The organism is Marinobacter sp. NSM, assembly GCF_052380025.1.
Lineage (GTDB): Bacteria > Pseudomonadota > Gammaproteobacteria > Pseudomonadales > Oleiphilaceae > Marinobacter.
In genome coordinates, this window is sequence record NZ_JBQTCK010000009.1 from 1 (window position 1) to 81,914 (window position 81,914).

72 protein-coding genes, 1 tRNA gene and 2 pseudogenes are annotated in these 81,914 nt (G+C 57.7%); 31 read left to right on the forward strand and 44 right to left on the reverse strand.

What is annotated here, in order from left to right; translation table 11 throughout:
• Nucleotides 1-112: 112 nt before the first annotated feature.
• From ACTZWX_RS16070 to alaS, 4 genes are all read right to left on the reverse strand, one after another.
• Nucleotides 113-202, reverse strand: a tRNA-Ser gene (locus tag ACTZWX_RS16070).
• 125 nt (nt 203-327) lie between these two features.
• Nucleotides 328-525, reverse strand: coding sequence for a carbon storage regulator CsrA (gene csrA, locus ACTZWX_RS16075; protein ID WP_022989559.1), 198 nt, complete (start codon nt 523-525; stop codon nt 328-330).
• Nucleotides 526-696: 171 nt separating this feature from the next.
• Nucleotides 697-1,935 carry an aspartate kinase gene (locus tag ACTZWX_RS16080; protein ID WP_152438384.1) on the reverse strand — a complete coding sequence of 413 codons (1,239 nt, stop codon included), beginning with the start codon at nt 1,933-1,935 and terminating at the stop codon, nt 697-699.
• A 107-nt stretch (nt 1,936-2,042) separates the two neighbouring features.
• Complete coding sequence (alaS, locus tag ACTZWX_RS16085) at nt 2,043-4,673, reverse strand: alanine--tRNA ligase (RefSeq protein ID WP_444714770.1); 2,631 nt, start codon at nt 4,671-4,673, stop codon at nt 2,043-2,045.
• 159 nt (nt 4,674-4,832) lie between these two features.
• On the opposite strand from alaS, the gene ACTZWX_RS16090 reads away from it, so the two are divergent.
• A complete protein-coding gene (locus ACTZWX_RS16090; RefSeq protein WP_058090304.1) occupies nt 4,833-5,390 on the forward strand; it encodes an RDD family protein in 558 nt (185 codons plus the stop codon).
• A 19-nt stretch (nt 5,391-5,409) separates the two neighbouring features.
• Here the strand turns inward: ACTZWX_RS16090 and lptG are convergent, their stop codons facing one another.
• Nucleotides 5,410-6,471 (reverse strand): LPS export ABC transporter permease LptG, encoded by a 1,062-nt coding sequence (lptG, locus tag ACTZWX_RS16095; protein ID WP_444714771.1) that lies wholly within the window; start codon nt 6,469-6,471, stop codon nt 5,410-5,412.
• Nucleotides 6,464-7,567 carry an LPS export ABC transporter permease LptF gene (gene lptF, locus ACTZWX_RS16100; protein ID WP_061332696.1) on the reverse strand — a complete coding sequence of 368 codons (1,104 nt, stop codon included), beginning with the start codon at nt 7,565-7,567 and terminating at the stop codon, nt 6,464-6,466. Before lptF ends, lptG begins: the two co-directional genes overlap by 8 nt.
• 226 nt (nt 7,568-7,793) lie before the next feature.
• On the opposite strand from lptF, the gene ACTZWX_RS16105 reads away from it, so the two are divergent.
• From ACTZWX_RS16105 to ACTZWX_RS16125, 5 genes are all read left to right on the forward strand, one after another.
• On the forward strand, nt 7,794-9,284 hold the full coding sequence (locus tag ACTZWX_RS16105; protein WP_444714772.1) for a leucyl aminopeptidase: 1,491 nt from the start codon (nt 7,794-7,796) through the stop codon (nt 9,282-9,284).
• The gene (locus tag ACTZWX_RS16110) at nt 9,274-9,783 is read left to right on the forward strand and encodes a DNA polymerase III subunit chi (protein WP_444714773.1); all 510 of its coding nucleotides are present in this window, start codon (nt 9,274-9,276) and stop codon (nt 9,781-9,783) included. Before ACTZWX_RS16105 ends, ACTZWX_RS16110 begins: the two co-directional genes overlap by 11 nt.
• Nucleotides 9,784-10,240: 457 nt before the next feature.
• Entirely contained in the window at nt 10,241-13,093 is a 2,853-nt protein-coding gene (locus tag ACTZWX_RS16115) for a valine--tRNA ligase (RefSeq protein WP_444714774.1), read from the forward strand.
• A gap of 4 nt (nt 13,094-13,097) precedes the next feature.
• The gene (locus ACTZWX_RS16120; protein ID WP_444714775.1) at nt 13,098-13,982 is read left to right on the forward strand and encodes a ketopantoate reductase family protein; all 885 of its coding nucleotides are present in this window, start codon (nt 13,098-13,100) and stop codon (nt 13,980-13,982) included.
• Between the two features lie 23 nt (nt 13,983-14,005).
• Nucleotides 14,006-14,563, forward strand: a complete 558-nt coding sequence (locus ACTZWX_RS16125; protein WP_061332692.1) for a cob(I)yrinic acid a,c-diamide adenosyltransferase — start codon at nt 14,006-14,008, stop codon at nt 14,561-14,563.
• 32 nt (nt 14,564-14,595) lie between these two features.
• Here ACTZWX_RS16125 and ACTZWX_RS16130 read toward each other — a convergent pair whose 3' ends face one another.
• From ACTZWX_RS16130 to ACTZWX_RS16145, 4 genes are all read right to left on the reverse strand, one after another.
• Complete coding sequence (locus ACTZWX_RS16130) at nt 14,596-16,626, reverse strand: methyl-accepting chemotaxis protein (RefSeq protein WP_444714776.1); 2,031 nt, start codon at nt 16,624-16,626, stop codon at nt 14,596-14,598.
• Between the two features lie 115 nt (nt 16,627-16,741).
• Nucleotides 16,742-17,629 (reverse strand): regulatory signaling modulator protein AmpE, encoded by an 888-nt coding sequence (gene ampE, locus ACTZWX_RS16135; protein WP_444714777.1) that lies wholly within the window; start codon nt 17,627-17,629, stop codon nt 16,742-16,744.
• A complete protein-coding gene (gene ampD, locus ACTZWX_RS16140) occupies nt 17,630-18,178 on the reverse strand; it encodes a 1,6-anhydro-N-acetylmuramyl-L-alanine amidase AmpD (RefSeq protein ID WP_444714829.1) in 549 nt (182 codons plus the stop codon).
• A 168-nt stretch (nt 18,179-18,346) separates the two neighbouring features.
• Nucleotides 18,347-20,647 carry a DUF1631 domain-containing protein gene (locus ACTZWX_RS16145; protein WP_444714778.1) on the reverse strand — a complete coding sequence of 767 codons (2,301 nt, stop codon included), beginning with the start codon at nt 20,645-20,647 and terminating at the stop codon, nt 18,347-18,349.
• Nucleotides 20,648-20,871: 224 nt separating this feature from the next.
• Between ACTZWX_RS16145 and nadC the strand changes: the two genes are divergently transcribed.
• On the forward strand, nt 20,872-21,711 hold the full coding sequence (gene nadC / locus ACTZWX_RS16150; RefSeq protein ID WP_444714779.1) for a carboxylating nicotinate-nucleotide diphosphorylase: 840 nt from the start codon (nt 20,872-20,874) through the stop codon (nt 21,709-21,711).
• A gap of 21 nt (nt 21,712-21,732) precedes the next feature.
• On the opposite strand, the gene ACTZWX_RS16155 is transcribed toward nadC, so the two are convergent.
• Genes ACTZWX_RS16155 through ACTZWX_RS16175 form a run of 5 tightly spaced genes read right to left on the reverse strand, consistent with a single transcriptional unit; the run spans nt 21,733 to nt 25,484 of the window.
• Nucleotides 21,733-22,059: a YqcC family protein gene (locus tag ACTZWX_RS16155; protein WP_444714780.1), complete on the reverse strand. Its 327-nt coding sequence runs from the start codon at nt 22,057-22,059 to the stop codon at nt 21,733-21,735.
• Nucleotides 22,060-22,069: 10 nt separating this feature from the next.
• Nucleotides 22,070-22,867: a ParA family protein gene (locus ACTZWX_RS16160; protein WP_444714781.1), complete on the reverse strand. Its 798-nt coding sequence runs from the start codon at nt 22,865-22,867 to the stop codon at nt 22,070-22,072.
• 39 nt (nt 22,868-22,906) lie between these two features.
• The gene (gene hda, locus ACTZWX_RS16165; RefSeq protein WP_061332686.1) at nt 22,907-23,605 is read right to left on the reverse strand and encodes a DnaA regulatory inactivator Hda; all 699 of its coding nucleotides are present in this window, start codon (nt 23,603-23,605) and stop codon (nt 22,907-22,909) included.
• On the reverse strand, nt 23,602-24,162 hold the full coding sequence (locus tag ACTZWX_RS16170) for a CDP-alcohol phosphatidyltransferase family protein (protein ID WP_444714782.1): 561 nt from the start codon (nt 24,160-24,162) through the stop codon (nt 23,602-23,604). The genes hda and ACTZWX_RS16170 overlap by 4 nt, the downstream gene beginning before the upstream one ends.
• A 20-nt stretch (nt 24,163-24,182) precedes the next feature.
• Nucleotides 24,183-25,484: a DUF2066 domain-containing protein gene (locus tag ACTZWX_RS16175; RefSeq protein WP_444714783.1), complete on the reverse strand. Its 1,302-nt coding sequence runs from the start codon at nt 25,482-25,484 to the stop codon at nt 24,183-24,185.
• 191 nt (nt 25,485-25,675) lie between these two features.
• Between ACTZWX_RS16175 and purM the strand changes: the two genes are divergently transcribed.
• From purM to ACTZWX_RS16190, 3 genes are all read left to right on the forward strand, one after another.
• Nucleotides 25,676-26,740 (forward strand): phosphoribosylformylglycinamidine cyclo-ligase, encoded by a 1,065-nt coding sequence (purM, locus tag ACTZWX_RS16180; RefSeq protein WP_444714784.1) that lies wholly within the window; start codon nt 25,676-25,678, stop codon nt 26,738-26,740.
• On the forward strand, nt 26,737-27,399 hold the full coding sequence (gene purN / locus ACTZWX_RS16185) for a phosphoribosylglycinamide formyltransferase (RefSeq protein ID WP_444714785.1): 663 nt from the start codon (nt 26,737-26,739) through the stop codon (nt 27,397-27,399). Before purM ends, purN begins: the two co-directional genes overlap by 4 nt.
• Before the next feature lie 72 nt (nt 27,400-27,471).
• Nucleotides 27,472-28,221 (forward strand): DUF3108 domain-containing protein, encoded by a 750-nt coding sequence (locus tag ACTZWX_RS16190; RefSeq protein ID WP_444714786.1) that lies wholly within the window; start codon nt 27,472-27,474, stop codon nt 28,219-28,221.
• Nucleotides 28,222-28,244: 23 nt separating this feature from the next.
• On the opposite strand, the pseudogene ACTZWX_RS16195 reads toward ACTZWX_RS16190, so the two are convergent.
• The 4 genes and pseudogenes from ACTZWX_RS16195 to apbC form a co-directional block, all read right to left on the reverse strand.
• Nucleotides 28,245-29,516 (reverse strand): annotated as a pseudogene (locus ACTZWX_RS16195) (valine--pyruvate transaminase).
• A 65-nt stretch (nt 29,517-29,581) separates the two neighbouring features.
• On the reverse strand, nt 29,582-30,181 hold the full coding sequence (locus ACTZWX_RS16200) for a YjaG family protein (RefSeq protein WP_106693700.1): 600 nt from the start codon (nt 30,179-30,181) through the stop codon (nt 29,582-29,584).
• Nucleotides 30,178-30,744: a dCTP deaminase gene (dcd, locus tag ACTZWX_RS16205; protein WP_444714787.1), complete on the reverse strand. Its 567-nt coding sequence runs from the start codon at nt 30,742-30,744 to the stop codon at nt 30,178-30,180. The genes ACTZWX_RS16200 and dcd overlap by 4 nt, the downstream gene beginning before the upstream one ends.
• Before the next feature lie 305 nt (nt 30,745-31,049).
• Nucleotides 31,050-32,150, reverse strand: coding sequence for an iron-sulfur cluster carrier protein ApbC (gene apbC / locus ACTZWX_RS16210; RefSeq protein WP_444714788.1), 1,101 nt, complete (start codon nt 32,148-32,150; stop codon nt 31,050-31,052).
• 180 nt (nt 32,151-32,330) lie between these two features.
• Between apbC and metG the strand changes: the two genes are divergently transcribed.
• Genes metG through nth form a run of 8 tightly spaced genes read left to right on the forward strand, consistent with a single transcriptional unit; the run spans nt 32,331 to nt 40,541 of the window.
• Nucleotides 32,331-34,367, forward strand: coding sequence for a methionine--tRNA ligase (gene metG, locus ACTZWX_RS16215; RefSeq protein ID WP_444714789.1), 2,037 nt, complete (start codon nt 32,331-32,333; stop codon nt 34,365-34,367).
• Between the two features lie 24 nt (nt 34,368-34,391).
• Nucleotides 34,392-34,973 (forward strand): electron transport complex subunit RsxA, encoded by a 582-nt coding sequence (gene rsxA, locus ACTZWX_RS16220; protein ID WP_058090326.1) that lies wholly within the window; start codon nt 34,392-34,394, stop codon nt 34,971-34,973.
• 15 nt (nt 34,974-34,988) lie between these two features.
• Nucleotides 34,989-35,567, forward strand: coding sequence for an electron transport complex subunit RsxB (gene rsxB / locus ACTZWX_RS16225; protein WP_444714790.1), 579 nt, complete (start codon nt 34,989-34,991; stop codon nt 35,565-35,567).
• The gene (rsxC, locus tag ACTZWX_RS16230) at nt 35,567-37,384 is read left to right on the forward strand and encodes an electron transport complex subunit RsxC (protein WP_444714791.1); all 1,818 of its coding nucleotides are present in this window, start codon (nt 35,567-35,569) and stop codon (nt 37,382-37,384) included. Before rsxB ends, rsxC begins: the two co-directional genes overlap by 1 nt.
• Nucleotides 37,385-37,405: 21 nt before the next feature.
• On the forward strand, nt 37,406-38,458 hold the full coding sequence (rsxD, locus tag ACTZWX_RS16235; RefSeq protein WP_444714792.1) for an electron transport complex subunit RsxD: 1,053 nt from the start codon (nt 37,406-37,408) through the stop codon (nt 38,456-38,458).
• A gap of 3 nt (nt 38,459-38,461) precedes the next feature.
• Nucleotides 38,462-39,163: an electron transport complex subunit RsxG gene (gene rsxG / locus ACTZWX_RS16240; RefSeq protein WP_444714793.1), complete on the forward strand. Its 702-nt coding sequence runs from the start codon at nt 38,462-38,464 to the stop codon at nt 39,161-39,163.
• 2 nt (nt 39,164-39,165) lie between these two features.
• A complete protein-coding gene (locus ACTZWX_RS16245; RefSeq protein ID WP_444714794.1) occupies nt 39,166-39,882 on the forward strand; it encodes an electron transport complex subunit E in 717 nt (238 codons plus the stop codon).
• A gap of 20 nt (nt 39,883-39,902) precedes the next feature.
• Nucleotides 39,903-40,541: an endonuclease III gene (nth, locus tag ACTZWX_RS16250; RefSeq protein WP_444714795.1), complete on the forward strand. Its 639-nt coding sequence runs from the start codon at nt 39,903-39,905 to the stop codon at nt 40,539-40,541.
• Between the two features lie 54 nt (nt 40,542-40,595).
• Here the strand turns inward: nth and ACTZWX_RS16255 are convergent, their stop codons facing one another.
• The 17 genes from ACTZWX_RS16255 to ACTZWX_RS16335 form a co-directional block, all read right to left on the reverse strand.
• Nucleotides 40,596-41,171 carry a chalcone isomerase family protein gene (locus ACTZWX_RS16255; RefSeq protein WP_444714796.1) on the reverse strand — a complete coding sequence of 192 codons (576 nt, stop codon included), beginning with the start codon at nt 41,169-41,171 and terminating at the stop codon, nt 40,596-40,598.
• 195 nt (nt 41,172-41,366) lie between these two features.
• Nucleotides 41,367-42,365, reverse strand: coding sequence for an RNA polymerase sigma factor RpoS (gene rpoS, locus ACTZWX_RS16260; protein WP_444714797.1), 999 nt, complete (start codon nt 42,363-42,365; stop codon nt 41,367-41,369).
• A gap of 194 nt (nt 42,366-42,559) precedes the next feature.
• On the reverse strand, nt 42,560-43,342 hold the full coding sequence (locus tag ACTZWX_RS16265) for a peptidoglycan DD-metalloendopeptidase family protein (protein WP_444714798.1): 783 nt from the start codon (nt 43,340-43,342) through the stop codon (nt 42,560-42,562).
• A gap of 285 nt (nt 43,343-43,627) precedes the next feature.
• Nucleotides 43,628-44,605, reverse strand: a complete 978-nt coding sequence (locus tag ACTZWX_RS16270; protein WP_444714799.1) for a DUF368 domain-containing protein — start codon at nt 44,603-44,605, stop codon at nt 43,628-43,630.
• Nucleotides 44,605-45,261, reverse strand: coding sequence for a protein-L-isoaspartate(D-aspartate) O-methyltransferase (locus ACTZWX_RS16275; RefSeq protein WP_444714800.1), 657 nt, complete (start codon nt 45,259-45,261; stop codon nt 44,605-44,607). Before ACTZWX_RS16275 ends, ACTZWX_RS16270 begins: the two co-directional genes overlap by 1 nt.
• Nucleotides 45,258-46,028 carry a 5'/3'-nucleotidase SurE gene (gene surE / locus ACTZWX_RS16280; protein ID WP_444714801.1) on the reverse strand — a complete coding sequence of 257 codons (771 nt, stop codon included), beginning with the start codon at nt 46,026-46,028 and terminating at the stop codon, nt 45,258-45,260. Before surE ends, ACTZWX_RS16275 begins: the two co-directional genes overlap by 4 nt.
• Before the next feature lie 11 nt (nt 46,029-46,039).
• Nucleotides 46,040-47,104: a tRNA pseudouridine(13) synthase TruD gene (gene truD, locus ACTZWX_RS16285; RefSeq protein ID WP_444714802.1), complete on the reverse strand. Its 1,065-nt coding sequence runs from the start codon at nt 47,102-47,104 to the stop codon at nt 46,040-46,042.
• The gene (gene ispF / locus ACTZWX_RS16290; RefSeq protein WP_061332665.1) at nt 47,101-47,580 is read right to left on the reverse strand and encodes a 2-C-methyl-D-erythritol 2,4-cyclodiphosphate synthase; all 480 of its coding nucleotides are present in this window, start codon (nt 47,578-47,580) and stop codon (nt 47,101-47,103) included. Before ispF ends, truD begins: the two co-directional genes overlap by 4 nt.
• A gap of 45 nt (nt 47,581-47,625) precedes the next feature.
• Nucleotides 47,626-48,324, reverse strand: a complete 699-nt coding sequence (gene ispD / locus ACTZWX_RS16295) for a 2-C-methyl-D-erythritol 4-phosphate cytidylyltransferase (protein ID WP_444714803.1) — start codon at nt 48,322-48,324, stop codon at nt 47,626-47,628.
• A gap of 227 nt (nt 48,325-48,551) precedes the next feature.
• A complete protein-coding gene (locus tag ACTZWX_RS16300) occupies nt 48,552-48,824 on the reverse strand; it encodes a septum formation initiator family protein (protein ID WP_444714804.1) in 273 nt (90 codons plus the stop codon).
• Nucleotides 48,825-49,023: 199 nt separating this feature from the next.
• Nucleotides 49,024-50,319, reverse strand: a complete 1,296-nt coding sequence (gene eno / locus ACTZWX_RS16305) for a phosphopyruvate hydratase (protein WP_444714805.1) — start codon at nt 50,317-50,319, stop codon at nt 49,024-49,026.
• 205 nt (nt 50,320-50,524) lie between these two features.
• The gene (gene kdsA / locus ACTZWX_RS16310; protein ID WP_444714806.1) at nt 50,525-51,370 is read right to left on the reverse strand and encodes a 3-deoxy-8-phosphooctulonate synthase; all 846 of its coding nucleotides are present in this window, start codon (nt 51,368-51,370) and stop codon (nt 50,525-50,527) included.
• A 2-nt stretch (nt 51,371-51,372) separates the two neighbouring features.
• Nucleotides 51,373-53,001: a CTP synthase gene (locus ACTZWX_RS16315; RefSeq protein WP_444714807.1), complete on the reverse strand. Its 1,629-nt coding sequence runs from the start codon at nt 52,999-53,001 to the stop codon at nt 51,373-51,375.
• Nucleotides 53,002-53,089: 88 nt separating this feature from the next.
• Nucleotides 53,090-54,427 (reverse strand): tRNA lysidine(34) synthetase TilS, encoded by a 1,338-nt coding sequence (tilS, locus tag ACTZWX_RS16320; RefSeq protein WP_444714808.1) that lies wholly within the window; start codon nt 54,425-54,427, stop codon nt 53,090-53,092.
• Nucleotides 54,411-55,364 (reverse strand): acetyl-CoA carboxylase carboxyl transferase subunit alpha, encoded by a 954-nt coding sequence (gene accA, locus ACTZWX_RS16325; protein WP_444714809.1) that lies wholly within the window; start codon nt 55,362-55,364, stop codon nt 54,411-54,413. The genes tilS and accA overlap by 17 nt, the downstream gene beginning before the upstream one ends.
• Before the next feature lie 102 nt (nt 55,365-55,466).
• On the reverse strand, nt 55,467-58,949 hold the full coding sequence (dnaE, locus tag ACTZWX_RS16330) for a DNA polymerase III subunit alpha (protein WP_444714810.1): 3,483 nt from the start codon (nt 58,947-58,949) through the stop codon (nt 55,467-55,469).
• A gap of 2 nt (nt 58,950-58,951) precedes the next feature.
• Entirely contained in the window at nt 58,952-59,443 is a 492-nt protein-coding gene (locus ACTZWX_RS16335; protein WP_444714811.1) for a TlpA family protein disulfide reductase, read from the reverse strand.
• A 69-nt stretch (nt 59,444-59,512) separates the two neighbouring features.
• On the opposite strand from ACTZWX_RS16335, the gene arsC reads away from it, so the two are divergent.
• From arsC to ACTZWX_RS16355, 4 genes and pseudogenes are all read left to right on the forward strand, one after another.
• A complete protein-coding gene (gene arsC, locus ACTZWX_RS16340) occupies nt 59,513-59,866 on the forward strand; it encodes an arsenate reductase (glutaredoxin) (protein ID WP_072677017.1) in 354 nt (117 codons plus the stop codon).
• 20 nt (nt 59,867-59,886) lie between these two features.
• Nucleotides 59,887-60,492, forward strand: coding sequence for an NAD(P)H:quinone oxidoreductase (gene wrbA, locus ACTZWX_RS16345; protein WP_342630641.1), 606 nt, complete (start codon nt 59,887-59,889; stop codon nt 60,490-60,492).
• A 41-nt stretch (nt 60,493-60,533) separates the two neighbouring features.
• Complete coding sequence (locus ACTZWX_RS16350) at nt 60,534-60,893, forward strand: DUF2069 domain-containing protein (RefSeq protein ID WP_152438420.1); 360 nt, start codon at nt 60,534-60,536, stop codon at nt 60,891-60,893.
• Nucleotides 60,894-60,941: 48 nt separating this feature from the next.
• Nucleotides 60,942-62,726 (forward strand): annotated as a pseudogene (locus ACTZWX_RS16355) (GspE/PulE family protein).
• A gap of 7 nt (nt 62,727-62,733) precedes the next feature.
• On the opposite strand, the gene ACTZWX_RS16360 reads toward ACTZWX_RS16355, so the two are convergent.
• From ACTZWX_RS16360 to smrA, 8 genes are all read right to left on the reverse strand, one after another.
• On the reverse strand, nt 62,734-63,795 hold the full coding sequence (locus ACTZWX_RS16360) for a DUF3080 domain-containing protein (RefSeq protein WP_444714812.1): 1,062 nt from the start codon (nt 63,793-63,795) through the stop codon (nt 62,734-62,736).
• 11 nt (nt 63,796-63,806) lie between these two features.
• Nucleotides 63,807-64,499, reverse strand: a complete 693-nt coding sequence (gene mtnC / locus ACTZWX_RS16365) for an acireductone synthase (RefSeq protein WP_444714813.1) — start codon at nt 64,497-64,499, stop codon at nt 63,807-63,809.
• Nucleotides 64,496-65,056 (reverse strand): 1,2-dihydroxy-3-keto-5-methylthiopentene dioxygenase, encoded by a 561-nt coding sequence (locus ACTZWX_RS16370; RefSeq protein ID WP_444714814.1) that lies wholly within the window; start codon nt 65,054-65,056, stop codon nt 64,496-64,498. Before ACTZWX_RS16370 ends, mtnC begins: the two co-directional genes overlap by 4 nt.
• Complete coding sequence (locus tag ACTZWX_RS16375; protein ID WP_444714815.1) at nt 65,053-65,679, reverse strand: methylthioribulose 1-phosphate dehydratase; 627 nt, start codon at nt 65,677-65,679, stop codon at nt 65,053-65,055. The genes ACTZWX_RS16370 and ACTZWX_RS16375 overlap by 4 nt, the downstream gene beginning before the upstream one ends.
• A gap of 88 nt (nt 65,680-65,767) precedes the next feature.
• Complete coding sequence (locus tag ACTZWX_RS16380) at nt 65,768-67,966, reverse strand: molybdopterin cofactor-binding domain-containing protein (RefSeq protein ID WP_444714816.1); 2,199 nt, start codon at nt 67,964-67,966, stop codon at nt 65,768-65,770.
• Nucleotide 67,967: 1 nt separating this feature from the next.
• Nucleotides 67,968-68,456, reverse strand: a complete 489-nt coding sequence (locus ACTZWX_RS16385; protein ID WP_444714817.1) for a (2Fe-2S)-binding protein — start codon at nt 68,454-68,456, stop codon at nt 67,968-67,970.
• Nucleotides 68,457-68,495: 39 nt separating this feature from the next.
• Nucleotides 68,496-68,696, reverse strand: coding sequence for a hypothetical protein (locus ACTZWX_RS16390; protein WP_444714818.1), 201 nt, complete (start codon nt 68,694-68,696; stop codon nt 68,496-68,498).
• Nucleotides 68,697-68,745: 49 nt separating this feature from the next.
• Nucleotides 68,746-69,327: a DNA endonuclease SmrA gene (smrA, locus tag ACTZWX_RS16395; protein WP_444714819.1), complete on the reverse strand. Its 582-nt coding sequence runs from the start codon at nt 69,325-69,327 to the stop codon at nt 68,746-68,748.
• 197 nt (nt 69,328-69,524) lie between these two features.
• Here smrA and ACTZWX_RS16400 point away from each other — a divergent pair, with 197 nt between their 5' ends.
• The 9 genes from ACTZWX_RS16400 to ACTZWX_RS16440 all read left to right on the forward strand — a co-directional run bounded on the left by ACTZWX_RS16400 (nt 69,525) and on the right by ACTZWX_RS16440 (nt 81,805).
• Nucleotides 69,525-71,441, forward strand: coding sequence for a putative nucleotidyltransferase substrate binding domain-containing protein (locus tag ACTZWX_RS16400; RefSeq protein WP_444714820.1), 1,917 nt, complete (start codon nt 69,525-69,527; stop codon nt 71,439-71,441).
• Between the two features lie 14 nt (nt 71,442-71,455).
• Nucleotides 71,456-72,163 (forward strand): 3'-5' exonuclease, encoded by a 708-nt coding sequence (locus tag ACTZWX_RS16405; protein WP_444714821.1) that lies wholly within the window; start codon nt 71,456-71,458, stop codon nt 72,161-72,163.
• A 210-nt stretch (nt 72,164-72,373) separates the two neighbouring features.
• A complete protein-coding gene (locus ACTZWX_RS16410) occupies nt 72,374-72,637 on the forward strand; it encodes a DUF4212 domain-containing protein (protein WP_444714822.1) in 264 nt (87 codons plus the stop codon).
• Between the two features lie 6 nt (nt 72,638-72,643).
• Entirely contained in the window at nt 72,644-74,413 is a 1,770-nt protein-coding gene (locus tag ACTZWX_RS16415; protein WP_444714823.1) for a sodium:solute symporter family protein, read from the forward strand.
• 105 nt (nt 74,414-74,518) lie between these two features.
• Nucleotides 74,519-75,034: a hypothetical protein gene (locus tag ACTZWX_RS16420; protein ID WP_444714824.1), complete on the forward strand. Its 516-nt coding sequence runs from the start codon at nt 74,519-74,521 to the stop codon at nt 75,032-75,034.
• Nucleotides 75,035-75,051: 17 nt separating this feature from the next.
• Nucleotides 75,052-78,570 (forward strand): hybrid sensor histidine kinase/response regulator, encoded by a 3,519-nt coding sequence (locus ACTZWX_RS16425; protein WP_444714825.1) that lies wholly within the window; start codon nt 75,052-75,054, stop codon nt 78,568-78,570.
• Complete coding sequence (locus ACTZWX_RS16430) at nt 78,567-80,210, forward strand: response regulator (RefSeq protein ID WP_444714826.1); 1,644 nt, start codon at nt 78,567-78,569, stop codon at nt 80,208-80,210. The genes ACTZWX_RS16425 and ACTZWX_RS16430 overlap by 4 nt, the downstream gene beginning before the upstream one ends.
• Nucleotides 80,207-80,887 (forward strand): sensor histidine kinase, encoded by a 681-nt coding sequence (locus ACTZWX_RS16435; protein ID WP_444714827.1) that lies wholly within the window; start codon nt 80,207-80,209, stop codon nt 80,885-80,887. The genes ACTZWX_RS16430 and ACTZWX_RS16435 overlap by 4 nt, the downstream gene beginning before the upstream one ends.
• A gap of 165 nt (nt 80,888-81,052) precedes the next feature.
• Nucleotides 81,053-81,805, forward strand: coding sequence for a response regulator (locus ACTZWX_RS16440; protein WP_444714828.1), 753 nt, complete (start codon nt 81,053-81,055; stop codon nt 81,803-81,805).
• The last annotated feature ends 109 nt before the right edge of the window (nt 81,806-81,914 follow it).

Below are 81,914 nucleotides of genomic sequence, written 5' to 3' on the forward strand. Positions count from 1 at the left end.
ACCTCCGACCGCCTGGTTCGTAGCCAGGTACTCTATCCAGCTGAGCTACAGCCGCGCATCTTTCGCATTGGTTGAATGCTAATTCAACCCGTTCTCGTTTCCCAAAAGGAAATGGCGGAGAGGGAGGGATTCGAACCCTCGGTACGATTGCTCGTACGGTTCCTTAGCAGGGAACTGGTTTCAGCCACTCACCCACCTCTCCTTGAGAACGGGGCGTATACTACCATAATTTTTCTGTTTTCATAGGGTTGACACGAGTTTTTTCTACTCGATTTTCCCCACCATCAAAAAAGCCGCTCAGGTTTCCCGCGAGCGGCTTTTTATCGATCAACGATTGCCCGGTTCCGGCTCGTCTGAGCCTTTTTCGGACTGAATCCGCTGATAGATTTCTTCACGGTGAACCGCGACGTCTTTGGGCGCGTTAACACCGATACGTACCTGGTTCCCCTTCACTCCCAGAACGGTAACGGTAATCTCGTCACCGATCATCAGAGTTTCGCCAACACGGCGGGTCAAAATCAACATATCCCTTTCTCCCTATTCCAAACCAACCTGTTCCGACAACAGAATGTTGTACTTATAGCTTTTATAAAGAGATCACCGATCATACTAAAGACGCAATAATACTTATACCCCTTCGCATCTCGATAGCTATTATCAATGACTCAAAAAGGCGCGCTTGTGAGCATCCTGCTGTTAAGCGCCCTCGTCCACCCCGGCCTGATCCAGCTCGAATGCACTGTGCAGTGCACGAACCGCCAGCTCGAGATACTTCTCATCGATCACCACCGAAATCTTGATTTCCGAGGTGGAGATCATCTGAATATTAATACCTTCTTTGGACAGCGCCTCAAACATTTTGGTTGCCACGCCAGCATGCGAACGCATGCCTACGCCCACAATGCTCACTTTCGCAATCTTGCTGTCGCCACCCACTTCGCCAGCGCCAATTTCGCTGGAGATACCACGCAGAACTTCCTGGGCCCGTTTGAAGTCGTTACGGTGAACAGTGAAGGTGAACGCGGTTTTATTATCTTCGCCCACGTTCTGCACAATCATGTCCACTTCAATATTGGCATCGCTGACCGGCTTCAGAATCCGCAGGGCGCTGCCCGGGGTATCGGGTACACCGGAAATGGTCAGTTTGGCTTCATCACGATTGAAAGCAATGCCGGAAACAACCGGTTGTTCCATGGCGTTCTCATCCTCAAAAGTAATCAGGGTGCCCTCACCTTCCTGGAAGCTAGAAAGCACTCTTAATGGAACATTGTATTTACCTGCAAATTCGACGGCGCGAATCTGGAGCACTTTCGAGCCCAGGCTGGCCATCTCGAGCATTTCTTCAAATGTAATACGATCGAGCCGGCGAGCGCTGTCCACCACCCGCGGGTCGGTTGTATAAACACCATCCACATCCGTGTAGATCTGACACTCGTCAGCCTTCAGGGCAGCCGCCAGTGCCACCGCGGTAGTGTCTGAACCACCGCGACCGAGCGTAGTGATGTTGCCGTGCTCATCAATACCCTGGAAGCCCGCAACAACCACTACCCGGCCGGCTTCCAGATCTTCACGCATGCGCTGCTCATCAATCTGCTTGATCCGCGCCTTGGTGTGACTGCTATCCGTCAGGATCCGCACCTGTGAGCCGGTGTAAGACCGGGCATCACAGCCACGCTTCTGCAGCGCCATAGACAACAACGCGATGGTCACCTGCTCACCGGTAGACACCAGTACGTCCATTTCCCGGGGTACCGGATCTTCCATAATGTCGTTGGCCAGGGCGATCAGCCTGTTGGTTTCTCCGCTCATGGCCGAAACCACAACCACCACATCGTGCCCGTCTTTACGGAACTGACACACCTTGTCAGCCACCGCCTCAATCCGCTCGGTTGTACCAACGGACGTACCACCAAATTTCTGAACCAACAGAGCCATGTTTTGCCAAACTCCGAACCGGGGACTCAAAGCGGAACACCGATTGCCCGCCCATCAAATAAAGCGGGCGGAATTATAAACCTCCGCCCGCGTCCAAAAACAGTTGCTTAACCGATATTTTGTTCAACCCAGGCCGGAACACCTGCCAGGGCATCCGCCAGCTTGGACGGGTCGTTACCGCCACCCTGTGCCATATCCGGGCGGCCACCACCTTTACCGTCCACTTGCGCCGCCAGATGCTTCATCAGATCACCCGCTTTAATACGACCAGTGGCAGACTTGGTAACCCCGGCAACCAGGGTAACCTTGCCGTCGTCAACAGTGGCCAGAACCACCACACCTTCGCCCAGCTTATTCTTCAACTGGTCGGCGGTTTCCATCAGCGCCTTGCGATCAGCACCTTCCAGCTCTGCCGCGACGACTTTTAGTCCCGCCACCTCTACAGCATTTCCAGCAAGATCACTGCCTGCGGAACTGGCGAGCTTGGCTTTCAGAGTATCAACTTCTTTTTCAAGCTGGCGGTTGCGGTCGAGGACCTGCTGAACCTTGTCCACGACGGTCTCACGGGTGCCTTTAACCAGGCGGGCCGTTTCGCGCAGGGTTCGTTCAGTGGCGTCCAGCCATTCCAACGCGCCAAACCCGGTCACCGCCTCAATGCGGCGAACACCGGAGGAGATACCGCTCTCCGAGGTAATCCTGAACAGACCAATATCACCGGTGCGAGACACGTGAGTGCCACCACAAAGCTCAACGGAGTAGCTGTCGATCCCCATGCTCAACACGCGCACCACATCGCCATACTTCTCACCGAACAGAGCCATGGCACCTTTCTCTTTGGCGGACTCCATGTCGGTCACGTCAACCTGAACCGGCGTATTCTCCAGAACCTGTTCGTTTACCTGACGCTCAATCTCTTTCAACTGTTCCGGTGTAACGGCTTCAAAATGGGAAAAATCGAAACGCAATTTGTCCGGGTCAACCAGTGAGCCCTTCTGGGTGACATGCTCCCCCAGAACCTTGCGCAGCGCTGCGTGCAGGAGGTGCGTGGCGGAATGGTTGCGTTTGGTGCGCTCACGGCGGGCGTGATCAATGCGGGCGTCTACCTCCAGGCCCGGGAACAACTCGCCCTCTACCAGTGTGCCCACGTGCAGGTGGTTGTCGCCTTCCTTGCGGGTATCGGTTACCTGGAAGCGACCACCGCTCCAGGTCAGCAGGCCGGTGTCACCCACCTGGCCGCCGGATTCCGCATAGAACGGCGTGCGCTCCAGCACCACCACACACTCGTCTCCAGCCTCGGCGGTTTTCTCTTCACCGTTGACCAGAACCGTACGGATTCGCTCATGGCCGTCAATATGGTCGTAGCCGGTGAACTCGGTCTTGCCGTCAATGGTGATCCCGGCGGCGTTATAATCGATGCCGAACTTGCTAGCCGCACGGGCACGGTCACGCTGTGCATCCATGGCCTTTTCGTAGCCTTCGTAGTCCAGGGTCAAGCCACGCTCACGGGCGATGTCGTTGGTCAGGTCTACCGGGAAACCGTAGGTGTCGTACAACGTAAACACGGTTTCACCAGGAATTTCCGTACCCTTCAGTTCGGCAATGTCCTGCTCAAGCAATCGCAGGCCTTTATCCAGAGTATTGGCAAACTGCTCCTCCTCCTGCAGCAGCACCTTCTCGATCTGCTTGCGGCTGCTGACCAGTTGCGGGTAGGCCTCGCCCATCAATTCCACCAGGGCGCCAGTTAGTTTGTAGAAGAACGGCTGGGTTGCGCCCAGCTTGTTACCGTGGCGGGCTGCACGGCGAATGATCCGGCGCAGCACAAAACCACGACCTTCGTTTGACGGCATCACACCATCGGCAATCAGGAAGGCACAGGAGCGAATATGGTCCGCCACCACTCGCAGAGACGCTTCGGTGGTCGCCGCACCGCCCAGAATCTCGGAAGCCGCCTTGAGCAAATCCTGGAACAGGTCAATCTCATAGTTGCTGTGAACGCCCTGCAGCACAGCCGCAATCCGCTCCAGCCCCATGCCTGTGTCTACCGAAGGCTTGGGCAGGTTCAACATCTCGCCATCGGCGGTGCGGTTGTATTGCATGAACACCACGTTCCAGATCTCGATGTAGCGGTCGCCGTCTTCTTCGGGGCTTCCGGGAGGTCCGCCCGCCACATCCGGGCCGTGGTCGTAGAAAATTTCGGTGCAAGGACCACAAGGGCCAGTATCGCCCATCTGCCAGAAGTTGTCGGAAGCGTAGCGGCCGCCTTTGTTGTCACCAATGCGAATAATCCGCTCAGCCGGAACACCTACTTCTTTGTTCCAGATATCAAAGGCTTCGTCGTCTTCGGCGTACACAGTTACCCAGAGCTTTTCCTGGGGCAGGTTCAGGTGCTGCTCACCGGTCAGGAAGGTCCAGGCAAAATTGATGGCTTCACGCTTGAAGTAATCGCCAAAGCTGAAGTTACCCAGCATTTCGAAGAACGTGTGGTGGCGGGCGGTGTAGCCAACGTTTTCCAGGTCGTTGTGTTTACCACCGGCGCGCACACACTTCTGGGATGAGGTCGCCCGGGTGTAGTCGCGTTCTTCCCGGCCAAGGAAGGCATCCTTGAACTGGTTCATGCCAGCGTTGGTAAACAGCAGTGTAGGATCGTCTGCCGGCACCAGTGAACTGCTCGGCACAATGGTGTGACCCTGCTGCTTGAAATATTCCAGAAACGCCTGTCGCAACTCTGCGGTTTTCATAGACCTTTGATACCTTTCGACCTTTAACACCTTGCCTGAAACCCGCCGGAATAGCCGGCAAGTCCGCGATTGAAATACGAATACTTACATGCGTGTGCAAATACGCTACTCTAGCACACGCCGAGAACAGGAAAAACGTGAAACCTCACAGGAGACTCCATGCCCCGACGCTTTCATAACGCCGAGGAACTTTTACCGCCAGCCACCGCACTGAAGCGAGCCCTGGCCATTATCTACGATGGATTGATCAGTATCGCCGTGCTGCTGGTAGCCACCTGGGCTTACACCATGATTGCAGGCTGGATAACCGGCTGGGAACAGTACGAACAGATGGCCGAGGCAGGCGAACTCGAGGGCGGCCCGGGCCTCACCTTCACCCTGTTCCTGGTGCTCTACCTGTTCTTCGCCTATTTCTGGACCCGTATCGGCCAAACCCTGGGCATGCAGGTGTGGCGCATTCGAATCGAGAACCTGGATGGCACGTCCGTCAGTTGGACCCAGGCCTTGCTCCGTTACGGCAGCGCTGCGGCAGTCATCGTATTGACCATGATCGCCGCCTACTACGTAGGCTCCCTTACGCTCCTGCTCACCGTGCCCGCTGTGATCGCCCTGTTCTACCCGATCAACGGTTTGTCGCTGACCGATCGCGCATCCAACAGCGTGGTTGTGGCCGTGCCCGCACCAGACAAATCAAAAACCGCCAAAAATAAAAAGTAATGCGCCCGGGCCGGCCATCTCAGCCGGCCCGCCGCATCAACACGGCCCCCACCAAAGCGTTCACCAGAATCGGCACCAGCACCGCCAAGAGCGGATTAAACCCGTATACCATGCTCATGGGCCCCAACAAATCCTGCATGTACTTGAACAACAGGCCCACCAGCAGGCCGGTGAACACGCGGAACCCCATGGTCACAGAGCGCAACGGGCCGAAGATGAAGGAAATGGCCACCAACACCATCACCGCCGTACCCAGCGGCATCAACGCCTTTTTCCAGAACGCAAGCCAATAGCGGGCAGCTGTCAACCCCTGCTCTCCCACATAGGTGGCATAAGTGTACAGGCCGGCCATGGAAAGGTTTTCTGGTTTGACGATCAACACACTCAGCACTTCCGGAGACAGCCCGGTCTCCCAGCGCAAAACGGCATGCTCATTGCGAAGGGTGCGTTCTTCCTCAATGCGCGTGGACACCACCTTCTCCAGCAACCAGTGATCGCCCTGGAAAATCGCCCTTTCAGCAAAGCTGGACACCTCCAGCTGCCGGTCGTCTCCAAAACGGAACAAAGATACGCCGTGCAATACGCCGTTTGGTTGAACGGCATTCAGGTGCATGAACGTGTTCCCCTCCCGGTGCCAGACACCATGGGCCGACGCGACATTCGTGCTCGCCCCCAGAGCCACCGCTTTGTCGCTCTGCGCCATGCGCTCCGTGGTCGGCGCAACGTATTCACCGATGGCCAGCCCCAGCACCACAACAACCAGGGCCGGCTTCATCGCCGACCAGACAATCCGGCGAATGGAAACACCGGCAGCCCGGATAACCGTCAGCTCCGAAGAACTGGCCATGGCACCCAACCCAACCAGGCACCCCATGAAAGCACCCAGCGGCAGGTAATCGTAAATTCGCCTTGGCAAGGTCAGAAATACATACCAGAGCGCCTGCAGGGTCTGGTAATCGTTGCGGGTGTCGTCCAATTCCGCAATAAAGGCGAAGATCACGTCCAGTGACAACACCACCATCATTACCAGGAACATCGCACCGCCCACGGTGCGCATGACGTAGCCATCAATTCTACGCATGGGCACGGGCCTCCTTTTCCAGGCGCCGCTTATAAAGCCAGGCTGGGCCAAACTGCAACCAAAGCCCGAGCGCCAGGAAAATCACATGCACCCATAACATGCCTATCCACTCCGGCACCTTGCCATCCGCCAGGGCGTCCCGCGCAACGATCAACAACCCGAGGTAGGTGATATAAACCAGCATCGCCGGTAGTAGATGGAAGAAACGGCCCTGGCGGGGGTTAACCCGACTCAACCGAACCGCCAGCAGGGTCACGATGGGTACAATCAATGGCAGTGAAAAACGCCAATGCAACAGCGCTCGGTCTTCCGGATCGTCCGATTGCCAAAGCGCCTTCGTGCTGATGCCTTCCTCCAGTTCCCGGCTACCTGCCTCACCGCCCATCACCTTCAGGCCATAAGCCTCAAACCGGGTAACGTTGTAATCCAGGTTGCCTGGCCGCCCCTGAAAACGCCCGCCATTCTCCAGAATCAGAAACCGACTGCCGGTTTCCTGATCAATCAGCTGAGAGCCAGACTCGGCAGTAATCAAGGTCACCCCTTGGCCATTTCGGTCGTACTCAGCAATAAACACTCCCTGGAGCTGTCGCTTGTCATCGCTCAAAGCCTCGGTATAGGTAACCCGGCTACCGGATGTAAAATCCTGGAAACGCCCCGGCGCCAGCATCTCGAACTCTGTTGCGGTGCGCGCTTCGTTGAAGATAGCCTCCACCTGCTTCATACCCCACGGCGACACATACAGGCTCATGCTGGCCACAACCAGCATCACCGGTACACAGCCAATCAGGGTCTTCGCCAGCAACTGCCTGTCGCTGACACCGCAGGCAAACAACACCGTCATTTCACTTTCAAGGTACATCCGCCCGTAAGCCAGCAGAATGCCGATAAACAACCCCAGAGGCAGAATCAGCTCCAGGAATCCCGGAAAGCGGTAGGCCATGATGGAAAACAGAACGCCGGCGGGAATCTCGCCTTCTGCGGCATTGCCCAGGTACTTGATAAAGCGCCCACTCATAAACACCAGCAACAGGATGCCGGAAACGGCAACCATGCTGACCATGATCTGGCGAATGAGGTAACGGAAAACGATGTTCAAATCAGTCTCTCTGGCAGCGCCGAAGCGTGAGATGGTCGATAACGCAAACTGCGGGTATTCTATGTAACCTTGGCGATGAATGACAGTATAAGCCTGATACGATAAAGCCATCGTAACGATACAAGCCTGCCGCTTGATTAATAGAGCTTTTGCCCCAATCCTATTGGCATCGGATGAACAACGCCTACCACATTCAACAAAGCACAACCTGACAACGGGAGTTGCCATGAATTTCAGCCTGAGCAGCAAAGCCATCACCGCCACCAAAACCGATTGCCTGGTTATCGCGGTGCCTGAGAAGGGCGAGTGGCCGGAAACCACAAAAGCAGCAGACGAAGCACTGGGAGGGCTGATCAAGCAACTTGAAAAAGCAGGCGACCTGACTGGCAAGAACGCGTCTGTAAACACCCTGCCCCTGGTCGACCAACCATGGCAGCGTGTGGTTGTAGTCGGCACCGGCAAAGACAGCGACCGCACGCCAGCCAACTTTCGCAAGGCACTGATCGCCATGGTGGGCGCCCTGAAAGACGGCCCATCCAAGAGCGCACTGATCTCCCTGGCCGACACCAGCCTGCAGGGCGAGGACACCGTCAGCTCCGAAGAAGCCCGCCTGAACCTGATCGGGCGTATTCTGGAAGACCAGCTCTACACCTTCACCGAGTTCAAGAGCGAAAAACCGGCTGCCCGCAAACTCAAGAAAGTGGTGGTGCAGGCTTCCGGTTCCGCCAAAGCCTTGAAAGACGCCTTCCAGCAGGGTCTGTCCACCGGGCGCGGCATGAATTACACCAAAGATCTGGGCAATACCCCACCCAACATCTGCCACCCGGTCTGGCTGGCCGAACAGGCCAAAGCCATGGCTAGGGAATACGACTGCATCAAGACTGAAGTGCTTGATGAAAAGCAGATGGAAAAGCTGGGCATGAACACCATCCTGGCCGTGGGCAAAGGCTCCAAACAGCCCCCGCGCCTGATCGTGATGGAATACCGTGGCGGCAAAGCCAAAGACAAACCCTACGTATTGGTGGGTAAAGGCATCACCTTCGACACCGGTGGCATCAGCCTCAAGCCCGGCGAAGGCATGGATGAAATGAAATACGACATGGGCGGTTCCGCCAGCGTATTCGGCACCATGAAAGTGCTGGCCGAAACCAAGCCCAAGATCAACGTGGTTGCTGTAATCGCCGCTGCCGAAAACATGCCGGACGGTGGCGCCTCCCGCCCCGGCGACATTGTCACCACCCTGAGCGGCATGACCGTTGAAATCCTCAACACCGACGCCGAAGGCCGCCTGGTGCTGTGCGACGCCCTCACCTATGTGAAGAAGTTTGACCCGGCTGCTGTTGTCGACATGGCCACCCTCACCGGTGCCTGCATCATTGCCCTCGGTAACCAGGCCACCGGGCTGCTGTCCAACAACGACGAACTCGCCAACGAACTGCTCGCCGCCGGCGAACGCACCGGCGACCGAGCCTGGCGCCTGCCGCTGTGGGACGAATACCAGAGCCAGCTCGACAGCAACTTCGCCGACATGGCCAACATCGGCGGTCGCCCGGCCGGCACCATCACTGCTGCCTGCTTCCTGAGCCGCTTCGCCAAAGACTACCGCTGGGCCCACCTGGACATCGCCGGCACCGCCTGGAACTCCGGCAAAGCCAAAGGCGCCACCGGCCGCCCGGTCCCCCTGCTGGTCGACTACCTGATGTCCCATGCAGGATAACCAGCCAACCCCACCGGAACCCGGCAGCGAAGCTGCCGGCCCCTCCGGCCGGGACGACCAGAACCAGCGCTACTGGTTCCACATCCTCGCCCAGAACACCCCCGCCGCCCGCAACCTCCACGCCGCCAAACTCGTGGACAAAGCCTGGCAGCAGGGCGACCGCGTATGCATCCTCTGCGACACCGAACACCAGGCCAAAGAACTCGACGACCTGCTGTGGAACATTGCCCCCGATGCCTTCATTCCCCACGGCATCGCCAAAGACCCTACGACACCCTGCACCGATCCGGTCGGCATCCTGCTTTACCCGCCGGCCTCCACGGACTGGGATACCGTTATCGTGCTGTCCTCGACACTGCCGGAAGATGCTGACCAGTACAGGCGGCTGGCCTTGGTTGCCCACAATGATCCGGCGGTGCTAAACCAGACTCGGGGGCATTACAAGCAGCTGCGGACGATGGGGATTGAGGCGCTGGTGCATGATATGCGGCGGCGGTGATTGTTTTTTGCCACTAAATCCGCGAAAGGACACGAAAGGAAAAAGATTTTTGCCACGGACGCTCACGGACCGACACGGACAAAAAACGAAAAGTTAAACTCACCAGCGAACAGCACAAAGTCAAATCTGTGGGGTTGGGGGTAGGCTTTCCAAAAATCTCGTAGGCCATGGATGGCCGGAGCGAAGCGCACATGGGTGAGGCAAGCGTTTATGAAGCGAAGCTTCATGCGCAGCCGAACGACAGCAATCTGTGATTGCTGGCCGGACCCGCTTGCGGGTGCTCGTAGCGTTTTTTGGAAAGCCTACCCCCAACCCCACAAAGCACCAACCTAGCAGGCTACCGAAACCGAAGCCTCGACGAGCCTCGAAGGTTCGCCGCAACCAAAGCGACCATGTATAATCGGCCCACTCAGAATTTCCCTATGTGAATCAACCAAAACGGTCACTGCATAATCCCATGGAAAAAACCTACCAGCCAGAAAACATCGAGCGCCAGTGGTACGAAAACTGGGAATCCAAAGGCTATTTCCGCCCCAGCGGCGAAGGCGACTCCTACAGCATCGCCATCCCGCCACCCAACGTGACCGGCAGCCTGCACATGGGCCATGCGTTCCAGCACACCATCATGGACACCCTCACCCGCTTCAAACGCATGCAGGGCCGTAACGCACTGTGGTCCGTCGGAACCGACCACGCCGGCATCGCCACCCAGATGGTTGTCGAGCGCAAACTGGCCGCAGAAGAAGATAAAACCCGCCACGACCTCGGCCGGGAAGAATTCATCAAGCGCATCTGGGACTGGAAAGAACACTCCGGCGGCACCATCACCCGGCAGATCCGCCGCCTCGGCAACTCCGTCGACTGGGACAACGAACGCTTCACCATGGACGACGGCTTCTACAAAGCCGTGCAGGAAGTGTTTATCCGCTTGTACGACGAAGGCCTGGTGTACCGCGGCAAACGACTGGTGAACTGGGACCCGAAACTGCACACCGCCATCTCCGACCTTGAAGTAGAGAACAAGGAAGAAAAAGGCTACTTCTGGCACCTGCGCTACCCACTGGCTGACGGCCAGAAAACCCAGGACGGCAAAGACTACGTGATCGTGGCCACCACCCGCCCGGAAACCATGCTGGGCGACACCGCCGTGGCCGTCCACCCGGACGACGAGCGCTACCAGCACCTGATTGGCCAGCACGTGCTGCTGCCGCTGGTTAACCGCCGCATTCCCATCGTGGCCGACCACCACGCCGATCCGGAAAAAGGCTCCGGCTGCGTGAAGATCACCCCGGCCCACGACTTCAATGACTACGCCGTAGGCAAGCGCAACAACCTGCCCATGATCAACGTTCTGACGCAGGACGCCAATATTCGCGAGGTGGCCGAAGTCTTCAATGCCGACGGCACCGAGAATTCCGAAATCAACAGCGCCCTGCCGGCCGCCTACGCCGGCCTGAGCCGGGAAGCGGCCCGTAAGCAGATTGTCGCCGACATGGAACTGGCGGGCCTGGTCGAGAAGATCGAAGACCACGTACTGAGCGTGCCCCGCGGCGATCGCTCCGGCCTGATCATTGAACCGATGCTGACCGACCAGTGGTTTGCCGATGCCAAGACCCTGGCCAAACCGGCTATTGAAGCGGTGGAAGATGGCCGCATCCAGTTCGTGCCCAAACAGTACGAAAACATGTACTTCGCCTGGATGCGCGACATCCAGGACTGGTGTATCTCCCGTCAGCTCTGGTGGGGCCACCGGATTCCGGCCTGGTATGACGCCGACGGCAATATTTACGTAGGCCGGAGCGAGGCTGAGGTGCGCAGCAAGCACCAGCTTTCGGACACACTGGAACTCAAGCAGGACGTCGATGTACTGGACACCTGGTTTAGCTCCGCCCTGTGGACTTTCGGAACCCTGGGCTGGCCGGAAATCACCGAACGCCTGAAAACCTTCCACCCCACCGACGTGCTGGTGACCGGTTTCGACATCATCTTCTTCTGGGTTGCCCGGATGATCATGATGACCATGCACTTCATGAAGAACGAAGACGGCACCCCACAGGTACCCTTTAAAACCGTTTACGTGACCGGCCTGATCCGGGACGAGCACGGCGACAAGATGTCCAAGTCCAAGGGCAACGTGATCGACCCGCTGGACATGATCGACGGCATCAGCCTGCCGGATCTGCTTGAAAAACGTACCGGCAACCTGATGCAGCCCAAGCTGGCCGAGAAAATCGGCAAGCGCACCGAGAAGGAATTTCCGGAAGGTATCGCGGCCCACGGCACCGACGCCCTGCGCTTTACCCTGGCGGCCATGGCCACCACCGGCCGTGACATCAACTGGGACATGAAGCGCCTCGAAGGCTATCGCAACTTCTGCAACAAACTGTGGAACGCCGCCCGCTACGTGCTGATGAACACGGAAGGCGAAGACTGCGGCGTGAACGATGAGCCGGTGGAACTGTCCCTGGCAGACCGCTGGATCATCAGCGAACTGCAACACTGCGAGCAGGAGGTGATCCGCCACCTGGATCAATACCGCTTTGACCTGGCCGCCTACGCCCTGTATGAGTTCATCTGGAACGAATACTGCGACTGGTACCTGGAACTGTCCAAGCCAGCCTTGAGCGACGACAATGCCAGCGCCGAAGCTAAACGCGGCACCCGTCGTACCCTGGTACGCGTACTGGAAGCCGTACTCCGCCTGGCGCATCCGATCATGCCGTTCATCACCGAAGAAATCTGGCAGCGCATTGCGCCGCTGGCCGGCAAACAGGGCGACAGCATCATGCTGCAGCCCTACCCGCAGCCGGATGCCAGCAAGCAGGATGCCGCCGTAGCCGAAGATATCGAATGGCTGAAAGGCGTGATCGTAGCCGTGCGTAACATCCGGGGCGAGATGAACATCTCCCCGGGCAAACAGGTACCGGTACTGCTCAAAGGCGGCAATGCCGACGACCAGCGCCGCCTGAACGACAACCGCCAGTTCCTGATGTCCCTGGCCAAGCTGGAGAAACTGGAGTGGTTCGAGGGCGACAAGGCCCCCATGAGCGCCACCCAGCTGGTGGGCGAAATGGAAGTGCTGGTGCCCATGGCCGGACTGATCGACAAAAATGCCGAGCTTAAGCGCCTGGACAAGGAACTGGACCGCCTGAACAAGGAAATTGGCCGCCTGGAAGGCAAGCTCAACAACGAGAAGTTCACTGCCAAGGCCCCGGCCGAGGTGGTCGAGAAAGAGCAGGAGAAGCTGAAGGATGCCCAGGGCAGCCTGCAGCGGCTCAGTGCACAGCGGGCTGAAATCGAGGCCATGTAAGGCCATGATTGCCATTCTCGGCGCCGGCTCCCTGGGCCGGCTCTGGGCCGCAACGCTACCTGCCGGGCAGGTAGCGTTTGTGCCCCGCCCTGGCCAGGCGCCCGATCCCGTCTATTACCGCTTTCAGCCCATCGAAGGCGAATCCTTCCGCGTTACCATTCCCTGGTTACAGCCCAGCCAGTCACCGGAGCTGTTACTGGTGACCACCAAAGCCGGCGATACCCTCGAAGCCCTCAAAGCTGCCCTGCCCTCAATTCCCGAGTCGACGCCTATCGTGTTGTTCCAGAACGGCCTGGGCAGCCAACAGCAGGTTGCAGAAACCTGGCCGCAGCGCCCGGTGCTGGCGGCCTCCACCACCGAAGGCGCCAACCGTCCGGAGCCAGCCCTGACCGTGCACGCGGGCCGTGGCGCCACCTGGGTGGGCGCTCTAAACCCTATCGGACATCCCCTGGTGGACCGGGTTGCGCAGCAACTTGCCGAAAGCGGCCTTGAGGTTCACCCTGAATGGGATATCCTTGACCGACTCTGGCAGAAACTGGTAATCAACGCCGGTATCAACGCCTTTACTGCCATTCTGGATTGCCCCAACGGCGAGATACTGAAGCAGCCGTTCTACCAGCAATGGATTGATCCCTTGTGCGAAGAAATCAGCCGCCTGCTGGGCGCCGCAGGGCAACCGAAGCAAGCCCCGGAAGCCCTGCGCGACGGCGTTGAGGCGGTCGCCCGCAGAACCGCCACCAACACCTCCTCCATGCGCGCGGATGTGCTGGCAGGGCGCCCCACGGAAATCGACTTCATCAACGGTTACCTGGCCAGGCTTGGCCAGCAGCACGGCATTGCAACACCGGTGAACCAAATGCTCACCGAACGGGTACAACAACTGAACTGATCACTTATTCAGGGAGCAAACACATGGGCAACCGCCTGTCGAAAATCTACACTCGCACCGGTGACGACGGCTCTACCGGGCTGGCCGATGGCAACCGCATCGCCAAGAATGCCCAGCGCGTGGAAGCCATGGGCATGGCGGATGAACTCAACTGCCACATCGGAGTGTTGATTGAAACGCTACCAGCCGGTGACGGCCTGATCGAGACGTTCCGGCGGATTCAGCACCACCTGTTTGATCTTGGCGGCGAGTTCGCAATTCCTGGCAGCAAAGTCATCAGCGACGACCACATTGATTGGCTGGAACAGACCCTGGATGAGCATAATGCCGACTTGCCGCCATTGAAGAACTTCATTCTGCCCGGAGGTTGCCCTGCCGCCGCACAATGCCATCTGGCCCGGGCCGTTTGCCGTCGCGCAGAGCGCGTGGTGGTAGCACTGGGCCACGAAGATTCCATCAATACTGCGTCCCGCCACTATCTGAACCGGCTGTCTGACCTGCTGTTTGTCATTGCCCGCGTGCTGGCCCGCCGGGATGGCAGCCAGGAAATTCTCTGGGAACAAAAAAAATCCGGCCTCTGAGGGCCGGATTTTTTCGATCGCAGGCAAACGCCCTATACCTTGAACGCCTCTACCAGACGCTGAAGCGACGCCGTCAACTCCGACATCTGACGGGAAGACGCCAGCGTCTCTTCGGCGTTGGAGGCAGTGCTATGCCCCAACTCCCCGATACGCTCCACGTTGGCGTTAACGTTCTTCGCCACCGCAGACTGCTCTTCCGCTGCCTGGGCAATCTGGTGACTCATGTCCACGATTTCAGAGATGCCAGCGGCAATGCGATCCAGCGCTTCGGTCACCTCACCGGATTTCTGAACCGTTTGCTCCGTGGCATCGTGGCTAGAGGTCATGGCAGAGACCGCTTCTTTAACACCACCCTGCAGGCGGGAGATCATGCCTTCAATCTCTTCGGTCGATTTGTGGGTGCGCTGAGACAGTGAGCGCACCTCATCAGCCACCACCGCAAAACCGCGCCCCTGTTCACCGGCCCGGGCCGCTTCAATGGCAGCGTTCAGCGCTAACAGGTTGGTCTGCTCGGCGATGGCCTTGATCTCCACCAACACCTGGCTGATGTTGTCGCTGTCTGAACTGACCCGATTGATTACCTCTACCGCACCGGCGATTTCTGCCGCAAGACGGTTAATGGTTTGCACGGTAGCCGCCACAACCTGTCGGCCCGTCTCGGTATCACGCTCTGCACTACCGGCGCTGTCCGCTACCCGGTGGGCACTTTCAGTCACTTCGTTGACCGCCTCCACCATCTGCCCCATGGCTTCGTTGATCTGGCCGGTCTCTTCCATCTGGCGGGCCACCGCTTCACTGTTGGCTGCTGCAGTCTCGTTAACCCTCACCGCCTGACTATCAACATCATTCGTGGTCCCGCTGACAGAGCGGATCAGTTCGGCAATCCGGTCTGTCATGTTATTGAATTCGGTGGTCAGCTCGCCCAGCTCATCACGATTGTTCAGCTGGATGTGCGCCGTCATGTCACCAGCGGCGACGCTGCGAGCCGCCTCACTGAACCGGTTAATGGCAGTTCTCACTGACATAAAGAAGCCAACGTATAGGTACACCACCAGAAGCATCACGCCGATCAGGGCACCTACAATCATCCGCCGCTGACCGGTCTCCCGCTGCAGGCGCTGTTCAAGGTTGCCGGAAACCACATTGAAAATGCTGTCATTGAGTGAATCGTAGTAGTCCAGCTGGTTGGAGACGGTGGCATCAAATTCCTGCCAGGGCTGTTCCAGGCGCATCGGGGTGATGATGTTCAGGTCCAGCTGCTCGCGCAGCGCCATCAGGCTTTCATCGACCCGCGTCACAGCGCCACCGGCTCTGCCTGACAGCTTGGGCGAGGTTTCAACCGCAACCAACAAGGCAGGCGACAGCAGGGAACTGCGGTTGGTCAGCTGGTCATAGATTTCATTCAGAATTTCACTCAGGTTATAACCCACCTGGCCATCCACCAGGGCAAAGATACCGTAAGATCGGGCCCTTCCAACAACCGTCCTCGCCTCAGGCAGCGCATTGCGCACCAGCCCAAGCAACAACAGATTTTCCCGGGAGGCATCCTGTCCCAGCCCCGAAATTTCAATAGTCGCCGGCAACAGCGCCAGCACCTTCTGGACAAACTCGTGGTAGTACTTGAACTGAGGGTCGATGTTGCCCTGGTAATTGTCATCCTGCTTCAGTTGTTCCCACTCCGCCTGCAGGGCCAGAACATGATCCTTCCAGGAGCCAGAGGAATCGAACGAGCGGTTGTCCCCCACAAGGTCGGAAAACAGGCCATCAATCTGCTCCGCCGCCGCACCCGCCTTGCCCAGGAGTTCGTCTTCATCCTTCAGGACACCCGGTGCCTGATAGTCACGATAAGCCATAGACGCAGACAATAGCTGGTCTACCTTGCGAAGATCGGCAAGACCCTCGATACCGCGGGTCATGGTTTGAACGGATTGATTGAGGCTGGAAATAACCAACCACGACAGGACAATGATCGGGGCCAGGAACAAGATGCTGATTAGGCTGAACTTGTAGACCATGGGCAGCCGATTCATCAGGCTAACAGCTGGATTGATCAAATATTTCACGGTGCCCTCTCGCTGATTCTACTAACTGACTCTTTATTCTTTGCTTGATTATCGCCCAAGGTCGGAAAAACTTAATCACCTTTAAGTGTTATTCTGTAATGTTTTATGACACTCCTCAGACCACCCCGGCAATCACCAGCAACGCGGCAACGCAGATCCACACCAGCATGCTTCGGTTCAACAAGCCCCGTATGGCCGCCAGGCTACGCCCGCCAAAACTTGTCCACTCGTCCGGGTGCAACCGCGCGAACTGGGCGGGATCAAGCGCATAACCGGTTAACGACCCGTTTGCGGAAATCATGAGGACTTCCGAGGTTTTTCTTCCAAAACCGGGCAGGACTTTCTTCGCTTCCCTCGACCAGCCCGCGAGATCACCGGCCAGCCCCAGCGTGCAGGACAGCAGGCGTGCAGGAATCCAGCTGGCCAGATTGGCCAGGGTGCGGAATCGGGCGCGGGCCGCTTGCTGCGGCCATTGCTCAGACAACGCCACCAGGCCACGGGCAACCATGGCTGCACCTATTCCACCCACCACATACCAGAAAGCCACCAGGAAGAACCGCTCGAAAACCCCGATCACCAGAGCCTTGGATAACGACAGATGCATGGCCTCTGGTGACAGCGCAGCGCCCCGCTCTTCCGGTGGCAACCGGTTCTGGATATGTCGCCAGGCAGCCTGCATGTCGCCCCGGCTCCAGGCTTCCGAATAGTCACGTAACTGGTGCCGCCAACCCGGCGCTCCCATCAGCAACACCAGCACGATCAGCTCCAGCGGATAGGCCGCCAGCCTGAACCCATACCATTCTAGCAGACACACAACGCCCACCAACGCCAGGCCGGGCAGCAGGACCCAGATCAGCCCGGAGGTAATGGCATCCTCCTTTCCGGCCTGGATTTTCGCGCCCCGGTGAAACCAGGCACGCCAAAGCACGTCGCCATCAAGCCGGTTCCGGCTATCCAGTTGACGCCGAATAAGGTAGGCCAAAAGAAACACGACAAACACCATTCAGGCGATCTCCTCATGGGCCAACAGCTGGGAAAAATACCGCCAGTCGAACGCTGGACCAGGATCGGTCTTCCGGCCAGGCGCAATATCGCTGTGGCCGGTAATGCGCTCTGCGCTGATTTTGGGCCAGGCCATCATGGTCAACCGCGCCATGTCTGCGAGTATCCGGTACTGTTCGGGCGTATAGGGAATATCGTCTGCCCCCTCCAGTTCGATACCGATAGAGAAATCGTTGCACTCTTCCTGGCCGTCAAAACAGGAGCGGCCGGCATGCCACGCCCGGTCCAAACAACTGACAAACTGCACAACGGAACCATCACGACGTACCAGGGCATGAGCGGAGACCTGCATGGCGGCGATGGTTTCAAAATAGGGGTGGGCGGCTGGATCAAGCCGGTTACAGAAAAAGTCTTCAATCTCCGTTCCCCCGAATTGCCCGGGAGGCAGGCTGATGTTGTGAACCACCAGCAGGGAAATGGCAGAGCCCTCTGGCCTTGCACCAAAATTCGGCGAGGGCACCCATCGGCTGCCAGGGTAACGGCCGGTCAGCCTTAACTGTTCAGCCTGGCTGGAGAGGGGGTCGTTGTTATGTTTGCAGTCTTGATTGAAAGGGTCAGAGATTGGCAAGGCGTATCCACTGTCGCTTTATGATGTTCAATCGATTGAATCACAAAGCGACGGTGGATGCTATGGATGGAACGGTGCGGATTCGCGCCTTCAATCCTTTCGACTATGGCGCAGATTATCGATGATGGATTCCAGCGCCCGATCAAAAATCAGGCCGTCGTTGAGAAGCGTAATAACGCCTTCCTGCAGCGCCACCGCCAGATCATCCCGATGGTACTCTGCCACCTTGGCGCCGCTGCGATTGACAAAAATGTACTTGCCGGTTGCCTTGATGAAGGCCGCCAGTTTGCAGCGCACACGGGTATCATCGCGCACCATCTCGATCCACGAGCCAACCCGGAGCTGATCCGCCCGGGCCAGCCATTCAGACGCAACAACCGGAGCAGACGGCGTTTCCGTTGCCGGCTGCGCGTCACTCTGAACGCTCTCCGCCACGACCGGTTCGATTTCAGGCTGCGCGACTTGCTCTGGGGCACCGGCATCCACCTGAGGTTCCGGAGACGCCAGCATTTGCTCCGGCTGATCCAGTTCCTCTTCGGCCATGGCATGGTCTTCTGGCGCCTTCTCGGCGTCGCTGACCGGTGCCGTTACCAGTTTCTGGAAAACATCAACGTGAGCCAGTTCCAGGTCACGAATGGCAGCATCGGTTGAGAACGGGTCCCAGGAAATTTCCTGCAAAGCACTGCGAAGGTCCTCGACCACCTCCGGTATTGCCCGAAGCAGCTCAGAGCGTGTTTCATCCGATACCGGCCTTGGGTCCACACTCCAGATCAGGCGCTCGGTGACCGCGCAGGCGGATTGCCACTGCTCACTCTCTTCGCCCTGACGCAGTACCACCCATTGCAGGTAACGAGTCCAGGGCTCGCTGAGAATCTGCATCACCGTAGCTGGAATATCACGGCCGGCAGTTTCTTCCTGAATGAGCTTGGTGGCCGCCTGGCTTGCACGTTCCTGGCGAGCCCGACCTTCCTCAGCGTCCCGAAGACGCTGCTCAACCAGCTCACGACGGCGCCGGTCCAGATCCATAAAGTGGCCGAAATCCTTAAGCAACTCCTCGAACAATTCGACATTGTCGGTGAACTCATTCAGGACACGATCAACCACTTCTTCAATTTTTTCCCGGAGCGGATCCCGCATGCCCTGGCGCTTTTCGGACCAGCCTATCGCCGACAGTGCGAGTTCATTCAACAGTTTGCGAACCGGATGACCGCCACGATTGAAGAAATTACGATCGCTCAGGGCAACCTTCAGGACCGGAATCTGCAAACGCCCGATCAGCGCCTTCATCACCGGATGCAATTGCCGATCTTCCAGTATGAAATCGAACAGCATCGATACGAGATTGACCACATCGCCGTCAACCTGGCCCAACGTGGCTTTCTTGCCGCCGGGCTCCTGCAGGACCGAGACAATCTGCTGGCGCAATGGCACCACTTCTACCCCGGATACCTGGGTGAGAGAACCTTGCAGGTCACTGAGCCGGGCCATCAACCCGCCAGTATCGAGGGTCACGCCACCCGCGGGCAGACTGCCTGCGGCGGAAGAGTTCTCTCCCTGATGCAGCAACGCACTCAATTCCGAAAACGTGGGGAAGCTGGCAGCACCACTGCCCCCCTGCTCGGCACCTGCCTGTCCTGGCGACAACGCCGGGGCTCCTGCCTGTGGCACCGGCCGTTTTGGCTGGGACTTCGAACCGCCAACAGGCGCCCGGCGCATATCGGGCAACACGCCTTCGGCTAACAGAGTTTTATTTGCCTGGTCATACAGGGCTGCGAGTTTGTCCACCAGCAGGCGCTCAAAGAGCTTGAGCACAACCAGCTTGGCACGAATATCGATATCCAGGTCAGAACAGGCCTCGGCGATTCCGCCACAGATAACCTCGGGGCTCAGGGGCATCTGATCATCAGACATCTGAATCTCGGGCATCAGGTGGCGCACCCGAGCGGCCAGCATCCGGACCGGCTCCTGGTAGCGATTGCGCAGCTTGGTCACCAGATTATCAATGGCGACCTGTTGCTCCAGTTCTGAGTGATCCAGAAGGCTCAGGGAATCCTGATCGACTTCCTCAAGGGCAGAGCCGGAGTGCGAGGGTTTGAAGCGCCCAAATTCATTGAAGGCCTGGCTGACATACTGAAGCATCGAGACCGCCATGGATTTGCGGCGCAGTCTGAGCTCCCGCATGGCATCGAAGTACGCTGTCTGGTCCTGATTAGAACCAGCCCGATCCGCAAGGGCGAACAGACTGTCGTCTGCCTGCTCGAAGAAAGACCCCAGCACAGATTTCAGAGACTGACCGGATGCGTCACGTAACCGTATAAGAGCAGGCGGAAGCGAAAACCGGCCCACCGGTTTCTGGCCGGATAAATGGACAACCTTGTTATCGTGCGCCATGGAGATGCTCCGGTGTTGATCGGCGATATCGCTAGGAATTTCTATTTATGACATGATACGGCCGATCATCGTCACCTTGTGTCAGAATTTGTCACCTTTTGTGTAACAACGACCTGCGTCACATTTTATCAGTTATTGGCCAGGGCATTTTGCGAAACGGCAGGCTGGCAGTAGAATTGCCGGGCTCGCAGATTTCAACTCATCCAGACCGCCGGAAACCCGACATGATTGCCCCTGAACTGCTCCGCCAGGCCCTTATTGAATCCGTTGCCCAAAGCCTTCGCGAGGACATTGGTGATGGCGACATTACCGCCATGCTGATTCCGGCGGATAAAACCGCAACCGGCCGGGTGATTACTCGCGAACCGGCACGCCTGTCCGGACGAGCCTGGGTTGAAGAAGTATTCCGGCAGGTGGACCCGGCAGTTGAACTGACCTGGTTTTTCAAAGACGGCGATGATCTGGCGGCCGATGACGTTATCTTCCGGATGGCGGGCCGGGCCCGATCACTCCTGACCGCAGAGCGAGCCGCCCTTAACTGGCTACAAACACTGTCTGGCGTCGCCACCACCTGCGCAGCCTACGCGACGAAGGTCGCCCATACCGGAGTGCGATTACTGGATACCCGGAAAACCCTGCCGGGCATGCGACTGGCGCAAAAGTACGCAGTCACATGCGGGGACTGCCACAATCACCGCCTAGGCCTGTGGGATGCCTTTCTGATCAAGGAAAACCACATTGCCGCCTGCGGCTCAATTGCCAACGCCATCAGTGAAGCCCGGCGCATTGCACCGGGCCGCCCGGTGGAGGTAGAAACGGAATCGATGGACGAGCTGAATCAGGCCCTGAGCGCGGGCGCCGACATCATTATGCTGGATGAATTCTCGCTTGAGGACATGGTTGAAGCCGTGCGAATTACCGCCAGCAAGGCAAAACTGGAGGCTTCCGGCGGCATCAATGCCCAGAAACTGGTACCAGTGGCGGAAACCGGGGTGGATTACATCTCCATCGGCACCCTGACCAAAGACGTCAGGGCGATCGACCTCTCTATGCGGCTGGACTGATTCCACCGCCTGAAGTCGAACTCAACGACCAGACAACAACCGGTCCATCTCTTCCAGCGCCTCAACAAGGCGCTGGCCTGACTGCGCCCGCCCCCGGAAATGCTCTTCCGCCATGGGCGCAATGCCAGACACCGTGGGTAACGGTTGCCCCGCCTCCACCAGCGCCTTCATTTTATGCAAGAAGACAAACTGCAGCCACTGGGTGAACTCCATAGTGTCTAGGCAAAACGGTTGGGTACTTTGGAATGCATGCTCCGGTGGTGGGCTCGCTTCCCAGACGTCCATCCGCCGGAGCTCAATCTCGATTCTCAACAGGCTATCGGTTACCTGATCCACTCGATTACTCATGGTCACCTGATCAGTCGGCCAAGGGCTCAAGTTCAACCGACTCACCATGCAATACCCGGTACAGATCTTCAAACTGGCGGGTCAAGGCGTGCTTGGGTGCCAAGTGAATGAGCGGCTGCCGGCTTTGATGGGATTCTTTCATTTTTACCGAGCTGGATAGCCGCACCGGCAACACTGGCAACCCCTCATCCGTGAGTTCTTTCACCAGCTGCTTGGGCAGGCTGGCACGCGGCTGGAACTGGTTGGCAATGATACCCTCCACCACCAACTCCTGATTGTGATCTTCCTGCAGCTCTTTGATTTCATGCAGAATGTTGTACAACGCCTGACGTGAGAAATCATCACAGTCGAAAGGAATCAAACACCGCTGAGCCGCAATCAAAGCCGAGCGGGTGTAGAAATTCAGGGCGGGCGCGGTATCGATGTAGATCTCATCGAAAGATTCGCTGAGCTTTTTCAGAAATTCACGGAGCTTGTAGATCTTGTGCTTGGCTTCGAGTTTGCGCTCCAGGAAGTCCAACTCCGGGCTGGACGGCAGAACAAACAGATTATTGAAAGATGAAGCATGCACAAATTCATCCGGGCGGCGGGTGAACATACTGAAGGCAACGGTCTGCTCCAGAAGGTCCGCTGCGGTATCTTTCAGTTCAGACGCCGGCTTGCCCAGCAGATAGTGTGTTGAGTTACCTTGCGGATCCAGATCCACCACCAGGGTGCGCTTGCCCCGGGCCGCGCTGATCGCCGCCAGGTTACAGGTAATGCTGGACTTACCCACACCGCCTTTCTGATTGAATACAACCCGTCTCATGTCGTCTCTCCAATGGCCTTTATCGTTATAAATCCGTCACTACCATCCCATTACCGACTTCACAAACGGAATGGTCAATCTCCGCTGGGCCTGCAGGGAGTTCTCATCCAGTGTGTCCAGAATCCCAAGCAGTTGACCAAGGCGGCGCGGAGCCCGGCGCATGATAAATCCGGCCACATCATCGCTCATCACCAGACCACGCTGCTCGGCCCTGGCCATCAAAATTCTTGACCGGTCTTCATCCCGGTAAACACCAAGCTGAACCAGTAAGCCGTGTGCCAGCCGGGAACCAAGGTCAGCGAGACCAAACGGCAACGCCGCCGGCACCTCCGACAGGGTCACCATCAACAGCCCCTGGCGGTCCAGAATCCGGTTGTACAGATGGAAAACGGCCTCCTCCCAGTGAGCATCGCCCGCGATCAGGTCAAGATCATCCAGGCAGACCACATCATGCCCTTCCAATCCCGCAAGCGCCTCCGGCCCAAACGGCATCAACTCACCGATACTGATGCACACGGCGCTCTGGCCCCGCTGCTCAGCAAAATGACAGACCGCTTGCAACAAATGGCTTTTGCCAGTGTCGGAGTCACCGCAGATCACCACAACAGGTGCTCCGGCCGGCTGCGTGCAAACCGCCTCCAACCGGAGCGCCGCATCTCGATTGCGATCGCCATGGAAGTTATCAAACCGGGCGTCGTCACGGAGCTTCACCCCGAGAACCATCTGTGACGTGGTCATGAGCGCTTGGCTCTCCATGCGCGCGCTCCCCAAATCAGAATGTAATGGCAGCCGCTGAATATGGCCGACAAGGCAACCAGCCATATACCAGCGCCCATTACCCAAGGCTGCATTGGCAGGCCCGCCATCAGAATGATAATCGCCAACGCCACGAGAATCTGAATAAAGGTATTGATCTTGCCCGGGATACTCGGCTCCATCTCAAAACGGCCAACACCATAGTGATACATCAATGCACCGCCGACAATGACCAGATCGCGGCCAAGTACCAGTGCGAAGAGCCAAAGCGGAATAATTCCGGTGATGGTCAGCATCAGGTAAGCGGTGATCAGCAATGCCTTATCAGCCAGCGGATCGGCAATGGCGCCGAGCCGGGAACGCCAATTAAACTGCCGCGCCAGAAAGCCGTCCAAACCATCAGTTGCGGCAGCAAGAAAGAAAATCAACAGCGACTGGCGATAATTCCCCTCCAGCAATGCCCACGCGAACGGAATAATGAGCAGTATCCGCAGGAATGTCAGGGCATTGGGAATCCATCGCCAACGCTGCAAAGTCACGCGCAGACCTCCGCCGTCGCCTAGCTGCCGCCACCACGGACAACCGGAGCCGGCTGCCAGCGATAGTAAAGCACCTGGTACAGGGATTCGAACGCCTGCTCTGCATCCTGTTCGTCGCCGTCATCAAGCGGCTGGTAAACGAACATGGCACCCTCCGGGTACTGGTCACCGGCCTCGCCCGGTTCCTCAGCACCGTTTGATTCGGCAACTAGCGCTACTGCGGCCGCACTACGCGGTGCAGGTGCAGTTTCCTCTGGCTGCCCCTCCATGACCACAAAGCGGGGATCAAGCGCAATGTACTCTTTCAGCTGGTCCAGTTCGCCTGTAAAGGTCACCTGAACGGTCATACGCTCGTTACGCACTCGCGAGGCACCGACAGACAGCACTGGCGTAAAGCTGTTCAGCGCTTTTCCGACATTGCCGTAGTCGGCAAGGGAAATGACCCCCTCCAGAACGATATCCACGCGCGGCGCCTCACCTACCTCGCCGGCAGCAACCGCGTAGCGGCTGGCATATGCATCGGCCCAGCGACCAACAACACGCCGTGCGAGTTCTTCCGGGTCTGCCGCGGTCACCGACTGTTCAGAGGCATCCATGCTCATACCGTCGAAGACCCAGCCAGCGCGCCATTGACCACCAGAGCGACTAACACGCATTAATGCCAGGGCATCATGAGACCGATCCGACGATGCTTCCTTAATGCGACCCACAAACTGGCCCCAGAGATCCGACAGCAACGCCCGGTCTCCCTGGACACTCTGCGGAGGGAAGGCCAGGGGCAAGCCGCGCTCTTCCGCTGCCGCCTGGAATGCCCTGCGCCAATCAGCAACGGCGCTGTAACCCTGTGCGCCGTCATCCGCTGCTGCCGTCAGCAGCTTGCGTTCACCGCGGTCTTCAATCGCAGCCCAAACCAGTGTGAGCGGGCGATTGGCGCCCCAGACCGGGGCATTAATCGAAGCCAGGGCGCGATTGACGCCAACCGCCCCGAAGCTCATTTGTAACCTGGACTCGCCACGCTCACGACGTACCTGGTAGGACAGCAGCAGGGATTCTGCGTCTTTGAGCACATCGTCTACGCCCTCAAGTTGCAGTACGTCCCGCGTGCCCGAAACCCTGACCATAACCCGCCGCAAACCCTCGGCATAACCTGCCTGAAGATCATTTGGGCCAGTACCGTCGACCGCTACCTCAATATTATACAATCCCGACACCGTGACTGCCGACGCAGTCCCGGCCAACAGCATTGACAATGCCCCGGCCATTACCAGCCACAGAGCCATTGCCCGGAAAGTCCGAACGTCGTTTTTTTCCGTTCCAGTCATGTAACACCCTGCCGTTCCCATGATTGGCGCACAGGATACACCATCACCACATGCGAGAGTAGCAAGGCCCCGTTGCAGGTTGGCAATGATGTACCCTGAATATTTGCACGCATTGCCGAATTCCGGTTGGAGCGCCCGTGCGCACCTGTTAAAATCCGGCGCCTGACCCACAGGCCAACGGTTACATTTCCATGAGCGAACAGAAGCCTTCCCTCACCTATCGCGATGCCGGCGTTGATATCGACGCAGGTAACGATCTGGTCAACCGCATCAAGAACACGGCAGCCCGTACCCGCCGCCCCGAAGTCCTCGGCGGGCTTGGCGGCTTCGGCGCCATGGTTTCCATCCCGGCCGGTTACCGGGAGCCGGTACTGGTATCGGGCACCGACGGCGTTGGCACCAAACTGCGCCTGGCCATGCAACTCGAAAAGCACGACAGCATCGGCATTGATCTGGTCGCCATGTGCGTGAATGATTTGATCGTAGGTGGCGCAGCGCCCCTGTTTTTCCTGGATTACTACGCTACCGGCAAGCTGAACGTGGATATTGCCGCCCAGGTCGTGGATGGCATCGGCAAGGGCTGCGAGCTGTCTGGCTGTGCACTGGTGGGTGGCGAAACCGCCGAAATGCCCGGCATGTACGAAGGCGAAGACTATGACCTGGCCGGTTTCTGTGTGGGAATTGTGGAGCGCAGCGAAGTCATCGATGGTAGCCGCACCCAGCCGGGTGATGTGATGCTGGCCCTGGGCTCCTCCGGCCCTCATTCCAACGGCTACTCACTGATTCGCAAGATCATTGAAGTCAGCGGTGCCGACCTGAGCCAGCCCATGGGCGACAGCACCCTGGCTGACGCGCTGATGGCGCCCACCCGCATTTACGTGAAGAACATACTGCAACTGATTCGTGAAGTGGACGTGCGGGCCCTGTCTCACATCACCGGCGGTGGCCTGCCTGAAAATATCCCCAGAGTGCTGCCGGCGGGCACAGTTGCCGCCATCGACACCCAGAGCTGGGAACTGCCACCGGTATTCCAGTGGCTGCAAAACTCCGGCGGTGTCGCCAGCGAGGAAATGTACCGCACCTTTAACTGCGGTATTGGCATGATTGTCTGCGTTCCCGCCGACCAGAGAGAGCTTGCCATGGATGCCCTTAACGCCATGGGCGAGAAAGTATGGCAGGTAGGCGTCATTGAGGCGGCCGGCTCAGCCGATGATGAGCCTAAAGTGCGCTACGCCCCGGGATTACTCACGGCATGAAGGCTGATCCCGCGCCACTCCCGACCATCCTGGTACTGGCCTCCGGCAGCGGCACCAACCTGCAAGCGTTGATTGACGCCTCGCGGGACAGGGACTTCCCGGGCGACATTGTGGCCGTAGGCTGCAACAAACCCGGTGCCTTTGCCCTGGAACGGGCAGCCCAGGCGAACATCAAAACCTTTGTGATCAATCACAAGGACTACGGCAGCCGTGAGGAATTCGACGGTGCCCTGATGGCCGAGATCCGCCGCCACAACCCGGATCTGATTGTGCTGGCAGGCTTCATGCGGATTCTGACCGAAGACTTTGTTCGAGCCTTCCGCGGCAAGATGCTGAACATTCACCCATCCCTGCTGCCAGCTTATACCGGCCTGAACACGCACCAGAGGGTACTAGAGGCTGGCGACAGGGTGCATGGCGTGTCCATCCACTTCGTAACCGAAGAACTGGACGGCGGGCCGGTGATTGCCCAGGCGGAGGTAGCCGTGCAGGAAAACGATACGCCTGACTCACTGGCGGAGCGGGTTCAGCAACAGGAGCACGTGCTATACCCGATCGTGGTTCGCTGGTTCTGTGAAGGCCGAATTCAACTCGCGAGTGACGGCGTGCTCTTTGATGGCGCCCCCCTGTCACAACCCATGCGCTTACCCGCCAGCTGAACAGATTGTCATCCCCCTCGGGCTTTTGAAAAGCTACACTGTCGCAAACACCTACAGTGAAAGAGGCTCCGGATGAAGACACTCAGAGCATCCTCGCGCATCGTTATCTGGCTGGCCGGGCTCTGGTTCGGCTTGGCCTCGTTAACGGTTGCCGCAGCCGATACTCAAGACACGAACTTAGCCCTCTTCCCCCACGAGGCCACCTACTCTGCGTCCATGTCAAAAGGCATCAGCCTCAGCGGTGCTGGTACGCGCACCCTGACCGATCAGGGCAATAATGTCTGGCTGTATCGCACACAGGTAAGGTCGTTTATTGCAGATATAGACGAATCGGTGGTCCTTCTATGGGAAGATGACCGCGTGGTTCCGCTTCGCTACCGCTACAGCCTCAAAGGCCTGATGATTCGGAATCGGGAGCAGTCCATTGATTTCGACTGGCAGACAGGTATTGCAACAGGGAAGTACCGGGGCAAATCCTTTGAACTGGAGCTCAAGGACGGGGCCCTGGACCCACTGGGCTTCCAGCTGCAGATGCACCAGGATCTGAAAGCCGGTGGACGGGACCTGACTTACAACATCATTGATAAAGGCCGTTATAACGAGGATCGTTTTGCGGTTGTTGACGACGACAGCACCATCAACACCAATGGCCAGACAACACAAACCCTGAAGGTAGAAAAGGTGCGAGGCGAGGACTCCAAGCGCCAGACGCTGATGTGGATAGACCCGAACCAGGGCCACCTGCTGCTCAGATTACTGCAGGTGGAGCCGGATGGCAGCGAATACGAGCTGAAGCTGAAAGACGCGACCATTCGGGACTGATTACCCCTCGGGCGGCTCCGGCCCTAGCGGCCGGTTTCCGCCCAGACCGCTTTTACCTCATCTGCGATAATCCTCAGCCCTTCTGCCACCTGTGCGTCTTCCTGAGAGTAGGTTACGCGCAGGCATTCGTGACGGTGGCGCCAGTCATCTTCCGGCAAGCCCGGGAAGAAATAGTGGCCAGACACCACCAGCACCCCTCTCTGCTTCAGCCGCTGATACAGCTCCAAGCTGGAAATCGGCAGATCAGGAAACCACAGCCACAGGAACATCGCGCCTTCTGGCTTATGGATGTACCAGCGGCAACTGTCCTCACCCATGGCGTCACGAAAAACCTCCACAGCCCGCTCCATCTTGGCTTTATAGAACGGACAAACCACATCACGACTCAGTGACAGGATCTCACCGGACCGCACCAATGGCTCCGCCAGCATGGCACCAAAACTTCCGGTCGCCAGGTTCATGATGGCGTTGATGCCAGACAGCGCCTTAATGATCGGCTTCGCCGCGATCACGATACCCGTGCGAGCCGCGGGCAAACCCAGCTTGGACAAACTCAGGCAAAGAATGATCTGCTCGTTCCAGGTGGGCTGGGCGTCCACAAAAAGCAGGCTGGGGAACGGTGTGCCGTAGGCGCCGTCGACAATCAACGGAATATCGTGCTGCCGGGCCAGGCCTTCGAGCCTTGCCAACTCTTCATCAGTAACCACGTTGCCGGTCGGGTTGGTGGGCCGGGATACGCAGATAGCCCCGGTTTCACCGGTGACTTCCACGGCATCGAAATCGACCCTGTATTTGAACTCATGGGCGTCGGTGAAGGAAATGTCGGGCCTGACCGCCTGAAACAGGCCAGGCTCGATACCAGCATCGGCATAGCCAATATATTCCGGCGCCAGGGGCAGCAGGATGTGTTTACGGTGGCCATCGCCATAGTCGCCGCCAAACATATTGAACAGCATGAAGAACGCCGCCTGACTGCCATTGGTCAGCGCTATGTTCTCGGGCTTCAGCCCCCAGTTGTATTATTTGTTCAGCAACTCCGCCAGCGAGGCGATAAACTGCTTCTCACCCTGGGGGGGATCATAAATCCCTACCAGCCGGCGCATCTGCCCCTCATCTGCCGCGATGCCCGCCAGAATTTCCTGCACCCGTTCCTGAATCTCGGGAATATGCCCGGGATTACCGCCTCCCATCATGATCATCCCCTCACCGGAGGCCATGGCGTTACCCAGGTCATCCATCAGGGAGGTGATACCGGCGTCGGCGGTGAACTTACGACCAAAAGCAGAGAGTTTCATGGCGCTTATCCGTTCAACAGGCAATTCAATAGGTAGCTGATAAGTGTAGCGTGAGCCGGAACGGCTCAGCTATCGAGGGAAATACCGAGATTGCTGACGCCGTCGTTGGCGGCATCCGCCTTGAGTTCGGCGATAAAGTCTTCCAGTGGCGTGCGCTGGCGCTTGAGCGCGAGTACGGTGTCACGCTGGAAGATTTTGTCTTCCTTGAGCAGCGGGTGCTGTTCAAAAAGGCGTACCAGCTGGTCTTCATCCAGCTCTTCACCCTCGGACATTTCGACGAAGTCCATAATGGTCCTGGTGGCCAGCTGGGATGCGTCAGTTGCCCGGTGTTTGTTGGGGTTCAGGCGGTTGAGCAGTGCCTGTTCCAGCAACTGGCAAAAGTCGAAGGCCGGGTACACACCGTAGGCGTCGTAGTCGTCGACGTTGGGGCTCAGGCTTTCGAGCTTGGTGAGCAGCTGGGGGATGGCCGCTTCGGTGGCCTCCTGCTGGAGCGTGTCCCAGGCAAGGTCAAGCAGCTGGCGCATTTTGCCACCGCTTTTCATGCCGACGGCATCAGCGAACAGGGCGTAGTTGGGAAAGGCCCGTTCGGCCAGGGCCAGCAGGAAGGCGCATTCGCGCCAGCCCTGCAGTTGTGAGACGGCTTTAAGAAACTGGTTGGCGTTCATGTCCTGGGCAGGGTCACGCCGGTCTGGCCAAGGTACTTGCCGCCGCGGTCTTTGTAGCTGGTTTCACAGATTTCGTCGGATTCGAAGAACAGCATCTGGGCTACACCTTCATTGGCGTAGATTTTCGCCGGCAGGTTGGTGGTATTGGAGAATTCCAGGGTGACCTGGCCTTCCCACTCCGGTTCCAGCGGGGTGACGTTGACGATGATGCCGCAGCGGGCGTAGGTACTTTTGCCGAGGCAGATGGTGAGTACGCTTCTGGGAATGCGGAAGTATTCCACGGTGCGCGCCAGAGCGAAGCTGTTCGGCGGGATGATGCAGACGTCGCCGGTGTAGTTGACGAAGCTGTTTTCGTCGAAGTTCTTCGGGTCTACGGTGGCGCTGTGGACGTTGGTGAAAATTTTGAATTCGTTGCTGCAGCGTACGTCGTAGCCGTAGCTTGAGGTGCCGTAGGAGATGACTCGGCCTTTTCCGTTCTCACGAACTTGCCCGGCTTCGAAGGGTTCGATCATGCCGTGCTGTTCGGACATCCGGCGGATCCACTTATCGGACTTGATGCTCATGGTGAATTCTCGTTTCCAGCTGGGAAAAATTGGGGCGTAGTTTACCTTGTAGTGTGGTGACTGTCGAAGCCTCAGAGTTCTCGCTCTCGTAGCCAGCAAACTTGGAGCCAGAGGAAATGGGATTTGCTTTCCAAAAAAACGCTACGAGCACATCCATGTGCGCTTCGCTCCGGCCATCCGTGGCCTCCGAGATTTTTGGAAAGCAAATCCCACTTCCTCTCTCAGACAGCTCAGGTATCGCCTTTAGAACAGCCTACGCTCTCAACTTGCCTGAGCTGGAGCTACAAAAAACCTTAACAGCCGGCTCAGTGCTCGGTGACGGAAACACTGGAGATAGTCCCACCAAGGTTCCGCTCCCGGGTAGACAGCTCCGCCCCCACTCTTCTGGCGATATCCAGGTACCGTCTGGCCACTTCCGAATCCGGCTCGGCCGCGACGGTCGGGGCGCCGCTGTCGGTTTGTTCGCGGATTGTCATGTGCAGGGGGAGCTGGCCCAGGAGGGTGGTTTCGTATTCTTCTGCGATGCGTTCGCCGCCGCCGTGGCCGAAGAGGGGTTCTTCGTGGCCACAGTTGGAGCAGATGTGGACGCTCATGTTTTCGACCACGCCCAACACCGGGATGTCGACTTTGCGGAACATTTCGATGCCTTTTTTGCCGTCCAGCAGGGCGATGTCCTGGGGGGTGGTGACGATGACGGCGCCGGTGACAGGGACTTTCTGGGCCAGGGTGAGCTGGATGTCGCCGGTGCCGGGGGGCATGTCGATGATGAGGTAGTCGAGTTCGTCCCACAGGGTTTGCTGGAGCAGTTGCATGACGGCGCCGCTGACCATGGGGCCGCGCCAGACCATGGGGGTTTTGTCTGTGGTGACGAAGGCCATGGAGTTGGCTTGCAGGCCGTGGGCCTGCATGGGGACGAAGTATTTGTTTTCGCGTACGTCCGGGCGTTTGCCTTCGGGTACGCCGAGCATCATGCCGATGCTGGGGCCGTAAATGTCGGCGTCGAGGATGCCGACCCGGGCGCCTTCGACCTGCAAGGCCAGGGCGAGGTTGACGGCGGTAGTGGATTTGCCTACGCCGCCTTTGCCGGAGGCGACGGCGATGATGTTTTTCACACCGGGGACGGCCGGCAGGTCTTTGTTGGTTTTGTAGCTGTGGATTTTCTGGGCTACGTGTACCTCGACACTTTCAACGCCATCGACAAATTCCAGCGCGTTGGCGACGATCTGTTTCAGGCCGCCAGCGATGCCTTTGGAGGGGTATGGCAGCTCGACCAACAGGGTGACCTTGCCGCTGTCGTCTGCGCTCAGGTTTTTCACGGCACCCAGTTCGTACAGGTCTTTGTTGAGATAGGGGTCTCGGTATTCTTTGACGGCAGTTTCTAGCGCCTGTTGGGAAATCTGGGTCATCGGGGTCTCCGGAATAAGCTCATAAGCTTGAATGCAGGTGAAAAATGATGGCTCGGAAGGTATCATCTGTGCCCGTTTCTGACCATATGGGGTCTTTACCTGGAACAATCAATTGCGATTGGCGCCGGAACCCCGTTTTTGTCTTTCCAACCCGACTCAACATAAGGTTCGGACATCACCATGACGCAAGCGAGCAAGCAACAGCGCGATATTCTGGTTACCAGCGCCCTGCCCTACGCCAACGGGCCCATTCATCTGGGGCACCTGCTGGAATACATTCAGACCGATATCTGGGTGCGCTTCCAGAACATGCGTGGCCACAACTGCTACTACGTTTGCGCAGACGATGCTCACGGCACCGCCATTATGCTGCGGGCCGAGCGCGAGGGGATTACCCCGGAGCAGCTGATCGACCGGATTCGTCAGGAGCATCAGGAAGACTTCGCGGGCTTTCATATCCGCTTCGACAACTATTACTCCACGCACTCGGAGGAGAATCAGTACTTCTCGGAGTACATCTACCGCCAGCTCAAGGACAATGATCACATTGCCACGCGCAAGATCACGCAGTTCTTTGATCCGGAAAAAGAGATGTTTCTGGCGGATCGTTTCATCAAAGGCACTTGCCCCAAGTGCAAAACCGAAGACCAGTACGGTGATAACTGCGAAGCCTGCGGTGCCACCTACACGCCCGCCGAGCTGATCAATCCCCGCTCTGCGGTGTCTGGCGCTACCCCGGTGGAAAAGGAATCCGAGCATTACTTCTTCAAACTGCCGGAGTTCCACGATTTCCTGAGCAAGTGGACCCGCAGCGGTGCCCTGCAGCCCCAGGTGGCCAACAAGCTGGCCGAGTGGCTGGATGCCGGCCTGCAGGAGTGGGACATCAGCCGGGATGCGCCCTATTTCGGGTTTGAGATTCCGGATGCACCCGGTAAATATTTCTACGTGTGGCTGGATGCGCCTATCGGCTACCTCGCCAGCTTCAAGAACCTGTGCAACCGCGAAGGCATCGATTTCGAGCATTTCTGGAAGAAGGATTCCAGCGCCGAGGTGTACCATTTTATCGGCAAGGACATCATCAATTTCCATGCCCTGTTCTGGCCGTCGATGCTGCACGATGCAGGCTTCCGCACGCCAACCGCGGTCTGGGCCCATGGCTTTGTCACGGTCAACGGCAAGAAGATGTCCAAGTCCCGCGGCACCTTCATTATGGCTCGCACCTATCTGGACCATCTGGACCCGGAATACCTGCGCTATTACTTCGCCGCCAAGCTGACTGGCGGTGTGGATGATATGGACCTGAACCTGGAAGACTTTGCTGCCCGGGTGAACTCGGATCTGGTGGGCAAGGTGGTGAACATCGCCAGCCGCAGCGCCGGGTTCATCACCAAGCGCTTCGACGGCAAGCTGGGCAAGGTCACCGAACAGGACAAGCTGAAAGAGTTTATCGATGCGGGCGAACAGATCGCCGAGTTCTACGAAACCCGCGAGTTCGGCCGAGCGATGCGCCGGATCATGGAGTTGGCCGACATTGCCAACCAGTACGTGAACGACGAGCAGCCATGGGTGATCGCCAAGCAGGAAGGCCAGGATGACAAGCTACAGGCCATCTGCACCAACGCCATCAACATGTTCCGCCTGCTGATCACCTATCTGGCACCGGTACTGCCCAAGATGACCCAGGCCTCCGAGTCGTTCCTGAATGACCGGCTGAACTGGAATCGCCGCCATGAACTTCTGGAAGATCATAGTATCGACAAGTTCAAGCCATTGATGAACCGGGTCGACATGGTTCAGATCGAGAAAATGCTGGATGCCTCGAAAGAAGAGCTGCCAGCGGCGCTGGGCGACACCAATAAACAACCGACCCCGGATCTGGAGCCGGTTGCCGATGAAATTGAGTTCCCGGATTTCGCCAAAGTGGATCTTCGCGTGGCAAAGATTGTCAAAGCCGAACATGTGGAAGGCGCAGACAAGCTTCTTCGCCTGACTCTTGATGTGGGGCATGGCGAGCGCAATGTGTTTGCTGGTATCAAGTCAGCTTACAAACCGGAAGATCTGGAAGGCCGTATGACCGTGATGGTGGCCAACCTGAAACCCCGGAAGATGAAGTTCGGCATGTCCGAAGGCATGGTCCTGGCGGCAGGCCCCGGGGGTAAAGAGATTTTCATTCTGTCGCCCGATTCCGGTGCCACGCCCGGCATGCGGGTCATGTAATCAGCAACAGGCAGAGACACTCCGATGACAGAGTATTTGCTGATACTGGTAAGTACCATTCTGGTGAACAACTTCGTTCTGGTGCAGTTCCTGGGGCTGTGTCCGTTCATGGGGGTTTCCGGCAAGCTGGAAACCGCCATGGGTATGTCCCTGGCCACCACGTTTGTGCTGACTCTTGCATCAGTGTGCAGTTACCTGGCTTACACCTATTTGCTGGAACCCCTTGATCTTGCGTTCCTGAGAACCATCACGTTTATCCTGGTGATTGCCGTGGTGGTTCAGTTCACCGAAATGGTGGTCCGCAAGACCAGTCCCCTGCTCTACCGCGTACTGGGCATTTTCCTGCCGCTGATCACTACCAACTGTGCGGTGCTTGGCGTGGCCCTGCTGAACATCAACAAGAACAACAACTTCGTTGAATCGGTTTTGTACGGCTTCGGCGCTGCTGCAGGCTTCTCGCTGGTGCTGGTGCTGTTTGCCGCCATGCGGGAGCGGATTGCCGTGTCGGATGTACCAGTGGCCTTCAGGGGGGCGTCTATCGGCTTGATCACCGCAGGCTTGATGGCGTTGGCATTCCTGGGTTTCACTGGCCTGGTTGCGGTCTGACGGAGCGGTTGATTTATGTGGACAAGTTTCCTGATTGCCGTTGTGGTACTGCTCGCCCTGGCCCTGGTGTTCGGCGGATTGCTGGGCTTTGCTTCGGAGCGTTTCAAGGTTGAAGGCAACCCCCTGGTCGAGCAGATAGATGCTCTGCTGCCTCAAACCCAATGCGGCCAATGCGGTTTCCCCGGCTGCCGCCCCTACGCCGAAGCCATTGCCAACGGTGATGCCATCAACAAATGCCCGCCAGGCGGTGAAACCACCATCAAGGCGCTGGCCGACCTGCTGGATGTGGAACCTCAGCCGCTGGACGCCGAACATGGTGTGGCGCAGGCCAAGCGGGTTGCGGTTATTCGCGAAGACGAATGCATTGGCTGCACCAAATGCATACAGGCTTGCCCGGTGGACGCCATTCTCGGCTCCGCAAAACATATGCACACCGTTATTGAGAGAGAGTGCACAGGCTGTGACCTGTGTGTGGAGCCCTGCCCCGTGGACTGTATTGACATGGTCACCATTGAGCCAGACATCCGAAGCTGGACCTGGTCTCCTCCGGAACCAACCATTATTGCTACTGATCGCCAGGGAGCCCGTGCCTGATGACGCAACTATGGGATTTTTCCGGCGGCGTTCATCCGTCTGAAAACAAACACCAGTCCACCAGCCGCCCCATTCGTATGGCCGGCATACCCGAGCGGCTGGTACTTCCGTTACAACAGCACATCGGTGAGCCGGCTGAAGTCATTGTTGAGGTTGGCGAGCGTGTACTCAAAGGCCAGAAGATTGCCGATGTCACCACTGGCATGGGCGTGCCGGTGCATGCGTCTACATCTGGCGTTATTGAAGCCATCGAACTGCGACCGGTTCCGCACCCTTCTGGCATGTCTGACTTGTGCGTGGTGCTGAAACCCGATGGTGAAGACCAGTGGTGCCAGCTTGAGCCCATCGGCGATTACCACAAACTGGACCGGGAGACGGTGCTGGACTTGATCCGGAAAGCAGGCATTGCCGGTATGGGCGGCGCCGGCTTCCCTACTGACATCAAACTGCGCCCGCCCCGAGACCGAAAAGTCGAAACCCTGATCCTCAATGGCGCTGAATGCGAGCCCTACATTACCGCCGACGATATGACCATGCGCGAACGCGCCACAGAGGTTGTCAATGGCTTGAAAGTGATGGCCTGGATTCTTCGGCCGTCCCGCTGTGTGGTCGGTATCGAAGACAACAAGCCGGAGGCCATTGCCGCCATGCGGGAAGCGGTTCAGGGCACCCAGATTGAAATTGCAGTGATTCCCACCAAGTATCCGTCCGGTGGGGAAAAGCAGCTGGTCCAGATTCTGACCGGCCTGGAAGTGCCCAGCGGCGGCATTCCCGCCGATATCGGGGTAATGTGCCAGAACGTCGGTACCGCAATGGCGGTGTCCCGGGCTGTTTTCGAAGGTAAGCCACTGATCTCTCGTATTGTCACCGTCACTGGCAAGGCCATTCGGGAGCCGGGCAACTTCGAGATACTGGTGGGCACTCCGGTCAGTTACCTGTTGGACAGTGGCGGCCTGCAGGAGGGCCAGCTGAACCGACTGGTGCTTGGCGGGCCCATGATGGGGTACACCCTCACCACGGACACCATACCGCTGGTTAAAACATCCAACTGCATCATTGCCGCCACCGTTGACGAGTTGCCCGCACCACCACCTGAACAGCCGTGTATCCGCTGCAGCCAGTGTGCCGAGGCGTGCCCGATGGAACTGCTGCCCCAGCAGCTGTTCTGGTACTCGAAGGCCTCCGAATTCGAGAAAGCGGAACACCTGAACCTGTTTGATTGCATCGAGTGTGGCGCCTGCTCCTACGTTTGCCCAAGCTCCATTCCACTGGTTCAGTACTACCGCTACGCCAAGGATGAGATCCGCAAGCAGCGTGCAGAGCAGCTGAAATCCGACCACGCCCGCGAGCGCTTTGAAGCCCGCCAGGCCCGGTTGGAGCGGGAACAGCAGGAGAAAGTACTGCGGCGCAAGGAACGGGCAAAGGCGGCCGCCGAAGCCCAGGCTCAGAAACAGGCCGAAGCGGAACAATCGGTTGCCGAGGGTGAAGCCACCGATGAGCGGGCGGCAAAGGCAGCACTGGTGCAACAGGCCCTGGAACGCAAGAAAGCCAAGGCTGCCCAGGCAGCAGAACCGGCGCCCGCTGCTGTTGAGCAGCCGGACATCGAAACACTGGAAAAACAGCTGATGCAGGCCGAAACCAAACTCAGCACCATGCAAGGGATGCTGGATGAAGCCCGTGCCCAGCAGGCCGACAACGTGGAGAAGCTGGAACGGGCTGTGGCCAAGAATCACGACCGGGTGGAACGGGCCCGCGAGGCCCTGGCCGAGGCCCGGGGCCAGATGGCCGTCAACACCTCGGATGCGTCCTCCGAGTAACCCACTGCAGGCTTATCGTTTATGGCATTAGTTCAACAGTCATCACCCCATGCCCGAAATGCCCGGCCGACATCCCGGGTTATGCTCTGGGTTATTCTGGCAGCCATACCCGGCCTGATTGCCCAGACCCTGTTTTTCGGCTGGGGTAACCTGATCAATGTGGTCTGGTGTATCGCCCTGGCCCTGGCGTCGGAAGCGGCGATCATGAAGCTGCGCGGCAAGCCCATATCGTTTTTCCTTAAAGACAATACCGCCGCGGTAACCGGACTGCTGCTCGGCTTGTCGCTGCCACAGTTTGCGCCCTGGTGGGTTTCCGCCATCGCGGTAATTTCCGCCATCGTCGTGGCTAAACAGCTCTACGGCGGGCTCGGTTCGAACCCATTCAATCCGGCCATGGTGGGCTATGCCATGGCACTCATTTCCTTCCCGGTGGCAATGACCACCAATTGGGCCCAGGCGGCAACCTTATGGGGCGGCGCACCGGGTTTTGGTGAAACCCTGGCCACTATCTTCTCCGCCAGCCAGACCACCATCGATGCCTGGACCATGGCGACGCCACTGGACGAATACAAACACAAGATCACCACCCACACCGCCGCCGAGGTACTGCAGCACCCCACCTTTGGCGATCTGGTTGCCCGTGGCTGGGAATGGGTCAACCTGGCCTTTCTGGCCGGCGGCCTGTTGCTGATCTGGCTCAGGATCATCACCTGGCATATACCCGTCGCTTTCCTGGCCGCCATCGTTGTGATGAGTCTTGCATTCGGCAGCAATGCCGATCTGTATGCACCGTTGCAGCTTCACTTACTGGCCGGCGGCACCATGTTGGGCGCGTTCTTTATCGCCACTGACCCGGTATCCGCCGCCACCAGTCATCAGGGCAAACTCATCTATGGCGCTGGCATTGGCGTGCTGGTTTATCTGATTCGAACCTGGGGCAATTACCCCGATGCAATAGCGTTCAGTGTGTTGCTGATGAATTTCGCGGTGCCGTTTATCGACCACTACACCCCGCCCAGAACCTATGGTCATCACAAGGCCAAGCGTGGCGTGCCCAGCAAGAGTGGAGGTTAAGCGATGAACGCCATTACGACCTCTATCCGTCGCAGTGCCATCGGCCTCGGGCTGTTTGCCGTGATTACGGGTGGCACCATTGCCCTGACCCAGGGCATCACCAAAGACCGCATCCAGGAACAGGCCGAGCGGGCCGAAGCACGTGCCCTGTTTGAGATTATCCCCGAACACCAGCACGACAACGATATGCTGCGCGATGTCATCACCCTGCCCGCCAACGCTCGCCAACCGGGCAGTGAACCGGTCAAGGCCTGGGTGGCCCGGCGCAATGGCCAGCCAATTGGCATGATCCTGCCAGCCGTTGCTCCGGATGGTTATTCCGGTGAGATCCGATTGCTGGTAGGCATTGATCTGGACGGCCGCGTACTGGGCGTGCGGGTCACCAACCACCGGGAAACCCCGGGGCTCGGAGACCGTATTGAAACCCGGAAATCCGACTGGGTATACGGTTTTGATGGTCGCTCGCTGGGCAATCCGCCCGCCGAGCAGTGGAACGTAAAAAAGAATGGTGGAGTGTTTGACCAGTTTACCGGTGCCACCATCACCCCCAGGGCGGTGGTCAAAGCCGTACAGCATTCGCTGGTCTACTTCCGCCAGAACCGGGATATTATCCGGGAGCGGCTGAACGAACCACCCGCGCCCAGAAACCGAACCCTGACTCCGGAAGCCATTGCCGGTGAATCCACTCCTGCGGAGCATTCCTGATCATGGCCACTAAATCATCCGCTGAAATCATCAGAGACGGCCTGTGGACCAATAACCCTGCCCTGGTTCAGGTGCTCGGCTTGTGCCCCCTGCTGGCCGTAACCAGCACCGTGGTGAATGCCATTGGCCTCGGAATCGCCACGCTGATGGTACTGATTGGCTCCAACCTGTCGGTCTCCATCATCCGTAACTTCGTCAACGAATCCGTCCGCCTTCCGGCGTTTGTGATGATCATCGCGTCGTTTGTAACCTGTGCCGAATTGCTGATGCAGGCCTTCACCTACGAGCTTTACCAGATTCTTGGCATTTTCATTCCCCTGATCGTGACCAACTGCGCCATCCTCGGCCGTGCCGATGCCTTTGCATCCAAGAACCCGCCACTACCGGCCCTGCTGGACGGCGCGATGATGGGTCTGGGCTTTCTGGCGGTGCTGGTGGTACTGGGTGGAATGCGGGAACTCGTAGGCCAAGGCACGCTGTTTGCTGACATGCACTTGTTGTTGGGGCCCATGGCAAGCGATTGGGTGGTCCGCCCCTTTGAACACTACCCGGACATGCTGTTTATGGTACTGCCGCCGGGGGCTTTCGTTGGCCTCGGCTTGCTGATTGCACTCAAGAACGGCATTGATCACCAGATCAAAGAGCGCCGGAAGGCGGCCGAGCCCGCAAGCAACAGCGCAGGCAGCAAACGGGTACGGGTAACCGGCACCATTTCCTGAACAACGAATTTTGAGCCACCATGAACAAACAGAAGCGCATTGAGATTTTCACCCGGCTACGGGACGAAAACCCCAATCCCACGACAGAGCTGAACTACAGCACACCGTTTGAGCTGCTGATTGCCGTGATTCTGTCTGCTCAGGCAACGGACGTAGGGGTGAACAAGGCCACCGATAAACTGTATCCCGTCGCCAACACACCTGAGGCCATCTACGCCTTGGGCGTGGACGGCCTGAAAGACTACATAAAAACCATCGGCCTGTTTAACAGTAAGGCCGAGAACGTTATAAAAACCTGCAAGATTCTGATTGAGCAGCACAACAGTCAGGTACCGGACAACCGTGAGGCCCTGGAAGCCCTGCCCGGCGTTGGCCGTAAAACCGCCAATGTAGTGCTCAATACGGCGTTCCGACAGCCTGCGATGGCGGTTGATACCCATATTTTCCGGGTTTCCAACCGCATCGGTATTGCGCCGGGCAAAAACGTGGTCGAAGTTGAGAAACGACTGATGCGGCTGGTACCTAAAGAATTTCTGATGGATGCCCACCATTGGCTGATTCTGCATGGCCGATACACCTGTACCGCCCGCAAGCCCAAGTGCGGGGCCTGCCTGATTGAAGATCTTTGCGAATTCAAGCAGAAACGGGACTACCAGTAATCCAACATTAAAAAGCCGGTAAAGGCCGGCTTTTTCGTAGGCAAACAGATTGCTTCAGCGTTTGCCCAGCATCTTCTCTTTCAGGTCTTTCTGAGCCGGCTTGTCAGACAGCCAGATACCAAACAAGGCTTTCTTGAACTCCAGGTCGCCCACGGTGTCGCGCTGTTCACCGTTTTTAAGCACCTGAACGCCCTGCTCCGGCACATAGACCAGATCAAAGACATCGCCTTCTTTGATCTCTTCATGGAACACCGCCATGAACTGGTCCACTTCAGCCTGAATACCAGACAGGTCACCACCGGTGGAAGCCTGGAATCCCTCCATAGTGGCTTCTGTCATCCGCTCGCTGGTGATCATGCCAGAGGTGATATGTAGGGTAATGGCCTGGGGTTCATCGGCATCAATAACCGCTTCAGCATCGACCACTTTCTCCGGGACATAAAGGCCACCAACGTACAGATTCATAAACCACTTGGAGCGCGTGCCTGCGCCGTTAAGCTGCAACTCCTGGCCCATGGCAGAATAGGTGTCCGGCACATCGACACCGCCAACATTCAGGGCATAGGCCGGTGCAGCCAAAGCGCCTGTCAGCAGCAGAGATGCGCAACCTGTGATAAGCGTCTTCTTCATAGTCCTTTCCTTTCAATCATTATTATTGAATGTTTCATTCGTCCCCGGATTCGACACCCTATTCCCGCCGGGAGACGACATTCTAACAATGAAAATTAGAGGTCTATCGCCACCTGGTTCTCAATTGCTGCCACATTTAACAAAAAAGCCAGCCATGTTGCCATGGCTGGCTTTTTCCTCCTCCCTGGCCCCGGGCTATTTAAACAGCAAGCTACCAGACAAACCTTCTTTTTCCAGAATTTCCCTGAGACGCCGTAACGCCTCAACCTGGATCTGGCGCACTCTCTCACGGGTCAACCCGATTTCCTGGCCCACCTCTTCCAGGGTACTGATGGGGTAACCACGCAACCCAAAGCGGCGGGAAAGCACTTCCTGCTGTTTGTCACTCAGCTGGTCAATCCACTTTTCCAGGCAGGAACACATGTTGTTGTCCTGCAGCAGATCCGCCGGGTCCAGAGCGCCTTCGTCGGCCACCGTATCCAACAGCGATTTGTCGCTGCCCGCGCCAATCGGCGTGTCCATGGAGGCCACGCGTTCGTTCAGGCCGAGCATGCGTTTCACATCCGCCACTGGCTTATCCACCATCCGCGCGATTTCCTCGGCGGTGGGCTCGTGGTCCAGCTTCTGGGTCAACTCCCGGGCTGCCCGAAGATACAGGTTCAGTTCCTTGACCACGTGAATGGGCAGGCGGATGGTGCGGGTCTGATTCATGATCGCCCGCTCGATGGTCTGGCGAATCCACCAAGTGGCGTAGGTTGAAAACCGGAAGCCCCTTTCCGGATCGAACTTTTCAACAGCCCGGATCAGCCCGAGGTTACCCTCTTCAATCAGGTCCAGCAGGGTGAGACCGCGATTCACGTAGCGCCGGGCGATCTTCACGACCAGTCTCAGGTTGCTTTCAATCATGCGCTTACGGCCAGACTCCTCGCCTTTGCGGGCCAGCCGCGCGAAGTAGACTTCTTCCTCGGGAGTGAGCAGTGGTGAGAAACCGATTTCATTGAGGTACAGCTGCGTGGCATCGAGCTGCTTTTGACTAGTGAAATATTTTCCCTGGGTGGGAAAGTCGTCTTCCGCTTCTGCCATCGCGTCGTCTGATGATGGCTTTTCAGGTTTGTCTTCCGCTAACAGATGATCGTCTGCGTCATCCATATCTGCAACACGATCGATAATGATGTCTTCTTGCTCTGCTGACATGGTGTACCCCGCCTCTCAATAATCCTGTTTTGCCCGATACTTCTTGTTATTGCGGGCTAGTTCCGGTTGTGGTTTTCTTCAGGACGTTAGCTTGTTGGCTGGCAATCACAGTTGCCGTTCTTGTTTTTTTACTTTGCGGTTTTCAGTCAGGCCTTACTGGTAATCTTCTCAGAAATATCCAGTTTTCTGATCAATCAACGTCTTGGCAGGTATCTGGCAGGGTCAACCGGGTTGCCGTTCTTGCGAATCTCGAAATGCAACATCGGTTTGTCTGTACCAGAACTGCCCAGTTCCGCGATTACCTGTCCGGCTTTTACCTCCTCCCCTTCTTGCACCAAAATCTTGCGGTTGTGTGCGTATGCACTCAGGTAGTGCTCGTTGTGATTAACGATAATCAAGTTCCCGTAACCCAGCAACCCGTTACCGGCATACACCACACTTCCATTCGCCGCTGCCTTCACAGCATCACCGGGATTCCCGGCAATATCAATACCTTTGTTGACTTTTCCTGACTCTGAGAAGGTTGCAATAACGGTGCCAGAGTGCGGCCAGTTCCAGCGGATATCAGAAGCCACCTGGCTACCCGTGCGTGTCTGAGGCGCTGGAGCCGGTGCTCTGGCAACAGGTTTAGACCCCGTAGGCGCCGGTGCCCTGGTGCTGGTGGTAGGTCTGGGAGCAGGCGCAGATTGTCTGGGCGGAGGAGATGCCTGGGCGGTCTGGCGAATGGTGCCCTTCTTGTCGAGCCGGAGCACCTGCCCGGCTCTGATGTTCCAGGGTGGCGCCAGACCGTTGGCATCACCCAATTCCCGATAGTCCCGGCCATAACGCCAGGCAATGCCGTATAGCGTTTCCCCGGGTTTCACAACATGACTACCCCAATACACAGGGGGGTTGTAGAGGTCGTCGCTATAGATCGCGTTGGTGTTGCAGCCAGATAAACCAAGGGTTGCGAACAGCAACAGCAGAACAGATAGCACAGCAGGCAAGCCAGGGCGCCGTCGGCAGAACGTCCCCGCGACAGGCAGCAGGGGCCCGGTCGGAAGAACAGCTTGGGTGTGCCGGCTAAAGAGAATCACGTAATAAAAAGCGCCTGATTATAATAAACCTATCTAAGAAACTGATCACTTTCGATGCAATTTCTCATGTTTCAGGACTAACTTACTAATATATTGCACATTTTATAATCAATTCCAAGTTACTCTGCGCACAGGTTTGTTACCGTCCGGAACGACATTTTGTGCGTCAGGTAACACTTTTATCGGTCAGGGCGCGACATTCTGTTGCCGTCGGGCCGATATCCTCCCAAACCATTCCAACGCAAGCACAACGACCAAACCCGCAAGAGCCATGGTGATAGCCATCAATATCTGCGGGTCCTGGCCATACAGGCTGGCCCAGGTTTCCGGGCCTACCGGAGACTGGCTCACAGCGACTTGTTCACCAGCACTATTGGTGCGCCAACTCAGGGTTTTCTGCCATGGCCATACCTTGCTCAGTGCCCCCACCATAAAGCCCGTCAATAGCGCTAATACGGTGTCGTGAAAATGCCGGAACGCCAGGGTGATTATCCGGGCAACAGACAGAAGCCCAATCAGGCATCCTGCAGCAAACAATCCCAGATGGGCCAGCTCAACGGATTTTATCGCGGCCAGAACCGGCGCATACATCCCGATAATCAACAACAGAAAACTGCCAGAAACGCCGGGCAGGATCATCGCACAGATAGCCAGCGCCCCCGCGCCCAGGAACGCAATGCCCGTTGGCGCCAGCTCACTGGTGGGTAACGTGGTTACCCACCAGGCAAACACGATGCCGCACGCAAGCGGAATCAGCAATACCGGCGCTACCCGGCGAACCTGCTGCCCCACGTGCCAGACAGAGGCAACAATCAAGCCGAAAAAGAAGCTCCAGATTAACACCGGTTGGGTATCCAGAAGCCAGGTGATCAGCGAGGCCAGGCTAACAATACTGGTCAACACACCGGCCAGCAGGCACACCAGGAAGGTACCATCCACCGAGCGCCAGAAGCCGGCCACATCCCCTTTCAGCAGGTTGCGGACAAAAGCCACCGGTGTGGCGCTAATGGCTTCGAGCAGGCGAAAATAGATGCCGGTTATGAATGCAATGGTCCCGCCAGACACCCCCGGCACGATATCCGCTGCCCCCATAGCCATGCCCCGCAGGAAAACCGCTGCAGGATGGTGTTCACGGCTCGTTTCGCTATCGGTGGTGGGCTGCATCAGCGAACAACCCCACCCAGCAAGGGTACAAAATGAACCGGTTCCAGCTCGCGCCGCTCGAAACGGTCACCACGACGGATGATCTCCACCAGAACCTGCTGGTGTTCGCCAACCGGGGCGATCAGTACACCACCATCGGCTAACTGATCGAGCAATTCCTGTGGTACGTCTACCGGCGCAGCGGTCACGATAATGCCGTCAAAAGGCCCCCGCTCGGGCCAACCCATACCACCATCTGCATGCTTGAGCATGACATTACGAATATTGAGCTGCCGCAGCCGGTCCCGGGCCCGCTCCTGCAACGGGCGTATGCGTTCAACACTGTAGATGTCATCGAACAACTGCGACAACACCGTGGTCTGATACCCGGAGCCGGTGCCCAACTCCAGCACTCGAGCAGGCTGATGCGCCAGCATAAGTTCAGTCATGCGGGCAACCGTGTACGGCTGAGACAGGGTCTGGCCATAGCCAATGGGTAGCGAAGTGTCCTCGTAAGCGCGATGGGAAAGAGCTTCATCCAGAAAGATATGCCGGGGAACCTGGCCAATCACCTCCAGAACCCGGTCTGATTCAATGCCTGCTTCCCGTAACCGCTGTACCAGTCGCAAGCGGGTGCGCCTGGAGGTCATACCGATACCTTCAAGTTGGGCGATCACGGTGTCGCCCTCCTGGCACCTTCCAGCCCGTCTACCCAATCCCGCAGCCCTGGCAGTGCTTCGTAACGGGTCATATCAACGTGGACAGGGGTAATGGAAACGTAACCCTCACGTATCGCGTGGAAGTCTGTGCCTGGCCCGGCATCGCCACCCTGGCCCGCGGCACCAATCCAGTAGCGCTGCTTGCCTCGAGGGCAAGTCATCGGAACAGCGCCTTCCGCTCGCTCGCGGTGGCCCAGGCGAGTAACCTGGATACCGGAGATTTCGTGCCAGGGCAGATCCGGAACGTTCACATTGAGGATTGAGCGAGGCCCCAAAGCCAGGGCTCGCTTGTCTTCCAAAAGCAGGCGGACAACCCGCGCAGCGGTGTCGTAATGGAAGTGGCCGTCGTTAACCAGCGACACAGCGATCGCGGGCAGGCCAAGGTGACGCCCTTCGGTGGCTGCCGCCACGGTGCCGGAGTAGATAATATCATCGCCCAGGTTGGCATGGGTGTTGATACCGGAGACCACTCGATCAAAAGGCTGATCGAACAGGCCGTTCACCGCCAGATGCACGCAATCAGTGGGCGTACCATCAACCGAGTGAAACCCATTGGGATGCTCTTCCACCGTCAGCGGGCGGTTCAGCGTCAAGGCATTACTGGCTCCGCTATGATCACGGTCCGGTGCCACCACCTCCAACACACCAAGGCCCCCAAGGCCTTCAAACAGGGCCACAAGACCCGGCGAGTGCACGCCATCATCATTGGACAACAAAATACGCACAGTGTTCTCCGCTAGCTTTCTTGCTTATTATCACGGCTGAGGCTCATGTCCTGCAGCTCAAAAATATCTCCCAGCACCGTGGTGGCATACTGCCCCGGTGGGAGAAAAAACTGTAACCGCAGGGCATTGTCATCCAGCCACTGCCAGCTCAAATGCTCAGGCCGGGTTACCAGCGCCCGACGTTCCGGTTTCATGCGGGTACTGATAAACAGCCGCTCGAACTCCGGGTGTTCCGCAACCACGGTCCGCTCAAGCTCGGCCAGCTCTCCGGTTGCCAGAGTGCCACCATCGCCCCACAACGGTCCGGTGGGACGGTCATCCTCAGAAGGCTCACCGGGCATGCCATTAAACCAGGTGCCTGCTTCAACCCGAGCAGCCAGGACTTCGTTGAACAGCCAGGAACGTGCCGCCGAAAAGTACAATACGTTTTTCGAACCACTTCCGCCACCGCCACGGCGGCCGCCTTTCTTACGGTTCAAGCGGGAAGGGTCAAGATTCACCGCCCGCTCCAGATTGCCGCCGCCAATACCAAACCGCTGCGGCCCGAAATAGTTCGGGGCTCCCCGCTCGCCCAGCAACGTCAGCGCCTGCTCAATGTCCACTCTATTACCGTTGACTTGCCTTAACACCAGGTCAAATTCATTGCCCAGATGCTCGCCCCGGCGAAGCTTGCGGGCATGGCGGCCACTCGCCAGCACTGGCCACCGGCCACCTATGGTTTGCAGCAGCGCGGCATCCTCGGATTCCCGGCCCGGGCAGTAGAGACTGAACCATTGCACCGTAACCGCATGGCGATCCTTCAGGCCGCAAAAGCCCACCTCAAATGCCTTGCAACCCGCCAGGGCTGCCAGCTCGCGAGCAACAAACTCGGTATTGTCGCCAGACTTCTCAAGACGCACGCACAAGTGCTCACCAGCCCCTCCATGTATAGAGCCTGGCAATTCAGAGTCTGGCCAGAGTCTCTCCGCAACTCGGAAATCCTCAGGAACCGACTTTAACTGCGCCTTACCCGGGCGCTTGCCCGAAGGCGTGGGCCACTCAAGCCGCCAGCGGGGCGCACCGTTCTCCTGACTCACATGGCCACCGGTTCGAGCAAACACACTGCCTGGCAGGCAATGCCCTCGCCACGCCCGGTAAAGCCAAGCTTCTCCGTGGTGGTGGCTTTCACACTCACCCGATTCACCGGCACCCCCAGGTCCTCTGCAATATTCAGGCGCATGGCCTCCACATGAGGTGCCATCTTCGGCGCCTGGGCAATAATCGTAGTGTCGACATTCACCACCGCAAAGCCTTCTTCCAATACCCGCTGCATTACCCGCCGCAGTAGATCCCGGCTATCGGCCCCAGCCCACTCGTCGCTGGTATCCGGAAAAAAATGTCCGATGTCCCCCAGCGCCACCGCACCAAGCAGTGCATCCGCCAGCGCATGCAACAACACATCGCCATCCGAATGGGCTTTCAGGCCATGACTATGGGGAATCTCAACACCACCCAGAATGACAGAACTGCCCTCACCAAAGGCATGGACATCAAAGCCCTGACCAATGCGCATCATCGTCTCCGAGAAAAACAGAAATAAACAAGAGGCGGGAAAACCCTACAGCAGGCCCAGAATAAACTCGGCCAGCGCAAGGTCCGAGGGCACCGTAATCTTCAAGTTATCCGGCCGCCCTTCCACCAGAACAGGCATCTTACCGGAAAACTCCATCGCAGAGGACTCATCGGTAACCGACTGGTTATTTTCGAGACAAGACTCCAGGGCCGCCCTGAGCGCACCAAAGCGAAACATCTGCGGCGTCAACGCCCGCCACAACCAACTCCGATCCACCGTCTGCGCCACCTCTGGCGGAACGCCGTCATCCGCCAGCTTCAAAGTATCCGCCACCGGCGCCGCCAGCAGTCCGCCAACCGGGTGCTCAGAAAGGGTATCAATCAGATTGGAAAGATCATCGGCATGCAAACAAGGCCGCGCCGCATCGTGCACCAGCACCCAATCCGACTCATCCGCCTGCTCTGCCAGCGCATGCAACGCCGAAAGCACCGAATCCGCCCGCTCCTTGCCCCCGGTACAACTCTGGATACGATCATCCTGAGACGACTCACTATCCGGCCACCAGTGATCTGCCGGATTCAACGGCACCATACAACCCTTGAACGGCGCGTTATCCAACAAACGGGAGAGCGTGATATCGAGGATAAAACGGTTATTGATCTTGAGGTACTGCTTGGGACATTCAGCTTTCATGCGCTGGCCGATGCCAGCGGCAGGAACAACAAGCCAAAGTTGAGGTTTCATAATCAGAATGCCCGCACTATGTCAGGAGAGCGCCGGGGAGTGTCTCTCCGGGAATTTCGAAGGCTATGGATGGCCTGAGAGAAGCGCACATGGGTGAGGCAAGCGTTAATGAAGCACAGCTTCATGCGCAGCCGAACGACAGCAATCTGTGATTGCTGGCCGGACCCGCTTGCGGGTGCTTGTAGCGTTTCCCGGAAAGAACACCCCCGGCGCTTCTAACTCCAGAACTAATTCTCGACGACCAGAAAAAACGTCTCGTCTTCACGAATAAGCCCGAGATTCATGCGGGCACGCTCTTCCACCGCCCCTTGCTCGTTACGAAGATTCCGCACCTCCGCATAAAGCCGGTCATTACGCACCGCCAACCCGGCATTCTCAGCCCGCTGCTCAGCAATCGCCTGCTCCAACGACCAAACCTGCGCAAAGCTACCCTCCCCGACCCACAGGCGAACCTGCAGCAGGAGAATCAGCACTACCAGAATGGCCCAAAGCGTTTTCATGCCCAAATAGCTCAGAAAATAACCAGATTTATCGAAAGAGTCGAAGGTCAAGTATAGACCTTATAGTAGACTAGCAACAAATTCTTGTAAGTCACTGTACAAAAAGGCCATCGTGTCCGAATTTTCATCCGGAACGCGATGGCCTTAACATTTTGTTACTTACCAGCGAGCGCTGGCAGGTTCAAAAATGTCGCAGGTCTTAACCCTGACCCTTGATCTCGCTCAGGCCACGGTAAGGCGCCTTACCTTCCAGCGCCTCTTCAATACGCAGCAGCTGGTTGTACTTGGCAACCCGGTCTGAGCGACACAGAGAACCCGTCTTGATCTGGCCGGCACAGGTAGCAACCGCCAGGTCTGCAATGGTGGTGTCTTCAGTTTCACCGGAACGGTGAGAAATCACCGCCGTATAGCCGGCGTCCTGAGCCATCTTGATGGCATCCAGGGTTTCGGACAGGCTACCAATCTGGTTGAACTTGATCAGAATAGAATTGCCCACACCCTTCTCGATACCCTGCTTCAGGATCTTGGTGTTGGTGACAAACAGATCATCACCCACCAACTGCACCTTGCTACCCAATTTGTCAGTCAGAATCTTCCAGCCATCCCAATCGCTTTCGTCCATGCCGTCCTCGATGGACACAATCGGATAACGCTCACACAGGCCAGCCAGGTAATCGGCGAAGCCTTCGGAATCAAAGCTCTTGCCTTCACCAGACAGCTGATACTGACCGTCTTTATAGAATTCAGAAGAGGCACAATCCAGCGCCAGGGTTACGTCTTTGCCCAGCTCATAGCCAGCGTCTTCCACAGCTTGCTTGATCGCAGCCAGGGCCGCTTCGTTGGACGGCAGGTTCGGCGCAAAGCCACCTTCATCGCCTACGGCAGTGTTCAGGCCCTGGGCCTTCAGTACTTTCTTCAGGCTGTGGAAAATCTCGGCACCCACACGCAGAGCTTCAGCGAAGCTGGTTACGGAAACCGGCTGGACCATGAATTCCTGGATGTCGACGTTGTTATCCGCGTGCTCACCACCGTTCAGGATGTTCATCATCGGTACCGGCATGGAGAACTTGCCGGAAGTGCCGTTGATGTCAGCAATGTGCTCGTACAGGGGCTTGCCCAGAGAAGCGGCAGCGGCCTTGGCGGCAGCCAGGGAAACCGCCAGGATGGCGTTGGCGCCCAAATTGGCTTTGTTCTCGGTACCGTCCAGGTCGATCATGATCTGGTCCAGGCTACGCTGGTCGGCGGAGTCCTTACCCACCAGGGCATCACGAATCTGGCCGTTGATGGCGTCAACGGCTTTGCGAACACCTTTACCGAGGTAACGGGACTTATCACCGTCACGCAGTTCCAGCGCTTCGCGGGAACCGGTAGAAGCACCAGAGGGTGCACACGCACGCCCCAGGGTTCCGTCTTCCAGGATGACATCGGCTTCTACAGTAGGGTTACCGCGTGAATCCAGAACCTCACGGGCTTTGATGTTGGCAATCTTGGTCATTCGGATAGTTCTCCAGATTTTCTGTATCTAAACGGTTCAAGTTGTAAGTTCAGCCTAGAGCAGGTGGGGGATGGCTTTCCGAAACTGTGCGGAGCCATGGATGGCGGAGCCCAAGCGTCACATGGATGTGCCGAAGGAGCGTGTTTCGGAAAGCCATCCCCCACCTGCTCGTACTCCCGAACAGGACAAAAACGAACACCGCCAATCAGGCGGTGTCGATAGGTGTAAAACTTTTTACCAGGTCGTCTACAGCTTTCACCCGCTGCAGGAACGGCTCCAGCTGGCTCAGGCGCAAGGCACAAGGACCGTCGCATTTGGCGTGATCCGGGTCTGGGTGCGCTTCCAGGAACAGGCCGGCCAGTCCCTGAGACATCCCCGCCAGGGCCAGGTCGGTGACCTGGGCACGCCGGCCGCCTGCTGAGTCTGCTCGTCCGCCGGGCATTTGCAACGAATGGGTCACGTCGAACATCACCGGCACATTCATCGATTTCATGATGCCAAAGCCCAGCATGTCCACCACCAGGTTGTTGTAGCCGAAGCTGCTGCCGCGCTCACACAGGATGATCTGGTCGTTGCCGGCTTCTTCGCACTTGGTGATGATGTGCTTCATTTCCTGGGGCGCCAGGAACTGGGCTTTCTTGATATTGATGACCGCGCCGGTTTTTGCCATGGCCACGACCAGATCGGTCTGCCGGCTCAGAAATGCCGGCAACTGGATGATGTCGCAGACTTTCGCCGCCGGCGCTGCCTGCTCCGGCTCGTGCACATCAGAAATGATCGGCACACCAAACTTGCTTTTGATGTCCGCCAGGATCTGCAACCCCTTCTCGAGGCCAGGGCCCCGGAAGGAGTTGATGGACGAGCGGTTGGCCTTGTCAAAGGAAGCTTTAAAAACGTACGGGATGCCAAGACGACCACAGACATCCACGTACTTTTCAGCAACCTCAAAGGCAAGTTCACGGGATTCAAGCACGTTCATACCGCCAAACAGTACAAACGGGTTGTCGTTGGCAACCTCAATGCCCGAGACGTTTACCTTGCTCTGCGCCATGCTCAGGATCCTTTCCGGTTGGCCAGTGCCGCCTCAACAAAGCCCTTGAACAGCGGGTGGCCGTCACGGGGTGTTGAGGTGAATTCCGGGTGGAACTGACAGGCCACGAACCACGGGTGTTCCGGCGCTTCCACCACTTCAACCAGTTTGCCATCGGCAGAGTGGCCGGAGATTTTCAAACCGGCTTCTTCCAGGCGAGGCAGGAAGTGGTTGTTGACTTCATAGCGGTGACGATGACGCTCGCGAATGGTTTTCTTGCCGTAGCAGGCGGCAATGGTGGAGCCGTCTGTCAGAATGCAATCCTGAGCACCCAGGCGCATGGTGCCACCAAGGTCAGAGGCTTCGGTACGTGCCTCTGTGGCGCCACTGGCATCCAGCCATTCAGTGATCAGACCAACCACCGGCTCCGGGGTGTGCTCACGGAATTCGGTACTGTGGGCATCTTTCAGCCCAGCCACGTTACGGGCATATTCGATAACCGCCACCTGCATACCCAAACAGATACCCAGATAGGGAACCTTGTTTTCACGGGCATACTGAACGGTGCGGATCTTGCCTTCCACGCCACGCTCACCAAAACCACCAGGCACCAGGATGGCATCGGCGGATTCCAGCACACGGGTGCCATCACGCTCGATGTCTTCGGAGTCAATGTAGTTGATATTGACCTTGGTGCGGGTCTTGATACCGGCGTGCAGCAAGGATTCAATCAGGGATTTGTAGGCGTCCAGCAGCTCCATGTATTTACCAACCATGGCGATGGTGACTTCCTGTTGCGGATTCATCAACGATTCCACAACGTCGTCCCACTCGCTCAGGTCTGCCTCACGGGCATCGAGACCGAAGCGTTCGATCACCAGCTGGTCCAGGCCGTATTCGTGCAGCATACGTGGAATGGCATAGATGGACTTGGCATCCTGCATCGGGATGACCGCCCGCTCTTCCACGTTGGTAAACAAGGCAATCTTGCGACGGGAGCTGGCGTCCACTTCATGTTCGGAGCGACACAGCAGGATATCCGGCTGCAGGCCGATGGAGCGCATTTCCTTTACGGAATGCTGGGTCGGCTTGGTTTTGATCTCGCCGGCGGTAGCGATGTAAGGCACCAGGGTCAGGTGCATGAACAACGCGCGCTGTGAACCGACTTCCACCTTCAGCTGACGGCAGGCCTCCAGGAACGGCAGGGATTCGATATCCCCGACCGTGCCGCCCACTTCAATCAGGGCCACGTCGGAGCCGGCTGCGCCTTCCACCACACGGCGTTTGATTTCGTCGGTAATGTGCGGGATCACCTGCACGGTGCCGCCAAGATAATCACCACGACGCTCTTTACGGATAACTTCCTCGTACACCCGGCCGGTGGTGAAGTTATTGCGCTTGCTCATGGGGGTACGAATAAAGCGCTCGTAGTGGCCCAGGTCGAGGTCGGTTTCCGCGCCGTCTTCGGTGACAAAAACCTCACCGTGCTGGAACGGGCTCATGGTGCCGGGGTCCACGTTGATGTACGGGTCCAGCTTGAGAATAGTGACCTTCAGGCCGCGTGCCTCGAGGATGGCTGCCAGTGAGGCAGACGCAATACCTTTGCCTAATGAGGACACGACACCGCCGGTGACGAAAATATAACGCGTCATGCAGATTCCGTGATTATCTGGTTCGGTGAAGGAGGGAGATTGTTCATCTCAAGATGGGTCGCCAGACTACCAGAAAGCCCCCCTGTACTCAATCACAATCCCTCTCCACAATCAGCCGCCAGCCGGTGGCAGGGGCGCTTCCCGAGTATTGTTCAGAACACCACAAATCGCCAGCGGCAATCAGCTCACTGCCACCGGGTGTTTCGTGGTAAACCAGCGGCAGTAAAGCCCTCTCCCAGGGCGGCACTCCTTGCTCCTGCAACCAGGTTTTCAATGATCGAGAGTGCCCGGCCTCTTCAAAGCGAAGCCTTTCGCCGCCCTGCCTCGTAGATACCCGTATTGGCGGGGGCTGCGTTTCCGGTGTATCCGCGGTGGGCACCAGCCTCAATGTCCACGGCCCCCAGTGCAGCGGGCAGCCGGAGCAAAGCCCGACCGACTCCTCCGGCACATCCATGTGTGGCACCAGGTACAAGTGGCCGCGATACCGGCGCAAACTGAAACCAGTACCACGAATCTCCGGCGCCCGGTCTTCGCCGGCCTGAATCAGCTCCGCCAGCGACTGGTCCCAATCGGCCAGGGCAGGCATTTTCCACCCCCGCTGATGTATCCACCACCGAAGCAGATTGCGCTGTTCCAGGGGGCTCAGGGCCTGAATCGAACTCAGCCGGACCCGTCCGGAATCGGAACAAGCCTGCCACTGCAATTTCGCCAGCCGATGATTGAGCGCCTCACTTTCGGCACAGGCCCGGGCACTGTGCTCTACCCGTTTCAGCAGGCCCGGCCAGCGCTCCTTAAGCCCAGGCAGCACCGCATGGCGCAGGTAATTACGATCAAACGCCAGGCTGGTATTGCTGGGGTCTTCGACCCAGGACAGACTGGCGTCCCGGGCCACCTGCTCCAGGCGATCACGACTTACCGCCAGCCAGGGCCGAAACAGCACTCCCTGGCCAAGGGGGCGGCTTTCAGGCATGCCCGCCAGGCCCGTCACACCGGTTCCCCGGAGCAACCGAAACAGCACTGTCTCGACCTGGTCATCAGCATGGTGGGCCATCAACAACAGGTCGCCGGCACCAAGTACCTGCCGAAACACGTCATATCGGGCCGTTCTGGCCGCCTCCTCCAGGCCACCGGAGCCGGTTTCCCCCACGGCAACGTCTACACACTTCACCAAAAGGGGAACAGCCAGCCGCTCACAAAGCGACCGGCAGAATTGTTCAGTCTGCCGGTGATTGGGCTGCAATTGGTGATTTACGTGCAATGCGCAGACGTTGCTATGGCAAGCTGCCACCACATGGAGCAACAGAGCAGAGTCCAGACCACCGCTGAGGGCGACCAGAATACGGGAAGTGTCAGGAAGTGCGCTGACCGGCCCACGCAAGTCGTCGGGCCAGTCAGTTTCCCGGGCGGCGTTACCGCCCGCTTTCATATTTGGTTAAGCGCTCGTACCGGCGAGAGACCAGCTCGTCCAGTGGTAACCGGCTCAGTTCGGCAACGCCGTTGGCCAATCTCGCCTTCAGGGTTTCCGCCATCTTTTCCGGGTTACGGTGGGCACCGCCCAGCGGCTCCTCAATCACGTTATCGGCAACCCCCAGCTCTTTCAGGCGTTGCGCGGTAACACCCATGGCTTCAGCAGCCTGGGCCGCATACTCGGCGCTTTTCCAGAGAATGGAGGCACAGCCTTCCGGCGAAATAACCGCATAGGTGGAGTACTGCAGCATGTTCAACTGATCGCATACGCCGATGGCCAGTGCGCCACCGGAACCACCCTCCCCGATCACCGTTGAGATAATTGGCGTTTTCAGCCGGGACATAACCGCCAGGTTGAAGGCAATGGCTTCACTCTGGCCTCGCTCTTCGGCGCCGATACCGGGGTAGGCGCCCGGCGTGTCAATGAAGGTCAGGATCGGCATATTGAAACGCTCGGCCATTTCCATCAGGCGCAGGGCCTTGCGGTAGCCTTCAGGGCGTGGCATGCCGAAGTTACGTTTGACCTTGTCACGCACTTCGCGGCCTTTCTGATGACCGATCACCATCACCGGCTTGTTATCCAGCCGGGCGGTACCACCCACAATGGACAAATCGTCGGCATAACGGCGATCACCGTGCAGCTCATCGAAGTCATCGAAAATCAGGTCAATGTAATCCTGGGTGTAGGGCCGGCGCGGGTGCCGGGCCAAACGGGCAACATCCCAGGACTGCAGATCAGAAAAGATGCTTTCTGTCAGGCTGACACTCTTTTTCTTCAACCGACTGATTTCATCGGTGATATTGATGTCGGTGTCGTTGCCCACCATGCGAAGCTCTTCAATCTTGGCTTCCAGATCGGCGATCGGCTGTTCGAAATCAAGGTAATTAGGGTTCATGATGTTCCATCATTTGATTGCCAGGCAGGTTTTAACCCGCCAAAACCAGAATTTGGGACAAAGATAGCAGTGCAACCGGCACAGCTAAAGCGGACATTGGTATTAATCATAGACCAGTTCCACGGACTTCTCGCCCACCAGGTGTTTGAGCTCGAACAACAGGTTGTCATCCGGCTGCACGCGCCAGGACTCACCCAGCTCAATACGGGTTCTGGCCTCGGCACTGCTGTATTCGATCCAGACCGGGCTGCCTTCGTTACGGAAGGGGCGCAGGGTATCGTCCAGTTTGTCCAGTAGCCCGTTTTGCAGCTGATCTGCGTGCAACGCCAGCCTGATGCCACGGCTGAACTGCTGCCGGGCGGTGGCCACGTCCATCACCGAACTGACGCGCATCTTCATTTGCCCCGAGTAGTCATCGTGGCTTACCTGCCCTTCTACAACGATTACCTGGTCTGACTGCAGCAACTCCCGGTTCTCGAAAAACGCTTCGGAGAACAGAGTCGCTTCTATCCGGGCGCTGCGGTCATCCAGGGTAATAAAGCACATGGTGGACCCGGTGCGGGTTTTCATGGTGCGCTGGGCCACCACCAGGCCGGCCACCCTCTGCGGGGATTTATTGGGCTTCAGATCCGCGATGGAGTTACGGACAAAGCGCCGGACTTCCCGCTCGTACTCATCAAACGGATGGCCCGTGAGATAGATACCGAGGGTATCTTTCTCGCCCTTGAGGCGTTCTTTTTCCGGCCACTCCCGTACATGAGCCACATCAGCGTATGGGTCTTCACCCTCGCCGCTGCTCTCCAGCATCTCCCCGAACATATCCATCATGCCGGCGGCATCGTTACGGGATTGCTGGTCTGCCTGCTGCACAGCCTTATCGATACTGGCCATCAGCTGCGCGCGGCCGGCGCCCAGTTTGTCCATGGCGCCGGCGCGGATCAGTGCCTCCATGGCACGCTTGTTGACCTTTTTCAGATCCACCCGGCGGCAGAAATCGAAAATATCCTGGAACGGACCGTCTTTCGCTGCCTCGACAATGCTCTCGATCGGGCCCTCACCCAGCCCTTTGATGGCGCCAAGACCATAAACAATCTGCCCGTCATCATTAACGGTAAACGTGTACGCAGAACGGCTGACATCCGGCACCAGCAGGTCCAGCTTCATGTTCCGGCACTCTTCCACCAGCGTGACCACCTTGTCGGTGTTCTGCATATCGGCGGTGAGTACCGCGGCCATGAATTCGGCCGGATAGTGGGCCTTGAGCCACAAGGTCTGATACGACACCAGCGCATAGGCGGCGGAGTGGGATTTGTTGAAACCGTAGCCGGCGAACTTCTCCACCAGATCGAAGATATTCTCCGCCAGGGTTTCGTCGATGCCATTGTTGGCGCACCCCTCCAGGAAGAAGGCTTTCTGCTTGGCCATCTCTTCGGGCTTTTTCTTACCCATCGCCCGACGCAGCATGTCGGCGTTACCCAGGGTGTAGCCCGCCATCACCTGAGCAATCTGCATGACCTGCTCCTGGTAGAGGATAACCCCGTAAGTGGGCTCCAATACCGGCTTCAGGCCTTCATACTGATAATCCGGATGCGGGTACGACAACGGCTGCCGACCATGCTTACGGTCGATAAAGTCGTCTACCATGCCCGACTGCAGCGGCCCGGGACGGAACAGGGCCACCAGGGCGATCATGTCTTCCAGGGAGTCCGGCTGCAGGCGCCGGATCAGGTCTTTCATGCCGCGGGATTCCAGCTGGAAAACGGCAGTGGTTTCCGCCTTTTTGAGCAACTCGAAGGAGCGCTTGTCGTCCAGCGGGATGGTGGCAATGTCCAGTTCTGATTGACCCTGAGCCTGCCGGCGCGGGTTAATCATGTGCAAGGCCCACTTTATGATGGTCAGGGTGCGCAGCCCCAGGAAGTCGAACTTCACCAGGCCCGCGTCTTCCACATCGCCTTTGTCAAACTGGGTGACCAGGCTGCCGCCTTCGTCGTCACAGTACAGGGGCGAGAAATCGGTAATTTTGGTAGGCGCAATCACCACGCCACCGGCGTGCTTGCCAGCGTTACGGCATACGCCCTCAAGCTTGAGGGCCATCTCCCAGATTTCCTGGGCTTCTTCGTCCTGCTCCAGGAACTCCTTGAGCTGTGGCTCCTGCTCGATGGCCTTGTTGAGGGTCATGCCCACTTCAAATGGAATCAGCTTGGACAGCTTGTCGGCCAGACCGTAGGACTTGCCCTGTACCCGCGCCACATCCCGCACCACCGCCTTGGCCGCCATGGTACCGAAGGTAATGATCTGTGAAACCGCTTCCCGGCCGTATTTCTCAGCCGTGTATTCAATCACCCGGTCCCGGCCTTCCATGCAGAAATCGACGTCAAAGTCGGGCATGGACACCCGTTCCGGGTTCAGGAACCGCTCGAACAGCAGGTCGTACTCCAGTGGGTCCAGGTCGGTAATCAGCAGCGCGTAGGCCACCAGGGACCCGGCACCGGAACCCCGGCCGGGCCCTACCGGTACACCGTTGTTCTTGGCCCACTTGATAAAGTCCATAACGATCAGGAAGTAGCCGGGGAAGCCCATTTGAATGATGATGTCCAGCTCGAACTTCAGGCGCTTGTAATACTCTTCCCGCTTCTGGTCATACTCCGGATCATCCTTGCTCAGGATGGTTTCCAGGCGCATCTCCAGACCCTCCTCGGACACATGCCGGAAGTACTCGTCCATGGTCATGCCATCGGGAATCGGGTAGTTCGGCAGGAAGTATTCGCCCATCCGGACCTTCACCGAACAGCGGCGGGCAATCTCGAACGTGTTTTCAACGGCTTCGGGGATGTCCGAAAACAGTTCGATCATCTCTTCCGCGCTGCGAAGATACTGCTGGTCGCTGAATCGCCGGTCCCGACGGGGGTCATCCAGTGTTCGGCTCTCACCGATACAGACCCTGGCCTCGTGGGCTTCGAAATCGTCCGCCGTCAGGAAGTGCACATCGTTGGTGGCAACCACCGGCAGGCCCAATTCAGCAGCCAGCTCGACGCTCAGGTGCAGACAATCCTCATCACCTGCCCGCTCGGTACGCTGCAGCTCCAGGTAGTAGCTGCCCGGATACAAATTCTTCCAGTATTGAGCCCGCTCCCGGGCCAGTTCCGACTTGCCCGCCAGCAGGGCCTTGCCCACATCGCCCATTTTGGCGCCGGAAAGCGCAATCAGACCCGCCGCGCGGGCTTCCAGCCAGGCTTTCCGGATAATCGGCTTGCCATAGCGCTGGCCCTCGGTGTAGCCCAGGGAAATGATTTCGGTAAGGTGCAGATAGCCTTTCTCATCCCGCGCCAGCAAGGTGAGCCGGAACGGGTTTTCCGGCTCGTCCGGGTTTTCCAGCCAGAGATCGGCACCGATAATCGGCTTCACCCCGGCACCCATGGCCGCCTTGTAAAAGCGCACCAGCGAGCACATGTTGGATTGTTCGGTGAGCCCCACGGCCGGCATGCCCAACTCGGCCACACGGCTGATCAGTGGCTTGACCCGCACCAGGCCATCCACCATGGAGTATTCGGAGTGTACGCGAAGATGTACGAACGTTTGTGCCATGGTCAGCTACCGATCAGTTGCATCAGATCTTCTTCGGTTTGGGGACCAAAGCGTGTTTCTATCAGTTTGCCCGCCGGGTCGACCACGAAGGTGGCGGGCAGTGCCATCGGCATCTCCCAGCCAAAGTCGGGGCCCGGATCCTGGCCCAGCATGGTGAATTCGATGCCCATTCTCTGGCCCAGGTCCACCAGCGCGGCGCCTTCAACGCCGTCAAAATTGACGCCCAGCACCGAAATTCTCGGTGACTTGTCGAGGTGATTCAATTCCGGGATCTCCTCCAGGCAGGGCTTGCACCATTCGGCCCAGTAGTTAACCAGCACCCACTGGCCACGGTAACTGTCCCAGTCCACCGCCACACCATCGGCACGTTGCAACTCCGTTCTCTCGCAACCCGCCAGGGCCAGCACCATAATAACGGCTGGAATCAGCAGCAAGTGCCTGGGCCATTCAGAAACCTTGGGACGGGGAACGGAAGGGTGCCGAGGGTACTGCAAGGTAAATCCTCCTGTTAGACTACGGCCCTCGCTAAAGACCGTATTCATCACTGTTAACCGGGCATGACCATGACAGAACCAACCCGCATTTTCCATAACCCACGGTGTTCAAAATCACGCCAGACCCTTGAGTTGCTTCAGCAAAAGGGTATCGAGCCGGAGATTATACGCTACCTCGAGACACCACCGACAGAGCAGGAACTGTTACACATTCTTGATCTACTGGGTTGTGAACCGCGCCAGCTCATGCGCACGAAGGAATCCGAGTACAGAGAACTTGGCCTGAACGCCCCGGAACTGACCCGGGAAGAACTGGTCAAGGCCATGGTAAATACCCCGAAACTGATCGAACGCCCTATCGTTCTGGCCAATGGAAAGGCAGCCCTCGGGCGTCCGCCAGAAAAGGTACTGGATATTCTTTGAGCTACCCCCTTGGAGCAAATATGAGTAACGCTACACCGTACGTTCTTGTTCTTTACTATAGCCGGAACGGCCAGACCGCCGAGATGGCCAATCAGATTGGCCGCGGCGTCGCCCGGGCGGAGGGCATCGAGGCGAAAATCCGCACGGTTCCACCAGTGTCACCAGACACCAACGCCAGCCTGCCACCGGTGCCGGACAGCGGCGCCCCTTACGCCACCCGTGAAGATCTCGCAAACTGCGCCGGGCTGGCCCTGGGCAGCCCTACCCGGTTTGGCAATATGGCGGCCCCGCTCAAACACTTTCTCGATGGTACCGGCGATTTATGGCTTAACGGCAAGCTGGTTGGTAAACCTGCGGGCGCCTTCACCTCTACCGGCAGCCTGCATGGCGGCCAGGAAACCACCTTGCTGACCATGATGATGCCATTGCTGCACCACGGCATGGTACTGTGCGGATTGCCTTACTCCGAAAGTGCCCTGAATGAGACCTCGACCGGCGGCACACCCTACGGCCCCACCCACTGGGCAGGCACCGGGGCACAGCAAGCGCTGAGTGACCATGAAAAGACCCTGTGCCAAGCCTTTGGTGAGCGCATCGCCCGGCTGGCGCTCAAACTGGCCAGTTGACGACTAACTACTCCTGATTTCTCAACCATCCGGAACCATCTATGATCAAGAATGAAAAAGCAAAAACCACGGCCCGCCTGACCATTGCCCTGTACCTTGCGGTCCTGGCTACCTTGCTGGTGACCACCTTCTACCCGGCGCCAGTAGAAGGCGTGTCCATTCCCCTGATGCTGACCGTCAAACTACTGCCGCTGCTGGCGTTTGCAGTACCGGTATTCCGGGGGCACAATCGCGGGTACATCTGGATGGCCTTCGTGGTGATTTTTTATTTCACACAGGCCGTGGTCTCCGCCTGGCTGAGCGAAGGAGCCCCAGGCCCGATGATTCTCACAGTGCTTACATTCCTACTGTTCACCGTCGCCATGGTTCACCTGAAAGTAAACCGGCCGGTTGCCAACTGAGTGCCCACAACCCTCGGAGAGCACAACGATGGCTGATCAAGCGCCCCCATGCCAGCACCACCACATCGGCACACCCTCACCCTGCGAGACATCTGCTCTGCCCTGGTGGAAAGTGGCGAAATCAGCCAGCAGGATGCTGAGAAGGTGCTCACGGCCAACCTGGGGGCCGCTACCCAGGACGGACGAACTTCTCCGCGGCACCCCCTGGAACTGGTTGCCATTGCCAGCATTACCAGCCTCAGGGATGGCCGAACCCTGGATCTTGATCGACTGACCAGCTGGCTGGCCCGATGGGCAGGCCAGGATTACTACCACATAGACCCGCTCAAGATCGACACGCCGGCCATCGCCCGGGTGATGTCCTACGCCTTTGCCCAGCGCCACGGCATTCTGGCGGTAGAGATACGCCAGGATGAAGTGCTGATTGCCAGCACAGAACCATTCAAAACCGAATGGGAAAGCAACCTTCGGCAGGCCGTTCGCAAGGACATTCGCCGTGTCGTTGCCAACCCGGAAGACATCCGGCGCTACACGGTGGAGTTTTACCAGCTCGCCAATTCCGTGAGCAAGGCCAGCGGCAGCCAGGCCCCGGGTGCCGCCAGCAATCAGAATTTCGAACAACTGCTAGACATAGGTTCCAACGAAAATCCGGATGCCAATGACCAGCACGTGGTCAAGATTGTCGACTGGCTGTTGCAGTATGCCTTTGACCAGCGCGCCTCAGACATTCACATCGAACCGCGCCGGGCGGTCACTCAGGTGGGTTTTCGTATTGATGGCGTGTTGCATAACGTCTATGAGTTTCCGGAACATGTCGGGGTGGCGGTCACCAGCCGTCTGAAAATTCTCGGGCGCCTGAATGTGGCCGAGAAGCGCCGCCCCCAGGACGGCCGAATCAAAACCCGGAAACCCGATAACAGCGAGGTGGAGTTGCGTCTGGCCACCATGCCCACCGCCTTTGGCGAGAAGATGGTGATGCGGATTTTTGATCCGGAGGTGCTGCTGAAATCCTTCGAGCAGCTGGGCTTCAGTAAAGAAGACCGGGAGCGCTGGCAGGCCATGACCGCCCGCCCACATGGCATTGTACTGGTGACCGGCCCTACCGGTTCCGGCAAGACCACCACCCTGTACTCCACCCTCAAACAGCTGGCGTCGCCGGAACTGAACATCTGCACCATTGAAGACCCCATTGAGATGGTGGAGCCAGCGTTCAACTAGATGCAGGTGCAGACCAACATCGACCTGACGTTCGCCCACGGCGTTCGGGCCCTGTTACGGCAAGACCCCGATATCATCATGATTGGTGAAATCCGCGACCTGGAAACCGCCGAGATGGCCGTGCAGGCGGCATTGACCGGCCACCTGGTGCTCTCCACCCTGCACACCAACGACGCCCCGAGTGCCATTACCCGACTGATGGAACTGGGCATCCCGCCCTACCTGATCCGGGCCACGGTGCTGGGGGTGATGGCCCAGCGCCTGGTCCGCACCCTGTGCCCCCACTGCAAGGCCCCGGGTGAGGCCGACGAGCAGGCCTGGCAAACACTGACTCGCCCCTGGAAAGCGCCGGTTCCCCGCCAGTTTTATCATCCGGTGGGTTGCCTCGAATGCCGCAATACCGGCTATATGGGCCGCGCCGGGGTCTATGAAATCATGACGCTTTCCGACCACCTGACGCGCCAGTTCAATGATCGCTGCGAGCTCGAGCAGTTAAGGCTGGATGCCTACAAAGAAGGCATGAAATCCCTGCGGCTGAGTGGTGCACAGAAAGTGGCCTCCGGCCAGACCACCGTTGAGGAAATCCTGCGGGTGACCCCGGAAAGCCAGCGCTGAACCCGCGTTAACCCGGGCGCAGACCGCACTGCTCCAGCAGTTCCTGCCAGTGCCGGGTGTGCCGCATCATGGCCTGGTCCAGCTCCCGCCAGAGGCTGGCTTCCGCATCGGCTGATAAATGGCGCTGGTACCAGTCCTGAAAGCTCGCCGGCATAACGGCAGTTTGCTGGTCCGCCAGCTCGGCCAGAGCCCCGATCAGCGAATCCCGGGCCTGGCTGACATCGCTCATGTAGGGCTGGATTTCACCAATGTACACATTGAAGAAGAAATTTCGGACGATTTCCGATTGATTATTCGGCCGGCCATTCAGACATAGTGGACGCTCATCAAGGCGCGCTTTCAGGGTCTCTGTTCCTGCATTGAGGGTTGCAATCATCAGCCGGGCGCTGTTGATCACCTGCCCGGCGCGAAACTCCGATTGCCAGCGTTGGTGCACTCCGCCAAGTGCATCGAGGGGAACATCGAGCTGCTGGACCGACAAATCCGATACGGCCTGGTTCAACTGGCCCAGATCCCGCACCAGATCAGACACCGGGTTTCCCTCCGCGGCCACAGGATAAAACCCTTTGGACAGGGTCAACAGGCGCTCAATCTCTTCCGTTCCCCAGGTGGCATTCCATATGGCCACCTGCAATGATGCCCGCTTGCTCTCGACCGCATCCTGAAGGGCTTTCTCCAGGCGCTCGTCGTCGATCTCTGCCATGCAGTCTTCCGCGGCTCGGATAAACCGGACCTCGTAACGCAGCCGGTTAAGAGGCTGCATCACCCGGCCCATCACCGAATTTCGCTCGCCAACCACATACTGAAGTTCACACCCGTACAGCGACAGAAAGTCCAGCATGCCCAGATCCAGCTCAGGCATATCAATCACACGTTCGCGGCGACGGGGTACGGTGGAAGCAGGAGGAAGATCAGAGGGCACCGATACCGGTGGCGTATCCAGTACCCGGCCCAGACGCTCCAGGTACTCTTCCATCATCGGCTCGGCTTCGGAGAACGGATTGCAGCCGGCAAGAAACAAGGCACAAACACCCGGAATAAGCCATTTCAGACATGAATTACCGGGCATTCGACCACCTCCTAACGTTTACGCAGTAGCGCGTCTACCTCCGCAAAATCACGGGCAACAGGCCGGCCGGTATCCGGGAGTTCCCCGTCACGCACCAGCCAGACGGTTTTCAGGCCCGCCTCTTCAGCCGCCGCAAGCTCGGCTTCCACGTCCGACAGGAACAGCACGGTCGCCGGCTCTACACCCAGCTCGGCAAGAATATTGCGGTAAGACTCTGCTTCTTTTTTGCCGCCCACACCGGTGTCGAAGTATCCGGAGAAAAACGGCGTAAAGTCGCCCTCGTTACTGAAACCAAAAATCAGTTTCTGGGCCTTCACGGAACCAGAGGAATATACGAACAGCCTCAGCCCCCGATCATGCCAGCGCTGAAGATAATCCGCCGCATCCGGGTATATATCGCCCTTCAGCTCTCCGCTGTGGTAGCCCTGCTCCCAGACCATACCCTGCAATGCCTTGAGCGGCCCCTCTTTGCGGTCCTCGCTTATCCAGGCCTGGAGGACATCAATCAGGCCTTCTACATCCTTGCTATCGACACCACTTTTTTCGGCAACCAGGGCCAGCTGCTCAGCCACAGCCGGTGTGGTGTGATGGTTCGTGCGTATAAAGTCCGGCAGGTGCTTGCTCGCGTAGGGAAACAGCACATCGTGCACGAACGAGATCGAGCCGGTCGTGCCCTCTATATCGGTCAGAACTACCCGAATCATCCCGCCACTCCCGCGAGCCCTTCGTAGCGGGGCAGCCGACTGGCGATATCCTCACCAGTAAAGCTCGCCACCCAGCCTTCGGGGTTGGTGAACAACCGAATGCAGGTGAATTGAGGCTCTGGGCCCATATCAAACCAGTGGCGCGTGCCATCCGGTACACTGATCAAATCGTTCTGCTGGCACAACAGGGCGTACACCTGGTCGCCGAAGTGCAGATAGAACAGGCCCTGGCCCCGCACGAAGAAGCGCACTTCATCCTCGCTGTGGGTATGCTCGTCCAGAAACTTCTGGCGAAACGCCTCCTTTTGCGGGTTGTCCGGGTTAAGACTGACAACATCGGCGGTCTGGAAGCCGCATTCCTGCTTCAGGCGCTCTACCTCCTCGCTGTAGGCCTCCAGGATCTGCTCCTGGCTGGCATCCGCCGGCAAATCGCGGGTTGGCCACTGCTCGAAACGCACACCGTGGCCGGCCAGCGTATCGCTGATAGCACCGGGGTCAGTCATCACGGTCTGGGCCTCGTCCGGCTGGCTTTGGTGGAATATGCTCAGGGTAGTCATGGGCGGACCCTCATGGTTTCAAGTTCACATTCAAAGAGGAATTCGAAGGCTTCGACATGGCGCAGGCAATCGGCCATGCTCTTGCCCCAGGTGTAGAGGCCGTGGCCGCGAATCAGGTAACCCGGTTGTTCCGGATGGGCCAGAAACCAGGCCCTGGTGTCTTCGGCCAACGCTGGAATGTCCTGGGTGTTGTCGAAAACCGGAATGCTCAGCGCACTCTCGTGGGTCTCAACACCGGAAAATGCTTTCTGCAGCTCGTAGCCTTCAAGCTCCAGCGACTGACCGGCGGCAATCAAACGGCTCAACACCGTGGCTTTTACGGAATGGGTGTGCAAGACGGCACCGGCCTCCGGGAACACCTGGTAAAGCACCGTATGCAAAAGGGTTTCTGCGGAGGATTTACACTGGCTTTGAACCGGCCGGCCGTCAAGATCAACCACCATGACGTCCGCGGTGGTCAGCTGCCCTTTGTGGCGGCCAGACACCGTAATGGCCACATGGTCACTGTCGATCCGCGCAGAATAATTGCTGCTGGTGGCGGGTGACCAGCCACGGCTGTACAGGAACTGGCCTGCGTCAACGATGGACTGGGCCGCTGTGGCGTATCGGGTTACATCAAACACACGCATTCTCCCCGTTGAAACGTGCCCTGCCGGGCACGCGATGACCGCAATTATAGGACGGCCATCGCTCCCGGAAAACCGCTTTGGCTCAGGCCGTCAACGGCAGGCGGCGCTGGCGCTTTCCGGTCAAGGCAAACAAGGCATTGCCCAGGGCGGGAATCACCGGGGGCACGCCTGGCTCACCGACACCGGTCGGGGCTGCCTCGCTGTCGACAATATCCACCACCACTTCTGGTGTCTGGTGCATCTGCATCAAGCGGTAGTCGTGGAAATTGCTCTGCCGGATCTCTCCGTTGTCGAAGTTGATCTCACCGAAGAGCGCGGCGGTCAGGCCAAAGAGGATGCCACCCTCGATCTGGTCTTCAACAATCCGGGGGTTAACAACCTGGCCGCAATCCACACTGCAGATCACCTTGTACACCCGTATTTCGCCGTTCTCGATTCCGGCTTCAACCACCTGGGCCACGTAGGTCCCAAAACTTTTGAACAGGGCAAGCCCCCGGGCCCGGCCTTCCGGAGCGGGCTGACCCCAATCCGCCAGCCGGGCGGCGCGCTCGAGCACCTGACGGTGGCGTGGCTCGGCATCCAGCATTTTCAGGCGGAACTGCAACGGGTCTTCACTCGACTCATGGGCCAGCTCATCCATGAAGGTTTCCACCGCAAACCCGTTGTGGGAATAGCCCACCGAGCGCCACCAGGTGATGGGCACGCCGGGATCGGTATGGGTATGGCGAACGCTGACGTTAGGCACCTGGTACGGGTACTCGATAGCGCCTTCAATGGCCGAAATATCTTTAGGCGTGGCAATCCCCTCCGCCATCAGGCCTACACTCCCCAGGGTATCGTAGAGGAACTTCGGCGCCCAGGGATACTGCGCAGGTGCGGCGTTGCGCACGTACCAGTCCAGAACCTGCGGGCCAACGATCTGGTGGTGCCATCCAGTCAGCTCACCTTCGTTCAGGCTGCCTTTCATCCGGTGCAACATGGCGGGGCGCAGGAATCCGTGGCGGGTATCTTCTTCCCGTGACCAGATCAGCTTGACCGGAACCTTCAGTTGATAGGCCACCGCTGCGGCTTCTTCAATATAGTCCTGGGTGAGGCGACGGCCGAACCCGCCGCCAAGGAATGTGGTGTGAATAGTGATCTTGCCCGGTGACAGATCGGTATGACGGGCCGCCGCAATGCGACCCAGGTCTGGCGCCTGGGTGGGTGCCCAGACATCCATTCCACCATCGCGATACCAGGCCGTGGCATTCATCGGCTCCATGGTGGCATGAGCCAGGTAGGGCTGCTCGTACTCGGCCTCTACCACCTGCTTTGCACGCTCGGCTGCCTTTTCTACATTTCCCTCACTGCGCTCTTTGACCCCGGGGTCTTTACTGGCAGCCTGTCGGTAACTGTCAAAAACAGCCTCTGTATTGGTGTCCAACGCGCCGGAGAAGTCCCACTCTACCCGCAATTTCTGCTGGGCCTTTCTTGCCTGCCAGTAGCGCTGGGCAACCAGGGCAACGCCGCGTTCCGTGATAAATGCATCGGTCACACCTGGCATACCGATAACTTCATCCCGGTTGAAGCTGCTGGCCTTACCGCCATAGCGGGGGCTTCGGGTCATCACCGCATAGACCATGCCCGGAAGCTCAACGTCCATCCCGTAAACAGCGGTACCCGTCGCCTTGGCACGGGCATCCAGCTTGCCGCCCTTGCGGCCGATGTATTTCCATTCGGAGCGGGGCTTGAGGGACACCTTGCCCCGGATAACTTCCCGGTCCGCCAGCTCCACCAATTGGCCGTAACGTAACGAATCAAGTCCGTTAGGATGCACTACCCGGCCATCCTGGGTAGTGCACTGTTCCGCGTCTACTTCCCATACCCGGGCAGCCGCCATCACCAACATCTGCCGGGCCTGCGCACCGGCAACCCTCAGCGGTTCCCAACTTGTGGCCAGACTGGTGCTTGCACCGGTCAGCTGCAAACCAAACAGGGGGTTTCGGTATTCCGGCGCTACCGGGGCAAATCTGACCTTGATCCGGCCAGGTTCTACATCCAGCTCTTCTGCCACCAGCGTGGTCAAACCGGTGTAGGTGCCCTGCCCCATTTCAACCCGGGCCAGGGTAAAGATGATGTCGTCATCACGGGTCAACTCCAGCCAGATATCGGGCTTCCACTCCCCGGTCTCGGGCTGGTACCCGGTCTGGACAGAGGCACATCCCGGAATAGACACCGCCAGTATCAAGCTGCCTGAAGCACCCGTACTGACTTTGAGAAAATCACGACGATTCATGGTCATGTCAGGCGTCCTCCCCGGCGGGTTCGTACTGGCCAACCGAACCGGCGACCGTCTCAACGGCGGCCACAATGCGGGAATAGGTACCGCACCGGCACAGGTTTCCGGTCATGGCAGTCACAATGTCCTGACGGGATGGCGACGGATTGTTGTTCAGCAGGTGAGCCGCGGTCATAATCTGACCCGACTGGCAGTACCCGCACTGGGGCACACCCTGATCAATCCACGCCTGCTGCAGCGGGTGCAACTGGCCATCTTCGGACAGCCCTTCAATCGTGGTTACAGAAGCACCGTCTACCGAGGCCACCGGCATCGAACAGGATCGAGCAGGCTGGCCGTTTACGTGAACCGTGCAGGCGCCGCACAAGCCGGCGCCACAACCAAACTTGGTGCCTTTAAGCCCTATTTCATCCCGAATCACCCACAACAGAGGTGTATCGGAGTCAACATCAACTGTGTGCCTTTGGCCGTTAATCGTCAGGCTGAGTGCCATGGGCCGTTCCTTTTGTTATTTGCTGGAAGACATATTCAATTACTTGATCACTTCTTTGCCGTCCTGGTCTACCCAGATCTTGCGATCACCGGTATTCATTTTCCCATTGGAATCCCAGATTTCCCGATCTTCAGTGGAGCTCTCCAACTTACCGTTATCGTCCCAGATCACCCGGTCTTTGCAACCTGCCAGGGCGAACAAGCCGGCCAGAACCATCACCACCAGAGAAGTCCTGTTCATCATCTATAACCTCATCAGCTGTTTGAAATGCAGCACGGTCCTCTCTTGATCACCGCCTGCCATGAAGTTCCCGATTATTCTGCTTGTCTCTATCGCTCTTGCGAACCATGACATAGGCCGCTCCCGTTCCACCATGGTGTTTCTGGGCCGAATGAAAGGCCAGCACACTGTCCAGTTCCGGTAGCCACTTCGCCAGGTAGCTTTTCAACTGAGCAATGCCATCTGGGTTGCGTTCACCCTTGCCATGTAGAATGATCACCGAGCGCAAGCCGTAGCGTACGCAATCGTTGATAAATGCAAACACCTCCCGACGGGCCTCTTCAACGGTCATCCGGTGCAAATCCAGCCTGGCCTCGATCGGGTATTGACCGAGCCGGAGCTTGCGGAACACCCCATGCTGAATTCCGGGCCGCATCCAGCTGAGCACGTCGTGGGCTGTCAGGAGCTCAACCATGTCGGAGGTCAGCGGGTTCAGGTCGCGAACCGGCTTTTCAACGGCGGCCTTCTGCCGCTCCAGATGTCCGGGCGTCAGCTCCCTCGGGGTCGACACCTCGGCCCTGTTCGGTCTCCGAATACGCCGGACATCCTTCATCTCTTCAAGGAACGCCTGGCGTTCATCTTTACTGGTCATGAGCTATCTGTTTCTGGGTTGACGAGTGTCAGAACTCTACCACCGTGCCGGGCTACCATAAAGAAAAGCCCTGAGACACTTTTCGACCAAAATCGTAGGGCACAACATGGCTCCGCTGAACTACACTGCAAGCGGACAACAATAACTACGGAACAGCGGCGAACACCGACCAACTCCGACCCACGACGGATTGCGATATGGCAGCAGCAAACCAGGATACATCCCGCCCCCAGAACACCCGAGCCATCATGACATTTCTGCGGGAACATGCACCTTTTTCCAGCATGGATGACACCCACCTGGCCCATTTTGCTGAACATGCCACCCTGAGGTTCTACGCCGATGAAGACGTGGTGCTCTCGCCGGATGACGGCGTAGTAAAGCGCTTTTACATCGTTAAACAAGGCCGTATTCGGGGCGAACGCCACAACGAAAAAGAGGATCGGGCAGAAACCACCTTCGAAATCAGCCAGGGCGAATGCTTCCCCCTTGCGGCCCTGATTGGCGAGCGCCCTACCCGTACCCTGCACCGGGCCTCGGGAGATACCTTCTGCCTGAGCATTGAACAAAAAGCGTTCATCACCCTGTTCTCCGAAAGCGAACCCTTCCGGGACTTCTGCCTGCGCGGCGTCAGCAGCCTGCTGGATCAGGTCAACCAGCGTATCCAGTCCAAGGCGATGGCCTCGATCGGGTCCAGCAACAGCCTGGATACCCCGCTTGAACGTTACGCCCTGCGCAATCCTATCGTTTGCTCGCCCGACCTGCCGGTGCGCAAGGCAGTGGCCCGCATGCATGAGAATAATGTGGGCAGCATCATTATTACGGATGACAACCGCCACCCCAAGGGCATATTCACGCTGCGCGATTTGCGCACCATGATTGCCGAGGAGCGAGGCCCCCTCGACACCCCTATCCGGCAGGTCATGACCGCCGATCCCTGCTGCTTGCCCTCAACGGCCGATGCCTTCGAAGCGGCCATGTTGATGGCCGAGCACCACTTTGCACATCTGTGCGTGATCGATGAGGAAAATCATCTGATTGGGGTGGTCTCCGAGCGGGACCTGTTCTCCCTCCAGCGCGTGGACCTGGTAAACCTGGCCCGAACTATCGGTACAGCCACCCACCTGCGCACGTTGGTGAGCCTGCGCACCGATGTTTCCCGCCTGGTGGATTCCATGCTGGCCCACGGCGCGGACTCCGGGCAGGTGGTCAAGATTATCACCACGCTCAACGATGTGACCGTTCGGCGGGTACTGGAACTGAACCTGAAGAAAAACGATCCCGGTATCCCTTTCACCTGGCTGACCTTTGGCAGCGAAGGCCGGCAGGAGCAAACACTGCTGACCGACCAGGACAACGGTATCCTGTTCGAGACGCCCGAGGGCACGACCGAGGACCAGGTTAGGGAAAAACTGCTGCCGTTCGCGAGCAAGGTGAATGATGAATTGGCCGAGTGTGGCTTTACCCTGTGTAAAGGCAACATCATGGCAAGCAACCCGAAACTGTGCCTGAGTGATCGGGAATGGGATGACTGGTTCGTTCGGTTTATCGACGCCTCCACCCCCCAGAATCTGGTGTACTCATCCATCTTCCTGGATATGCGCTCAGTATTCGGGCCAACGGAGCCATTGCACCGATTGCTGGAGAAAGTTCTGGACAGGATTCGCAAAAACGCCCTGTTCCAGAAGATGCTGGCGGGCAATGCGCTGCAACGCAAACCACCGCTCACCATGTTCAGGAACTTTCGCTATCTGAATGACGAGAAAAAGCATTCCCTGGACCTGAAACGACAAGGCCTGGCGCCGTTTGTCGAATCCGTCCGGGTATTCGCCCTGGCCCACGGGGTGGAAGCTGCCAATACCCTGGAGCGAATGGACGCCCTGTCCCGCAAGGGGGTTTTTGACGCCAAAGATGCGAACGCGTGGAAAGAGGCGTACAGCCTGATCCAGGCCATCCGTATGCGTGCCCACCAGGAGATGCTGGACAGGGGCGAGGAACTGACCAACTACATTGATCCGGACGACCTGAATCCGCTGGATCGAAGGATTCTGAGGGAGTCTTTCCGCCAGGCCCAACGGCTCCAGCAGAAGCTGGAAGTCACTTACCAACTCTAGGTACCGGAAGCACCATGCTCGACTACATCAAGCAATGGCTGGCACAGCGAAGGGGCGGCGCCGTTGGCAATCACGATCCAGACAACCTGCCCACGGCGAAAACGGTGAGCGACCAGCCGCTGTCCCGGTGCCGCCTGATCGTACTGGACCTTGAGACCACCGGACTGAATGCCTCGAAAGATGAAGTTATCGCCATCGGCGCTGTGGCTATTGAGGGCGGAGTCATTCACCTGAATGATCAGTTTGATCTGATCCTGCGCCGACCGGAGCTCGATATCCGGGAAACCGTGCTGATCCATGGTATCGGGCCGGAGGCTCTGACCCAGGGCCACGAAACCGAAGATGCCCTGCTCTACCTGCTGGAGTGGATGAACGGCGACCCAATTCTTGCCTACCACTCCGCATTCGACCAGAAATTCCTCGAAAAAACCCTGAAAGCCCAGCTTGGCTACACCGTCCCCCACACCTGGATGGACGTTGCCGAGCTACTACCGGCGATATTCCCAAAAGCAGAAACCAGGGGGCGCAGCCTCGACCACTGGGCCGACTTCTTCAAACTCGAAGTCAGTGAACGGCATCACGCCGCTGCCGATGCCCTGGTGACCGCAGAACTGACACTCATGGCCCTGAACAGGGCGCAGAAAAATGGCGTCAAGAACCTGAAAGAACTCGCTGAAAAGCTGCATTATCAGCGCCGTTTACAGAACATGCACCGCTTCTGACAACTCGCTCCAACCGCTGATGTCCTTGACCAATTACAAGGCAAGTCACTGAGAGTTAGACCATTTGCCAATATCCATAATTCCATTGACCAGTAAAGTCGGAGGAGACAACAAGTCGGAGAAGTACTACATGAATAATAAATTCTCTATCCGCAACACCTCACAATTAACCCACCCAACCTCCACAACAACAATACAGGAGTGATATGTATGTCAGGTCATAGCTACGACGCTGAAAATTACTGGAAGGCGAACCTGCGCCTGATATTCGGAAGCCTGATTATCTGGGCCCTAGTGTCTTATGGCTTCGCCATTCTGTTACGTCCCATGCTGGCGGGAATTCCGGTCGGTGGCACCGATCTCGGTTTCTGGTTCGCCCAGCAAGGCTCCATTCTTACTTTCATTGTTCTGATCTTCTTCTACGCCTGGCGCATGAACAAGATTGACGAGCAATTCGGCGTACACGAGGAGTAAGAATCCATGAGCCAATTTGCAATTAACCTTATGTTCGTGGGGGGCTCGTTCCTCCTCTATATCGCTATTGCCGTCTGGGCCAAGGCCGGCAGTACCAGTGATTTCTACGTTGCCGGCGGCGGCGTTCACCCGGTTACCAACGGTATGGCGATCGGTGCCGACTGGATGTCTGCAGCGTCCTTCATTTCCATGGCGGGCCTGATCGCCGCCGGTGGTTATGCAAACTCTACCTTCCTGATGGGATGGACCGGCGGTTACGTTCTGCTGGCCATGCTGCTGGCGCCTTACCTGCGTAAATTCGGCAAGTTCACCGTGCCGGAGTTCATCGGTGACCGTTACTACAGCGCCAATGCGCGTCTGGTAGCGGTTATCTGCCTGATCGTTGCATCTGTGACCTACGTTATCGGCCAGATGGCCGGTGCGGGTGTTGCCTTCTCCCGCTTCCTGGAAGTAGACGCCACCAACGGCCTGATGATTGCAGCAGTGGTTGTATTCATCTACGCCGTACTCGGCGGCATGAAAGGCATCACCTACACTCAGGTGGCCCAGTACTGCGTTCTGATCATCGCCTACACCATTCCTGCGGTGTTTATCTCCCTGCAACTGACCGGAAACCCGATTCCCGGCCTTGGCATGTTCTCTACCCACACAGAATCCGGAGTGCCACTGCTGGCCAAGCTGAATCAGGTCGTCACAGACCTTGGTTTCCGCGAATACACCGCCGATGTGGACAACAAACTGAACATGGTTCTGTTTACCCTGTCCCTGATGATCGGTACGGCTGGCCTGCCACACGTTATTATCCGTTTCTTCACCGTTCCCAAGGTAGCTGATGCTCGTTGGTCCGGCGGCTGGGCACTGGTCTTCATTGCCCTGTTGTACCTGACTGCGCCGGCTGTTGCTTCCATGGCGCGTCTGAACCTGATGACGACCATCTACCCTGAAGGTACTTCCGCTCAGCCCATCGAGTATGAAGCTCGTCCTGACTGGATTGCCACTTGGGAAGAAACTGGTCTGATCAAGTTTGAAGACAAGAACAACGATGGTCGCATTCAGGTGTACAACGACGGTAATGCTGATTTCGCAGCCACCGCAGCTGAGCGCGGCTGGGAAGGCAACGAGCTGTCTGTTAACAACGACATCCTTGTACTGGCCAACCCGGAAATCGCCAACCTGCCTGGCTGGGTCATTGGTCTGATCGCTGCTGGCGGTCTGGCTGCGGCTCTGTCCACTGCGGCGGGCTTGTTGCTGGCCATTTCCTCAGCAGTCAGTCATGACCTGATCAAAGGCCGAATCAACCCGAATATCACCGATAAAGGTGAGTTGCTGGCAGCGCGGATCTCCATGGCGGTTGCCATCGTGGTGGCGACGTGGCTGGGCGCCAACCCCCCAGGCTTTGCGGCACAGGTGGTGGCACTGGCCTTCGGTATCGCAGCGGCTTCCCTGTTCCCGGCGCTGATGATGGGTATCTTCTCCAAGCGCGTGAACAACGTGGGCGCAACCCTGGGCATGTTGTCCGGTCTGATCTTCACACTGGTCTACATCTTTATCTACAAGGGCTGGTTCTTCATTCCGGGAACCAACAACCTGCCGGATACCGCTGAGTACTGGATGCTGGGTATTTCCCCACTGTCCATCGGTGCGGTTGGTGCTCTGGTCAACTTTGCGGTAGCCTTCGGGGTATCGAAAGTGACTGCCGAGCCACCTGTTGAAATCCAGGAGCTGGTTGAAAGCGTCCGTTACCCACGCGGTGCCGGTAGCGCTCAAGACCACTAAGCTGAAAGACAGCCTGATTCATTAACCATAATGACGGGTTGAGACCGAACGGGCTTCCTCACTGAGGGAGCCCGTTCTTTTTTTTGAGTTAAGGAATCCAATCCTATGTTCTGGACTTTTGTTGCCACTATTGTTTGCGGTCTCGGGGCCGCAGGCATTGCCATGGGCATCCGCGCCGCCACCGCAAAACGTGCGCCTAGATGGATCATTCCGGTGTTTGCCGGTGCCGGCATGCTCGGCTACCTTGTTTATGGCGAATACACCTGGTACGACCACAAGCGATCCCTGCTCCCGGAAGAAGCCGTGATTGTGGCGACCGAGCAGGAGAAGATCTTCTTTCGGCCCTGGACCTTTGTATTCCCCTATGTCACCGCCTTCTCCATTGTCGACACCAGTGATTTCCGTCGGGATACCAACGACGACGATATCATTCGCTTCACGCTCTATCGTTTCGAACAGACGGTGACAGACGCAGTGTCTCACCGGGCTCACCTGATCCATTGCCAGAGCCGGGAGCTGGTTCCCCTTGGTTCAGATGGCGTTCCACGGGTCGATAACATGAAGTTGCTGACAGCAAGCGACCCGCTATACAGAACCGTGTGTGGAAACGAAATCAGATAAGCGGATAACAACAAAATATGATTAGCGCCTGGCTGCTGATATTTATATCCATTAGCTACATTTCCCTGCTGTTTGTGATCGCCTGGGCGGGCGACCGACACCCGGGACTGTATCGCCGCAGGCTCGCGCGAACTCACATCTACGCCCTGTCACTGGCCGTCTACTTTACCTCCTGGACATTCTATGGAGCAGTCGGGCGCGCCAGCCAGGAAGGCTTTGCCTTTCTTCCCATCTATCTGGGGCCATTATTGGTTTTCCTGTTCTTTGCACCACTCCTGCGACGCATTATTTATATCAGTAAACGCAACAACAGCACGTCCATTGCTGACTTTATCGCTTCCCGTTATGGCAAATCCCAGGTGCTGGCCGCCATGGTGGCCATCTTTGCTCTTATTGGCAGCGTTCCCTACATCGCCCTGCAACTCAAGGCCATTGCCCTGGGCTTCAACGTACTGACGGAGGGGGGTATCGGCTATCAGGAACTGAGCACCGCTGCCTGGAGCGATTCTGCCTGGTACATCACCCTCGCGCTCGCCGTATTCACCGTGCTGTTCGGTACCCGACACCTTGAATCAACCGAACATCATCGAGGCATGATCCAGGCTGTTGCCTTTGAATCGCTGATCAAACTGGTCGCCTTCATCGCCGTCGGCCTGTTTGTTGGATACGGCCTGTATAATGGTTTTGGCGACCTGTTCAGCCGGGTAAAAGAGGCCGACCTGGTCGGCACCCTGACCACCAGTTCACTTGAGACGCCTGCCTTTCTCACTCAAACCCTGGTCGCGATGCTGGCCATTGTCTGTCTTCCCAGGCAATTTCACGTCATGGTTGTAGAGAATGCCGATCACCGGGACTTTGAAACAGCCCGTTGGGCCATGCCGATCTATCTGGTTATTGCCAGCGCCTTTGTGCTTCCCATTGCGGCTGCCGGCCTGCTGAATTCAGACCTTGCCGGCGGTGATCCCGACATTATCATCCTGCAGTTGCCCATCATGGCCGGTGAGCAATGGCTGGCCGTCCTGGCCTTCCTGGGCGGCGGCTCGGCGGCAGCGGCCATGGTAATTGTCTGTTCTGTGGCTATTGCCACCATGGTCAGCAACGAAATCATCATGCCCGGGCTACTGCGTTTTTTCCGTCCCGGTATGAACCGCAGGGCCGACCTCAGTTTCCTGCTGCTCACCATCCGCCGCGTGGCAATCTTTGTCGTGCTGTTTACCGCCTATGGTTTTTATCGGATGGCGGGTGCCGATTACAGTCTCACTGCCTTCGGCCTGCTCTCCTTTGCGGCCGCCGCCCAGTTTGGGCCGGCATTGGTGGGCGGCATCATCTGGCGGCGCGGGAATTTTACCGGGGCCGCCTGGGGCCTCGGTCTTGGCTTCCTGATGTGGTGCTACACCCTGCTGTTACCAGCCCTGGTGTCCACCGGCTGGATTGCCGATACGCTGATCGAACAGGGGCTGTTTGGCCTGAACTGGACCCGCCCGACTGCCCTGTTCGGCTCTGAGCTGGACCAGATCAGCCACGGCATTATCTGGAGCCTCGGCATTAACACCGGCACCTACATCCTGCTGTCACTGGTAACCCGGCAGCGCATCCGCGAACGGATCCAGATTGCCGCCTTCTTCCATGAATCCCAGCCAAAACCGGAAAGCGCACAACATCAGAGCTGGCAGGGCGAGGTCCTGACCTCCGATCTCCAGGCCCTGACCGATCGATTCATGGGTGAAGAACGCTCCGAGAGCGTCTTCCGCAATTACGAGCGCCGCAACGCCATAAGGCTGTACCCGCACCGGCCCGCCTCTACCCACCTGATGAAATACATCGAGCGCCAACTGGCCTCGGTTATTGGTGCGTCTACCGCCCGTGTCGTCCTGGAGTCCACCCTGACCGGGCGGGATATGCAGATCGAGGATGTGGTCAGCATCGTAGATGAAGCGTCCCAGGCCATGACCTTCAGCCGCGAGCTGCTGCAATCTGCAATCGAGAACATCAGTCTGGGTGTATCGGTGGTGAATCATCAACAGCAGTTGGTGGTTTGGAACCATCGCTACCTGGAGCTGTTCAATTACCCCAAAGGGTTCGTCCGGGTTGGCCGGCCGGTGGAAGACCTGATGCGTTACAACCTGACCAACGCCAACCTGTCAGCCAGGCGCATAGATGACATCATCGATAACCGCTGCAACAGCATGCGCGAAGGCAAACCCATGTCTTACGAACGCCAGCGCCCGGACGGCACCGTTGTCCGGGTGGATGGCAGCCCCATCCCCGGGGGGGGCTATGTCACCACGTTCCAGGACATTACAGCCATGCGTCGCACCGAGCAGGCCCTGAAGGAGACCAATATCTACCTGGAGCAACGGGTACGGGAACGTACTCAGGAACTACAGGTGATCAACGAACAGATGCTGAAAGCAAAATCGGTCGCGGAACAGGCCAACCAGAGCAAAACCCGGTTTCTTGCCTCGGCCAGCCACGACCTGCTTCAACCATTGAATGCGGCACGACTATTCACCTCCGCCCTGTCAGGCAAGGTTATTGAGGGTGATACCCGTGAACTGGTTGAGCACATCGACAGCTCACTTGGCGCGGCTGAAGAGATCATCAGCACCTTGCTCGATATCTCCAAGCTGGACGCCGGGGCACTGGAGCCGGATATTGGCGTGTTCCCGGTCAACGAACTGCTCCGCCACCTGGCAACGGAATTCTCTGCTATCGCCAAAGATCAGGAGCTGGACCTGCATGTTGTTCCCAGCAGCGCCTGGGTACGATCAGACGTCAAGTTGCTGCGCCGGGTAGTCCAGAACTTCCTGTCCAACGCCATTCGCTACACGGCCAGTGGCAAGATACTGATGGGCTGCCGTCGGCTCAAAGGCTACCTGCGCATTGAGGTCTGGGACACCGGCCCAGGAATGTCCGAAGACCAGCTCACCCATGTTTTCGAGGAGTTCCGGCGCTTCCAACATGGCCATGACAAGAAGGGGCTGGGTCTTGGCCTGGCCATTGTGGACCGCATCAGCGGCATGCTGAACCACCCGGTCACCGTGCACTCAGTTCAGGGCAAAGGGAGCGTTTTCGGTATCACCGTACCACTTGCGCCACCAGACCTGAGCCGCGCCGAATCCAATAAGCCCGGCGCCAGCACAAGGCGGGTATCCAGTCTCGGAGGTTTGCATGTTCTGTGTATCGATAACGATCCGGCCATACTACAGGGTATGGTCGCGTTACTGGGCAACTGGCAGTGTGATGTGACTGCGGCCGAAAGCCTGGAAGATTCCCTGGAAAAACTGGCAGACCGTATACCGGATATTATACTTGCGGATTATCAGCTGGATGATAACCGCAATGGTTTGGATGCCATGGACAGCATAAGAGACAAACTTGGCCATGGCATACCGGGCATTCTGATAACCGGTTATATGGCGCCAGAGGTACGCGAAGACGCCGGGAACCGCGGCTATCAGGTTCTCTACAAGCCGGTTAAACCAGCGGCACTGAGAGCGCTCGTCAACAAATTACTTACACAAAAGCGCACATGAACCAGGCCGACAGGAAAGACGCGATCAACCCCTTTGGAAAACTCACTTTTCTGGTGGTTGATGATTTCGAGAACTTCCGTCTATCGATGCGCCAGATGCTAAGGAGCTGCGGCGCAGACCAAATCGAGCTGGTGGCACACGCCACCCCCGCAATCCAGCACTGCACCTACAACCACGTAGATGTTGTCCTGTGTGATTACAACCTGGGGGAAGGCAAGAACGGCCAGCACATTCTTGAGGAGCTCCGATACAAGAAGCTCCTGAGCCGCTCCTCCCTGTTCTTGATGGTGACCGCCGAAACCTCCAAAGAGATGGTCATGGGCGCCCGTGAATACCGACCGGATGCTTACCTGACCAAGCCGTTGAACCGCACCATGCTGGAGAAGCGCCTTGGCGCCCTGGTTCAGCAACGGGGTGGCCTGCTACCGATTACCCGTGAAATGGATCGGGAGAACTACCCTGAGGCCATTTCACAATGCCTACAGCTTCTGCCCAAACAACCAAGGTACAAAACCTGGCTAATGAAAACCCTGGGCGAACTGTATTTCATCGTCGGCGATCTGTCACACGCCCTGAAAGTGTATGACGAGGTGCTCGCGCAGCGTGAGCTTTCCTGGGCCCGACTGGGCCGTTGCAAGGTATTGCTGGGTAACAGAAACTTTGACGCCTCGGTGGAGGGCTTGAAAGGCCTGATCGCCAAACACCCCGATTATATGGAAGCCTACGACCTGTTGGCCGAAGGCCTGGAAAAGCAGGGTAAAACAGTACAAGCCCAGCAGATCCTGGAAAAAGCCGCAGACCACTCTCCAAACGCCATGCTACGCCAGAAACACCTGGCGCTGCTGGCCACTACCAACCAGGACATAGATACCGCTTCACAGGCCTGGCGGCAGACCGTGACACTGGGAACCTATTCTATTCACGATAACTCTGATCACTACCTGTCGCTGGCCCAAAGCCTCTCCGACCTCAGCGAAGGACACCCGGAAGCCGAAGGTGCGGAACATGCGGCAGAAGCCCTGAATGTGCTGGCGAAGATGGAAAAGCGTTTCGCCGACGACGACAGCATCGGCCTGAAAAGTCGTATTGTGCAATGCCGTGTTCACGCCGGACAGGGCAACCAGAAAGCTGCAGAAAAGCTGCTAGGCGACTTACAGACAGAACTGGAAACACTGGAGGACATCCCGGCAGATCTGGGTCTCGACTATGCCAAGACCCTGTTCAGGTTGAGGCATGATGAAGAGGCCAAGTCGTTGCTGTCGGATCTGGCGGCCCGTTACGGTGACAATCCGGAAACTCTGCAGAAAATTGAAAACCTTCTCGATGAACCCGTTGGCTTCCGCCAGAAAATAGAAGCCCGGGGATACAACCGAGATGGAATCAAAGCATTCGAATCCGGCGATCTGGACGGCGCGGTCGAGGCTCTCAACCGAGCCCTGGCGATCGTTCCGGATCATGCCGCCCTGAATCTCAACCTGATTCAGGTGTTACTGCGAAAGTATGATCAGGCTCCTGAAGATCATAACCTGCTCACTACCTGCCAGGAATGCCTCAGGCGGCTCGAAGGCCTGCCCGAACAACACAGACAGCACCGGCGTTACAGCGCGCTGGCCAGAAAACTGAAAGGACTGACTGCATGACTGACCACAACATCGACTTTTCAATGGTACTGGCTTCAGCCGTGCATGACATGAAAAACTCCCTCGGCATGCTGCTGAACACCCTTGATGAACTCCGTACCGAACATGAAGAGTCGCTGTCTGGCTCCAGCAAATTCAATATGCTTCAGTACGAGGCCGAGCGCATGCACAATGACCTTGTTCAGTTGCTGGGTATCTATCGGCTGGGTGAGAACAATCTGTCAGCCCACATTGATCAACACTTTGTACCGGATTTTCTCTCCGAGCATATGGCACGACACGTCCCCCTGCTTGATGGCCTGGGCATCGATTACGCCATCGAAGCTGATGACATCAATGGTTTCTTCGATGACGACCTGCTTACCGGGGTGCTTAACAACACCATCAATAACGCCATCCGCTATACCAAAACCAAAATCCGCCTGACCGCCCGGGAACAGGATGGCTATCTGGTGCTTGGTGTGGAAGATGACGGCACAGGCTATCCGGAGAGCATGCAACATACCGGAACGCTCAGCTTCAAATCCCTCGACTTCAACAGCGGCAGCACAAACCTCGGTCTTTTCTTCGCGTCTTCCGTGGCTAAGCTGCATACGGAAGGCGACCGCACCGGTTCAATAACGCTGCACAACGGCGGGAAATATGGTGGAGGGGTGTTTGAAATCTGGCTGCCCTGAACGTGCCTTCCTCGAAAAATCAAATGAGCGTCTCAAAACAGACTCTCTGGCGCCCTCTCCCCTGTTTATTTTTTGCACTCCGCTTATAGTGCGACAAGCAATCCTGCATTACCAATGCAGCTACAGAATCGTGATGGCGGAGCAAGGACAGGGAGCACACATACAATGGCACGGGCGCACGCACTGATTATCGAAGATTCGTCAACTGCCAGGATCATCCTGGCCCGACTCCTCGACAGATCAGGCATCAGTAGCAAAGGAGTCTCAACTGCAGAGGAAGCATTCTCGCTACTCCAGCACGAGTCCTATGACGTTATCTTTCTGGATCACCTTCTACCGGGCATGAACGGATTCCAGGCTCTGGAACAACTCAAAAGCCAGCCTCACACACGCGACATCCCTGTTTTCATGTACACCTCACAGAACGCAGAGCGCTACATTGACGAAGCAAAGACCCTTGGCGCTGCCGGAGTTATTCGCAAGCAGATTGATCGAGAGCACCTGCAGAAAACTCTGGATACCTTACTGGTAAACAGCCCGGAACCCGAGTACAGCGAAGCTTTCAGAATCGCTGTGGAGGAAACTGGCAGAACGGCACAGGAGAATACCGAGCAGGCTGCCCGTAAACTCACTGGTCGGATGTCGACCCTGGAAGTAGCCTATGAAGAGCTTGAGGAAGAATTAAGAGAGCTCAGGCAAGCCAGCGAAAACGCCCATCGCCAACACACCGATCGTATCAACCGCCAAAGCCTAAGCATCCGATGGCTGATGGCTGCAGCAGTGTCACTGGTCGTAGCGCTAGTATGGGTTAGCAGCTGGCAGGCCAACATCCTGGACAATCACATTGAGCGTACCAATGAACAGTTTGAGTTGATGCACAGCATTGTAGGTGGGGTGATCGAATTGATCAGCCGATAACGGGCTCAAAAATAAAAAAGCCCCAACATCAAGGATGTTGGGGCTTTTGGAATCAAGAGCCTGACGATGACCTACTCTCACATGGGCGAACCACACTACCATCGGCGCT

Coding starts and splice junctions, on each gene's coding strand:
- ACTZWX_RS16435 (WP_444714827.1), top strand. CDS start 80,207: ATGACTGACCACAACATCGACTTTTCAATGGTACTGGCTTCAGCCGTG.
- purM (WP_444714784.1), top strand. CDS start 25,676: ATGAGCGAACAGAAGCCTTCCCTCACCTATCGCGATGCCGGCGTTGAT.
- ACTZWX_RS16160 (WP_444714781.1), bottom strand. CDS start 22,867: ATGAGACGGGTTGTATTCAATCAGAAAGGCGGTGTGGGTAAGTCCAGC.
- ispD (WP_444714803.1), bottom strand. CDS start 48,324: ATGAAACCTCAACTTTGGCTTGTTGTTCCTGCCGCTGGCATCGGCCAG.
- ACTZWX_RS16380 (WP_444714816.1), bottom strand. CDS start 67,966: ATGACCATGAATCGTCGTGATTTTCTCAAAGTCAGTACGGGTGCTTCA.
- ACTZWX_RS16410 (WP_444714822.1), top strand. CDS start 72,374: ATGTCAGGTCATAGCTACGACGCTGAAAATTACTGGAAGGCGAACCTG.
- dnaE (WP_444714810.1), bottom strand. CDS start 58,949: ATGGCACAAACGTTCGTACATCTTCGCGTACACTCCGAATACTCCATG.
- lptG (WP_444714771.1), bottom strand. CDS start 6,471: ATGCGTAGAATTGATGGCTACGTCATGCGCACCGTGGGCGGTGCGATG.
- rsxA (WP_058090326.1), top strand. CDS start 34,392: ATGACAGAGTATTTGCTGATACTGGTAAGTACCATTCTGGTGAACAAC.
- arsC (WP_072677017.1), top strand. CDS start 59,513: ATGACAGAACCAACCCGCATTTTCCATAACCCACGGTGTTCAAAATCA.
- kdsA (WP_444714806.1), bottom strand. CDS start 51,370: ATGGCGCAGAGCAAGGTAAACGTCTCGGGCATTGAGGTTGCCAACGAC.
- ACTZWX_RS16105 (WP_444714772.1), top strand. CDS start 7,794: ATGAATTTCAGCCTGAGCAGCAAAGCCATCACCGCCACCAAAACCGAT.
- ACTZWX_RS16370 (WP_444714814.1), bottom strand. CDS start 65,056: ATGACTACCCTGAGCATATTCCACCAAAGCCAGCCGGACGAGGCCCAG.
- ACTZWX_RS16430 (WP_444714826.1), top strand. CDS start 78,567: ATGAACCAGGCCGACAGGAAAGACGCGATCAACCCCTTTGGAAAACTC.
- rsxD (WP_444714792.1), top strand. CDS start 37,406: ATGGCATTAGTTCAACAGTCATCACCCCATGCCCGAAATGCCCGGCCG.
- rsxB (WP_444714790.1), top strand. CDS start 34,989: ATGTGGACAAGTTTCCTGATTGCCGTTGTGGTACTGCTCGCCCTGGCC.
- ACTZWX_RS16080 (WP_152438384.1), bottom strand. CDS start 1,935: ATGGCTCTGTTGGTTCAGAAATTTGGTGGTACGTCCGTTGGTACAACC.
- ACTZWX_RS16415 (WP_444714823.1), top strand. CDS start 72,644: ATGAGCCAATTTGCAATTAACCTTATGTTCGTGGGGGGCTCGTTCCTC.
- apbC (WP_444714788.1), bottom strand. CDS start 32,150: ATGACCCAGATTTCCCAACAGGCGCTAGAAACTGCCGTCAAAGAATAC.
- wrbA (WP_342630641.1), top strand. CDS start 59,887: ATGAGTAACGCTACACCGTACGTTCTTGTTCTTTACTATAGCCGGAAC.
- nth (WP_444714795.1), top strand. CDS start 39,903: ATGAACAAACAGAAGCGCATTGAGATTTTCACCCGGCTACGGGACGAA.
- ACTZWX_RS16425 (WP_444714825.1), top strand. CDS start 75,052: ATGATTAGCGCCTGGCTGCTGATATTTATATCCATTAGCTACATTTCC.
- ACTZWX_RS16405 (WP_444714821.1), top strand. CDS start 71,456: ATGCTCGACTACATCAAGCAATGGCTGGCACAGCGAAGGGGCGGCGCC.
- ACTZWX_RS16270 (WP_444714799.1), bottom strand. CDS start 44,605: ATGCAGCCCACCACCGATAGCGAAACGAGCCGTGAACACCATCCTGCA.
- metG (WP_444714789.1), top strand. CDS start 32,331: ATGACGCAAGCGAGCAAGCAACAGCGCGATATTCTGGTTACCAGCGCC.
- mtnC (WP_444714813.1), bottom strand. CDS start 64,499: ATGATTCGGGTAGTTCTGACCGATATAGAGGGCACGACCGGCTCGATC.
- ACTZWX_RS16175 (WP_444714783.1), bottom strand. CDS start 25,484: ATGACTGGAACGGAAAAAAACGACGTTCGGACTTTCCGGGCAATGGCT.
- rpoS (WP_444714797.1), bottom strand. CDS start 42,365: ATGTCAGCAGAGCAAGAAGACATCATTATCGATCGTGTTGCAGATATG.
- ampE (WP_444714777.1), bottom strand. CDS start 17,629: ATGGTGTTTGTCGTGTTTCTTTTGGCCTACCTTATTCGGCGTCAACTG.
- rsxG (WP_444714793.1), top strand. CDS start 38,462: ATGAACGCCATTACGACCTCTATCCGTCGCAGTGCCATCGGCCTCGGG.
- smrA (WP_444714819.1), bottom strand. CDS start 69,327: ATGACCAGTAAAGATGAACGCCAGGCGTTCCTTGAAGAGATGAAGGAT.
- ACTZWX_RS16385 (WP_444714817.1), bottom strand. CDS start 68,456: ATGGCACTCAGCCTGACGATTAACGGCCAAAGGCACACAGTTGATGTT.
- ACTZWX_RS16145 (WP_444714778.1), bottom strand. CDS start 20,647: ATGGCGCACGATAACAAGGTTGTCCATTTATCCGGCCAGAAACCGGTG.
- eno (WP_444714805.1), bottom strand. CDS start 50,319: ATGACCAAGATTGCCAACATCAAAGCCCGTGAGGTTCTGGATTCACGC.
- dcd (WP_444714787.1), bottom strand. CDS start 30,744: ATGAGCATCAAGTCCGATAAGTGGATCCGCCGGATGTCCGAACAGCAC.
- csrA (WP_022989559.1), bottom strand. CDS start 525: ATGTTGATTTTGACCCGCCGTGTTGGCGAAACTCTGATGATCGGTGAC.
- ispF (WP_061332665.1), bottom strand. CDS start 47,580: ATGCGCATTGGTCAGGGCTTTGATGTCCATGCCTTTGGTGAGGGCAGT.
- accA (WP_444714809.1), bottom strand. CDS start 55,364: ATGAACCCTAATTACCTTGATTTCGAACAGCCGATCGCCGATCTGGAA.
- ACTZWX_RS16115 (WP_444714774.1), top strand. CDS start 10,241: ATGGAAAAAACCTACCAGCCAGAAAACATCGAGCGCCAGTGGTACGAA.
- ACTZWX_RS16125 (WP_061332692.1), top strand. CDS start 14,006: ATGGGCAACCGCCTGTCGAAAATCTACACTCGCACCGGTGACGACGGC.
- ACTZWX_RS16420 (WP_444714824.1), top strand. CDS start 74,519: ATGTTCTGGACTTTTGTTGCCACTATTGTTTGCGGTCTCGGGGCCGCA.
- ACTZWX_RS16110 (WP_444714773.1), top strand. CDS start 9,274: ATGCAGGATAACCAGCCAACCCCACCGGAACCCGGCAGCGAAGCTGCC.
- purN (WP_444714785.1), top strand. CDS start 26,737: ATGAAGGCTGATCCCGCGCCACTCCCGACCATCCTGGTACTGGCCTCC.
- nadC (WP_444714779.1), top strand. CDS start 20,872: ATGATTGCCCCTGAACTGCTCCGCCAGGCCCTTATTGAATCCGTTGCC.
- ACTZWX_RS16400 (WP_444714820.1), top strand. CDS start 69,525: ATGGCAGCAGCAAACCAGGATACATCCCGCCCCCAGAACACCCGAGCC.
- ACTZWX_RS16245 (WP_444714794.1), top strand. CDS start 39,166: ATGGCCACTAAATCATCCGCTGAAATCATCAGAGACGGCCTGTGGACC.
- rsxC (WP_444714791.1), top strand. CDS start 35,567: ATGACGCAACTATGGGATTTTTCCGGCGGCGTTCATCCGTCTGAAAAC.
- ACTZWX_RS16120 (WP_444714775.1), top strand. CDS start 13,098: ATGATTGCCATTCTCGGCGCCGGCTCCCTGGGCCGGCTCTGGGCCGCA.
- ACTZWX_RS16090 (WP_058090304.1), top strand. CDS start 4,833: ATGCCCCGACGCTTTCATAACGCCGAGGAACTTTTACCGCCAGCCACC.
- ACTZWX_RS16360 (WP_444714812.1), bottom strand. CDS start 63,795: ATGCCCGGTAATTCATGTCTGAAATGGCTTATTCCGGGTGTTTGTGCC.
- ACTZWX_RS16200 (WP_106693700.1), bottom strand. CDS start 30,181: ATGAACGCCAACCAGTTTCTTAAAGCCGTCTCACAACTGCAGGGCTGG.
- ACTZWX_RS16255 (WP_444714796.1), bottom strand. CDS start 41,171: ATGAAGAAGACGCTTATCACAGGTTGCGCATCTCTGCTGCTGACAGGC.
- hda (WP_061332686.1), bottom strand. CDS start 23,605: ATGACCACGTCACAGATGGTTCTCGGGGTGAAGCTCCGTGACGACGCC.
- alaS (WP_444714770.1), bottom strand. CDS start 4,673: ATGAAAACCGCAGAGTTGCGACAGGCGTTTCTGGAATATTTCAAGCAG.
- ACTZWX_RS16390 (WP_444714818.1), bottom strand. CDS start 68,696: ATGAACAGGACTTCTCTGGTGGTGATGGTTCTGGCCGGCTTGTTCGCC.
- ACTZWX_RS16350 (WP_152438420.1), top strand. CDS start 60,534: ATGATCAAGAATGAAAAAGCAAAAACCACGGCCCGCCTGACCATTGCC.
- ACTZWX_RS16315 (WP_444714807.1), bottom strand. CDS start 53,001: ATGACGCGTTATATTTTCGTCACCGGCGGTGTCGTGTCCTCATTAGGC.
- tilS (WP_444714808.1), bottom strand. CDS start 54,427: ATGAAAGCGGGCGGTAACGCCGCCCGGGAAACTGACTGGCCCGACGAC.
- ACTZWX_RS16155 (WP_444714780.1), bottom strand. CDS start 22,059: ATGAGTAATCGAGTGGATCAGGTAACCGATAGCCTGTTGAGAATCGAG.
- ACTZWX_RS16190 (WP_444714786.1), top strand. CDS start 27,472: ATGAAGACACTCAGAGCATCCTCGCGCATCGTTATCTGGCTGGCCGGG.
- ACTZWX_RS16440 (WP_444714828.1), top strand. CDS start 81,053: ATGGCACGGGCGCACGCACTGATTATCGAAGATTCGTCAACTGCCAGG.
- ACTZWX_RS16300 (WP_444714804.1), bottom strand. CDS start 48,824: ATGAAAACGCTTTGGGCCATTCTGGTAGTGCTGATTCTCCTGCTGCAG.